Source organism: Ancylomarina subtilis, from assembly GCF_004217115.1.
In the GTDB taxonomy this organism is placed as follows: domain Bacteria; phylum Bacteroidota; class Bacteroidia; order Bacteroidales; family Marinifilaceae; genus Ancylomarina; species Ancylomarina subtilis.
On record NZ_SHKN01000001.1, the window covers coordinates 2,114,580 to 2,229,922 of the forward strand.

General features: G+C 37.3%; 87 protein-coding genes, 2 tRNA genes and 2 riboswitches (2 of these 91 cut by a window edge). Of the genes, 41 read left to right on the forward strand and 48 right to left on the reverse strand.

The features are described 5' to 3' along the window. The 6 genes from lon to EV201_RS08660 form a co-directional block, all read right to left on the reverse strand. Positions 1-2,319: the 5' portion of an endopeptidase La gene (gene lon, locus EV201_RS08635; RefSeq protein ID WP_207224421.1), read on the reverse strand. Its footprint begins 135 nt before the window's first position; the window shows 2,319 of its 2,454 coding nt (coding positions 1-2,319); it begins with the start codon at positions 2,317-2,319; its stop codon lies off the left edge, out of view. A gap of 137 nt (positions 2,320-2,456) precedes the next feature. Continuing rightward, positions 2,457-3,647 (reverse strand): GlmU family protein, encoded by a 1,191-nt coding sequence (locus EV201_RS08640; protein ID WP_130307186.1) that lies wholly within the window; start codon positions 3,645-3,647, stop codon positions 2,457-2,459. Between the two features lie 87 nt (positions 3,648-3,734). After that, positions 3,735-3,989: a type B 50S ribosomal protein L31 gene (locus EV201_RS08645; protein ID WP_129252730.1), complete on the reverse strand. Its 255-nt coding sequence runs from the start codon at positions 3,987-3,989 to the stop codon at positions 3,735-3,737. A gap of 107 nt (positions 3,990-4,096) precedes the next feature. Then, positions 4,097-5,290: an N-acetyltransferase gene (locus EV201_RS08650; RefSeq protein ID WP_130307187.1), complete on the reverse strand. Its 1,194-nt coding sequence runs from the start codon at positions 5,288-5,290 to the stop codon at positions 4,097-4,099. A 45-nt stretch (positions 5,291-5,335) separates the two neighbouring features. Further along, complete coding sequence (locus EV201_RS08655) at positions 5,336-6,100, reverse strand: Bax inhibitor-1/YccA family protein (protein ID WP_130307188.1); 765 nt, start codon at positions 6,098-6,100, stop codon at positions 5,336-5,338. A gap of 186 nt (positions 6,101-6,286) precedes the next feature. Next, entirely contained in the window at positions 6,287-6,967 is a 681-nt protein-coding gene (locus EV201_RS08660) for a DNA alkylation repair protein (RefSeq protein WP_130307189.1), read from the reverse strand. A gap of 217 nt (positions 6,968-7,184) precedes the next feature. Between EV201_RS08660 and EV201_RS08665 the strand changes: the two genes are divergently transcribed. The 7 genes from EV201_RS08665 to priA all read left to right on the forward strand — a co-directional run bounded on the left by EV201_RS08665 (position 7,185) and on the right by priA (position 14,283). Then, positions 7,185-7,258 (forward strand) — tRNA-His (locus EV201_RS08665). A gap of 117 nt (positions 7,259-7,375) precedes the next feature. Further along, a complete protein-coding gene (locus tag EV201_RS08670) occupies positions 7,376-8,269 on the forward strand; it encodes a DMT family transporter (protein ID WP_165389623.1) in 894 nt (297 codons plus the stop codon). A gap of 3 nt (positions 8,270-8,272) precedes the next feature. After that, positions 8,273-8,779, forward strand: coding sequence for a YkgJ family cysteine cluster protein (locus tag EV201_RS08675; protein WP_242610467.1), 507 nt, complete (start codon positions 8,273-8,275; stop codon positions 8,777-8,779). Positions 8,780-9,060: 281 nt separating this feature from the next. After that, positions 9,061-9,756: a (d)CMP kinase gene (gene cmk / locus EV201_RS08680; RefSeq protein WP_130307191.1), complete on the forward strand. Its 696-nt coding sequence runs from the start codon at positions 9,061-9,063 to the stop codon at positions 9,754-9,756. Between the two features lie 85 nt (positions 9,757-9,841). Beyond that, positions 9,842-10,699, forward strand: a complete 858-nt coding sequence (locus tag EV201_RS08685; RefSeq protein ID WP_130307192.1) for a 4-hydroxy-3-methylbut-2-enyl diphosphate reductase — start codon at positions 9,842-9,844, stop codon at positions 10,697-10,699. A 9-nt stretch (positions 10,700-10,708) separates the two neighbouring features. After that, entirely contained in the window at positions 10,709-11,689 is a 981-nt protein-coding gene (gene pfkA, locus EV201_RS08690; RefSeq protein ID WP_130307193.1) for a 6-phosphofructokinase, read from the forward strand. Between the two features lie 119 nt (positions 11,690-11,808). Then, positions 11,809-14,283: a replication restart helicase PriA gene (gene priA / locus EV201_RS08695; RefSeq protein WP_130307194.1), complete on the forward strand. Its 2,475-nt coding sequence runs from the start codon at positions 11,809-11,811 to the stop codon at positions 14,281-14,283. Positions 14,284-14,336: 53 nt separating this feature from the next. Here priA and EV201_RS08700 read toward each other — a convergent pair whose 3' ends face one another. The 5 genes from EV201_RS08700 to EV201_RS08720 form a co-directional block, all read right to left on the reverse strand. Next, on the reverse strand, positions 14,337-15,254 hold the full coding sequence (locus tag EV201_RS08700) for an NAD-dependent epimerase/dehydratase family protein (protein WP_130307195.1): 918 nt from the start codon (positions 15,252-15,254) through the stop codon (positions 14,337-14,339). A 35-nt stretch (positions 15,255-15,289) separates the two neighbouring features. Then, positions 15,290-15,949 carry a phosphoadenylyl-sulfate reductase gene (locus tag EV201_RS08705; RefSeq protein ID WP_130307196.1) on the reverse strand — a complete coding sequence of 220 codons (660 nt, stop codon included), beginning with the start codon at positions 15,947-15,949 and terminating at the stop codon, positions 15,290-15,292. Positions 15,950-16,095: 146 nt separating this feature from the next. After that, a complete protein-coding gene (locus EV201_RS08710) occupies positions 16,096-17,610 on the reverse strand; it encodes a GldG family protein (protein ID WP_130307197.1) in 1,515 nt (504 codons plus the stop codon). A gap of 12 nt (positions 17,611-17,622) precedes the next feature. Continuing rightward, complete coding sequence (locus EV201_RS08715) at positions 17,623-18,348, reverse strand: ABC transporter permease subunit (protein WP_130307198.1); 726 nt, start codon at positions 18,346-18,348, stop codon at positions 17,623-17,625. Between the two features lie 35 nt (positions 18,349-18,383). Beyond that, positions 18,384-19,313: an ATP-binding cassette domain-containing protein gene (locus EV201_RS08720; protein WP_130307199.1), complete on the reverse strand. Its 930-nt coding sequence runs from the start codon at positions 19,311-19,313 to the stop codon at positions 18,384-18,386. 221 nt (positions 19,314-19,534) lie between these two features. Here EV201_RS08720 and hxpB point away from each other — a divergent pair, with 221 nt between their 5' ends. After that, positions 19,535-20,191: a hexitol phosphatase HxpB gene (gene hxpB, locus EV201_RS08725; protein ID WP_130307200.1), complete on the forward strand. Its 657-nt coding sequence runs from the start codon at positions 19,535-19,537 to the stop codon at positions 20,189-20,191. Positions 20,192-20,269: 78 nt separating this feature from the next. Here hxpB and ribH read toward each other — a convergent pair whose 3' ends face one another. From ribH to ribD, 4 genes are all read right to left on the reverse strand, one after another. After that, the gene (gene ribH, locus EV201_RS08730) at positions 20,270-20,731 is read right to left on the reverse strand and encodes a 6,7-dimethyl-8-ribityllumazine synthase (protein WP_130307201.1); all 462 of its coding nucleotides are present in this window, start codon (positions 20,729-20,731) and stop codon (positions 20,270-20,272) included. 34 nt (positions 20,732-20,765) lie between these two features. Continuing rightward, positions 20,766-21,989: a bifunctional 3,4-dihydroxy-2-butanone-4-phosphate synthase/GTP cyclohydrolase II gene (locus EV201_RS08735; protein ID WP_130307202.1), complete on the reverse strand. Its 1,224-nt coding sequence runs from the start codon at positions 21,987-21,989 to the stop codon at positions 20,766-20,768. A gap of 80 nt (positions 21,990-22,069) precedes the next feature. Next, complete coding sequence (locus tag EV201_RS08740) at positions 22,070-22,720, reverse strand: riboflavin synthase (RefSeq protein WP_130307203.1); 651 nt, start codon at positions 22,718-22,720, stop codon at positions 22,070-22,072. A gap of 25 nt (positions 22,721-22,745) precedes the next feature. Continuing rightward, entirely contained in the window at positions 22,746-23,855 is a 1,110-nt protein-coding gene (gene ribD, locus EV201_RS08745) for a bifunctional diaminohydroxyphosphoribosylaminopyrimidine deaminase/5-amino-6-(5-phosphoribosylamino)uracil reductase RibD (RefSeq protein WP_207224422.1), read from the reverse strand. Positions 23,856-23,976: 121 nt separating this feature from the next. Continuing rightward, positions 23,977-24,091: riboswitch (FMN riboswitch) on the reverse strand. Between the two features lie 223 nt (positions 24,092-24,314). Between ribD and EV201_RS08750 the strand changes: the two genes are divergently transcribed. The 4 genes from EV201_RS08750 to EV201_RS08765 all read left to right on the forward strand — a co-directional run bounded on the left by EV201_RS08750 (position 24,315) and on the right by EV201_RS08765 (position 28,272). Then, positions 24,315-25,046 carry a polyprenol monophosphomannose synthase gene (locus EV201_RS08750; protein ID WP_130307204.1) on the forward strand — a complete coding sequence of 244 codons (732 nt, stop codon included), beginning with the start codon at positions 24,315-24,317 and terminating at the stop codon, positions 25,044-25,046. A gap of 186 nt (positions 25,047-25,232) precedes the next feature. Then, the gene (locus tag EV201_RS08755) at positions 25,233-26,573 is read left to right on the forward strand and encodes a dihydroorotase (RefSeq protein ID WP_130307205.1); all 1,341 of its coding nucleotides are present in this window, start codon (positions 25,233-25,235) and stop codon (positions 26,571-26,573) included. A gap of 94 nt (positions 26,574-26,667) precedes the next feature. Beyond that, on the forward strand, positions 26,668-27,168 hold the full coding sequence (locus tag EV201_RS08760; RefSeq protein ID WP_130307206.1) for a hypothetical protein: 501 nt from the start codon (positions 26,668-26,670) through the stop codon (positions 27,166-27,168). A gap of 159 nt (positions 27,169-27,327) precedes the next feature. After that, positions 27,328-28,272 carry a 2-hydroxyacid dehydrogenase gene (locus tag EV201_RS08765; RefSeq protein ID WP_130307207.1) on the forward strand — a complete coding sequence of 315 codons (945 nt, stop codon included), beginning with the start codon at positions 27,328-27,330 and terminating at the stop codon, positions 28,270-28,272. A 76-nt stretch (positions 28,273-28,348) separates the two neighbouring features. Here the strand turns inward: EV201_RS08765 and EV201_RS08770 are convergent, their stop codons facing one another. The 7 genes from EV201_RS08770 to EV201_RS08800 form a co-directional block, all read right to left on the reverse strand. Beyond that, a complete protein-coding gene (locus tag EV201_RS08770) occupies positions 28,349-29,098 on the reverse strand; it encodes a hypothetical protein (protein ID WP_130307208.1) in 750 nt (249 codons plus the stop codon). Between the two features lie 722 nt (positions 29,099-29,820). Continuing rightward, entirely contained in the window at positions 29,821-30,780 is a 960-nt protein-coding gene (gene metF / locus EV201_RS08775; RefSeq protein ID WP_130307209.1) for a methylenetetrahydrofolate reductase [NAD(P)H], read from the reverse strand. An 87-nt stretch (positions 30,781-30,867) separates the two neighbouring features. After that, a complete protein-coding gene (gene metH / locus EV201_RS08780) occupies positions 30,868-34,521 on the reverse strand; it encodes a methionine synthase (protein ID WP_130307210.1) in 3,654 nt (1,217 codons plus the stop codon). A gap of 1 nt (position 34,522) precedes the next feature. Next, positions 34,523-35,830, reverse strand: coding sequence for an aspartate kinase (locus tag EV201_RS08785; RefSeq protein ID WP_130307211.1), 1,308 nt, complete (start codon positions 35,828-35,830; stop codon positions 34,523-34,525). Positions 35,831-35,962: 132 nt separating this feature from the next. Beyond that, entirely contained in the window at positions 35,963-37,153 is a 1,191-nt protein-coding gene (locus EV201_RS08790) for a homoserine dehydrogenase (RefSeq protein ID WP_130307212.1), read from the reverse strand. Positions 37,154-37,161: 8 nt separating this feature from the next. Then, positions 37,162-38,175, reverse strand: coding sequence for a homoserine O-acetyltransferase family protein (locus EV201_RS08795; protein WP_130307213.1), 1,014 nt, complete (start codon positions 38,173-38,175; stop codon positions 37,162-37,164). 38 nt (positions 38,176-38,213) lie between these two features. After that, positions 38,214-39,521, reverse strand: a complete 1,308-nt coding sequence (locus tag EV201_RS08800; protein ID WP_130307214.1) for an O-acetylhomoserine aminocarboxypropyltransferase/cysteine synthase family protein — start codon at positions 39,519-39,521, stop codon at positions 38,214-38,216. A 443-nt stretch (positions 39,522-39,964) separates the two neighbouring features. Further along, positions 39,965-40,071, reverse strand: a riboswitch (SAM riboswitch). A gap of 508 nt (positions 40,072-40,579) precedes the next feature. Between EV201_RS08800 and EV201_RS08805 the strand changes: the two genes are divergently transcribed. Next, complete coding sequence (locus EV201_RS08805; RefSeq protein ID WP_207224423.1) at positions 40,580-43,846, forward strand: S41 family peptidase; 3,267 nt, start codon at positions 40,580-40,582, stop codon at positions 43,844-43,846. 125 nt (positions 43,847-43,971) lie between these two features. Here the strand turns inward: EV201_RS08805 and EV201_RS08810 are convergent, their stop codons facing one another. The 3 genes from EV201_RS08810 to EV201_RS08820 all read right to left on the reverse strand — a co-directional run bounded on the left by EV201_RS08810 (position 43,972) and on the right by EV201_RS08820 (position 48,993). After that, positions 43,972-44,481 carry a shikimate kinase gene (locus EV201_RS08810; RefSeq protein WP_130307215.1) on the reverse strand — a complete coding sequence of 170 codons (510 nt, stop codon included), beginning with the start codon at positions 44,479-44,481 and terminating at the stop codon, positions 43,972-43,974. A gap of 4 nt (positions 44,482-44,485) precedes the next feature. Continuing rightward, the gene (locus EV201_RS08815) at positions 44,486-47,089 is read right to left on the reverse strand and encodes a DNA gyrase/topoisomerase IV subunit A (protein ID WP_130307216.1); all 2,604 of its coding nucleotides are present in this window, start codon (positions 47,087-47,089) and stop codon (positions 44,486-44,488) included. Positions 47,090-47,160: 71 nt separating this feature from the next. Beyond that, positions 47,161-48,993, reverse strand: a complete 1,833-nt coding sequence (locus tag EV201_RS08820) for a DNA topoisomerase IV subunit B (RefSeq protein WP_130307217.1) — start codon at positions 48,991-48,993, stop codon at positions 47,161-47,163. A 537-nt stretch (positions 48,994-49,530) separates the two neighbouring features. Here EV201_RS08820 and EV201_RS08825 point away from each other — a divergent pair. Beyond that, positions 49,531-50,985: a TrkH family potassium uptake protein gene (locus EV201_RS08825; protein WP_130307218.1), complete on the forward strand. Its 1,455-nt coding sequence runs from the start codon at positions 49,531-49,533 to the stop codon at positions 50,983-50,985. 453 nt (positions 50,986-51,438) lie between these two features. Continuing rightward, positions 51,439-52,089 (forward strand): DUF6629 family protein, encoded by a 651-nt coding sequence (locus EV201_RS08830; protein ID WP_130307219.1) that lies wholly within the window; start codon positions 51,439-51,441, stop codon positions 52,087-52,089. A 59-nt stretch (positions 52,090-52,148) separates the two neighbouring features. Here EV201_RS08830 and EV201_RS08835 read toward each other — a convergent pair whose 3' ends face one another. From EV201_RS08835 to hpt, 4 genes are all read right to left on the reverse strand, one after another. Next, the gene (locus EV201_RS08835) at positions 52,149-52,838 is read right to left on the reverse strand and encodes a phosphatase PAP2 family protein (protein ID WP_165389624.1); all 690 of its coding nucleotides are present in this window, start codon (positions 52,836-52,838) and stop codon (positions 52,149-52,151) included. Between the two features lie 155 nt (positions 52,839-52,993). Beyond that, positions 52,994-54,010: a GTPase ObgE gene (gene obgE, locus EV201_RS08840; protein ID WP_130307221.1), complete on the reverse strand. Its 1,017-nt coding sequence runs from the start codon at positions 54,008-54,010 to the stop codon at positions 52,994-52,996. Between the two features lie 85 nt (positions 54,011-54,095). Continuing rightward, positions 54,096-54,698 carry an adenylate kinase gene (locus EV201_RS08845; RefSeq protein WP_130307222.1) on the reverse strand — a complete coding sequence of 201 codons (603 nt, stop codon included), beginning with the start codon at positions 54,696-54,698 and terminating at the stop codon, positions 54,096-54,098. Positions 54,699-54,828: 130 nt separating this feature from the next. Continuing rightward, on the reverse strand, positions 54,829-55,368 hold the full coding sequence (gene hpt / locus EV201_RS08850) for a hypoxanthine phosphoribosyltransferase (protein WP_130307223.1): 540 nt from the start codon (positions 55,366-55,368) through the stop codon (positions 54,829-54,831). Positions 55,369-55,773: 405 nt separating this feature from the next. Between hpt and purE the strand changes: the two genes are divergently transcribed. The 3 genes from purE to EV201_RS08865 all read left to right on the forward strand — a co-directional run bounded on the left by purE (position 55,774) and on the right by EV201_RS08865 (position 59,334). After that, on the forward strand, positions 55,774-56,277 hold the full coding sequence (purE, locus tag EV201_RS08855) for a 5-(carboxyamino)imidazole ribonucleotide mutase (protein WP_130307224.1): 504 nt from the start codon (positions 55,774-55,776) through the stop codon (positions 56,275-56,277). Positions 56,278-56,448: 171 nt separating this feature from the next. Next, the gene (locus EV201_RS08860; RefSeq protein ID WP_130307225.1) at positions 56,449-57,264 is read left to right on the forward strand and encodes a PorV/PorQ family protein; all 816 of its coding nucleotides are present in this window, start codon (positions 56,449-56,451) and stop codon (positions 57,262-57,264) included. A 9-nt stretch (positions 57,265-57,273) separates the two neighbouring features. Then, positions 57,274-59,334, forward strand: coding sequence for a helix-hairpin-helix domain-containing protein (locus EV201_RS08865; protein WP_130307226.1), 2,061 nt, complete (start codon positions 57,274-57,276; stop codon positions 59,332-59,334). Between the two features lie 59 nt (positions 59,335-59,393). On the opposite strand, the gene EV201_RS08870 is transcribed toward EV201_RS08865, so the two are convergent. From EV201_RS08870 to EV201_RS08880, 3 genes are all read right to left on the reverse strand, one after another. Further along, complete coding sequence (locus EV201_RS08870) at positions 59,394-64,472, reverse strand: Ig-like domain-containing protein (RefSeq protein ID WP_130307227.1); 5,079 nt, start codon at positions 64,470-64,472, stop codon at positions 59,394-59,396. Positions 64,473-64,622: 150 nt separating this feature from the next. Beyond that, positions 64,623-66,797 carry an OmpA family protein gene (locus EV201_RS08875; protein ID WP_130307228.1) on the reverse strand — a complete coding sequence of 725 codons (2,175 nt, stop codon included), beginning with the start codon at positions 66,795-66,797 and terminating at the stop codon, positions 64,623-64,625. A gap of 18 nt (positions 66,798-66,815) precedes the next feature. Then, positions 66,816-67,736: a PorP/SprF family type IX secretion system membrane protein gene (locus tag EV201_RS08880; protein ID WP_165389625.1), complete on the reverse strand. Its 921-nt coding sequence runs from the start codon at positions 67,734-67,736 to the stop codon at positions 66,816-66,818. A 382-nt stretch (positions 67,737-68,118) separates the two neighbouring features. On the opposite strand from EV201_RS08880, the gene EV201_RS08885 reads away from it, so the two are divergent. From EV201_RS08885 to EV201_RS08900, 4 genes are all read left to right on the forward strand, one after another. After that, positions 68,119-68,598 (forward strand): PaaI family thioesterase, encoded by a 480-nt coding sequence (locus EV201_RS08885; RefSeq protein ID WP_130307230.1) that lies wholly within the window; start codon positions 68,119-68,121, stop codon positions 68,596-68,598. Positions 68,599-68,986: 388 nt separating this feature from the next. Beyond that, complete coding sequence (locus EV201_RS08890; protein WP_130307231.1) at positions 68,987-69,625, forward strand: HAD family hydrolase; 639 nt, start codon at positions 68,987-68,989, stop codon at positions 69,623-69,625. A gap of 49 nt (positions 69,626-69,674) precedes the next feature. Beyond that, positions 69,675-70,331, forward strand: a complete 657-nt coding sequence (locus EV201_RS08895) for a DUF5020 family protein (RefSeq protein ID WP_130307232.1) — start codon at positions 69,675-69,677, stop codon at positions 70,329-70,331. 88 nt (positions 70,332-70,419) lie between these two features. Then, positions 70,420-71,742 carry an NCS2 family permease gene (locus tag EV201_RS08900; RefSeq protein ID WP_130307233.1) on the forward strand — a complete coding sequence of 441 codons (1,323 nt, stop codon included), beginning with the start codon at positions 70,420-70,422 and terminating at the stop codon, positions 71,740-71,742. 106 nt (positions 71,743-71,848) lie between these two features. Here EV201_RS08900 and EV201_RS08905 read toward each other — a convergent pair whose 3' ends face one another. Next, on the reverse strand, positions 71,849-72,634 hold the full coding sequence (locus EV201_RS08905) for an alpha/beta fold hydrolase (protein WP_130307234.1): 786 nt from the start codon (positions 72,632-72,634) through the stop codon (positions 71,849-71,851). Between the two features lie 500 nt (positions 72,635-73,134). Here EV201_RS08905 and EV201_RS08910 point away from each other — a divergent pair, with 500 nt between their 5' ends. Genes EV201_RS08910 through EV201_RS08920 form a run of 3 tightly spaced genes read left to right on the forward strand, consistent with a single transcriptional unit; the run spans position 73,135 to position 76,516 of the window. After that, positions 73,135-73,791: a succinate dehydrogenase cytochrome b subunit gene (locus tag EV201_RS08910; RefSeq protein ID WP_130307235.1), complete on the forward strand. Its 657-nt coding sequence runs from the start codon at positions 73,135-73,137 to the stop codon at positions 73,789-73,791. Positions 73,792-73,810: 19 nt separating this feature from the next. After that, positions 73,811-75,751, forward strand: coding sequence for a fumarate reductase/succinate dehydrogenase flavoprotein subunit (locus tag EV201_RS08915; RefSeq protein ID WP_130307236.1), 1,941 nt, complete (start codon positions 73,811-73,813; stop codon positions 75,749-75,751). A gap of 3 nt (positions 75,752-75,754) precedes the next feature. Next, the gene (locus EV201_RS08920) at positions 75,755-76,516 is read left to right on the forward strand and encodes a succinate dehydrogenase/fumarate reductase iron-sulfur subunit (RefSeq protein ID WP_130307237.1); all 762 of its coding nucleotides are present in this window, start codon (positions 75,755-75,757) and stop codon (positions 76,514-76,516) included. On the opposite strand, the gene EV201_RS08925 is transcribed toward EV201_RS08920, so the two are convergent. Beyond that, the gene (locus EV201_RS08925; protein ID WP_130307238.1) at positions 76,506-76,970 is read right to left on the reverse strand and encodes a septal ring lytic transglycosylase RlpA family protein; all 465 of its coding nucleotides are present in this window, start codon (positions 76,968-76,970) and stop codon (positions 76,506-76,508) included. The genes EV201_RS08920 and EV201_RS08925 overlap by 11 nt on opposite strands. A gap of 70 nt (positions 76,971-77,040) precedes the next feature. Further along, positions 77,041-78,147: a hypothetical protein gene (locus tag EV201_RS08930; protein WP_130307239.1), complete on the reverse strand. Its 1,107-nt coding sequence runs from the start codon at positions 78,145-78,147 to the stop codon at positions 77,041-77,043. Positions 78,148-78,623: 476 nt separating this feature from the next. On the opposite strand from EV201_RS08930, the gene EV201_RS16665 reads away from it, so the two are divergent. Further along, complete coding sequence (locus tag EV201_RS16665) at positions 78,624-80,882, forward strand: NADP-dependent malic enzyme (protein WP_130307240.1); 2,259 nt, start codon at positions 78,624-78,626, stop codon at positions 80,880-80,882. Positions 80,883-80,936: 54 nt separating this feature from the next. Here EV201_RS16665 and EV201_RS08940 read toward each other — a convergent pair whose 3' ends face one another. Further along, positions 80,937-86,444, reverse strand: a complete 5,508-nt coding sequence (locus EV201_RS08940) for a lamin tail domain-containing protein (RefSeq protein ID WP_130307241.1) — start codon at positions 86,442-86,444, stop codon at positions 80,937-80,939. Between the two features lie 209 nt (positions 86,445-86,653). Here EV201_RS08940 and EV201_RS08945 point away from each other — a divergent pair, with 209 nt between their 5' ends. Next, a complete protein-coding gene (locus tag EV201_RS08945; protein ID WP_130307242.1) occupies positions 86,654-87,646 on the forward strand; it encodes an aspartate-semialdehyde dehydrogenase in 993 nt (330 codons plus the stop codon). Positions 87,647-87,723: 77 nt separating this feature from the next. On the opposite strand, the gene hflX is transcribed toward EV201_RS08945, so the two are convergent. Both hflX and EV201_RS08955 read right to left on the reverse strand, forming a co-directional pair. Continuing rightward, positions 87,724-88,959, reverse strand: coding sequence for a GTPase HflX (hflX, locus tag EV201_RS08950; RefSeq protein WP_130307243.1), 1,236 nt, complete (start codon positions 88,957-88,959; stop codon positions 87,724-87,726). Between the two features lie 177 nt (positions 88,960-89,136). Then, complete coding sequence (locus EV201_RS08955) at positions 89,137-89,820, reverse strand: energy transducer TonB (protein WP_130307244.1); 684 nt, start codon at positions 89,818-89,820, stop codon at positions 89,137-89,139. A 516-nt stretch (positions 89,821-90,336) separates the two neighbouring features. On the opposite strand from EV201_RS08955, the gene EV201_RS08960 reads away from it, so the two are divergent. Next, positions 90,337-90,410, forward strand: a tRNA-Ala gene (locus EV201_RS08960). A gap of 92 nt (positions 90,411-90,502) precedes the next feature. Here EV201_RS08960 and EV201_RS08965 read toward each other — a convergent pair. Next, the gene (locus EV201_RS08965) at positions 90,503-91,186 is read right to left on the reverse strand and encodes an energy transducer TonB (RefSeq protein ID WP_130307245.1); all 684 of its coding nucleotides are present in this window, start codon (positions 91,184-91,186) and stop codon (positions 90,503-90,505) included. A 283-nt stretch (positions 91,187-91,469) separates the two neighbouring features. Here EV201_RS08965 and EV201_RS08970 point away from each other — a divergent pair, with 283 nt between their 5' ends. Then, on the forward strand, positions 91,470-94,349 hold the full coding sequence (locus EV201_RS08970) for a PAS domain S-box protein (RefSeq protein WP_130307246.1): 2,880 nt from the start codon (positions 91,470-91,472) through the stop codon (positions 94,347-94,349). A gap of 326 nt (positions 94,350-94,675) precedes the next feature. Continuing rightward, complete coding sequence (locus EV201_RS08975) at positions 94,676-95,932, forward strand: nucleoside permease (RefSeq protein WP_130307247.1); 1,257 nt, start codon at positions 94,676-94,678, stop codon at positions 95,930-95,932. Positions 95,933-96,050: 118 nt separating this feature from the next. Here the strand turns inward: EV201_RS08975 and EV201_RS08980 are convergent, their stop codons facing one another. Next, the gene (locus EV201_RS08980) at positions 96,051-96,647 is read right to left on the reverse strand and encodes a bifunctional nuclease family protein (protein ID WP_130307248.1); all 597 of its coding nucleotides are present in this window, start codon (positions 96,645-96,647) and stop codon (positions 96,051-96,053) included. A gap of 561 nt (positions 96,648-97,208) precedes the next feature. Between EV201_RS08980 and rplU the strand changes: the two genes are divergently transcribed. From rplU to ruvC, 7 genes are all read left to right on the forward strand, one after another. Continuing rightward, the gene (gene rplU, locus EV201_RS08985; protein WP_129252601.1) at positions 97,209-97,520 is read left to right on the forward strand and encodes a 50S ribosomal protein L21; all 312 of its coding nucleotides are present in this window, start codon (positions 97,209-97,211) and stop codon (positions 97,518-97,520) included. 19 nt (positions 97,521-97,539) lie between these two features. Continuing rightward, the gene (gene rpmA / locus EV201_RS08990; protein ID WP_129252600.1) at positions 97,540-97,800 is read left to right on the forward strand and encodes a 50S ribosomal protein L27; all 261 of its coding nucleotides are present in this window, start codon (positions 97,540-97,542) and stop codon (positions 97,798-97,800) included. A gap of 153 nt (positions 97,801-97,953) precedes the next feature. Further along, positions 97,954-99,228 carry a serine--tRNA ligase gene (gene serS / locus EV201_RS08995; protein ID WP_130307249.1) on the forward strand — a complete coding sequence of 425 codons (1,275 nt, stop codon included), beginning with the start codon at positions 97,954-97,956 and terminating at the stop codon, positions 99,226-99,228. A 126-nt stretch (positions 99,229-99,354) separates the two neighbouring features. After that, positions 99,355-101,172, forward strand: coding sequence for a tetratricopeptide repeat protein (locus tag EV201_RS09000; RefSeq protein ID WP_130307250.1), 1,818 nt, complete (start codon positions 99,355-99,357; stop codon positions 101,170-101,172). A 39-nt stretch (positions 101,173-101,211) separates the two neighbouring features. After that, positions 101,212-101,526 carry a DUF4286 family protein gene (locus EV201_RS09005; RefSeq protein WP_130307251.1) on the forward strand — a complete coding sequence of 105 codons (315 nt, stop codon included), beginning with the start codon at positions 101,212-101,214 and terminating at the stop codon, positions 101,524-101,526. 43 nt (positions 101,527-101,569) lie between these two features. Beyond that, positions 101,570-102,469, forward strand: coding sequence for a DMT family transporter (locus EV201_RS09010; RefSeq protein ID WP_130307252.1), 900 nt, complete (start codon positions 101,570-101,572; stop codon positions 102,467-102,469). Next, a complete protein-coding gene (gene ruvC / locus EV201_RS09015) occupies positions 102,456-103,007 on the forward strand; it encodes a crossover junction endodeoxyribonuclease RuvC (RefSeq protein WP_242610468.1) in 552 nt (183 codons plus the stop codon). Before EV201_RS09010 ends, ruvC begins: the two co-directional genes overlap by 14 nt. A gap of 61 nt (positions 103,008-103,068) precedes the next feature. On the opposite strand, the gene EV201_RS09020 is transcribed toward ruvC, so the two are convergent. From EV201_RS09020 to EV201_RS09030, 3 genes are all read right to left on the reverse strand, one after another. Continuing rightward, the gene (locus tag EV201_RS09020; protein ID WP_130307253.1) at positions 103,069-103,464 is read right to left on the reverse strand and encodes an HIT family protein; all 396 of its coding nucleotides are present in this window, start codon (positions 103,462-103,464) and stop codon (positions 103,069-103,071) included. A 38-nt stretch (positions 103,465-103,502) separates the two neighbouring features. Continuing rightward, complete coding sequence (gene greA / locus EV201_RS09025; protein WP_130307254.1) at positions 103,503-103,976, reverse strand: transcription elongation factor GreA; 474 nt, start codon at positions 103,974-103,976, stop codon at positions 103,503-103,505. A gap of 194 nt (positions 103,977-104,170) precedes the next feature. Continuing rightward, on the reverse strand, positions 104,171-104,584 hold the full coding sequence (locus EV201_RS09030) for a hypothetical protein (RefSeq protein ID WP_130307255.1): 414 nt from the start codon (positions 104,582-104,584) through the stop codon (positions 104,171-104,173). Between the two features lie 51 nt (positions 104,585-104,635). On the opposite strand from EV201_RS09030, the gene EV201_RS09035 reads away from it, so the two are divergent. Both EV201_RS09035 and EV201_RS09040 read left to right on the forward strand, forming a co-directional pair. Continuing rightward, positions 104,636-105,109 carry a Rieske (2Fe-2S) protein gene (locus EV201_RS09035; RefSeq protein ID WP_130307256.1) on the forward strand — a complete coding sequence of 158 codons (474 nt, stop codon included), beginning with the start codon at positions 104,636-104,638 and terminating at the stop codon, positions 105,107-105,109. A 292-nt stretch (positions 105,110-105,401) separates the two neighbouring features. Continuing rightward, positions 105,402-107,891, forward strand: coding sequence for a sodium-translocating pyrophosphatase (locus EV201_RS09040; RefSeq protein ID WP_130307257.1), 2,490 nt, complete (start codon positions 105,402-105,404; stop codon positions 107,889-107,891). A gap of 92 nt (positions 107,892-107,983) precedes the next feature. On the opposite strand, the gene EV201_RS09045 is transcribed toward EV201_RS09040, so the two are convergent. Continuing rightward, on the reverse strand, positions 107,984-108,913 hold the full coding sequence (locus EV201_RS09045) for a bifunctional riboflavin kinase/FAD synthetase (protein ID WP_130307258.1): 930 nt from the start codon (positions 108,911-108,913) through the stop codon (positions 107,984-107,986). A 320-nt stretch (positions 108,914-109,233) separates the two neighbouring features. Here EV201_RS09045 and EV201_RS09050 point away from each other — a divergent pair, with 320 nt between their 5' ends. Continuing rightward, positions 109,234-110,463 carry a uracil-xanthine permease family protein gene (locus EV201_RS09050; protein WP_130307259.1) on the forward strand — a complete coding sequence of 410 codons (1,230 nt, stop codon included), beginning with the start codon at positions 109,234-109,236 and terminating at the stop codon, positions 110,461-110,463. Between the two features lie 80 nt (positions 110,464-110,543). Here EV201_RS09050 and EV201_RS09055 read toward each other — a convergent pair whose 3' ends face one another. Beyond that, positions 110,544-111,899, reverse strand: a complete 1,356-nt coding sequence (locus EV201_RS09055) for a cyclic 2,3-diphosphoglycerate synthase (RefSeq protein ID WP_130307260.1) — start codon at positions 111,897-111,899, stop codon at positions 110,544-110,546. Between the two features lie 268 nt (positions 111,900-112,167). Between EV201_RS09055 and EV201_RS09060 the strand changes: the two genes are divergently transcribed. After that, a complete protein-coding gene (locus tag EV201_RS09060) occupies positions 112,168-112,770 on the forward strand; it encodes an acyl carrier protein phosphodiesterase (RefSeq protein ID WP_130307261.1) in 603 nt (200 codons plus the stop codon). Positions 112,771-112,774: 4 nt separating this feature from the next. On the opposite strand, the gene recJ is transcribed toward EV201_RS09060, so the two are convergent. The 3 genes in view from recJ to lipA are tightly spaced (at most 45 nt apart) and all read right to left on the reverse strand, a layout consistent with a single transcriptional unit that may run on beyond the window. Beyond that, entirely contained in the window at positions 112,775-114,487 is a 1,713-nt protein-coding gene (gene recJ, locus EV201_RS09065) for a single-stranded-DNA-specific exonuclease RecJ (RefSeq protein ID WP_130307262.1), read from the reverse strand. Positions 114,488-114,510: 23 nt separating this feature from the next. Then, positions 114,511-115,218, reverse strand: a complete 708-nt coding sequence (gene lipB, locus EV201_RS09070) for a lipoyl(octanoyl) transferase LipB (protein ID WP_130307263.1) — start codon at positions 115,216-115,218, stop codon at positions 114,511-114,513. A 45-nt stretch (positions 115,219-115,263) separates the two neighbouring features. Next, a protein-coding gene (gene lipA, locus EV201_RS09075; RefSeq protein ID WP_242610469.1) for a lipoyl synthase crosses the window boundary here: on the reverse strand, positions 115,264-115,343 show its final stretch. Its footprint extends 919 nt past the window's final position; the window shows 80 of its 999 coding nt (coding positions 920-999); its start codon lies beyond the right edge, outside the window; the stop codon is at positions 115,264-115,266.

The window sequence follows — 115,343 nt, forward strand, 5'->3', positions numbered from 1 at the left end:
GTGGCAAAGAATAATCTCTTTGATTCCTGCACGCTTGGCAGCCAAAATTTTCTCACGAATTCCTCCTACAGGCAAGACTTTTCCTCTTAGAGTAATCTCACCGGTCATAGCCAGATTTTTCTTCACTTTACGTTGCGTAAACGCTGAAGCGATAGATGTAATCATAGTGACACCTGCAGACGGTCCATCCTTAGGAATTGCTCCTTCCGGAACGTGAATATGAAGATTCCAATTATCAAAGGCTTCTTGTTTAATATCAAGCTTCGTTGCATGTGCTCTCAAATATTCCTGAGCCAATAGAGCCGATTCTTTCATCACATCTCCCAGATTACCTGTAAGTGTTAACTTACCTTTACCCGGACTTAAACTTGACTCAACATAAAGAATCTCTCCTCCTACTGATGTCCAGGCCAAACCGGTCACAACACCTGCAAACTCATTCCCCTGATACTTATCACGATTGAAACGTTCGGCACCCAAGTAGGATTTCAGTTCTTCAACTTTTATCGCCTTGCCGTAACTATCTTCCATAGCCACTTTCTTAGCGACACCACGCATCAATTTGGCAATCTTCTGATCTAAACCACGCACACCTGATTCACGTGTATATTTCTCAATAATCTGAACAATCACTTCATCAGAAATCGTAACATGATCATTTGTCAGGCCATGATTTTCCAATTGTTTCGGTATCAGATGACGTTTAGCAATCTCGGTTTTTTCCTCTGTGATATAACCACTCACATCAATCATTTCCATACGATCGCGCAGAGGCGCTGGAATAGCACCAACATTATTTGCTGTCGCAACAAACATCACCTTAGATAAGTCGTAGTCCACATCAAGGAAATTATCATGGAAAGCATTATTCTGCTCCGGATCCAAAACCTCAAGTAAAGCTGATGACGGATCACCTTTATGATCTGCCCCCACCTTATCAATCTCGTCTAAAATAAAAACCGGATTAGATGACTTCGCCTTTTTCATACCTAGAATGATACGACCAGGCATGGCACCTATATATGTTTTTCTATGTCCACGGATTTCGGCCTCATCGTGCAAACCACCCAGTGACATTCTCACGTATTTTCTATCAAGTGCACTGGCAATTGATTTCCCTAGTGAAGTTTTACCAACACCCGGAGGGCCATATAAGCATAGAATTGGTGATTTTAAATCTCCCTTCAATTTCAAAACAGCCAAATGCTCAATAATACGATCCTTTACTTTCTCCAATCCAAAATGATCGGCATCTAACACGTTCTGTGCATTTTTCAGATCGAAATTATCCTTAGTATATTCGTTCCAAGGCAGATCAATCATTTCCTGAAGGTAATTCAACTGCACTGAATATTCAGCAGCTGCAGGATTCAGACGTTGCAACTTTTTCAGTTCTTTCTCAAAAACTTCAGCCACTTCATCACTCCACATTTTTTCAAGAGCCTTTTCTTCGAGCTCCATCACATCTTCCTCACCAGGGTTTCCTCCTAGCTCGTCCTGAATGGTTTTCATTTGCTGATGCAACAAGTACTCTCGCTGTTGCTGATCCATGTCAGTTTTCACCTTAGACTGAATATCATCTTTCAGCTCTAAAATTTGAACCTCAGCAGATAAAAGCTCCAATAGTTTCATTGCTCTGTCATACAATGAACTGATATCAAGAAGACCTTGTTTCTTCTTCAATTTTATTTCCGAATTGCTCGATATAAAATTGATTAGAAAAGATGAACCTTCAATATTCTTAATCGCAAAAGTCGCCTCATTAGGAATATGAGGACTCAACTTAATCACCTTGATAGCAATATCCTTTATTGAGCCTACAAGAGCCTTGAATTCTTTATTGTCCTTTTCCGGACGTATATCCTTAAGCGTGTTTATTTTTGCAACATGAAAGGGTTCATTATGCAACATGGCTTCAAGCTCAAAACGTTTCTTCCCCTGCAAAATAACAGTGGTGGTTCCGTCGGGCATTTCTAAAATCTTAATGATTTGTGCCACGGTACCAATTTTGTGCATATCATCAACTTCAGGTTCTTCAACCTCATAGTCAATTTGTGAAACCGCCCCTAAAAGTCCTTTATTCGCATAAACTTCTCTTACCAACTTTAACGACTTCTCTCTCCCAACTGTGATTGGAATAACCACACCTGGGAAAAGCACTGTATTTCGAAGTGGTAAAATTGGCAAACTGTCAGGCACAACAAATTCATCAATGGCACTCTCATCCTCATCCGCAATAATTGGAATAAAATCAGAGTCCTCATCCATCAAATTAGTTAGGCCCATGTTTCCTATATTGATTTCTATCTTACTACTCATATCTATCTTAGTCTTATTTCTGTCATTATAATACAAGAATGCCATAACAGTCAACAGATCGTGACATATTGACGCACTCTTACTCTCTTTTCACACTACACAGTCAATAGGCAATACCTGTGCCAAGAAACAAACAATTAGAAAGATTTTCGATATTTAGCTGTCATCTCAAACACATGATCCATAATGTCTTTTTCGATTTCATCGAACTCCAGACCTCGGCGTTGCATCACCAATTGGGCCACATCGTGTGCGGCGTTTAATCTGTATTCCTGAAAACCATGATTTCCTCCCATTGAAAAAGATGGAATAAAGTTTCGGGGAAAACCCGCTCCATACACATTTGCACTAACACCGATAACAGTTCCTGTATTTAGCATGGTATTGATACCACATTTGGAATGATCACCCATTATGGTCCCACAAAACTGCAAACCTGTTTTATCAAATCGATTTGATTTATAATTCCAAAGCTTCACTTCCGAATAGTTGTTTTTCAAATTCGAATTATTGGTATCTGCACCAATATTACACCATTCACCAATAACTGCATTACCAAGAAATCCATCATGTGCTTTATTGGCATAACCCAAAAATACCACATTGCTCAACTCCCCTCCCGACTTGCAATAAGGACCTAAAGTTGTTGCACCATAGACTTTTGCTCCAAGCTTCAAAGCTGAATGTTCGCACATAGCCAAAGGACCACGAACCAATGCCCCTTCCATAATCTCGGCATCTTTGCCAATATAGATAGGACCTTCGTTTGCGTTAAGTGTCGCAAATTCCACTTTTGCACCCTCTTCCAAAAAGATATTCTCTTCACCAAGTACATTTACAGTCTTACTAATCGGTTGAGATTTTCTTCCCGCAGTTAAGAGTTCAAAATCATCGCGAAGAGCTTTATCATTCAATTGAAAAATGTCGTAAGTCTTTTCAATACGCTGCAATTCACCTTCAAAAGTAAGCTTCTCAGTAATTTTAGGTAATGAAGCATCAAAGCCCGACAAGCCCTCGGCATCTAATGCAATTGCAATTAAAATTCCATTACAAACTATTGCTTGTCCTTGAGATAATGATGAAATCGCATCAACTAACGCCTTATTGGGTAAAACACAGGCATTAATCAGAATATTTTCAGAGTCTCGCTTAGTTGGATATTTTTTCGAAAGATAATCCTGAGTCAAATAGCTGATTTCCTGATCGAGGAATTTAGTCCACTTCTCAGAGATCTTTAGAATCCCCAATCTTATTTCAGAGATCGGACGTGTAAATGTTAATGGCAGAAAGTTCTGCCAGCTTTCATTATCAAAAAGAATATAGTTCATTGTGTATTTATTTTCGTTTGGATAATCAAAAATAAAAAAAGCTCCGATAAATCGGAGCTTTTTTTATATTCTAAAAACACAATAAGATTATTTCTTAAGGTGTTTCTTGTATTTGTTCATAAACTTATCAACACGTCCTGCAGTATCGATTAGAGTCATCTTACCAGTGTAGAAAGGGTGAGAAGTGTTAGAGATCTCAAGCTTTACCAATGGGTACTCAACGTTATCAATCTCGATAGTCTCTTTAGTTCTAGCTGTTGACTTAGTGATAAAAACAGTCTCGTTTGACATGTCTTTAAAAGCTACAAGACGGTAGTTTTCCGGATGTATTCCTTGTTTCATTTTGTTCTCTTTAAAATTTCTTATAATCTTCTTCCAATGGACTGCAAAGGTATATATTGTAATTAATTTTGCAAAGAAATGGTCAAAGAATCTAACATTTATTCCACTTATTCTTCAGAAGCCTTAGTTCCTCTGTTTTCCAGAGGGATAATAGGTGTTCTTTTAAAGGGCTTATTGCGGTCGAAAAGGTAACGATAGGTGTAATGTGTTTTCATTCTAACCCCACCAACCGACTCATAAATCGAGATCATTTTAGGATTAAAGTCACCAACCCAGGACAACTCCAATTCGGTGTAATGAGGTTTCTTTTTAATCGCCTCATTCATATGAAAAAATATTGCCGACTCAATTCCGAATCGCTGATATTTTGGCACCACCCCCATAATCGTAATACGAGCACGGGTAATGGTTTTCCGCTTGAGATAATAAAAGAACTTCAACTTATTCCAAAAACCGAGTTTCCCATTCATTTTTCTCAGAATCTGATTTAAATCCGGCATGGTCACAAAAAACGCAATTGGCTTTCCTTCGTGATACGCAAACCAAATAAAATCTTCTTCAAGTATCCCCTTACCTTCTTTGGCTATTTTGCGAATGTCTTCAATATCAATAGGTGTAAAATTATCATGAAACTTCCAAGCCTCATTATAAACCTCAATAATATCGTTGATATATTTCTCCGAATTAGAAAACTTAAAGTGTTCAAATTCAAATCCGGGTTTTTTCGCAATCCATTCAGCAATTTTCAAAAAACGTTTTGACAATCCCTTCGTTCTATCCAAATGATAGCTGTATTGTTCAAAAAAGACCTTGAATCCATAAGATTCGAAAAAATTCTGATAATAGGCTTTGTGATAAGGCATACCATACCCCTGTGGTATAAAACCATCAACCAACAAGCCCCAATGGTTATCATTTTCACCAAAATTGATCGGTCCATCCATGGCTTCCATTCCTCTTTCTTTCAACCAGTTTTTTGCGGTATCAAAAAGTAAAAAAGCGGCCTCTTTATTATCTATACATTCAAAAAAACCACAACCTCCTGTAGGTTGATCGAATGTATAAGCCTTATTGGTATTAATAAAAGCTGCAATTCGTCCAATCGGCTCGCCAGACTCATTGGTTAGTATCCAACGAATAGCTTCACCATGCTTATAAAACGAATTTTCCTTAGGATTGAATATGCCATCAATTTCCCCATCCAAAGGACAAGCAAAATTAGGATCATTTTTATAAAGAATTCGAGACAGGTCTAAAAACAACTGCTTTTGACTATCATTAACAACTTCTATTATATTCATTTGCTGATATAAATATTACAACTTGGGATTACTTTATCGAGTAAATTAGTTACGACTGGAGATCTTTGAAAGTAATCTTAAAATCTCAAGATAAAGCCATATTAAAGTTAACATGATACCAAAAGCGCCATACCATTCCATATATTTTGGAGCGCCTTTCTGAGCACCTTTTTCAATAAAGTCGAAATCTAAAACCAAATTTAAAGATGCAATTGCAACCACAAAAAGACTAATGCCAATACTGACCAAGCTATTTCCAAAAGCAAACCCCATATTTACACCAAACATACTTAAAACCCACGATGCTAAATAAAACAGACAAATACCTCCTGTCGCGGCAATAACACCCGTTCTAAACTTCTTATTTACTTTTATCATTCCTGATTTATACGCAAAAAGCATCATAAATAGGATGGCAAAAGTTAAACCAACGGCCTGCATAACGATACCCGGGTATATCGCATTGAAAGAGGCTGAAAGTCCACCCAAAAGCAAACCTTCGCAAACTGCATAAACAGGAGCTGTGAACGGTGACCATACAGGTTTAAACATCGTGATTAAAGCCAATACAAAACCAGCAATACCGCCACCAATCATCCAAGGCATAATCACTGTAGATAAACCACCCGTCTGAACCGATTCAAAATACAAGCCCCAGGTATAACTCGCTGCAGAAACAACCAACAACAACATTAAGGCAATTTTGTTTACAGTGCCACTAACCGTCATGGTATCTTCATAAGTACCATAGCTTGCTTTTGCAAAAAACTTATCACTAAAAGCGGGATTTGAACTCTTTGTTAAACTCATAATCGTATTTATTAATTCTGTTAAAACTATCACAACAGATTTGTACCTGTCTGATAATGTTATATTATTTATAGAAAAACCCTTCAACACAAAAGCAGCGCAAGGATTTCCCATTATGTTTTTTTATGAAACCCAAATTTAGGTGAATTATTTCACATTTCAGTAATTAAATTCTGAGATCAGATCTCATTTTTCATCTGGAAATTCAGCCATTAGTTCTTCGTATATTTCAAGCCACTTATCATCAGAATCTTTCAGGCTTTGCGTTTGGGCAAATACCAATCCCTTCAATTCATCTGTTCTTCGCGCAATCTTTCCCAAAGCTCGTGGCAATTGTTTTATCAAATAAGTGTGTCGCGGACAGGCTGGCAGTAAACTGACAAAAGATTCAAACAATCTACTCTCTCTGGTTTTGTCAATTAAAGCCAATCGACCGACAATCATCGTTGCACAAAGGATTAACTTCTCGTCTTCAGACGTCATCCAGTTTGGCAAAAGATTCTCTAAATCTGATAGATTAACTAAAAGATTCATGCATAACTGCTCCAATATCTCGTTACTTTCAGATTCCTCAACCCATCGCTTCAACTGCAATTCACTCATTGCTTCGGGTTGCTCGAGAAGCGTCGCAACAATACGACTCTCACGAAAAGCCTTACTCCACAATTTCTGAGCCAACAAATGATTCGGCTCGTATTTTTCAGCCAATTCTTTCAAGTTGATTACTGAAGCTCCAAGAGCCTTCGAATAATTCAATCCATATTTTTTCATTTCAGAATGAACTTCCCCGTTTCTTAACTGAAGAATCTCTTTAAACAATTCCTGAAATTGTTTTTCTACCTGTTCATCGTCTATATAAAATTCCATTTTAGATCTGTTTTTTCAATAATTCTACGAATTAAAGTCTAGTTTTTCACCCTACAAAGGAAAACAAATAAATTTCTGAAAAAAAAATATATGTCTAACTCGTTGCTTTGCAACAACAATCGCTTATAGAGGAAATATTTTTGCACTTTTTTTTACATTTGTGTTTGGAAGTTAACTTTAGTTTTTCATATCTTTGCATCGCAAAAGGGAACAAATGGTGGTTGTAGCTCAGTTGGTTAGAGCGCTGGTTTGTGGTTCCAGAGGTCGTCGGTTCGAAACCGATCATCCACCCAATGCAAAACGCAGATACTTAATTAAAAGTATCTGCGTTTTTTTATGTCCAAACTTTCAGATAAATCATTCGAGCTTTTGATTACTTTTGCACACCTTAAATTTAGTTCCAAAACAATGAATCGAAAATCGTTGCTTGTGTATGGCAGTATAATTCTAGCCATGTTATTCTGGAGTTTTTCTTTTGTGTGGGTTAAAGTTGTTTATTTGGTTTACAACCCCGTCACAACTGTTTTCCTGCGCCTACTCATTTCCTCTGCGCTTATATTTGCTTTTGGGAAAGGTTTCAAAAAAATAAGTCCAATTGATAAAAGTGATAGACCGAGTCTTTTGGTGTTGGCGTTTCTCGAACCTTTTCTCTATTTCATGGGCGAAAGTTTTGGATTAAAATTTGTTTCCTCAACCGTTGGCGCTGTTGTCATCTCAACCATTCCCCTATTTGCATCCATAGCGGCTTATTATTTCCACAAGGAAAAATTAAATAACATGAATGTCATAGGCATCATAGTTTCCATATTGGGGGTTGGGATTATTATTTTCGACAAAAGTCTTTCTTTGATTGTATCTCCCATTGGTTTATTCTGCCTGTTTGTTGCTGTAGGATCTGCAGTTGCATATTCACTTGTCTTAAAAAACCTGGCTTCAAAATACAACGCAGTCACCCTAATCACCTATCAGAATACACTGGGGATCATTTATTTTCTTCCAGTCTTCTTAATATTCGACTGGCAAAATTTCATCCATGCAACACCAACTAAGGAAGTGATGATTGCATTGCTTTTACTTGCAGTATTTGCTTCAACTTTGGCATTCGTTTTCTTTACTTACGGCTTAACTCATTTGGGAATCACCAAAAGCAACATCTTCATTAATGCGATACCCGTATTTACAGCCATATTCGCTTATTTTGTATTAGGTGAGATTTTAAATTTTCAAAAAATTGCAGGTATGATGGTCGTTATAAGCGGCTTATTTTTATCGCAGCTTAAATTTAGAAGAAAAGCAGTATAAATTATGACAACATATAAAATCGATATAGAAGCTTTAAAGGAAAAAGCAAAAAATACGGAAGCTGATACAAAGACTTTTTTTGCGAAACTTAAAAAGAAAAAACCCAAACAACTCGACGATATCACACATAGCCTTCACAACGAGGTTTTCGAAGAAATTGATTGTTTGGAATGCGCCAATTGCTGTAAAAGCATCAGCCCCATTATTATCGATAAGGATATTGAAAGAATGGCAAAACATCTGAGAATGAAACCTTCGGCTTTTATTGACCAGTACTTGAATTTGGATCATGAAAATGACTATGTTTTCAAGGAGGCTCCCTGTCCTTTTCTTATGCCGGATAACTACTGCATGGTTTATGAACAGCGCCCCAGAGCCTGTCGGGAGTACCCTCACACCGACAGAAAACGTTTTTATCAGATATTAAATTTAACCCTTAAAAACACACACTACTGTCCGGCTGTATATGAAGTAGTTGATCGTTTAAAATCACAGAAAGACAAATTCTAGATCACTACTTGAAAGGATAAAATATTCAGGCTAAATGATGAATACCAACTCATCATTTAGCTAAAAAAGCCAATCCCCTTTTTTTTCTTCTCCATCTCCTTCAATTCAAGATATTTAAACTCCTTCATCAAAATATATTTGAGCAAACCCCTTATTGCAATCGTTTACAGAGAAAAACAGGGGTGCAGGGCGTCAATTTTGCCCGTAAAATCTAACCTTTTCAAGGATTTTCTTTATACTTTTGTTGACGATATCACAAAATATATCGACAACAAAACACAATGAACACAGCAAAACGAAAACTAATCATAGCCGTTGATGGTCATTCTTCATGCGGGAAGAGTACCGTGGCAAAAGATTTAGCAAAAAAAATAAATTACACTTATATTGATAGTGGTGCCATGTACCGGGTTGTTACGCTTTTTGCTATGCGTCATAATCTGATAAATGGCGACAAACTTGATGAAAACAAATTAGCTCACTTAATCAACGATATTCACATCAGTTTCAGCTATAACGATGAGTTAAAACGTCATGAAACGTTTATGAACGATGAATTGGTTGAAGATGAAATCAGAAGCCTCGAAGTTTCTAACAACGTGAGCTTAATCGCAACCATCAAATTTGTTCGCGAAAAAATGGTTGCCCTTCAGCGTAAACTAAGCGAAGCTGGTGCTGTCATTATGGATGGTCGTGATATTGGAACGGTTGTATTCCCAAATGCCGACCTAAAAATATTCATGACAGCTGATGTTGAAGTCAGAGCCATCAGAAGATATAAAGAACTGAAAGAAAAGGGAGATGATATTTCTTTAGATGCCATTCGTGAAAATGTGAAGAAACGAGATTTCATCGATGAAAACAGAGATGAAAGTCCTTTGAAAAAGGCAGACGACGCCATTGTATTAAACAACAGTCATATGACCAAAGAAGAACAGTTGGATTGGATTGTTGCCAGAATGGCAGAAGTTGAATAATTTAGGTCTATGAACTGAGATCATTGCTCGAATCTGAAACGAATCGAATGTTAATCTCAATTCTGTAATCTAATGGCGCTAAAATATGATTATTGAAATTGACCCTAATTCAGGCTTTTGTTTCGGAGTGGTTAACGCCATTGAAAAAGCAGAAGAAACGCTTGCAAAAAATGAAACACTTTTTTGCATAGGAGACATAGTGCATAACAATATTGAGGTTGATCGATTAAAAGATCAGGGCTTAAAAACAATTAACCATGAAGATTTTGAAAAACTTTCGAATGCGAAAGTTTTATTCAGAGCTCATGGCGAACCTCCGGCGAGCTATCAAAAAGCAAAGGAGAACAATATTGAGGTTATAGATGCCTCTTGTCCCGTTGTTTTAAACCTACAGAAAAGGATTAAAAAAACGTATCTGGAAACGAAAAAGACGGGAGGACAAATTCTTATTTACGGAAAAAAAGGACATGCTGAAGTCAATGGTCTAGTTGGACAAACCCAAGGCTCAGCGATAGTCATTGAACGTATTGAAGATTTAAATGGAGTGGACTGGGACAAGCCTGTGATTCTATTCTCACAGACAACCAAAACCATTTCCGGATTCAACGAAATATCTGAGGTTTTAAAAGTAAAATGTCAGAGTGAATTAAAAATAAACGATACCATTTGCCGAAAGGTATCAAACAGAATGCCCAATATTCGTGAATTTGCAAGAAAACACGATGTGGTCATTTTTGTAAGTGGAAAAAAAAGTTCAAACGGCAAACTCTTGTTCGACGTTTGTAAGCAAGAGAATTCTCAAAGTTATTTCGTCTCTCATCCCGATGAAGTTGAAATGACTTGGTTAACCAAAGCCAAATCGATTGGAATTAGCGGGGCAACCTCTACACCAAGTTGGCTAATGGAACAAATAGCACAGAACATCAAATTAGAAATTAAATAAATTATTAGCATGTCGAGAATTAAGAAAATTGGGGTGCTTACATCAGGAGGCGATGCGCCCGGAATGAATGCAGCAATTCGTGCCGTAGTCAGAACAGCCATTTATAATAATCTGGAAGTCGTTGGAGTTAAACAAGGCTACGAAGGATTAATCCATGGTGATTTCATGCCTATGCAATCATACGATGTAAGTAACATTATCCAAAAAGGAGGAACAATTTTATGTTCTGCCAGAAGCCAGGAGTTTAGATCCGTTGAAGGAAGAAAGAAAGCACACGAACAGATGCTTGCTGCTAAAATAGACGCATTAGTCGTAATTGGTGGTGATGGTACTTTTTCCGGAGCACGTATCTTTACACAGGAATATGACATTCCGGTTGTAGGTATTCCAGGAACAATTGATAACGACCTTTACGGAACAGATTACACCATTGGTTATGATACGGCTTTAAACACCGTTATCGATGCTGTTGACAAGATTCGTGACACAGCCAGTGCACACAACCGTTTATTCTTTATCGAGGTGATGGGACGTGATGCCGGATTCTTAGCCCTAAGAAGTGGTATTGCTACAGGAGCTGAAGCGATTTTGATTCCAGAGCGTCAAACACACACAAAAGATCTTGAAAAATACTTGGCTAAAGGTTATAAAGGTCATAAAAACTCAGGTATTGTGATTGTTGCCGAAGGGGATAAATCAGGTGGAGCTTATACCATTGCTAAAGAGATAGAGAAAAAGCATCCTGAATATGATATTAGAGTATCGATTCTGGGACATATGCAGCGTGGTGGTGCCCCATCAGCATTCGACCGTGTGACTGCCAGTACATTAGGTGTGGCTGCTGTAGATGCTTTACTTGATGATCAAAAAAGTATTATGGTAGGAATGGTACACGGAGAAGTCACTCACGTGCCTTTCAACAAAACCATTAAGAATAAAAAGAAGGTAAAAGAGTCATTGGTTAGTATTAATGATATTCTTTCTATCTAATTAAACATTAATTTCTGCAAAAGGCCACTGCGTTTTCACTGCATTTTTTTTAAAAGTTTTCCCCCTCAAGTCTTGAGATATTCGTCACAAGACATAACTTTGAGAAAAATGTCAGAATTATGAACGCAGGCTCCCTTTTTGCAGATCTTATACTTCCACTTCCCCTAGCTGGCCTATTTACTTATTCGATTCCCTGGGAATTACAGAATGAAGTAGCTGTTGGCAAAAGGGTTGTTGTTTCTTTCGGAAGCAAAAAAATCTATTCAGGCATTGTCAGAAACATCCATTCAAATCCTCCGGAAGGATATGAAGTGAAAGATATTGTTGCCTGTCTCGACGAATCCCCCCTGATCAACAATCTGCAATTCTCATTTTGGGATTGGATATCGGATTATTACCAATGTAATTTAGGAGAAGTCTATAAAGCTGCCATTCCTGCAGGTTTAAAATTAGAGAGTCAAACCAAAATATCATATCGAAAAGATTTTACGGCAGACAAGCAACTCTCAAAAACCGAAGAGTTGATTTTGGGCATCCTTAAAAACTCGAAGGATGTTAATATTCAAACTCTAAACCAGGCAAGTGGGTTGAAAAATGCACTTCCTCAATTAAAAAAACTACTCGAAAAAGGCGCTATTGAAGTTGAAGAACGTGTTTTAAGTTCCTATAAGGAGAAGCAAATTAAATACGTTAAGCTATTTCGGGATTTCTCTGAAAATGAACTGGGAGAAGTCTTAAATGGGCTCAGTCGAGCTAAAAAGCAACAGGAGATCCTATTTGCCTATCTTAACCTGTCAAAACATAGTATCGCTGAAAAACCTGAAAAGGTAACAGCTGCAGAACTTTTACTTTCAAGTCAATCAAGCTCATCGATTTTGAAAGCACTTGTTGATAAAAAAATTCTGGAAATCTATTTCGAGAGTACTGATCGACTGGATTTTTCTGACTCAGAAACTACCCCGCTAAAGGAACTTAACGCCTATCAATCAAAAGCCATATCCGAAATTCGGGATAACTTCAAGTCTAAAAATACGACTCTATTACACGGCGTTACGTCCAGTGGTAAAACTGAGATTTACATTCATCTGATTCAGGAACAAATAAACTTGGGCAAACAGGTCTTATATCTGCTTCCCGAAATTGCTTTGACCACCCAAATCATCAGCCGACTGAAGCGTGTTTTTGGTAACCGGGTTGGCGTATATCACTCAAAATTTAACGATGCCGAACGGGTTGAAGTGTATAATAATATTCAACAGAATAATCCTGAAAAATCCTATCAGGTCATTTTGGGCGTGCGCTCATCTATCTTTCTGCCCTTTCATAACTTAGGTCTGATTATTATCGATGAAGAACACGAAAACACCTACAAACAATTCGATCCTGCACCTCGCTATCATGCTCGGGATGCAGCCTTGTTTTTAGCACATCTGCATCAGGCAAAAACGCTTTTAGGCACAGCCACACCAGCTATAGAAACCTATGCCAACTGCAAACAAGGCAAGTATGCTTTGGTCGAATTAATGCACCGTTTCCAAGATATTAAAATGCCCGAAATACAATTGGCTGATTTAAAAGAAGCCAAGCGTAAAAAACGAATGAAATCCATCTTCACACCTGAGCTCTATGAGGGAATTACACTCGCCCTTGATAATAAAGAGCAGGTGATTCTTTTTCAAAATCGACGAGGTTATGCCCCATTTCTGGAATGTAAGTCGTGTGGTTGGGTCCCCCATTGCGAAAACTGTTCGGTAAGTTTAACCTATCACCAGTACAACAATCAACTGGTCTGCCATTATTGTGGACATAGCACACAACCGCCCAATAGCTGCAAACAATGCGAATCGACTGATATGGTTGACAAGGGCTTTGGCACTGAAAAAATTGAAGATGAATTGCGTGGATTTTTCCCTCAAGCTCGAATTGCACGAATGGATTTAGACACCACCCGTAGTAAATCAGCCTACGAAAAACTTATTTATAAATTCGAAAATCAGGAACTGGATATTCTGGTAGGAACACAAATGGTTTCAAAAGGTCTGGATTTTGACCATGTTTCATTGGTGGGTATTTTAAATGCCGACACCATGCTCAATTTTCCTGATTTTAGAGCCCATGAACGTAGCTATCAAATGATGGCCCAAGTTTCAGGACGAGCGGGGCGAAAAAACAAACAGGGAAAAGTAATCATACAAACACACGACCCCAAACATCCTATTGTTCAGTCTGTCATTAGGAATGATTATTTGAGCATGTATCAAACTCAAATGTCAGAGCGAGAAGAATTTATTTATCCTCCTTTTTATCGATTAATAAATATCACCCTCAAACACAAAAACAATGGAATTTTAACACAGGCTGCCAACGTGCTCGCCAATTCGTTACGAAAAATATTTGGCATTCGCATTTTTGGTCCTCAAGCACCTTTAATCAGTCGTATTCAGAACTATTACATCGTTAATATTCTTTTGAAAATCGAGAAAAAAAGTTCACCTGCAAAAGCAAAATGGATTCTTAATAGAGAGGCTAATAACTTAAAAGCCATCGAACGATTCAAAACGGTAATGATTCAATTTGATGTCGATCCTATGTAAAAAGAGCCACACATCTACGATGTGTGGCTCCCTATATTTTATCTAAATTTCACCTATAAACTTGATGTTTGCAAGTGCTTTTTAAAATCTTCAAGCTCCTCTTCAAAACTAAGTTCAGGACTGGTGTACAAAGCCATTAAGGCATCGTCAGCCTTTGAAATATGGTTGGGTAATTCTAGATGATTGTTCGTGAAAACCATTTCCATATCCGGATTCAATTCTTTCAATGCGTCAATCAAATCTAAAACTGATTTCTGATCATCAACCAAATTGTAGGTTCCTCCTGCCAACTCATGATCAAGTAAATTAGCCAAAATCTCAACCGTTTTATTTAAAGAAATATAGGATTGCTTCTGATTTCCATTTCCTTGAATAGAAATACGACCAACAAAATGAGAATCGAACATATAGCTATTCAAAAGCCCGTCCATATTCAAACTTGCTCCGTAACCATAAACCTCACCCAAGCGAAGGATATGTGTTTTTATCTTAGCCCCTATACGTTCAATATGCTGTTCACCTCTCCTCTTGGAACTTCCCAAAGACGTATTGGGCTCGAAGATTGATTGCGTCGTAAACTCCTGATCAGAATCACCATAGACAGCAATCGAACTTAAATAGATCACTTGCTTCACATGACTTTCCTCAATAGCATAAGTCAGTTCGGCAGTTCCCCAGTTATTCACCTGCTCATGCAAATGATGCAATTTCTCATCATCCTTATTTACAGCAGCTAAATGATAAACCACATCAACATCTTTGACCACCTTATCAAGGCTTCGGGAATCAAGTAATTCCGCTTTTACAAACTTTAGCTTACCTGGCTTTATCTGCGAATGCAAAAACAAATTATAATTGCCTCTGCTAAGATTATCCAGAACAATAATCTCTTTAACTCTAGGATTTTTATCTAACTTGATACAAAGTTCTGTACCAATATATCCTGCACCTCCTGTAATTAATACTTTCATATGCTTATAATATCTAGGGTTTTCAGAATGTTAATCTATTTTTTTTTGACAACCAAATCGGTATTCAAACCACATTCAGTTTTTTTCATACCAAACCAGCGGCTACCTCTGTCATCACCTATCATCATTTTTCTCGTACAAGGTTCACAACCTATACTGTCGTATCCCTGCGCCTCCAACGGATGACGTGGCAAATCCCATTCTTTAAGATATTGGTAAATATCTTTTTTACTCCAATCGAGCATCGGATGAAAACGAATCACATCATGAGGGGCTTCCTGTTCAACTTCCATAGCCTTTCGAACAGCTGACTGATCAGCTCTCACTCCATTAATCCAAACATCATTGTCAGCTAAAACACCGTCAAGAGGCTGAACTTTGTTGATATGACAGCAATGATCGGGATCGGAAGTAAACAAAAAATTACCCTTTGCATCTTTCTGCAAAGATTTCGGTACATCTGATTTGGTATCTATAATATTCAAACCAAATTCTTTTGCTAATTGATCCTTATAAGCGATCGTTTCCGGAAATAAGAAACCCGTATTTATAAAATAAATGGGTATTTCTTTATCGATACGACTTATAATATGAAGCAAAACAATACTATGTGTTTGAAATGAAGAACTTGCAAACATACGTTTGCCTTCACTTTTATATTGTTCAAGTTTTTTCTTAATATTTTCAAAATCCATTCTCTGTATCTTTCTTTTCTTAAAGGATAAAGGTACTACAAATTAGTTTAATTTGATGGCTAAAGAGCCTATAACAAACAAGAACCATTCTCATCGATCAAAATGTAAATTTATCATTTATATTACATTAAGTAATCCTAATCAGACTATTTAACAACCCCATTTTTCATTAATCGTGTTCGTTTTTTACTTCTGCGTCTGAATTGAAGTAAACCAAGAATAACAACTAAAAGCAAAGGGAATAAGAAATTGAAATATTTTATAAATAATACTTTTGAATCGGTTAATTCTTTCAAGGGACGAGATTGAACGCCTTTAGTTCTCAAACTCATCAAGCCAGAATCATCACTCAGCCAATCTATCGCATTAGCAACAAAATTAATATTATCTGCCTGAATGGTAATCTTCTGTTCACCCACTCCATTTACAATAAAATTTCCATCTCCAATGACACAAAGCCGGGCTTCCTGCTCACTAACGATGGGGCCATGAAGTGCTGCAGCAACCGTCTGTCTTGGATATAAGAAGTCACTTGGACCCCAAATCTGACCAATATTGAAACTCACTGGCGCTTTCAATTTTCCGGACATATCCGATGTCCAGGCCAACTCATGATAAACCAAACTAGAATCGCCCACATATTTCAGCGGACTGGCAAATTGTAAAATCATAGCTTCAATACCATCGGTAATACTATGGTCAGAGAATTCTGTAATTAAAGGCAAATAAGGAAAATTATATTGCTGAGGGTAAGAGAAATAACTCTTCTCCTGAACCGTCACCGTACTGCATTTTTTATCTACAATAAAAGCATCTTCAACCAAAATTCCTTTCTCTTCCAGCCAGGTTTCAAGATTCGTATTCACTCCTACGCCAATCCCATGATTTAAGATGCCATTCACTCTATCGATGCCCACAAAAATACCACCTCCGGTTGCCAGATAATTATCTAAACGCCTAAATTCTCTCGGCTTTATTTCTTCGAAAGGGGATAATATCATGATAGCCTTGTATTCACTCAAATCCATACGTGTATTCAAATCTATCGTTTTAAGATCGTATAAAACTGAAAGTTCCTTGGTCATCTGATCCAGTGTTGCAAGAACAGGTTCTCCATGACCAATCACATAACCAACCTTTGGTTTATCCTGAATGGTTAATCGCTTAATAAGAGTAGACAGATTGTATTCCATGGCAATACCAGGTTGAATCAAAGGAATTGTTTCAGATTTCTCCCCAACCTGAATAACCAAACCTAAAAAAACCTTCTGAACTTTCACCTGATCTTTTTCTCTCACCTCTAATGGTACCGGATGAATCCCAACTTCAATAGCTTTCATCTCAAGTTCTTCATTCGAATTGGGGTTGACTTCTTCAATCTCAATGCGTTTCTTACTGTGAGCATTGTATTCAGTAAGCAGATGCTTAAAATCGCGAATGGTTCTACTGATATCCGGAGGTAAGTCTTCAGACACATACATCGTAATAATGATAGGATCCTTAACCTCACGAAGAATTCGCTTTGTTACTTTGTCAAGTGTATAACGCTTGTCAGCTGTAAAGTCAACACGAAAAAAAACGTAGGATGATAGAATGTTTAAAATGATTAAACATGACAGAACAAAAATTAAACGGGCAACAACGTTATCTTTAAATCTCATCTATAAATTCAATTAAGCTTTCAAATTACGAGACACCAAAACTTCCTTAGAAGCATACAAACCAAAAATGATTATCGAAAAGAAATAAATGAAATCCTGAAGATCAAAAATTCCTCTTGATATAGACTCAAAGTGTGTGAACATGCTCAGAGAGCTAAAAATGCTTCCTGCCAGTCCTAAACTTGAACTGGCTACTGTTTCAAAAATTTGGTGAAAGAAAATACCTATAAACAATGTGCTCAATAGCGCAATAACAGGACTTTCAGTTATACTCGAACAAAAAATTCCCAAAGCGATATAACTCATGCTCATCATCAACAAACCAATATAACCTAATATTACAGCCGGATGATCAACAGAACCAATAGACCACAAACTCAGGTAATAGATGATACTGGGAGTCAAAGCCATGAATATAAGCACAAAAGTCGATGTAAATTTACCAAGAATCAGTTGCCAGTAACTAATTGGCTTAGTCAATAATAATTCAAGCGTTCCCCCCTTCAGTTCACCTGTCAGGGATCTCATCGTAAGCGACGGAATAAAAAAGAAAAGGGACCAATAAGCAACCTTAAAAAAGATGCTTAAGTTTGCTTCACCTATGAAAAAAATATCATCCCCATAGAGCCATGTGAAGAATCCACTAAATCCCAAAAACATGATGATTAAAACATAGCCCATTAACGAGTCAAAAAAACCGATCAACTCACGCTTAGCTATTTGAATTATTTGATTCATATTAAAGGTTTAATTTAGATTTTAAAATTAAAAGACTAGTGGGTAGTTAGTTTTCTGAAAATATCCTCGAGCTTTGTCTCTATTGGCGTTAGCTCAGTAATGTAATAATTATTTGCGACACAGGTGTCAAAAATGGCTTTCACCGATGATGTATTGGGATAAGACTGAACTTCCAGAAGTTGACTTTCAAAATCAATAAAATCAACTGTTTCTACACTCTCAATATCCATGATTTTATCAAAAATATCGTTGATATCTCCACCCGAAATGCCAACTTTTAAAATCTCATTCCCTTGTGCCTGTTTTCTCATCTCTATAGCTGTCCCATCAACAACAACCCGTCCGTTATTAATAATCAAAATCCGATCACAAGTTGCTTCCACCTCAGCTAAAATATGGGAACTCAGAATAACAGTTTTTTCCTTACCAATTCTCTTTATAAGCTCTCGTATTTCAACGATCTGATTGGGATCTAAACCAGTTGTAGGCTCGTCAAGGATTAAAATATCGGGATCGTGAATTAAGGCCTGTGCCAAACCAACTCGCTGTTGATACCCCTTTGACAATTCCCTAATCAACTTGTGTTTTTCCCCTTCCAATCCACAAACTTTAACCATATCAAGCAAGCGCTCTTGAATGAGATGCTTCGGAATTTCATGAATTTTAGCAATAAACTCAAGAAATTCGATAATATTCATATCCTGATACAGGGGGTTATTCTCGGGTAAGTAGCCAATATGTTTCTTGATTTTTTCGGGATGCTCGTGGATAGAATAACCTCCAATTTTCACATCACCTTCCTCAGGGGAAAGAAAACAAGAGAGAATTTTCATTGTAGTTGTTTTCCCAGCACCATTGGGACCTAAAAACCCCAGCACTTCTCCAGCTTTCACTCTAAAAGATATGTTATCAACCGCTTTTTGCGGGCCATAACGTTTGGTTAGATGTTCAACTACAATATCCATAATAAAGTATAAATGATTTTAACAAAAATAAAAAATTACCCTCCGCGTCAACATTGAAACACCTTGTTTTAACATAGATTAACGGTGAAATTTTTCTTTTGTTCTTTGATAAAGCAAAATATGCTCGAAAAGTATGCAAGATAAGCAATTCATAAAAACATCAGCTCTTGTCCAAAAATTTAGTGCTATTTTTGCACACAATTAAATCAACACAAAACAGAATGATTAAGGCTGTAATTTTCGATATGGATGGGTTATTGATTGACTCAGAACCCTTTTGGCGCATGAGTCAAAAGAATTTATTCTCTAAACGAGGTATAAACCTGAATGAAGATGATTTTGAAAGCTTCATGGGTAAACGAATCGACGAAGTTGTAGCTATAATATTTTCAAGATTTCCAAATCAGGATAAAACACAAGAAGAAACCGCCGAAGAAATTGTGAATGGTGTTATTGAACTCGTACAAGAAAAGGGCGTTGCCTTATCCGGGGTAAAAAAGACCCTGGAAGACTTGAAAAAACAGAATTATAAAATTGGATTGGCTTCTTCTTCCAACCTAAAAATAATTAAGGCCGTTTTAAAGAAACTTGATATTGAATCCTATTTTGAAGTTGTACACTCGGCTCAATTTGAAGAATATGGCAAACCTCATCCACAAATTTTTATCTCTACAGCTAAAATGTTGGGCGTTCCTCCATCGGAATGTTTGGTATTGGAAGATTCTTTTCATGGTGTGATTGCAGCCCTTGCTGCGAATATGAAATGTATTGCTATACCTGATACAAAAGCCAATAATTTAGCCCGATTTGTTGTAGCCGACCAGGTTTTAAAAAGTATGACCGATTTTAATATCTCAAGTTTGAATCATCAAGCGTAATCAACTCAAAACAAAAAGAGCACTCGATTTCTCAAGTGCTCTTTTCTGTGATTGTGATTCAGTTAAAAAACCTTTTTATTAAAGCTGCTTTAATAAATTAGCCATTTCAATTGCAGATACAGCCGCTTCGAAACCTTTGTTTCCAGCCTTTGTTCCTGCACGCTCTATTGCTTGTTCAATACTATCAGTTGTTAACACGCCAAAAATGACAGGTACTTCCTGATCTAGTGAAACACTAGCAACACCTTTAGTCACCTCACCTGAAACATATTCGAAATGAGGTGTCGAACCTTTGATTACCGCTCCTAAACAAATTACGGCATCATACTTTCCAGACTTCGCCATACGTTTAGCAACCAATGGAATCTCGAATGCTCCTGGCACCCAAGCCAAATCAACATCAGCTTCAGAAGCACCATGACGCTTAATCGCATCGATAGCACCTTCAAGAAGTTTTCCTCCAATAAATTCGTTGAAACGTCCAGCAACAATACCAAACTTTAAACCTTCTGCAATTAAATTCCCTTCAATTGTATTCATTTTCTTAAGATTTGAAATATGTGTCTACTTATTTTTATTTATTTACTTGATTCCATTTTACATCCTGATGCAAGATGTGTCCCATCTTTTCCATCTTGGTATGCATGTAAAATTCATTCTTTTCGTGGCAAGTCATTTCAATTTCTTCACGACCCACAACTTCAAGATTATAACCTTTCAGACCAGCAATCTTTAACGGATTGTTAGTCATCAATCTTAACTTTTTAATTCCTAAATCAGATAGAATAGCTGCTCCAATGCCATAATCACGCAAGTCAGCTTTGAAACCTAAAGCTAAATTCGCTTCAACTGTATCCAAGCCTTCATCCTGCAATTGATAAGCTTTTAGCTTATTTATCAAACCGATTCCACGACCTTCCTGACGCATGTACAACAAAACACCTTGACCTTCTTCTTCGATACGACGTAAGGCTTCCTGTAACTGATCCCCACAATCGCAACGCATCGAGCCGAAAGCATCACCCGTTAAACATTCTGAGTGCACACGTACCAATACTTCATCATCAACATTCACATCACCTTTAACAAGTGCAACATGATGCTCACCCGTAATTTTATTCACATAGCCATGAGCTCTAAACTCACCATGCTTGGTCGGCATTGCTGTTTCTGTAATTTTCTCAATCATCGATTCGGTTTGACGACGATATTCAATTAAATCAGCAATGGTAATCATCTTCAGATTATGCTTCTTGATATATTCTCGCAACTGAGGCACACGAGCCATAGTCCCGTCATCATTCATGATTTCACAAATAACACCAGCAGGATACAAACCAGCCATTCGAGCTAAGTCAACAGCCGCTTCGGTATGACCGGCACGAACCAAGACTCCATTTTTACGAGCTACTAAAGGAAAGATATGACCTGGACGTGTGAAATCGTCAGCCTTAGCTTTAGGATCAACAACCAACTGAATGGTATGTGCTCTTTCATGAGCAGAAATACCTGTTGTACAATCAGCAGCATCGATACTCACGGTAAAAGCTGTTTGCTTGGCGTCAGTATTCTTCTGAACCATCATATCAATATTCAGCTCATCCAAACGCTCCTGAATAATTGGCATACAAATTAAACCTCCAGCTTGACGAGCCATAAAGTTAATTGCCTCCGGCGTTACCATTTCGGCAGCCATCAACAAATCACCTTCATTTTCACGATCCTCATCATCAACCACTACAATCATTTTCCCAGCCTTGATATCTTCAATCGCTTCTTCAATTGTATTAAATTTCATCTCTGTATAGTGTTATTTCTGTATTGTTATTTGATTATATTTCTGGATAGTCATCGAATGACTATTTAATATTATTTTGGCTATAGAAATCCATTTTCCTTTAGAAAATCCATACTAACCTTACTTTCGCGCTTCGGCTCATCCTTATGAAACATGAATTTCTCAATGTATTTTGCTGTCATATCGCATTCCAGATTAACCAGGCTTCCAATTTTCTTTGAAACCAAGGTCGTATCATCCTGCGTCAACGGAATAATTGAAACTTTAAATTGCTTCTCATCAACATAAGCAACCGTGAGGCTAATTCCATCTATAGCTATTGAACCTTTCTCAATCACATATTTCAGAATATTTTTTGGTGCTGAAATACTCACCCAAATAGCATTATCATCTTTTTGTTGAGAAATAATCTCGCCTACACCATCAATATGACCGCTCACCATATGACCGCCCATTCTATCACCAACCCGAAGCGCTCTTTCCAGATTCACACGGCTCCCCGTTTTTTGCATATGAAAATTAGAACGATTCATTGTTTCAGGCATCACATCTGCAGAAAAACCATTGGCATCAAAATCAACGACCGTTAAACAAATGCCATTGGTTGCAATACTGTCTCCTAATTTCACATCATCCATGATTATATTTGCAGCAACTGTCAAACGAATTGAGTTGCTACCTTTCTTCATGGCCTTTATATGCCCTATTTCCTCTATCAGTCCTGTAAACATTCTCTCTTGTATTTACCTTTATACCTTAATAGACAACTTCTCCAACCACTAAAATGTCATTGGCTATATTTTCAAAACGAATATTCTGCAAATTCACCGCATCATTCATCAATTCAATTCCTTCACCACCAACTGGTGTCTTTGCACTTTGCCCGCCAATTATCTTAGGCGCAATATAGGCGTGTACTTCATCCACAATTTGGGCATCGAGCGCTGCATAATTAAGCGTAGCTCCACCTTCCAAAAGAATTCCGTCAATTCCTCTCTCACCTAATTTTAACATGAGATCGTTTAAATCAACTCGTCCATTTTTTTCATCAACGAATAGGACTTCATTCCCTTTTGCCTCTATCCGAGATAGCTTTTCTGTATTTGCTTTTGAACTTACAGCAACAATGGTTTTTGCCTCAGCTGGCGTATTTAATAATTTTGATTCCAAAGGAATTCTAGCTTGACTATCCACTACAATTCGAATTGGATTTCTTCCTTTTTTATTACCAACCAGACGAGTCGTTAAAATTGGATCGTCAGCAATAACTGTATCGACACCAACCATAATCGCCATCAATTCATTTCTCAACTCATGCACTTTGGCTCTCGATTGCTCATTAGATACCCAACGTGAATCACCTGTACGACTGGCAATTTTCCCATCAAGAGTCATTGCTGTTTTCATAATCACGTAAGGCAACTTAGTTTGAATATACTTTAGAAAAACACGATTCATCTGACTCAATTCAGCACTTAAAAAGTCAGATTCAACTTCGATTCCCGCATCCTGCATCAACTTTACGCCTCTTCCTGAAACCAATGGATTTGGATCCAACATCCCAATGACCACACGCGCAATTTTATTGTCAACAATGGCTTGAGCACATGGCGGCGTTTTCCCGTAATGAGAACAGGGTTCCAAAGTCACATACATGCTTGCTCCTTCAACTGATTCTTTAGCAGAACGAAAAGCATTCACTTCGGCATGGGGCCCACCAAAAATTTCGTGGTAACCTTCTCCGATGATTTTATTATCTTTCACTATAACAGCACCAACCAAAGGATTTGGGTTTACGCCACCACATCCTTTTTTAGCCAGATTATAGGCCAGTTGCATGTATTTATAATCCTGATCTGTTCTCAAAATAAAATCTGCTTTAAGCAAAAAACAACAAAAGCCCCGAATAGTCATTACTATTCAGGGCTTAATAATATTATCAACCAATGAGATTTCTCCCAATGGAAACATCAATCGAATTAATGTATGTTTTCTTCTCCCATCCAGACTCTACTGTCGGTACTGGAATCACACCAGTTCAATCTTTCGATTCGCGGACTATCACCGCCGGTCGGGAATTTCACCCTGCCCTGAAGAAACAATAAATATGTTGAAGCGGTTTATAACGATTGCTTCGATGCAAATATATATCTAATTGATTAAATTTCACAATAGAATAATAAATTTGATTTTAATCTTTACAACATCTGTCCAGATATCCGAACAAATCCTTTTTTATCTTTTTAACAGGAGCATAGGAGGGCAAATCAAACAGATGTACTATATTCGTGTTCGAAATCAAAATTAACTCTAAATTCTCACTCAGTGACTGATTGCATAGTTATAATTCCAACCTACAACGAAAAAGAAAATATTGAAGCCATTATTAGAAAGGTTTTCTCACTGGACATTGACTTTGACATCCTAATTGTAGAAGATAATTCACCTGACGGAACCGCTGCAATTGTTAAGAATTTACAAAAGGAATTTGATCAGCTACATATTCTTGAACGTAAAGGGAAACTCGGATTGGGGACTGCCTATATCGATGGTTTTAAATGGTGTCTGGAACGCCACTACAACTATGTTTTTGAAATGGATGCCGATTTTTCACACAACCCTGAAGATCTGATTCGTTTGCATGATGCCTGCGCCAATAAAGGAGGCGATTTAGCTATTGGGTCGCGCTACGTTTCGGGAGTTAATGTGGTGAATTGGCCTATGGGACGAGTTTTGATGTCTTATTTCGCTTCAAAGTATGTGAGATTTGTTACGGGGATGAAAGTACATGATGCTACGGCTGGATTTATTTGCTACACCCGAAAAGTATTGGAAACCATCGAACTCAATAAAATTCGCTTCATCGGTTACGCATTCCAAATTGAGATGAAATTTACAACTTGGAAATACGGTTTTAACATTATCGAGGTGCCTATTATTTTTACAGACCGAACTGAAGGGACTTCAAAAATGAGTGGTGGCATCTTTAATGAAGCCGTTTGGGGAGTTGTCAAAATGAAACTTCGTAGCTATTTCAGAAAATACAAACGAGCCTAAAACCTTACGCAATCATTTTTATATAAAATATACAGACTCCTTATAAAGGCTTATTTCTTTTAAGGAGTTTTTCATGCACACGCAATTTTAAACTTAAGCAGCATTCTAAAAATAATTTTAATGGTGATTAAAAGCTTGAAATTCCTTAATTTGCATATTATTAAATCTACACTATAAACAACCAAAATGATAAGTCAACTCATTAAAAATGCCCTAATCGTAAATGAGGGCCAAAAATTCATTGGTAGTGTTCTGATTAAAGATGGATTAATTCATGAAATCTTTACAGGATGCCCTGAGAATATAGAATCCGACTGGCAGGTGATTGATGCCACAGGCAAACTCTTAATTCCTGGTGTCATCGACGATCAGGTTCATTTCCGTGATCCGGGCATGCCACAAAAAGGCGATCTGTTTACAGAATCAAGAGCTGCTGTTGCAGGAGGAACCACCTCGTTTATGGATATGCCTAACGTTAAACCACAAACGTTGAGTCAGGAACTACTTGAAGAGCGCTATAAGTTAGGTGCAGAAAAATCGCTTGCAAACTATTCGTTTTACATGGGAGCTTCTAATACCAATTTGGAGGAAGTGATTAAAACCAACCCAAAGAATGTTTGTGGAATCAAAATTTTTATGGGTTCTTCAACGGGAAATATGCTGGTTGACGATATTGATACCCTATCGCAAATCTTCGAAAAAGCACCTTTGCTTATCGCAACCCATTGTGAGGATAGTCCAACTATTGATGCAAATCTTGAAGCGTACCGTGAAAAGTATGGCGATGATATTCCTATGGATTATCATGGTGAAATTCGCTCAGCTGAGGCCTGTTACAAATCTTCATCAAAAGCCATAGAGTTGGCTAAAAAATATAATACCCGACTTCATATTCTTCACCTATCAAGTGGAATGGAGATGGAATTGTTCGACAATAAAGTTCCTGCAAAGGATAAACGAATTACCTCGGAAGTTTGTGTGCATCACCTAAGATTCAACGATTCGGATTATGCCCAAAGAAAGGCCAGAATTCGTTGGAATCCGGCAATTAAAACAGAAGCTGATCAAAATAAACTTTGGGAAGCCTTACTTGACGATCGTCTGGATGTTATAGCTACAGATCATGCACCACACACCGTTGAAGAAAAAGACGGTAATTATATGCAAGCCGCTGGTGGTGGTCCTTTGGTTCAACACTCATTGGTTGCCATGTTGGAATTTGCCCACAAAGGAAAGATTAGCCTTGAAAAAGTGATTGAGAAGATGTGTCATGCACCTGCCGATGTTTTCCAGGTTGAAAAAAGAGGTTATATCCGTAAAGGTTACTTTGCTGATTTAGTCCTGCTTTCAGAAGAAGAGTGGACAGTTAACAAAGAAAACATCCTTTATAAATGTGCCTGGTCACCTTTCGAGGGCGATCGTTTCCATTACAAAGTCGATCAAACCTTTGTGAATGGTCAGCTTGTTTATAATCAAGGACAAATTAACGAAGAAATTCGAGGCAAACGATTAACTTTTAATCGATAGTATCGACTCTAAATTATTGGCGACAACCATTCATTCTGATTATTGTCGCCAATGTTTTCTTTATCGCATTGCAATAAAACCAAAATCTATCAACATGAAAAAAGCAAACCTATCATTTCTTATGGCACTGTTTGCTTCACTCGTTTTATCATCTTGTGAGTCATCTGGTACCCAAAGCATAAAGAGCCCAACAACAATTCAAGGCCAAACTATTGCAAAACCGATCACTTACGAAGTTCTCGTCAAGAATCCGGATAGCAATGATGAATGGCAAACTGAATGTCTGGAGAATACCGATATAAAACAAATGTCGGGAGATATTATTCATGCTGTATTGACTGGAAAGTTGAAAGCCTACGATTATTTCGACAACCACCTTCTCACCAAGTCTGAAATAAAAGCCATTTTAAAGAAAAATGGCAATCAAAACAATATTGGTAATATTCAGTTTCAAGAAGAATGGTATTGGGATAAAGAAAACGCTCAACTTCAGAAAAAAGTGAAATCACTCATGTTTGGCTACGAAATTTGTGGCGAAAACAATAAAGTTAGAGGATATAGAGCTAGTTTTGTGGTGAATTTGGGTAGAGATTAAGTTGATCAGATGATGCGTTGATTTGTTAATTCAACAACTTCAAGTTGCAGGCATGTTTCTGTATGCAGCAACACCTGTACACATCAGACAGAGAGAACTGATAACAAACAAAATTTCTATATCCCACAAGCTTATTATAACATACAATTGCACACTTAAATGACAAAAAAAGTCCTATTTATAGATTCCACACACCCACGATTACTTGAAATGCTGGAAGAAGCAGGTTTCGACTGCCAATACACACCCGAATTAAGTAAAGACGAAATGTTAGCAATTTTCGATCAATTCGATGGGTTTATCATTCGGAGTAAATTCAAATTAACCAAAGCGGAGCTTGATAAAGCCACACGTCTAAAATTTATCGGTCGTGTGGGAGCTGGTCTCGAGAATATTGATGTGCCTTATGCCGAGAGCAAAGGCATAACCTGCTTTAATGCCCCTGAAGGAAATCGTGATGCAGTGGGCGAACACGCACTTGGCATGCTGCTTTGCCTATTCAACAACCTTTGCAGATGTAATACGGAAGTGGGCATGGGCTTGTGGCGAAGAGAAGAAAATCGTGGCCTTGAGATTAAAGGAAAAACCGTTGGAATCATTGGTTATGGCAATATGGGAGGTGCTTTTGCACAACGCTTGAAAGGCTTTGGCTGTAAAGTGATTGCCTACGACAAATACAAGTTCGATTATTCCGATGAGTTTTGCGAAGAAAAACAATTGCAGGATCTTTTCGACACCTGTGATATTTTAAGTCTGCATATCCCTCAAACCGAAGAAACAATGTTTATGGTGAATGATGAATTCTTAGGCAAGTTCAAAAAACCCTTCTTCCTAATTAACACGGCCCGAGGTAAGATTGTGAAGATATCCGACTTGGTAAAGCATCTTAAAACAGGTCAGGTTCGTGGAGCTTGTCTTGATGTGTTGGAATACGAAAAAACCTCGTTTGAAGATCTGCATGCCAACGAACTGCCTGATGATTTTAAATATCTGATTGATGCCGATAATGTACTTCTCAGCCCCCATGTTGGTGGTTGGACACATGAATCAAACATCAAACTGTCCGAAGTCACGGCTCAAAAGATTATCAATCAGTTTGCCTAAATATTGAATCATAAAAAAGCACCCTCAAACAAAGGGTGCTTTTATGTACAACTACGTACTTAATATTAATTCCAAATCAAACTTCTTCAGGCACAACAACCTGATTTAATTTTTCTTTAATATTATCTCCTTTGTTCGTATTCTCAGTATTGGGTTTACGAACTTGTTTTATAATGTTGCAAAATTTATAAGCATCACATTTTTGTTGATCGGCCTTCATCAACAGCCTTCCAGTTTCTGAAAGATCTTTTAAAAAGCACCACAAAAGCGTATACTCTGTCAGATTATCAGCAACCCGTTGTTTTTTCTCCCTTATCTTTTCTTCCTGAATCAAATTAAGCTTGTAGGCTTTCTGAGTCATTTCAACAAGCTCGGCTCCCAACTTTTCAGTATATCCGCGTTCTTTAAGTGCATTTAGATTATTGGCAATATTTTGCTCAACAACTTTCACCTTCGTACAAACGCCTTCAATATTCCTTTTTCGGATTTCTTTTTTCGCTTGCGTTATGCCAAAATCTGAAGCCTTTATGTTTAGAGAAGCCCCTGCACGCTTTGCATAGGCAGCAATCAAATCTAAAATGGGAATAATCGCATCAACGCAATTGTATAAATCAGCAGTCTTTTTCTTAATCTCAGCCCTTAATGTCGCAGCCTGAGTCAACCCCAAAACCTTCTGAATTTGAGTCTCAACGATCGTTAAGAACTCCCCCTTATACTCCGGAGAAAATTTTTCAAAAGAACTTCGGTCACGCACAAACATCTGCAAGAGTAACGCCCCTACGACAGGCAATTCCTCTTGTCTAAATTTATAAAACGACACCCCCATTTATAATATCTATTTTTTATTATTCTGCATTAAATAAAATCAATAACAACTGACTGTCAACAGCATTCATTAATCATCCTATTTCAGCACGTTAATATACGCCTTAAAAACGAACTCAACGACCACTTTTAGGGCGAAACATAAATCCGACCATTCATTAATTTAGTCCGACTTTTAATTTAAATTCTCCGACAAAGGATTTACATTCTCTGAATTAAATTTTAACTAATACGACAATGAATAAAATAGGTTCTGATATTGATAAAATAATTGCAATGATGTTTCAATAAGTTCCGACCTTAAGTTTCAAACCTCCTCTATTGCTGTTTCGTTCTCATTTTTTGCCTTGTACTTTTGACATTGAGCAAAAAAGCAATTTTTCATGCTTTGTCATTTTGATATTGTGCAAAATATCATTTTTTTAAACTTTGTCCTTTTGACATTAAGCAAAAAATTCATTTTTCAGACTTCGTTATTTTAATATTGAGTAAAAAAGCAATTTTTCAGGTTTTACCTAAATGAGTATGGATAAAAAAACATTTTGTCAAAATTCATCCGTATTAACACGGAGAACAAACCGCAGTTTGACAGCACAGTGCTTGCCAGCCATTTTTTGTGATTTCCACGACAAAAGAACAAGTAATAAATGGCTAAAAAAAACGGGAGTTCTATTTCAACGATTGAAATAGAACTCCCGGGTGAATCTTCAATATAACTTGATTTTAAAAAATGGCTTTGGCGATATCTCTCACACAATTACTAGCCATAAACGAATAAAAATGTAAGGAAGGCACAGCATGTTTTACAAGTTCCTTACTCTGATGAATCGCCCACTCGGTACCCAGAGCCTGAACCTGCTCATTGGTTTTGCATTTCCGAACCTCAGCGGCTAAAGCTTCGGGTATATCAACCTTAAAAACCTGAGGAAGTAAATTGAGTTGACTCAAAGCCGAAATGGGTTTTATGCCCGGAATCAGAGGCACCGTAATACCCGCAGCTCGAATCTTTTTCTCAAATTCGAAAAATTTCTGATTATCGAAAAACATTTGTGTGACAATATATTCAGCGCCAGCATCAACTTTCTTCTTCAAATAATAAATATCAGAATCAAGATTGGGCGCTTCCTCATGCTTCTCGGGATAACCGGCAACACCGTATGAAAAAGGTGTTTCGAATGCTTCGGTATGTGTTCCGTCAAGATATTCCCCTCTGTTCACCTGGTTCACTTGTTCGATAAGATCTATGGCATAATTGTGCCCCGATTCACGAGTCGAAAATTCATGACGTCTGGATGAGTCTCCTCTCAAGAGCAGGAGATCCTGTATATCAAGAAAATTTAAATCAATCAAAGCATTCTCGGTCTCCTCGGGTGTAAAGCCCTGACAGATAACATGCGGAACAACAGTAACTTTATACTTATTTTTAATGGCAGCAGCTACAGCAACTGTTCCCGGACGTTTATTTATCAACAACTTCTGAAAAGTTCCATTCGCCGCCTCAGCAAAAATAACCTCATCGCAATGCGAGGTGATATTGATATATTTTGGATCGAACTCCCTGAGCTTATCAATAGTATTAAATACCTTATAAATGCTATTCCCCTTTCGAGGAGGAAGAAGCTCAAAAGAAAAATGTGTGGTTTTATTTTCGATAGCTTGATTAATGTGATCAATTACTTTCATGTCTAATTTCAAAATATCAGGATGCTTGTATGATTAATGGTTCAAGCATCCTGATGGGTTAATAGTTAAATCAGGATATCACTTTTATTATAACGAATGCAAATATTGCTGAGCTTGTTCTTCTGGCATATTTCGTCGTCGCGCGTAATCTTTAATCTGATCGTCTTGAATTTTACCGATATTAAAATACAGAGCATCAGGATGAGCCAAATAAAGACCACTAACCGTAGCCGTTGGATACATTGCAAAATTTTCGGTGAGCTTTGCTCCAATATTTTCCTCAACCTTTAAGAAATCCCAAAGCACCTGTTTTTCGGAATGTTCGGGTAATGATGGGTAACCAAAAGCGGGACGTATCCCCTGATACTTCTCACGAAGCATCTCTTCAATGGTCAGATCCTCATCAGGCGCATAGCCCCAATCCTGTTTTCGAACTCTATCGTGAAGCAATTCAGTATAAGCCTCGGCCAATCTGTCGGCAAGTATTTTAAGCATGATACTCTTATAATCATCCAGGTCCTCAGCATACTTTGCTAAACTCTCTTCTATCCCCAAACCTGCAGTGGCAACAAATGCACCCACATAATCGATTCGACCCGACTCCAAAGGCGCAATAAAATCGGATAAACACAGGTTACTCAAACCTTTCGGAAATTTTTCCTGCTGTCGCAGATTCGTGAAACGAGTCAACTCGGCACTTCGTTTCTCATCGGCATAAATAACAATATCGTCGCCACATGAATTGGCTGGAAACAAGCCATAAACTGCAGCCGCTTCTATCAAGTTTTTTTCTTCAATCTCATCCAACATCAAATTGGCATCATCGAAAAGCTTTTTAGCTTCATCTTTAAAGTGTACATCTTCCATAATTTCAGGATACATACACTTCAGCTCCCAGGCCACAAAAAAGAAGGTCCAATCGATATACTTACGAATTTCACTCACCGGAAAATGATGCTCGACCTGCAAACCCGTTTTTTTAGCCTTATATATTGGTGCTGTCGACCAATCGATTTGCTCTTTATTAGCCCGCGCTTGTTCTATCGTATAGTATTCCGTTGACTTTTCTTTAGCATAAGCTTCACGTATCAAGTCGTAACGTTTATGAACCTCTTGCAAATAAGCTTCCCGCTTATCTTTATCACACAAGTTCTTAAATACACCGACTGATTTTGAAGCATCACTCACATAGACAACTCCACCTGAATAGTTGGGTTCAATTTTCACAGCGGTATGCAATTCAGAGGTAGTTGCACCACCCACAACCAAAGGAATATTCAAGGATAAGCGTTCCATCTCGCTGGCTACAAAAGCCATTTCTTCCAATGAAGGTGTAATCAATCCACTCAAGCCCATGGCATCAACTTTCTCGTCAATGGCTACTTCCAATATACGAGAACAAGGTACCATAACCCCAAGATCGATGACCTCAAAATTGTTACAACCCAATACTACACTAACAATATTTTTACCGATATCGTGAACATCCCCCTTAACGGTTACCATCAGTATTTTACCTGCATGATTAGCTCCCAGATTCTTTTTCTCTTCTTCGATAAACGGTTGAAGATAAGCCACAGCCTTTTTCATTACCCGGGCCGACTTCACCACCTGAGGCAAAAACATTTTTCCTTCGCCAAACAGATTCCCGACGATATTCATCCCATCCATCAAAGGTCCTTCAATCACCTCAAGCGCTTTGGGATAATTCTGACGAGCTTCCTCAGCATCCACTTCGATATAATCGGTAAGGCCTTTTACCAATGAGTAGGATAATCGCTCCTGACAAGACTTCTCACGCCACACATCTTTCTTAATCTGAGATTTCCCCTCAGATTTCACATTTTCGGCAAATTCAATCAGCTGCTCAGTCGCATCGGGATGACGATTGAGCACAACATCTTCAACTTTTTTCAGAAGTTCAGGTTCAATCTCATCATAAATCTGCAACATCCCTGGGTTAACAATCCCCATATCGAGACCTTCCTTTATCGCATAATAAAGAAAAACAGAATGCATAGCTTCGCGCACCATATTGTTTCCACGGAACGAGAACGACAGATTGCTGATACCACCACTTACTTTCGCGTAAGGTAAATTGGCCTTTATCCATTTAACGGTTTCAATAAAATCGACAGCATAATTGTTATGTTCTTCAATTCCTGTAGCAATTGCCAATACATTCGGGTCGAAAATAATATCCTCAGGAGGGAAATTGACAACTTCGGTTAACAGCTTATAGGCTCTGCTACAAATCTCAATACGCCTCTCGTAAGTATCAGCCTGACCTTTTTCGTCAAATGCCATAATAACTGCAGCCGCACCATAGCGTTTTATCTTTTGTGCATATTTTATAAATTCCTCCTCACCCTCTTTCATTGAGATAGAATTCACCACACATTTACCCTGTACACATTTCAATCCAGCCTCCAACACCGACCATTTTGAAGAGTCGATCATGATGGGCACACGTGAAATTTCAGGTTCAGACACTAACAGATTAAGAAAGGTGACCATTTCGGCTTCAGCATCCAACATGGCATCATCCATATTGACATCAATAATTTGAGCCCCATTTTCAACCTGACTGCGCGCAATAGATAAGGCTTCGTCATATTTCTTCTCGCCAATTAAACGAGCAAACTTTTTAGAGCCAGCCACATTGGTTCGCTCCCCAATATTCACAAAATTCGATAGGGAATTGATTCGTAAAAGTTCCAGCCCACTTAAACGTGTTTCGGGTTCAATCACTGGCAACAGCCTAGGTTTCTCCCCTTTCACCGCTTTTGCCAAGGCTTGAATATGCTCAGGTCTTGTTCCACAACAACCGCCTACAATATTAATCTTCTCTCCTTTCAAAAGAGTCTCAAGATCAGAAGTCATGGTTTCTGCCGTTTCATCATATTCGCCCAATTCATTGGGCAATCCCGCATTGGGATACACACTCACATAAACCGGAATCAATTGATCTAGTTGCTCGATATAAGGTACCAAATCTTTCGCACCAAAAGCACAATTCAAACCCAAACTTAAAAGACGATCAGTTTTCATCGACGTTACAAAAGCCTCAAGGGTTTGCCCTGAAAGTGTTCGACCACTATTATCAGTAATGGTACCGGAAAGCATTATAGGTATATCAAGACCTCGTTCGGTCAGAATTTCATCAGCAGCAAAAACAGCCGCTTTCGCATTCAGCGTATCGAAAATGGTCTCGATCAATAAAAGATCAACCCCACCATCAATCAAACCTCGAATCTGCTCGGTATAAATTTCAACCAAATCATCAAAATTCACATCGCGATACCCCGGATCTTCTACCTTAGGCGACATGGATGCTGTTTTATTTGTAGGACCAATGGCACCAGCAATCCAACGAGGTGTTGAAGCATCTTCTTGCAAAATTTCATTGATGACTTCTCTCGCATTCTTTGCCGCTTCAAAGTTCAATTCGTAAGCCAATTCCTCCAATCCATAATCAATCAGAGATATGGCATTTGAATTAAATGTATTGGTTTCAATAATATGAGCACCCGCTTTTAAGAAATCTCTGTGAATCGATTTTATGATGTTCGGTTTGGTTAGGGTCAACAAATCATTATGTCCTTTTTGGTCAAAAGTTGAATCTGCAAATCGCTCACCCCGGAAATCAGATTCCGATAATTTAAAAGACTGGATCATGGTTCCCATGGCTCCATCCAAAACCAAAATCTGTTCCTTTAATATGTCCTTTATTGCTGTCATCTTATTGTTTTTTTTCTTGTAAACAACAGCAGTCCACCTCTGGAATAGTCTGACTGCCCTGGCTTAAAAATATTGCGGTATTCTTATTTTTTTGCTCAATCAGAATTTGATGTTTTTCTGTAATCTCTGTAATTGTAGCCGGCGTATAATGCCGAACAGTTATCAATTCCAATCCATCGGCACGATGCACTTCATACTTCTCTTTCAAATCTTTAATCAAGTCATTGATAAAACGATTGGTATGATTCACGCAAAACACAAAACTGACAGCCGTATTCTGCGTAAAATTCAATTTAATCCCATATTTATTTATCAGAGAAAATACGAAGAATAAATCATTCTCTCCAATAAAAGAAAAATTATGCGGCTCTATCGTAATCAAAATTTGCTTCTTCTTTACTATAAAGTTAGGCAATAATGGTTGAGGATAATCGCCTTTTGTGATCAAAGTTCCTTTTTGTTCCGGACTAATAAAAGATTTTACTCTCAAAGGAATCGCCTTAGCCTGAAGGGGCTTTATTGTTTTAGGATGAATAACACTTGCGCCATAATATGATAATTCAATCGCTTCCTGATAAGGTATCAGATCCAGTTTCACGGTATCGCTAAAATAATCGGGATCCGCATTCAAGACACCCAAAACATCTTTCCAAATAATCATTTCATTGGCATTCAACAAATAAGCTAAAATGGCAGCGGTATAATCAGACCCTTCACGTCCAAGCGTACAAGTATGTCCCTTAAAATCAGAAGCGATAAACCCCTGCGTGAGGTATAAATTAGTGTCCTCAGCTCTAAATTGAGATTTTACCTTCTTTTCAGAACTCTCCCAGGAAATATTGGCATCGCGGTATTTATCATCGGCATCCAAACAGCTTCTGATATCAATCCACTGGTTCTTTTGTCCAACCGAATTCAAGTAAGCAGACACAATTCGTGTTGATAACAGCTCACCATAGGCAATCAATTGATCGTATTCAAAATTGAAAGGCTGTGTAAAAGGCTGTGAGATTCTGGCTTCCATTTCTGAAAAAAGAGTCTGTATTTCAGCCAACAATTTCTTTGGAAAGTCATCGAACAAATCAAGAATCAAGGTCAGATGATTTTGTTTTAATTCCTCCAATAAATCCTTTGCATTTGCTTTCTCTGCGTAATGAGCATCAATGATCTCTTCCAGCAAGTTGGTCGTTTGTCCAATTGCCGAAACAACAACGGTTAAAGATCCTTCCGCCTCTCCTATTATCTTTCTGACATTTTTTATGGCAGATGCATCTTTTACAGATACGCCCCCAAACTTATATATGATCATGCTGTTTGTTAATTTTTGATTTTGTGAATAGGAGAATAAGTCAATGAATCACAAAGGAAAAAGCATCCTGTTTATGCGTTCCTTCTCTCTTTTTAATTTGATTTTCCTCCTGATCTCATATATTCGAATTGACTACTCATCACCCAAATAAGCAAGAAACAGATCCTTATCAACCAATTGATCTTTAATTTTAATCAGATTTAAAAGATTGATATGACCTATAACATAGTTGAAATCTTTACCTGTTAACGACTCTGAAATATCAGTGAATTCGAATAAATCGAGATCTTCTTTTTTCGTGTATCTCAAATAAATCTGAACTGGCATATCATTGGTATATTCCAAACCACCATAATACTTCAGCTTTTTGTATTCGTATTTGTAGTTATACGCAAGAGCCGTCACATCAGAAAGCACTGCCGATCCTGTTGGATGTGATCCGGCACCTTTCCCATACATAAACTGATTGTCGTAGAAATTCCCTTGAATCAACACGCCATTATAATGATCTTCAACTGTGTAAGCATGCTCAGCAGGTTTCACAAACTTGGGGGCAATCAATAGATTCACATGCTTCCCATTCACTTTTGTGACCTTACCCAGCAAACGAATTTTATACCCCTTTTGAGAAGCTAACTGAATATCCTGGGCTGATAATCGGGATATCCCAATATTAAAAACCTGATCGGGATGAACAAACAAACCAAAACCATGAACAGTTAGAATAATCAACTTATAGAGCGTATCGAAACCTTCCACATCCGAAGTTGGATCGCTTTCGGCAAAACCCAACTCCTGAGCTTGCTTTAAGGCAACACCATAATCCAGATTTTCATTGAAAATCTTACTTAGAATATAATTCGACGAACCATTCAAAATACCACTAACCGATTGCAACAAATCGTTATCGTAGTACTCTTCCAGATTACGAATAATTGGAATACTGCCACAAGCCGATGCCTCATAAAGAAAAGAAACCTTATGCTCCCACTGTAACTGAATCAACTCTTCGATATGATGAGCCAACATTTTTTTATTTGCAGAAACCACATGTTTGCCATTTTTTAAAGCCGTTTTCACAATACGATAGGCATCATCTGCATCATCTATCAATTCTGCAACAACATTAATTTCAGGATCGTTCAGAATATCATCCGGATTCAAAGTCACAAATTCGGGTGGCAAATCACGTTCCTTAGTCGGATCCTTCACACAAACTTTTACAATTGAGGCATCTAGCCCCTTGGAATTTTTTAAAACATGAGCCAAGCCAGACCCCACAACGCCATAACCAAACACGCCAATTTTTAATTTTTTACTCATTACACTGTTTATTTATAAAATGATTGAATAACTCTTGTTAATTGTTTTTGCTCCAGTAAAAACCCATCGTGTCCATAAAGCGAACCAATCTCAGCATACTGCGCTCTTGGCATATTTTGAGCAATAAATTTTTGTTCTGCTACAGGAAATAAGAGATCTGATTCAACACCAATAACCAGAGTCTTGACCTGAATCTGACTTAAAGCTTTTTCCGGAGAGATTCTTCCCCGACCAATATTATGCCCATCCATAATTTTGGACAGTCCCCAATACGAATAGGCATTAAAACGATTCGCCAATTTCAATCCCTGATAATTTTGATAAGAGCTGGCCTTAAAATCATCCTGTTTATCAGGATCCGTTTCACTTTGCGTATCCTGATAGGTTTGATAATTTCGGTAACTCAACAAAGCGATAGAACGAGCTGTTTTCATACCTTCCAAACCTGCCTCGTCAGTTGAATCCTTCCATGTTGGATCAACAGCAATTGCCATTCGTTGTGATTCATTAAAAGCAATTCCCCATGGCGAATGCCAGGCATTACTGGCAAGAAAAATCAAATGATCGAGATTGCTATTCAGATTATATGCCCATTCCAAAGCCTGCATCCCACCTAAAGAACTTCCAATTAAAGTGTTAATTCGTTCAATTCCCAACTCCAATCTTAATACCTCATGAGCGGCAACTAAATCACGAACGGTCAAATTTGGGAACTCATGATAATACGGTTTCCCCGTCTTCTCATATACACTTAATGGCCCTGTACTACCATAACATGAACCCAAAATATTAGCACAAACTATAAAGTGCTCTTTGGGATTGAAATAATCATCCTCCCCAAATAAACCCGACCACCAATCGAAAACATCTGAATTAGCCGTGAGCGCATGGCACACCCACACAACGTTATTCTTTTGTGGATCGAACTCACCATAAGTGTGATAAGCAATGGTCAAATCATGGAGTAGTTGTCCGGACTCCAGAATTAAACCTTCTTTATGTTTGTAATATTTTGGATTCACGATATTCTATTTTTGTGTTGTTGTCTTATATTTCACGATTACTTCTGTCTTGCCTTTATATAAGCTTGCTCCAAATCCGATTTGATATCTTCGATATGTTCAATTCCCACCGAAATTCTCAACAAACCCGGTTCCACTCCCGACTCTTTTTGTTCTTCCAAACTCAGCTGTTCATGTGTCGTTGAACTTGGATGAATAATCAAACTTTTAGCATCTCCCAAATTGGCAACATGCGAAAGCAACTCAACTCCATCAACCACTTTATCAGCAATCGCTTTGCCCCCCTTGACTTTAAAAGTCAAAACAGAACCCGCTCCTTTTTTAAAATATTTCTTCGCTTTTTCGTAGTAAGGACTCGATGGCAAGCCTGGATAATTCACATTTTCTACCCAATCCTGTTCTTCCAACCATTTAGCTAAGGCTACAGTATTTTCCACATGTCGATCCAAACGTAAGGATAAAGTCTCCAGACCCTGAAGCAGTAAAAATGAATTGAAAGGGCTCTGACTGCAACCGTAATCTCTTAAGCCCTCAACACGTGCACGAATTGCGAAAGCAATATTTCCCAAAGGACCGTCCGAGCCGAAAACATCCCAAAAAACAAGCCCATGATACCCTTCAGATGGCTCACTAAATTGAGGGAATTTCCCATTACCCCAATTGTAATTGCCACCGTCAACAATAACGCCTCCCACTGCAGTTCCATGTCCGCAAATCCACTTGGTAGCAGACTGGACAACCACATTCGCACCATGCTCAATTGGTCGGAATAAGTAACCTCCTGCACCAAGCGTATTATCCACAATCAGTGGTAAATCATATTTTTTTGCAATTGCTGAAACCTGCTCAAAATCCGGGATTGAAAATTTTGGATTAGGTAAAGCTTCAACATAAATGGCTTTCGTTTTCTCATCGATTAAAGGCACAATTGTTTCAGGCTGATCGATATCAACGAAACGACATTCAATACCAAGACGTTTAAACTGGACTTTGAATTGATTATAGGTTCCACCATAAATTTGAGCAGCACTCACAAAATTGTCTCCTGCTTCCAAAATATTGGTTAAAGCCAAAAACTGAGCCGCTTGCCCTGAGCCGGTTGCAACAGCTGCAACACCCCCTTCCAGGACAGCAATTCGCTTCTCAAAAACATCGTTGGTTGGGTTCTGCAAACGGGTGTAAATATTCCCGAATTCTTTCAATCCAAACAGATTGGCAGCATGCTCAGAATTATTAAACGTATAAGCTGTGGTTTGATACAATGGAACCGCTCTCGAGTTTGTTACGGCATCAACTTCCTGACCTGCGTGTACTTGTAATGTTTCGTATCTTAAATTTTTAGACATAGCTATCTTGTTTTTAGGACAGTATATTCCCGTTAAGAAATATCACTTTCCAATTATTTTTTATGAAATAAAAATGAATAGGTGAGTTCTTGAATTCGAACTCATATTGTCACAAACACATTAAAAGTCTGATGTACAAAGAACACAGGATGATTTAATCCTTTGGTAATGGCTTGTACAATTTCCCGTGCTCTGATCAAAAAATCAGACACAATGAAATATTAAAAAAAACAAATAATGAATTTGAGTTCCCTTATCGGAGTTATTTTATACGCACCGGCATCTAAAAAAGGGGAAATTTTATAGACAGAATGCGTTACAGCATACGCATCATCATTTGCATACGCATCATTTGAGTCGATGCACTAAAGATTTGCAAATGTAAGTTTAGCTCATGTTGAGCTACCTGATTGATGTTTTGATTTTCTGTCTTCATAGTTCCTAATTTATATTCACCAATTACTTGGTCAGGATTTGACACCTTTCGGTTTTGGAGCCGCGGTTGTCAGAAGGTCTCAGAGCCTGTTCTCTCACTTCTTCTGTATAAATTATCACCTCAAAAAAAGAGGTTTCTTTGCTTATAACTGTTGGCAAATGTAAAGATGTTTTTTTATTTTCCAAATCCACACCCCACTTTTTCCATCTAAATAACAAATCAAAAGATTACACAACCCCCTTATTTTAAAGGCTCTCAGGAAATAAATTATTTTTAAAACATTTTTCAAGTCTTTGATTTAGACCTTTTGGAAATCACACACAGTTATACAACTGTATCATCAATTCATCATTCTTGAATCAAAATATCACATTATCACCAACAATCTACATAACAATATTTTTAAAATTATATTTAGTTTCAAACAGCTCCATTCAAGAGTACGAAATCGTACACTCTTTGTTCGTCTGCGAACAAATAAAACAAAAGAACAAAACACCTACACACTGATTTTATGCCATATAAGAATTCCGGCATGATATATGATAAGAAACGTGATGTGCATTTTATCTCAGATAAGATAAACGCTTTTGACTCTATTACTAAATTAACAAACTGAGACATGATAAAAAAGCTATTCTTCATTACAACTTTCTTAGTTGCTTTAGCCAAAAGTCTTTTGGGGGCAGAAACGCCAACCTGGCTTCGCTATCCTGCAATTTCACCTGATGGAACAACACTAGTGTTTCAATATAAGGGAGATATCTTCAAAGTCGATGCAAATGGTGGGATGGCTACAGCCTTAACATCTAACTCAGCATATGATACTCAGCCCGTTTGGTCTCCTGATGGTAAGACGATTGCATTTGCATCAGACCGCTTTGGAAACTTTGATATTTTCACGATTCCTACTAAAGGTGGAAGTCCGAAACGAATCACTTTCCATTCGGGTAATGAAAAACCAAGTAGCTTTACACCAGATGGCAAATTCATCTTATTCTCCGGATTGATTAGTGATACGCCTGAAAATGCGATGTTTCCTTCAGGAGGTGTTCCTGAACTATACAGCATTTCAGTAAACGGTGGTCGTGAAAATCAAATTCTAACTTCTCCTGCTTTATTTGCAAACTACAATTCAGATCAAAGCTTACTTGTCTATCAAGATCAAAAAGGCTATGAAAACCAATGGAGAAAACATCACACATCTGCCGTAACACGCGACATTTGGATTTACGATGTGACAAACAAAAAACACACGAAATTCTCCTCATTCAAAGGTGAAGACTTGAACCCAATATTCAGCCCGGACAATAAGTCTATCTATTATCTTTCTGAAAAAAGTGGTAGCATGAACATTTGGAAAGCACCTGTAGATAAAGCAAGCAATTTAACACAGATTACTCAGTTTGAAAAACATCCCGTTCGTTTTATTAGTATCTCAAAAAATAACACACTTGCCTACTCCTACAACGGTGATATTTACACTCAAATAGACGGAGAAAAAGCACAAAAGGTTAATATTACAATTAATACCGACATCAAGGAAAATCCAATCAGTTTCAAACGCATGAGAAGCGGTGCTGAAGAGATGACAGTTTCTCCTGATGGAAAAGAAGTCGCTTTTATTATTCGCGGTGAGGTTTTTGTGACTTCGGTTGAATATGGCACGACCAAAAGAATCACCAATACGCCTGAGCAAGAGCGTGGTGTTAGCTTCAGCCCTGATGGTAAAGCTTTATTGTATGCATCAGAAAGAAATGGAAGCTGGAACCTATACCAAACCAAAGTAGTTCGTGATGTAGAAACCAACTTTGCAAACTCAACACTATTGAAAGAAGAGGTGATTCTTGAGTCAACACCTGAAACTTTCCAAGCCAAATTTTCTCCAGATGGAAAAGAAGTGGCTTTTCTTGAGGAGCGTGTTACCCTAAGAGTCATCAATCTTAAGAGTAAAAAAATCCGCACCATCCTCGATGGCAAATGGAACTATTCATACAGCGATGGCGATCAGCACTACGACTGGTCTCCTGACGGAAAATGGTTTTTAGTTAATTTCTACCCACATACCCTATTCATGTCGGATGTAGCTCTGGTAGATGCCCAAGGGAATGGAACCATCAAAAACCTGACTGAAAGTGGTTATTCTGACAACTCAGCCAGATGGTCGCTTAAAGGTAAAGCTATGATTTGGTTCACTGATAAACGTGGTTACAGAAGTCACGGTAGTTGGGGATCACAGAATGATGTGTATGCACAATTCTTTACACAAGAAGCATTCGATGACTTCAAACTTTCAAAAGAAGAACGTCAGATAAAAGAAGAAGTTGAGAAAGAAGCGAAAAAGAAAAAAGAAGAAGCTGAAAATAAGGACGCAGATAAAAAGAAAGATAAAAAAGACAAGAAGAAAAAATCAGACAAAAAAGATGAAAAGAAGAAAGAAGACCTAAAAATCGAATTTTCAGGCCTCGAAGATCGTCAGGTTTGTTTGACTATAAATCCTTCGAAACTTTCAGATGCCATTCTAACCCCTGATGGTAAAAAACTATTCTACCTAAGCAAGTTCGAAGGCGGATACGACCTTTGGGTAAATGACTTAGTAGAACATGAAACAAAAAAAGTACTGTCCCTAAATGGTGGTGGCGGTGCAATGCAATTTGACAAGGAAGCGAAAAATCTCTTCTTAATGTCAGGACGTAGTATTATTAAGGTTGATGTTGCAAGCAATAAGCGTAAAGATATCAGTTATAATGCAGAAATGTATTTGGATAAAGCTGCTGAGCGTGACTATATGTTTGAGCATGTGTGGCGTCAAATGAAAAAGAAATTCTACGACCCTCAATTACACCATGTGGATTGGGATTTTTACAAATCAGAATACAAGCGTTTTCTTCCCCACATCAACAACAATTACGATTATGCGGAAATGCTAAGCGAATTGCTAGGTGAACTAAATGCCTCTCATACCGGATCAGGCTACCGCCCTAGTTCTAAAAATGGAGACAAGACAGCAAACCTGGGAGCTTTCTTTGACTGGGACTACAAAGGCGATGGTTTAAGAGTTGCCGAAGTATTGGAAAAAGGACCTTTGGATAAAGCAGATTCTAAAATTAAACCAGGTGTCATCATCGAAAAAATTGACGGCGTTAGTTTGAATAAAAACACAAGTTATTACCCTCTACTAAACCACAAAGCGGGTAAGCATGTTCTATTAAGTCTTTATAATCCTACAAATAAAAAACGCTGGGACGAGACGGTTAAGCCTGTTTCAAGAATTGGTGACCTGTTATACGAACGTTGGGTTAAAGAGAACCAAAAGAAGTGCGATAAGCTTTCAAATGGTAAAATTGGCTACGTTCATGTACAAGGAATGAACTCGGCAAGTTTCCGTAAAGTTTATTCTGAAATGTTAGGTAAATATGGAACTCGTGATGCCATTATCGTTGACACACGTTTCAACGGTGGCGGTTGGTTACACGATGATCTGATTACCTTATTAAGCGGTAAGGAATATGCAAAATTCAGTCCTCGTGATCAAATATTCGGTTCAGACCCAATGTCGAAATGGAAAAAACCATCTGCAGTACTTATCAACGAAGGAAACTACTCTGATGCCTGCGCTTTCCCATTTGCTTACCAATACCTTAAAATAGGGAAACTAATCGGAATGCCGGTTCCAGGTACGATGACGGCAGTTTGGTGGGAAACTCTTCAGGATGAGAGTCTTTATTTCGGAATGCCACAAGTTGGTATTAAAGATATGAAAGGCGACTATATTGAGAATCACCAAATAGAACCAGATATTAAGGTTAAGAACGATTTCGAAATGGTAACTCAAGGTAAAGATCAACAACTTGAAGCAGCGGTTAAACACCTTCTTGAAAATTTATAAGATAGTTTGTTATAAACCTCATCTCTCTTTTCAGGAAGATGAGGTCCTTTAAAATGAGAACGGTTAATAAAAAAGAATGGCTAGTCAATACGACTAGCCATTTTGATATAATTGAATTTCATTTTTTATCTAAACAATTGTTTCAAATCTTCCAGATTTAAACCATCGACATTAACACTTAAGTGTGCCTGCTGATAAAAAGGTAACCTCTCTTCAAGATGGTTCGCAATATAGTCTTCCAGCTCATTTTCAGGAATAGTTTGCACAATAGGGCGTACACTACTCGATTTTAAAATATTCTGCTTTAGAACTGCGGGCGATGCCATTAAAAACAAAGTTTCCCCCATAGCATTCATACGATCCATATTATTCTGGAAACAAGGGGTTCCCCCTCCTGTTGAAATTACGGCTGGCATCTTCAAAGCTGACAAAGACTCCAGAGCCAATCGCTCTCGTTCACGAAAAGTTGTTTCTCCCGATTGTTCAAATATCTCGGGAATACTTAGTCCTTCTCTCTTCTCAATAAGCTCATCTAAATCGATAAAATCATAAGCTAGAGAATCTGCTATTGCTTTACCCCAGAATGACTTTCCGCAGCCCATATAACCAATTAGAAAAATATGCTTACTTACCATAGCTTTAATCTTCAACAACTAAATCTACTTCGGCCTTTACAGTCTCTTCATCTACTATGTCATCAGTATCAGCAACATCTTCGCGAATTAATGGCTCAACTTCCTTAATCTTAGCAACCTCATAAGTGGTTAAACGCTTACCTCTTGCCTTGTACGATTTTACTGCAATAAAATCTTCTGCATCAACTCTTTCTACGGGTCTGTCAATCTGAGCTCCTCCAAATTTAATTTCAAATTGAGGGTATGTTTCATCGGAAAGACAAATGAGTTTACTCGCTTTATTATCGCCAATAAAACTTTGAATCTTAGCACTACCATCCATGGTAAAACGCTTCAGATAGTAATAACCCTGATCAGCATCAAAGAAAACAGCTGTCCATACCTTATTTGAATCAAATTTCTCAATAATACTAATCTGATCAGAATAATGATTACTTAAGTCGAAACTACTCAGATAAAAAGTGTTATCCCGAAGCACAACCAATATTTGATCTTCGCCAATAAACTCGCCAATATAATCTCCTCGTTTTTCGGTATTCAGACGCAACACATCTGGATCAAACCAAATTTTACGTCCTCCTAAGGTAGATATCCCTTCTTGTTTCAAACTGATTTTTTGGATAGGTGTACGACTTAAAATATTCCCCATTGAAGCACGCCCTTTAATCAAAAGATCAGCAAAGTTATATTCAAAATTCAGCTTCTTAATACGACCTTGAGGTTTTAGAAGAACACGAATAATTTCAGCTTCGCCATTCGGGTTAGCACTAAAATAAGTAATTCTTGATCCTGGCGTTTCTTTAGTCAAATTATATTCTTTGTCACGAGTTAAGCCCGTCACATTAAAACGTTTTGCATATGAAACTCCAGCCTTTCCATCACGGTAGACTACATTATAGATGGTTCGTTTATCATTTTTACGGAAAACCGCTATATGTATTATGTTTTGTCCAATAAACAATTTCTCCGCCACCTTGGTTATGAAGTAAGTTCCATCCTTACGGAAGATAATCACATCATCGATGTCAGAACAATCGCATACATATTCATCTTTTTTAAGACCAGTTCCCAAAAAGCCTTCAGCGTAATTCACGTATAATTTTTCGTTAGCAACCACAACCTTACTGGCTACAATACTATCGAAGTTTCTGATCTCTGTCTTTCGCTCTTTCCCTTTTCCGTACTTCTTCTTAATCGATTGGAAGTATCGAATAGTGAAAGGTATAATATTGGCAATATGAACTTTAATCTCCTCAATCTCGTCTTCAATCGACTTGATAAAGTCAGTTGCCTTATTGATATCGTATTTTGAAATACGCTTGATTTTAATTTCAGTTAATCGAACAATATCCTCCTGAGTCACCTCACGCATCAAATGTTTAGTGTGCGGTTTTAAACCGACATCAATCGTTTCAACAACCGATTCCCAGGTTTCACATTCTTCAATATCTCTATAGATACGATTCTCTATAAAAATTCTCTCTAAAGATGCATAATGCCAGGCCTCTTCAAGTTCTGCCTTTCGGATCTCAAGTTCCAGTTTTAACAGCTCAACTGTTTTATCAGCAGAACGCTTCAGAATTTCCTGAACGCCAATAAACTTAGGAACATCGTCCTCAACTATACAAGCATTAGGCGAAATTGAATATTCACAATCGGTAAATGCGTAAAGCGCATCGATGGTTTTATCAGAGGAAATACCATTGGCTAGATGAATTAAAATTTCGACATCAGCCGCCGTATTATCGTCAATTTTCTTAATCTTAATTTTCCCCTTTTCATTCGCTTTAATAATCGAATCAATCAGGGTAGAGGTTGTTTTCCCAAATGGGATTTCAACAATCTTGAGCGTTTTATTATCAACTTTCTCTATGCGTGCTCTAACCTTAACTGCTCCACCACGCAAACCATCATTGTATCGACTAACGTCAACCATTCCGGCTGTTGGGAAATCCGGATATAATTCAAATTCTTCTCCCTTAAGATAGGCAATACATGCAGCTAAAAGTTCATGGAAATTATGGGGTAAAATTTTTGATGCCAAACCAACGGCAATCCCCTCTACTCCTTGAGCCAAAAGCAACGGGAATTTTACGGGTAAAGTAATTGGCTCCTTATTCCGACCATCGTAAGATTGTTTCCAATTAGTCGTTTTAGGATTAAAAAGCACCTCCAAAGCAAACTTTGACAATCGAGCCTCAATATAACGGGGAGCGGCAGCAGAGTCGCCCGTAAGAATATTTCCCCAGTTTCCCTGCATATCAATTAGCAAGTCTTTCTGCCCCAACTGTACCAAAGCATCACCAATTGAAGCATCACCATGAGGGTGATACTGCATGGTGTGACCGATGATATTAGCAACCTTATTGTATCTGCCATCATCCAGCTTTTTCATCGCGTGTAGAATCCTACGCTGAACAGGTTTTAAACCATCATTCACATATGGAACCGCACGTTCAAGAATCACATATGATGCATAATCTAAAAACCAATTCTGATACATCCCCGATAAATAATTCACATTTCGCAATGCTTCGGAGCTTTGCTCTTCAATTTGCTCGTCTCTTTCTTCGGGGGTTTCCAATCCTTCAGTCTCTTCGATACTCATGTTCTGCAGGCTTATATTATTTTGAACCGTATAATTAGTTCCTTATTCTTAATTCTTTATCAATAACTCAATTACAATTCGTCTCTTTCCACATGAAGATTCTCGATAATAAATTCTTGTCTATCCTGTGTATTCTTACCCATATAAAAAGAAAGCATCTCTGAAACAGATTCCTCTTTCTTCATTAAAACAGGCTCTAAACGAATATCCTTGCCAATAAAATATTTAAACTCGTCAGGAGAAATTTCACCCAAACCCTTAAATCGTGTAATCTCCGGATTAACACCCAGGAGTTTTATGGCTCTATTCTTCTCCTCCTCAGAATAACAATATTTTGTTGTTTTCTTATTTCGAACTCGAAACAGTGGCGTTTGTAAAATATACAGGTGACCACTTCTCACCACATCGGGGAAAAACTGAAGAAAGAAAGTGATCAGCAACAAACGAATGTGCATCCCATCGACATCGGCATCGGTCGCGATTATCACATTGTTATAGCGCAATCCTTCCAAACCATCCTCAATATTTAATGCGGCCTGTAACAGATTAAATTCTTCATTTTCATAGACAATTTTCTTGGTTAAACCATAAGTATTTAATGGTTTCCCTTTCAAGCTAAATACAGCCTGTGTGTTTACAGATCTGGATTTTGTTATCGATCCACTTGCCGAGTCACCCTCGGTAATAAAAATACTTGTCTCTGATTTATTTTCGTGAGTCGAATTAAAATGAACACGACAGTCACGAAGTTTCTTATTATGGAGATTTGCTTTCTTTGCTCGCTCTTTGGCAATTTTCTTAATCCCGGATATGGCTTTACGCTCCTTCTCTGACTCGAGAATTTTTCTATAAATTGAATCCGCAACTTCTGGATTCTTATGCAGATAATTATCCAGATTTGACGTCACAAAATCCATAATGAAATTTCGCACTGAAGGCCCTTCAGGACCAATATCCTTAGATCCCAGCTTGGTCTTGGTTTGCGATTCGAAAACAGGCTCCTGCACCTTAATACTAATCGCTGCGATAATGGAGGTTCTGATATCCGATGTATCGAAATCCTTTTTATAGAAATCACGCACAGCTTTTACCACCGCTTCGCGGAAAGCCGCCAAGTGTGTACCGCCCTGCGTGGTATGCTGACCGTTAACAAATGAATAATATTCCTCGCCATACTGATGCCCATGAGTCATTGCCAATTCGATATCTTCTCCCTTAAGATGAATGACTTCGTAGAGGCTTTTCCCATTCATATTCTCATGCAACAAATCAAGAAGTCCGTTTTTAGACAAGAACTTCTTACCATTGAAATAAATCGAAAGACCCGCATTCAGATAAACGTAGTTCTTAAGCATGCTCTCGATATATTCACTTATAAAACGGTAATTCGAAAACATTTCCTGATCAGGATGAAAGGTAATTCGAACCCCATTTTTCTCTTCGCTTGGCTGAATCTCTTCTTCGCTAACCAACTCGCCCCTAGAAAAAGAAGCCTTTTTCATCTCGCCTTCGCGATAAGATTCAACTATAAATACATTTGAAAGAGCATTCACTGCTTTAATACCAACACCATTCAGACCAACCGATTTTTTAAATACCGCAGAATCATACTTGGCTCCGGTATTCATTTTCGACGTTACATCAATAACCTTACCTAAAGGAATGCCTCGACCAAAATCACGGATACTAACAGTTCTATCGGTAATATCAACATGAATCGATTTACCAACCCCCATCGCGAATTCATCGATAGAATTGTCGATAACCTCCTTAATCAAAATATAAATACCATCGTCATGAGAAGAACCATCACCTAATTTTCCGATATACATACCCGGACGTTTACGAATGTGTTCTTTCCAATCGAGTGTTCTAATTGAATCTTCTGAATATTTAGCAGTCATATAATGAAGCGCTCAAAAAATGTTAACAATAAAAGGCCTTTACTAACATAAGAACCTTGGCGATGAAATCTAGGTGTGAAAAGTGAATCAGCTTAAAACAATAACCTACACTTCAATCTGGCAGACTTGGGAGCATATCTTCTCCCCTATGTGATTTTTAAAGTCAAAATAATCCGATAAAAATCAACCACCCACAAATATAACCAAAAGTATGACTTATCCGAGAGCAGTTTATCAACAGCCCTTTAATTGGAGAGTATCTAAAGAGCCAGACACACCTTGAATAGGGAGATACAAGACATCACGTACAAAAGCCCCCTGTTAAGAAATACATCTAATAGAATTCAGATTTTGATTTTACACACTTCGCCAATTTGAAAAGACATAAATTTGTTTCATCTATAAATCAAGCATCTACAAAAGAAGACGATTAATACAATATGCTAACCATTGCATAAAAATTCCTTGAATTATTATTAAATTTGAAGATGCGCTTTGCAATATTTATTTACATTTGCAGCCTAAATTTAGAGCCATATGAATTTTAAATTTGTCCTTAACATTATAGGACGTATACTTCTCATTCTCGCTGTTTTCATGATGACTATCATTCCCTGGGTCATCTATTTTCACGAAAACAGCATCTTACCTGCTATTGAAGAATCGATAGCCATTCCCTTGATAATCGGATTGGTTTTAATATTATTAACCAAAAGTTATAAAAAAGAAATTGGTCCTAAAGAAGCCTACATTATTGCTTCAATTGCGTGGATTATCATGGGGATTGCAGGCTCACTTCCCTATTGGCTAAGCCACACAACATCAAGTTTTATCGATGCCCTTTTCGAATCTATATCTGGTTTCACAACCACAGGTTCATCTATACTTTCCGACATAGAGGCTGCTCCAAAATCCGTTTTATACTGGAGAAGCCTGACCCATTGGATAGGTGGAATGGGAATTATCGTTCTAACAGTTGCCATATTTCCTTCACTCAGAATAGCCTCATACCGCCTGTTTTCAAGCGAATCATCAGGCATCGACTCAAGCAAATTGAAACCCAAAACCTCATCAATGGCCAAACGGTTGTGGGGTATTTATATTGCTTTAACAGCAATTATGACATTGATATTAATGATGGGAGGCGTTAATTTTTACGAAAGTTTATGTCATGCCTTTGCCAGTATTGCTACAGGTGGCTTTTCGACAAAGAATGCCAGCGCAGGTTTTTATTCGCCTTTTGTACAATATGTCATGATGATTTTCATGTTGCTTTCAGGAATCAACTTTGCCCTGCATTATGGCCTTCTTAAGGGTCGTTTCAGAAGTATGCTGAACAATATCGAACTGAAATCCTATTTGGGTATCATCTTCTTTGTAGGAACAGCCATCAGTCTCATGCTTTATTTCAAACAAGGTTTACCCCTCGAACAAGCATTCCGCGATTCATTTTTTCAGGTCATATCAATCATCACAGCTACTGGTTTTGCCTCGGCAGACTATTTAGAGTGGAATCAAATTTGCTGGTTACTGATATTCTTACTGATGTTTGTGGGAGCCTGCGTCGGCTCTACAGGAGGAGGAATAAAAGTGATCAGACATGTTGTCGCATTCAAAGCAATTTCACGCGTATTCGGTCAAATTTTACACCCACATCGTGTTAAGTCTATTCAGATTAATAAAACCAGTATTTCAGAAGATAAGGTACAAGCCATTCTAACTTTCATTTTTATCTATCTGTTCATCTTTTTTATTGGTGGCATGTCCTTATTGGCGACTGGTCTCGATCCTGCGAGTGCTTTTAGTGCTTCCATCACCTGTATGGGCGGCATAGGTCCGGGACTTGGAACTGTGGGACCTGCATCTAACTTTGCTCACCTCACTGATTTTGCAAAAATCATTCTCCCTGTCCTGATGATTATTGGTCGACTGGAAGTTTTAAGTTTCCTTGTGATGTTTACACCAAGCTTTTGGAAAGAATATAAAAACTAAAACAAGCTATTTGAAATGATTAAGAAAGTGATTCCTATAAGTCTTTTCATCTTATGACTTACTTAAATCATTTACTCCCTAATCGCTGATTTCGACGAATTAAAAAATGTTCAATTATTGGGGATGGGACTTGAACTTTTCATCTCAGCTTATCTCCTCTTTATTATCGCAAGCGAGAAATACATCGATTTCTTAGATGGTTTTAAAATGAAACATATAAAAAAGGACTAATTTCCATTTTTTTTTAAGAAACCCTAGCTGTAAATCAAACCATAGAAAAATTCTTTCGCCAACTTCACAGCCCCTCTAATATGCACACAGGAATTATTGGTAGTAAGATTGTGCATTAATAACAAATATCCATTTAATTGTTGCATCTTACCTAGTATTGTTTTAAAGGTTACTAAAAATAAAAAGATCTTTTAAGAACATACCAATTAAAAAAGCAATAACATGTGTTTTTCACCAGAAGCTAGCTTTGCAGGAGGGATTATCATTTCAACAATAGGAGTTGCAACAGTTAAGAAAGTTCATAAACCTTCTCAACTCGTGTTTGCAAGTATTCCTCTATTTTTCGGTATTCAACAAATTGCGGAGGGTTTCTTGTGGCTTACACTACCCTATTCGGAATATGAAGGGATTCAAAAAATTAGCGCCTATATTTTCTTAGTGATGGCCCAACTTCTCTGGCCTCTGATGATCCCAGCTTCTGTTCTACTCATGGAAAAGGATAAGACAAGGGAAAAAATATTAAAGATTCTGTTGGCACTAGGTTTATCTTTATCATTATACTATGCTTTTTGCTTGCTGTTTTTCAATGTAAATCCACAAATTATGGATTATCATATCCTATACAAAACTGACTTTCCCAAATCATTGAGAATGCCAGCTTTCATCACCTACCTAGTAGTAACAATCACACCTCTTTTTGTCTCAACTGTTAAAAGAACAAATTTACTAGGCACATTAATGTTTCTATCATGTTTAGTGACAGCACTATTTTTCACACAATACCTCACATCTGTTTGGTGCTTCTTTGCTGCGCTAATAAGCGGAGTAATCTACTGGATTCTTAAAGATTCCAAGAGATCTTTTATTTCATGAAAAAATCCGTTCAACCGCTGGTTTATAAATAAAAGGACATATCGATATTAAAGACCGAATTAAAAGAAACCCAACTTTAGCAACTTAAGAGCAACAAAAGAAATTGTAAGCATCTCTAAAGCGACAACTGCAATCAAAATACCGGCATCAGAATTTTCTAAAACCTGCTTATAGCGCGCAAAGGGTTTTTGAGGATACAAACGGTATACCCACCAGCGAGTAATTCGGTAAAAGAAATACCCTAAACCACAACCTAAAGCCATTCCTCCAATTATATCACCTGGATAATGCAGGCATAAATATAAACGGGTATAAACAATGAGTAGAGCCCAAATGCCAATAAACAACGAGTAGATGTTATTCTTAAAGAGTTTTGATGTGTATATCGCGAAAGCGAAAACGGCCGTCGCATGCGATGAAACAAAACCAAATTGATCACCAGAATAAGCCTTTACCAAGTTAACAATCCCATAAAGCGAAGGCTCATGACTTGGGCGTAGGCGCTGAAGAATATTCTTGAATAAGTAGTTCGAAATTAAGTCTCCAAATAAAATCAGGAGAGATATACCAATCAACCACCACCACGCTTCTTTACTCTTATATTTAAATATTTGATAGGTAACCAAGATGAAAAATGGAATCCAAAACTCAATTCGTGTAAAAAACATCATGATAACATCCCAGAACGGGCTGTGTGAAGAATTAAACCAAATTAAAAGATCTTTGTCGAGTTGAAGTAAAGTTTCCATAATATGTATTGAGTATGTAATCGCCAATATTTCAAACGTGACGCAGGACATTTTATTGCAGTCTCCGAATTTGAAAAGAAAGATGGCTTTTATTTTTTGAACAAAAAATAGGCTTGGTTACATACCAAGCCTATATTACAAAACAAATGTTTTATCTATTCAGCATTTTTAGCTGTTTCGTTATCTTCATTTATCGCATTCCAAAGCATATCTTTAAGCTCTACAATACCTTGTTGAGCAACCGAAGAAATAAAAGTATAAGGAATGTTCGGCAAGTCAAGGCGAATTTCATCTTTCAATTCCTCATCCAACATATCCGATTTGGTAATGGCTAACAAGCGTTTTTTATCCAACAGCTCAGGATTAAACTGTTTCAGTTCATTCAAAAGAATTTTGTATTCCTTATGAATATCGTCACTATCAGCAGCAACCATAAACAATAAAACTGAGTTTCGCTCGATATGACGCAAGAAACGCAAACCAAGTCCACGACCTTCGTGAGCCCCTTCAATAATTCCAGGAATATCGGCCATAACAAACGAACGGTTATCGCGATAACCAACAATTCCTAAATTTGGAACTAAAGTTGTAAACGGATAATCTGCAATTTTTGGCTTAGCAGCAGAAACAACTGACAGTAGTGTTGATTTCCCAACACTTGGGAAGCCCACCAAACCAACATCAGCTAAAACTTTCAACTCAAGAATAACGGCACGTTCAACACGTTCCTCTCCTTGCTGAGCATAGCGTGGCGTTTGATTGGTTGAAGAACGGAAATTCCAGTTACCCAAACCACCTCGTCCACCTTTGACAAGAATTTTGCTCTCGCCATCTTCAGTCACATCAAAAATAACTTCACCGGTTTCAGCATCGCGGGCAACAGTTCCCAAAGGCACTTCGATAATTTCATCAGCACCTTCGTATCCCGTACTTCTACTTTGTCCACCAGAACCCCCATCTTTAGCGAACACATGTCGGCTAAATCTCAGGTGAATTAAAGTCCAAAGTTGTGCATTAGCTCTAATAATAATGTGACCACCACGACCTCCATCGCCACCATCAGGGCCACCTTTCATGGTTAACTTATCTCGGTGAAGATGTGCCGATCCTTGCCCTCCGGCACCTGATCGACAAAATATTTTTACGTAATCTACAAAGTTAGATCCTGCCATTATCTTATGATTTTTTAGCTGTGCAGCAATGTGTAATTGCACTAGAAAAATACAACAGTGGTTGTATTTTATGAAAATTCGTATTTTAACATACGATATTGAGATCTTTCTCAGAACAAACTTTCTTAACCAAGACAGCTATTCGTTCAAAAACCTCAGAGAGAGTTCCCATGCCATCAACAGCATAGTAAAGATTTTGTTTTTTATAATAATCAGCAATCGGAGAGGTTACCTCATCGTATATTCTCAGTCGCTTCAAAATAACATCACGTCCACTATCATCTGGGCGTCCGGAAGACTTTCCTCTTTCGAGTAAACGCTGAATCAGATCTTCTTCCTCAACCTTTAATTCAACCACTAAATCGACTTGACCATCCCTTTTTGCCAACATTGCAGCAAAGGTTTCAACCTGTCCTAGATGACGAGGAATTCCATCATATACAACACCCCCTTCTTCGCTATGTTGGTCCAAAAATTTCTCAACGATTCGATAAGCTAACTTATCCGGAAAAAAATTCCCACCATCAATCAATCTTTTTGCTTCCAGACCTTCAGGAGTTGCATGACTTATTTCATCTCGGCAAACATCTCCGGTTGAAAGATGAATCAGTTTGAATTTATCCTGCAATAATTTAGACTGGGTCCCCTTACCCGAACCCGGAGGTCCAAACATAATGATGTTCAACATAGACACAAAATGCTGTAATAAAATAAACTAAAATACTTCTTCTTAAAAAAAACCTACTCCATTTTCAAGAAGAAGTCTAATTCATATAGAAATCATCTGAGAAATCGAAACCGACTACTCACAAATGAATTTAGTCAATAACTGTATAAACGTCTGGCAAATTTCTTCCTATTCCATCGTAATCTAAACCACGACCAACAATAAAATCGTTTGGAATATCAAGACCAACATAGTCAATCTTAATGTCACGTTTCAACGCGTCAGGCTTAAACAACATGGTTGCCACTAAAATTTCCTTAGCCTTATATTCTTCAATTTGAGCTAAAGTATTTTCCATTGTAATTCCAGTATCAATAATATCCTCAAGAATCACAACCGTACGATCCTTTAGATCTTCGGTAAAGCCCATCAATTTTTTCACCTTGCCTGTTGTTCCCATACCTTCGTATGAAGCTAAACGCATAAATGTGATTTCTGCATTTTCAACAGTTATGAGTTTCATCAAGTCTGATGCAAACATAAACGATCCATTAAGAATACAAATAAACATAGGATTCTTTCCAGCAAGATCCTTGTTCATCTTCTCAGCCATTTCCGCAATAGCTTTATCAATCTTTTCTGCCGGGATAGATACTCGAAACTCTCTATCAAGAAGTTTTACAGTTTTCATCTGTTTACAATTTTATTTGTCTTCCCAATTTATCGGAAAGAGTTCGCCTCTTCAAAATCCTTATCTGAAATATTTATTTTCCTTTTAAGGCGATTAGTATTTCAATTTATTGTCTAAGTAATCTGCTTTCGTTCGCTTCGAAAAAAATAACTCCTCTTAATATCCTCTTCTCTAAAATCTCATATTAATTTCGAATCCAAATAAGTAATCCTTTAAATTAGAGCAAATAAGGGATAAAAAAAAAGTTTTAAATCCATAATGTAACATCCATATATTTTTTCCAATTTTGCCTTATACAAAAGCAACCATATGTTTGTTGATCATATAGAACTAAAACAATTCTTACTTGGCGACAAAAGTACAATTTTTTGTTATTTATTTTATAAATCCTCCAATTAAAACACGATGAAAGCGAAAGTTAGTATTATCATGGGAAGCACTTCTGATCTTCCGGTTATGGAAAAAGCAGCCCAAATTCTGAACGATTTTAAGATTCCCTTCGAAATAAATGCCCTATCAGCACACCGTACACCTGAAGAAGTGGAAGTTTTTGCCAAAGGTGCTATGGATAATGGAATTAAAGTCATTATCGCCGGAGCCGGTATGGCTGCTCATCTTCCTGGCGTAATTGCTGCCATGACTCCACTTCCTGTTATTGGTGTACCAATTAAAGCGAGTCTTGACGGCATGGATGCTTTACTTGCGATTGCTCAAATGCCTCCGGGAATCCCTGTTGCAACCGTAGCAATTAATGGTGCCATGAATGCCGGTATTTTGGCAGCTCAGATTATTGCTTCAGGCGATGAGGATTTGCAGAAGCAAGTTATCGCATATAAGGAGAGCCTAAAGGACAAGATTGTAAAAGCCAATGAAGATTTGGCTACAGTAAAGTATGAATATCGCGTTTGATTTTAACATCATTACGATTCCAATAATTACATTCAAAAACCGAAAAGATATTCATTATCTTTTCGGTTTTACTCTATAAACCAAACCATTAACTCCAAAAAAAATCACATCATTATTTGACATATTAAAAATCCCATACTAACTTTAAGTTTGATCTTTAAACACTTAGCAATGAAATCGATCAAACTCATCCTCATTTTAGTATTGCTAAATCAACTGGCTTTTGCCTCCTCTGAAAACCATCAGGCAGGTGCAAGATCGTCTGCCATGGGCACAGCTTCGGTTGCATCATCAGATCTTTGGGCCAACTTCAACAATCAAGCCGCCTTAGCCAGATTAGAAAAAATAAATCTCGGCGTGTATTACGAAAATCGATTTCAAATTAGCGATCTAAGCACCAAGGCCATTGCTATGTACTTGCCTACAAAACTTGGAGGTTTCAACCTCAACTATTCTCAATTTGGATCTAATTTGTATAAGGAAAGTAAAATTGGCTTAGGTTACTCCAAACCCCTAAGCAAACACTTTTGGGCAGCTGTTCAAATCAATCAGCTTCAAATTAAAATGAATCAAACATACGGCGATCAGACTCGATATAACTTTGAAATTGGTTTATTAGCCGAACTCTTCTCTGATTTTTATTTAGGCTTTCATATTTTTAATCCCACACAGGAAAAATTTGAAACCTTTTATTTCGACGAAGCAATCCCAACAATTGCCCGACTCGGTTTTTCATGGCATCTATCCAAAGAAACCATCCTCAACGCAGAAATACAAAAGGATTTTGATTACGATATTCGCCTAAAAATGGGTTTGGAGTACCAAGTTCTGAACGATTTATTTATCCGATTAGGAGCATTAAATCACCCCAACCAAATCAATTTAGGACTCGGCTATAAATACAAGATAATCCATATGAATTTGGCCTATTCAAAACATCAAAATCTGGGTTATACACCATCACTTGATCTTAATATCACATTTTAAATTTCAGCCATGCATCGACATTCATTTTATATGATGATTATCTTGGTTTGTTTGAACTGCAATCTATTAGCTCAAAACACAGCTAATAAAAATGATATTATCGAAAAAATGATAGAAACGATTGCTGAAAACAGTGATGAAAGTCTGGATTACACAACTCTTCTTGAAAATTTTAATGAATTATATGAAAACCCAATTAATCTGAACACAGCAAACAAACAAGAATTGGAACGTTTGTTCTACCTTTCAGAATATCAAATTCAAAACCTGCTTGAATACAGAAAAAACAATGGCCTTATTTACAGCATTTACGAATTAAGGCTTTTGGATGGATTCAACTATAGCACACTACAAGATATTATCCCTTTCGTGAGTGTGGAGATAACTAAAAAAGAAATTAGCCCCAACACACATGGGCAAGCCAAACATTTTATTCTACTCAGAAGTCAGAGAACTTTGGAAAATGAAAAAGGATATGAGTCATCTTTACCAAATGAAGACAGTGAAGTGCCAAGTCCTGAAAATAATCGCCAATATTTGGGTCGTGCATGGAAATATTATACGCGTTACAAATACATTTCTCCTAAAAAGAATACAAGCTTTGGTTTTACAGCTGAAAACGATGCTGGAGAACCATTTTTCAAAAAGTATAATTCGCAAGGCTTTGATTTTTATTCAGCCTTTGCAGAATACAAAGGCAGAGGGGTTATTCAACAAATAAATATAGGCGACTACCACATTCGGTTTGGGCAAGGCTTAAGTGTTTGGTCTGGCTTAGCCAGTAAAAAGTCAACTTTCACCACTCGCAATGCCAAACGACTGCAAGGAATCAAATCCTATCATTCAACGGATGAAAATCAATTTTTCAGAGGGGGAGCTATGGAAATCAAACCTATGAAAAATTTAAGTTTCACTGGTTTTGTATCTAATAAAAAAAGAGATGCTAACATCGAAAACAACTTAACACAAAGTCTCATTAACACTGGACTTCATCGTAATGAAAACGAATTTGACAAGAAAAATCAGTTAGACGAATTGGTGTGGGGAGGCAGACTCCTTTGGAATTTTAATCAAACTGAGATTGGAACCTGTTTTATCAAATCGACATTCTCACCGCCACTTACCACTAACGACTCTGAACTAAATAAAACATTCGACTTATCTGGTAAACAAACTTATAACATGAGCATCTATTACGAGACCCGATTTAAATCTATGCATATGTTCGGAGAATTTGCTCAAAGTAAATCGGGTGGTAAAGCCTATTTGCAAGGCTTACAATTTCAAGCACATCCCCAGTTAATTGTAGAGGCTATCTATAGAAATTACGCTAAAAATTATCATTCGCTATATGGTAATGGTTTTGGAGAACAATCAGAAACTCAAAATGAGACAGGCTTTTATTTCGGTTTTGAATTTCACCCCTACCCCAAGTGGACTATACTTTCCTATTACGACTTGTACGAATTTCCCTGGCTGAAATACAGAGTCGATTCCCCTTCGGTTGGTCACGATTTTTTATCCCAACTGGAATACAGACCAAACAAGAACATTTCAATATACTTTAGATTCAAACAGGAAGAAAAACCTGAAAACACAAATGACACAAAGATTAAAACACCGATAAACCTGGAAAAAAAACAATATCGACTGCACCTTTCTGCCATCATAAACGAAAACTGGGAAATTAGAAACAGGATAGAGCTCTCTGAATATGAGAAACAAGATAAAGAAAGGGGGTATTTAGTCTATCAAGACCTTATTTATCATCACAGTAGACTCCCATTCACGGCAAACATTCGTTATGCCCTTTTTGATACGGATTCATACAATAGTCGGATTTATGCTTATGAAAATGATATTCTTTATGCCTTTTCCATACCAGCCTATTACAATAAAGGATCTCGTTTCTATCTCAATTTTAGATACAAATTCAATCGAAAAGCAAGCCTGTATTTACGATATGCCCGCACACAGTATGCCCATTCTGAAAGCCTGGGATCGGGAAATTCAGAAATATCAGGTGATACAAAATCGGAAATAAAGCTTCAATTAAAACTGGCATTTTAAGAATGGTTAAAAAAAATGCCGCCATCTCTGGCGGCATTCGTGATTCAGACTAATTTTTATTAGTAAGTCATATAAACATAGCCTGTAAGCGGTTCTTTATTTTCACCATATTTGAAAATATAGAAATAGGTTCCCGGAGGAAGTCTGTCGTTTGAGATTTGTCCTTTTACATTTCCAAAACCCTCCCAATTATTATCGTAAGAATGTTTGCTATACACTATATTCCCCCATCGATTAAAGATTTCCAGGCTATTTTTTGGAAACTTCTCCAACCCAACAATCTTAAATTTATCGTTCAAATTATCGCTGTTAGGTGTTATTGCATTGGGAATGAAAACATCAACAGGAACAACTGTAATTTTAACTCGTCCTATTGCCGATATGCCTCCCTCATCAATCACTTCGTATTGCATAAACAGCTCGCCAACATATCTTTCCCGGGTATTAAACTCAAGATTGAGAAGATCATCAACTGATAACCTGTCATTATCAGCAAGGATTTGCCCGTTTGACATCACAATTTCACCAAAATCAACAGCTGACAGAATCTTAACCGAAAGTTTATCCCCATCCTGATCATAAGGTCTTTCCAGATTTATAGGATTATGTATTGAAGCCTCTTCGACCTCCATCTCAACATCAAAAACCTGAGGAGCATCGTTCACTGGCAAAACTGTAATGTACACTGAGGCTTGACTACATCCGGACGGGGATTCGTCATCACAAATCTCATAGGTAAATGAATCTATCCCGTTAAAATCAGTATCAGGCAGATAAGTATAAGTCCCATCTGTATGAATATTCAAACTACCATGTTCAACATCTTTAACAGGATAAGTGTTTATTATCAAGGCATCACCCTCAACATCAGAATCATTATCCAAGAGACTTGTCCCATCCAAAACCTTATCCTCTTCAACTTCGGCCTCGTCATTAACAGCTAAGGGTGCATCATTTACAGGTTGAATATTAATGCTCACTCTAGCCTGATCTGACTTTTGAGGTGTGATATTGTCTTCAATACTATAAACAAAAGAATCAACTCCTGAGTAGTTCAATTTGGGTGTATAAGTAAAAGTCCCATCTGAATGAATAACCAGTTTTCCATTGGCCACGTCAACCTTTGGATTGGTATCAATCCTCAAAATACTCCCCGGTGCTTTAACGTCATTGACCAAAAGATTAGGGCCATTCAAAACCTCGTCCTCTCGAGTATTCAATGAATCGTCATTAGCAAGTAAATAATCAATGACATCTGTTATGGTAATTATAAAATCTTCAGCTACAACTGAACCATCTGTACTTCGTGCCTCAATTCGAATTACGTGAGACTGATCGGACTCAAAATCAATTCTAGTCGAATCAGCGACAGTAACAATTCCTGTAGAATGATCAATTTTAAATCGTCCTTCCGCATCATCTAAAAGGAAATAAGTAATTGCATCACCATCCTCATCCGTAGCTAAAGCCGTAATATGAACCAACGTTCCATTTAATGTGTTTTCAGGTATCGAATTATCTACCGGATCATTATCAATCAGATTGGCAATTGCGTGGTCGGTATCCCCACCAGATCCATCAACATCAGTTACTATAATTGTAAAATCGGCCGCGATAACTGAACCATCCGTACTTCGTGCTTCAATTCGAATAGGGTGTGAAGCATTGCTTTCAAAATCAATCAAACTCGCTTCGGCAACGGTTACGACACCTGTTACCATATCAATTTTAAATCGACCGTCTGCATCATCTGAAAGATAGTACGTGATAGCATCGCCATCGGCATCAGTAGCTAAAGCTGTGATGTGAACCAAATCATCACTTACCGCATTTTCACTAATCGAATTGGCATCCGGATCATTATCAATCAGATTGGCAATTGCGTGGTCGGTATCGCCTCCTGTCCCATCAACATCAGTAATGGTGATTGCGAAATCTGCTGCAATAACGGAACCGTCTGTACTTCGTGCTTCAATTCTAATAGAATGTGAAGTATTGCTTTCAAAATCGATCTGGCTGGCATCAGCAACAGTTACGATTCCAGACAATGAATCTATTTTAAATCGACCGCCTGCATCGTCCAAAAGGAAATATGCAATAACGTCACCATCGGCATCAGTAGCCAAAGCTGTGATGTGAACCAAATCATCACTTACCGCATTTTCACTAATCGAATTGGCATCCGGATCATTGTCAATCAGATTGGCAATCGCATGATCGGTATCACCACCAGCCCCATCAATATCAGTAATTGTAATGATAAAATCTTCAGCGATAACTGAACCATCTGTACTTCGTGCTTCAATTCGAATAGGATGTGAAGCATTGCTTTCAAAATCGATCTGGCTGGCATCAGCAACAGTCACGATTCCAGACAAGGAATCAATTTTAAATCGACCACTTGCATCATCTAAAAGAAAATACGTGATAGCATCGCCATCGGCATCAGTAGCCAAAGCTGTGATGTGAACCAAATCATCACTTACCGCATTTTCACTAATCGAATTGGCATCCGGATCATTATCAATCAAATTGGCAATTGCATGATCGGTATCGCCTCCTGTCCCATCAACATCAGTAATGCTGATTGTAAAATCTGCTGCAATAACGGAACCGTCTGTACTTCGTGCTTCAATTCTAATAGAATGTGAAGTATTGCTTTCAAAATCAATCAAACTCGCATCGGCAACGGTTACCACACCTGTTGCCATATCAATTTTAAATCGACCGCCTGCATCATCTAAAAGATAGTACGTGATAGCATCGCCATCTGCATCAGTAGCCAAAGCTGTGATGTGAACCAAATCATCACTTACCGCATTTTCACTAATCGAATTGTCTACAGGATCATTATCTATCAGATTTGTGATCACATGATTGAAGTTTATGATCGTGATCGTTTTGTCCTGATTTCCTAATTCGTTTGCATTAACTAGAGAAGCAATACTTACCTCCACAATTTCATTAGGTTCATTTACAACATCCGGAATAGATGTTAGAATAATAGTCCCTTTCGTTTCTCCAACAGGTATTTCAATTGTAGATGTACTTGTTGCATTTTCACCCTTAGTTAAATAATAATCGCTCAAATCGGCATCACCTCCATAAGCAAGCGTAATGTTTACCGGCAATAAACAAGGATAATCAAGATGAGCCGTAATAGTGGTACTTTGATTATCTTCCTGAATCATATCTTCAGAAAGCGACAAACTTACTTCCGGTAAAAATGCCACTCCAAAAAATTGATCAAAATGTTCTGTCGCTAGCGAATACAAAACATACGATTTAGGATTATCACCCGTAATAATATGACTGCCATAACTCACTTCAACCAAATACTCTTTTCCTATTTCGGGCTTAAATATAAAGTTTCCTAATCCTTCAGGATAACCAAAAGTTCCCGGATCCTGTGTTACAAATGTTTCAATTAATTCATCATCGGCATCAATAACTTTATTGTAGGATTTATCCCAATACAATTTAACTTGTGCTCCTGACAAAGGAAGTTCATCGGGATCTTTAATACCATTCCGATTCGTATCTTCAAAAACAGTTCCACTAATACTTCCTGGCACAAACAATTCGCAAGTATGTGAAGGTAGTTCAAGCTTACACGATTGGCTTACTCCTGAAGAATACGGATGCCAATAGGTATTTATCGAATTCTCATTTCCATACTCATAATCAGACCAATAATGACTGGGTGCAAGATCTCCGGTCAAATCAACTTTCAGCTGACCATCCGGTAAACTTTCAGTGATATTGCTGTCGTCCCAATAAAGTTTGGGGATATATGGCGTCGGTGTTGCAGGTCTGACCGTCCTGGGCACCAATCCCTTGGTCAGGTACTCAACATCATACATTGGGAAATGAACTGTTCCTTGATAGTAATCAAAAGTCATGGATATACTTTCAAAATCGGTTACAACATTTCCCAATCCATCTAAACCATCCCAAGGAATATCCCGAACGAGTACGCCTTCCTCATTAGGAAATGGTGCAGCAAGAGTGGTGATTATTCGGTCTCTGGTTCCCGGATCATATTTATTAGGTAGGCCTTCAAAATCAAGAAGTAAATCAATTTGTCCTTCTCCTTCAACTGCTACTCTGAAAAAATAGTTTCCCTGACATCCTAAAAGTTTGGGGTAATTATTTTCTTCATCAATTATAAATTCACCAAAACTATCTATAGTTGGGAAAGCAGTTTCATCCGGCACATTTAAAAATATTTTATACTCGGGAGAAAGTTTTCGATCATCCTGTATAGATTGTCGATTCACCTCTGCATCTGAGGTATTATCGATTCCTGTTGAATTAAATGCAAAACTAAAACGATCCCCTCTAAATCCTGAATCCAGAAAATCCATTTCTGTTACAAAAGCACCCCCTAAAAGACTATCTTCAGCATAACAGTAAACCTTCCCATTAAAAGGTCTGTCATACAAATCTGTCAATATATATGGAGTAACTAAAGCCCATTCTTTCGCAAAAACCCGGCCATCAATCGCTTGAGGACTTCCCCCTTTTGTTGCAACCGTAATATCCCACCATTCTGTAAAGATCGGCCGTTTTAAATCGGTTGATTTTGCTGCACTAAACTCAATATAATAATCGCCCGGACCACTTGATGGACAAAATACAAGAGCATCATAACCGCCGGAACCACAAATCTGATTCGGACCATTCTTAACCTGTACCAATGATGTTATCTGATCATCTGATAAAGTCTGTGTATTACTCCCCAGAACCATTTGTCCTGAAGGAGAGCCTTCATTCGGCCAAACAACTATTCCATCGGGTGATTTAATACGCATCCAGGTCGTTACATTATTAGTTGTCGTATTGGGTTGCGTATGCCCACTGTTCACGAATTGAGAAAATCCAAAAAAGATTTGTTCATTTATAGGATCCTCAATATGAATATAAATCCGTTCAGTATCTTTTCCATCGTAGTTACCAAAATTTCCATGTTTCGCATCGCCAAAAGCCGTATAAACCCGATCATCCGCCTTAGGTGCCAACTGCTTCGTTCCTTCTCCATGAGCATTAGAGACACTAATACCCAACACAACAATCAAGACCAACATCATGTGTTGTATCCAATGATTGATCACGTTATGACAGTATTTTTTTTTCATACCAACTTTATTTTTGTTGCTCTGTTTTTTTTATATCCCACTTGATAAACCACTTTTATTCTGAGTTTAAAATTTGTACCCCAAACGCGTAACTAGATATCCCATCCTAAAAGAGTTCTGAATCCGTTAAGGAATCCTATCAACGATCATCTACTTTTGAACTTGATCATCTAAAAATGTATTCAACTCAAAATCGACACATCTATTAATTCGATACCAATCCTCAAGCGATTGCCCTTCGACCCTATCAAAGGGAGAAGTCTCCCCAAGAGCAAGAATAACGACCCGTTTGATATCTATACCACCTCGAACAAAAAACTCACGAGTAGCTGCTGCTCGTCTAAAAGCCAAAGCATCGTTATACTCTGATGTCCCTCGAGAATCGGCCCTTGCGACAAGAGTAACCATCAGTCTTTCATCATTCTTTAATAGATCAACAACCTTTTTTATATTTTCAAAAGCTTCTGACTTCACCTCTGACTTGTCAAAATCAAAGTAGACGGTAGCCAAATCTTCAGGTAAAAATTCTTTCTGAATATCCTTATTCGACATCAATCTCATCAATAATTCATGATTGATATTTGCTAAAGTATCGCTGCTAAAAAAACTAAAGTCGATCGCATAATACCCTTCTTTTTTAGCAAATACCCTGTAGTCTGTATTTTTATCCAGCTCTACACTATAATTTCCCAATCCTGATTCAGGATGAAGATCGATTATTTCCGGTTCGATAATCTGCAATACATCAGGTACAAGTAGATTCCCATTCCCAAAATCTTTCATTGCAAAATTGACATTCACACTCTCAATTGACGGACGCTTTATCAATTTAAACGTATGCGTCAATTCTGGATCAAGAATATGACTATAAAGGACTGTGTCAACAGGATAATACCCCTGTTTTTCTACCAAAATTCGATAAGCCTGCTCTCCTTTTATATCAAAAGAAAACTGATTCTTTCCTTTATCGTAATTCACATCAATCCCCTCAGGTTTAATAACTCTTATTTGATCGGGAACAACGAAATGAATATCTAAAGAATCCCTAATCTGGATATTGACTCTATTATCATGTTCTATCTCAAAACTATAAATATCATCTTCTCCCACGCCTCCCGATCGGTTCGATGCAAAGTGACCTATTCGTCCTTCCGGGTTTATAACTATCGAGAAATCATCAGCCGAAGAATTCATGGGTGAGCCAAGATGTCCCACTTCAAAATCTCTTCCATCTGTATTAACTACATACAAATCCAAACCTCCCTTACCAGCATGACCATTGGATGAAAAAAACAAGGAATTTCTCGAATTAAAGAAGGGAAACATTTCATCATCTTTTGTATTTACACGGCTTCCCATATTTTCGGGTTTTGTCCATTTGCCATCAATCCAATAACTTCGATAAATGTCGGTTCCTCCAAAACCTCCTGGCATATTGGATACGAAGTAAAGAACCTTACCATCTTTCGAAAGGCTAGGATGACCTACTGAATATGCGTCACTATTATAAGGGAATTCACCCCTTACTTTCCAACGTCCGTTTTTCTCTTCAGCAATAAATATTTTTAGATTATTCGCTCCATTTTCATCCCGATTCAGTTTCCCTTTAAAATAATTACTCCGTGTAAAAAACATAGTCTTAAAATCGGATGAAAAACAAACAGATCCCTCGTGATATTTTGTTCCGATTCCATTCCCAAACCGTACAATTTGTCTACTGGGGTCTTTGCTTGCATCATATAAAAATAGCTCTAAGAAAAACTCACCATTCCATTCATACTTATCATCTCTATAGTCTTTACTCTTCCTTCCGGAACTAAAAACAAGATTATCGTTATAATAACTGGGTGAGAAATCAGAATAAATCGTATTAAAAGGAGAAGGCCTTAATTCACAAATGAGATCTTTTAAGGTTTCATTCTCAAACTTAATCACATTTTCAATTTCCTTTTTCACACCCCTATCACCAGGATAACGATCGAGATATTGCTGATAAATACGTTTTGCCTTGGCATATTGACCTCTTTCCTTTAAGAAAGCCCCAAACAGAATCAAATCAGTATCCTCTTTATTTTCATTATCTACCAATGCTTCAAAATACTCGAGTGCCTTATCATCATGCTTCATTTTATGATACGACTGTGCCAGGCGTCTCAACACATGCGTATTTAAAGAATCAGATCTCAATGAATACTCATAATATTCAATAGCTTTCTTGTAGTTAAAATCATCAAACTCCCGGTCACCTGAACGCACAGATAATCTCTGAGAGAAAGAAGCTGATGATAAAAACAACAGAAAAAAGAATAATACAAGCCTGTTCATAGCATATTATTTAATGTCTTAAAAATATCTCGGAGACCTTAACCTCTTCGACTTAAATACAAAATCATAACTTAAGGATATTTCATGTGAACCATGGGTTCGACTTGACAATTTTGATACCGCAACATCATAAGAGTAACCGATACGTAATTGATTGTTGATATTAACCTGAAAAATGCCGGCTACTGAATCTTCATCCCGATATGAAGCACCTAACCAAAACTTATCTAAGAAAATAGCCATGGTCGACAGATCCCACGAAAGTCTTGAGCCCTGTGTGGCTTTAAACAACATTGTGGGTTTGAGCTTGATAAAGGGATTAACTTTAACAAGGTAACCAGCCATTAAAAAATAATGCAACTTGCTTTTATCAAGTTCGGCGTTTAAAACACCACCCTCTTTAATACTGTTTTGGAGTAATCTGGGAATGGAAAAACCAACAAAGAAATCATCACCATAAACGTACGTTCCAACCCCAAAATTCGGAAGGACATCATTATTTATTTCCTGCAAAAGAGGATCATATTGATCAACAACTCTTGAGTTCGTGAGATCGACTTTTTGGTGGGTTAGCCCAGCTTTCAAACCTAAATTCATAAAAACTGTTGAGGCTAGTTTGATTTTATAAGAGAAATCAACGCCAAGATCTGTGTTTTTTTCAGGCCCAATAACATCGGTTTCGAGAGTTAACCCGACACCCATATTGAAAAAAGAGATTGGAGAATTTATTGAAATGGCGGCACTTTTTGGCGCACCATCCAAACCAACCCATTGCCTCCTTGCAATTCCAAGAATCTGAGTCGATCCTCTGGAACCTGCATAAGCCGGGTTGATTGACGAGGGGTAATTGAGGTATTGGGTAAACATTTTATCCTGCTGCCCATAACCTGTCCATACTACGCCTATCGAAAATAGTAATATGACAAATATTCTCTTCATTTGATTACAGTAAGGCATCATTAGTTTATTTCAAACTAAGGCCACTTCCAATAGCATTTTAATGTAAATAAGTTAAGTGTGATCGGAATAAAAAGGTACATAAATCTCTCAGCTTTAGGTAATTTATCAATATGAATTACACGAAACGACCTTATGATTACATAAAATACATTTGTATGGAGTCTAAATAAGAAGAAGGTTTTTTTTCTTACACGAAAGAAATCATTATAAACATAACACAAGCAAAACAACACTATATCCCTAACTAGATATTCTATCCCATTTACCTGTTTGAAGCAAATCTTTTAAACTAAACTGATCAACGCTTAGGCAAGAAATATTACATTTGTTTCACAATCTAAACCTGAACGAATCACAACCAATGAAAAAAATAATCAACCCCTTTATTAATGGAGACAATGGCAACTGTTTTGGATGTTCTCCCCATAATGCCAATGGACTTCAAATGAGTTTTTACGAAGATGGTGAGTACATTATCGCGGAGTGGGAACCTCAGGGGCATTTATCAGGCTTTAAAAATGTATTGCATGGTGGTATACAAGCCACTATTATGGATGAGATTGCCAGTTGGCTTGTTTTTGTGAAATGTCAAACCAGTGGCGTAACAACTGAACTGAATGCCAAATACCGTGGAGCAATTCTAACAGATCAGGGAAAGATAACAGTGAGAGCGAAACTCATCTCGCAAGAAAAAAAGTTCGCCCGCATCTATACCGAAATTCTTGACCACAATGGGAAATTGGGTTCACAAGCTGAAGTCACTTATATGATCTTCCCTCAAGAAATGGCAAAAAAGAAATTTGAATACCCGGGCATAGAAGCATTCTTTGAGAAAGAGTAAATAATAAGCTACAATTCTATTCACAATAAATTTCTGACAAATGCAACAAGCCATAAACAATCTAAATTCAAAAACAATTTTGGATTTCAAATAAAAAAAACGCTATTTTTGCCGCTTAATTAAAAAGCATCATCTGGGAAACTGGTAATCCCGAATTCAAATTGAGCTCGGCCAAAAAACGAAAGGATGTCAACCATTAGTAAGCATAGCACAAAAGTGCTTTTCATATCTTCAAAAAGATATCTCTCTAATAGAAAGAGAGCGTTTACTTCCCGCCTGCTTTTTATTTCAGATTCCCATTTCTCATATAGCTTTAATCAACATTTCACTTGTGCTCTGAACAAACAGGTGAGTTCTTTCATGTTTCACCCTTTAAATTGTTTGATTCATGCATAGATTTAAAGCCATCATTTGGGACTACAACGGCACACTCCTCAACGATGTTGAAATTGGAGTTGAGAGTATCAACACCATGTTACAAAAACGTCAACTTCCACTGCTAACAAGTGAAAGTTATCGTGAAGTATTCACCTTTCCCGTAAAAGATTATTATGAGAAAGTTGGCTTCAACTTTCAAAAAGAAGATTGGGACTGCACTGCACATGAGTTCATTGCCAATTATACCCAAAGACTACCAAATTCAGATATATTTCCTGAAGCCCGGGTTTTACTCGATATTTTCAAAAATCAAGGCAAAAAGCAATTCATTTTATCGGCCATGGAAATGAAAATGCTAATTGAGTCAACCAAAGAATTAGCTATTCAGAAGTTCTTCACCGAGATTTCAGGAATTGATAATATATATGCCAGTTCAAAAATTGAAAATGGCAAAAATCTATTTGAAAAATATCAGCTTAAAGCAGAAGACGTTTGTCTACTAGGTGATACAACTCATGATTACGAAGTGGCTCAGGAACTTGGCTGTCATTGCTATCTTATTGCATCAGGACATCAGTCTTTCGAAAAATTGAAAGCAACAGGATGTCCAAATATCATCCATAGCCTAAATGATATACTAACAGAATAAACAACCATTTTAAATATATCTTTTTTCAAACAATCATTTTATTAAACCGATGAAAAAATTACTTACGATTTTCGCAATTCTTTCAGCCTTTGCTGTAAATGCTCAAAACTTACAATTGCACCGCGATTTTGAGCGTGGACATTTCACATCGACTTTCGAGATGTTTAAAATGGACAAATGGGGTAACACGTTTACCTTTGTAGATTTTGATTACGACAAGGGAAATGTAAGTTCTGCTTATTATGAAATCGCTCGTGTATTGAAAACCGAAAAAATGCCAATTGGTCTTCATATTGAATACAATGGTGGTACATCGAATCAATTTTCATTCGCCAATGCTTGGATTTTCGGTGCGAACTACTCAAAAGGAAATAAAGATTGGGGCTTCTCAACCTATGCAGGCTATAAAGCAATAAAAGGAGCAGAAAAAGCCAATTTCCAAGTTACAGGAACATGGTATGTAAACATGTTCAAAGGGAAAGTAACTTTCTCTGGGTTTGCAGACCTTTGGACTGAAAAAGGTAGCGATAAAGCAATTGCAGAATACGTTGTTTCTGATGACATAGTATTCTTAACAGAACCACAATTCTGGTACAATGCAACTGAGAATCTATCTTTAGGTGGAGAAATTGAAATCTCTAGCAATTTCCAACAAACGCATAAATCTTATATTCGTCCAACTTTAGCTGTTAAGTGGAATTTCTAAGACTAAATTTTTCAGATATTGTAAGTTCTGTTCCAAACAGAACTTACAACATATAACCCGCAAGTTAACTTGCATCTATTAAACAACCATGTTAGATAAATTTTTTAATATTACAGGACTTGGCTCAAACATGAAGACTGAAATTGTCGCTGGTTTGACCACCTTTGCCACAATGGCATATATTCTTGCTGTAAATCCATATTTCCTTTCTGTAGCAGGTATGGACTACGGTGCTGTAATGACTGCGACAGCACTTTCTGCTGTTATTGCAACATTAGTTATGGCATTGGTCGCTAAACTTCCTTTTGCTTTGGCTCCGGGAATGGGCCTAAATGCTTTCTTTGCATTTACCGTATGTGGTGTAATGGGCTGTAGCTGGCAATTGGCTTTAACTGCCGTATTTGCTGAAGGAATCATCTTCTTATTACTGACATTTTTTAATGTTCGTGAGGCTATTATCAACTCAATCCCAACCAATATCAAGCATGCTATTTCGGTAGGTATCGGTTTGTTCATTGCATTTATTGGTTTAGCTCACAAAGATGTGGGGATTATCGTACCAGGACAAGGTATTCCTGTTCATTTGGGTGATCTTCATTCTCCAGGTGCCTTACTTTGTATTTTAGGAATCATCGTAATCGGAGTATTATTAATTCGTAAGGTTAAAGGAGCCATTCTTATTGGTCTTTTAGCTGTAACTGTAGTTGGTCTTATCCCTGGGATAGGTGTAACAAGTCTTCCTAAGGATGGAGCACTTGTAAGTCTTCCACCATCATTAGATCCAATTTTCTTCAAGTTTGTTGGAATGGAAGAAATTTTATCATGGAAATTTGTTTCGATCTTATTTGTATTCCTTTTTGTTGACATGTTCGACACAGTAGGAACACTTGTTGGGGTTGCTTCTAAAGCTGATCTTTTAGATAAAGATGGAAGAGTACCTCGAGTAAAACAAGCTCTGTTTGCTGATGCAATTGGTACAACTGTAGGTGCTGTAATGGGAACTTCAACTGTAACAACTTACGTTGAGAGTGCTGCTGGTGTTGCTGAAGGTGGTAAAACAGGTATGACTTCATTAACTGTTGCATTCATGTTCTTCTTAGCCTTATTTTTCACACCGCTGTTTACAATGATTCCAGCAGCTGCGAGTTCATCTGTTCTTGTGATTATTGGTATTTTCATGATGAGCCCTATCACCAAAATCAACTTTGATGATTACTCTGAGTTCATCCCTGCATTCCTTACAATGATTATGATGCCATTAACCTATAGCATCGCAGAAGGTATTGCATTTGGTATGCTTTCATATGTGGTTCTAAAAGTACTTACTGGTCGTTATAAAGAACTTAATATACCTATGATTTGCATCGCCCTTATTTTTGTATTGAAATACATCTACAATATTGGTGAATAAATACTAGATCAATTTGAACATTGGCTTCGGCTCATGTCCAATTTTTTTATCTCGAAATCTGATCTAAATTCAAGCGCCACTACCCCAATAGTGGCGCTTACTTTTTCTATAGAATTAATTTCTGAATCGCTTCTACACAAGCCTCTTTCTCCTCGATAAAACTCATATGACCAGAGTGCTCAAACACGATCGCTTTCATCTGGTTTTGGTCAGCCCAATCCAAGCCTTTCTCAAAAGGTATAAAATTATCTTCCTTTCCAATAAAACTATATTTGGGAACCGATAAGTTCTTAAGTACCTCATTTCTATCCGGACGATTCATCATGGCATTTAAGGCTATTACTATACCTTCATCTTGCGTGTTTAAAGCGATCTTAGTCAAAGAAGCAATCTCTTTAGAAAAATTCCCCTGATTTTTCTTCGAAAAAGTATTGGGAACAGCTGTACTACATATCAGTTCCTTTTTACCTTTTCTGACAAACTCAATTTCCCGGCTTCTATTCTTACGCTTTTCATCTGTATCAGCATTAGCTGTGGAGTGTAGAAAAGAAAAACTAGCCAAATATTTTGCATACTTTTCGGCAAAGGCCAAAGCCACATAACCTCCCATTGAATGCCCAATCAAATGCACCGAACTTAAGTTTAAATGAACAAGTACAGCATGTACCGCATCGGCCATATCATCTATAGTGATTTGAGCATCTTTAATTATTGACTGACCATGTCCGGGTAAATCAATGCAAATTACCCTGGCAGATTTTGACAAATCCAAAGCTAAAGCATGAAAAGTCTCAATAGACTCGAGGTAACCATGCAAAATAACCAGCACTGTACCTTCACCTTGGTCACTGAATCTGATTTTATATTTTGAAGTCTCAATTGTTTTTATCATCTGTTTCTATTTTAAATGTTATGTGAAAATACATAAATTCAGAATCAAACAGATTCAAAACTAGAGCCTAATCCCCCATTCTTCAAAAAAGATCAAAATCAATCGATATATGAGTTGATTCACAGAGCATAAATACACACAGTAAACTATTTCACTTTGGGGAAGTAAAATTATCCACTCATCTGACTGGTAATTATTTTACCTTTCTAAATTAGAACTATACTACTCCACTTGTTTTAAAACATATAAAAAAGTAATAACTTGCAAAGGTTTGTTCGAAGCATTAGAGAATAAATTCTGTAATCAATTTAGACTTAAACGAATAGGTTTGCACTACAAGTCAAACAACTAGCTTGTTGTTAAATAGGCCGCTATTAGAATCAATCTAAATAAATTACATGTGTTACGTAGTATTGTTTCCTCAAACATGAGCATCTACATTTGCGTCTGAATTAGTTAAACCTTAGAATAAAAACAATCTAATTTAATTTTTAAATCCTATGAGCAGTTTTTTAAGTTCATCAATTGGGAAGAAGCTGATAATGAGTTTATCAGGCCTTTTTCTTATTGTTTTTGTGTTGGTTCACTTGATATTAAACTCATTTTTGTTGTTTGATAACACAGGTGAATTATTCAACGCAGGAGCTCACTTTATGTCTCTACCGATTATCCGTTTCGGATTACAGCCGGTACTGGCAGGTGGATTCATTATCCACATCATTTACGCTATTACGCTAACATTGCAAAACCAAAAGGCTCGTCCTCAAAAGTATGCAGTTCAAAACTTGAGTAACAGTAGTACTTGGTCATCACGTAACATGTTCGTGTTGGGTGGTCTTGTATTGGTATTTATTGCAATGCACTTGTTGCATTTCTTTGTGCCTATTCAGATCGAAGGAAATGTACATGATGATGCTCAGTTGGTAAAAGCTCTTTTCACCAATGGTTCTATGGGATTAGTTTATACTGGTCTTTATGTTTTAGGAGCTATCCTTTTAGGATTACACTTGGCTCACGGATTCTGGTCTGCTTTCCAATCAATTGGTTTCAGCAATAAAATCTGGAAAAAACGTTTAGAAAAGGTATCTTACTTCTACGCAATTTTCGTTGCTGCAGGATTTACAATCATTCCTTTGTACTTACACTTTTTTGCTTAATTGCTAAAATTTAACGGTTATGACAGTATTAAATTCAAAAATTCCAGCCGGGCCATTAGCTGAGAAGTGGTCAAAACACAAAGCTGCTATTAAAGTAGTTAGCCCTGCTAATAAGAGAAAATTAGATATTATCGTTGTAGGAACTGGTTTGGCCGGTGGATCTGCTGCTGCTTCTTTAGCAGAGATGGGATACAACGTAAAAGCATTTTGCTACCAGGATTCAGGTCGTAGAGCTCACTCTATTGCTGCTCAGGGTGGTATTAACGCTGCAAAAAACTATCAAAACGATAATGACTCGATTTATCGTTTATTCTATGATACAATTAAAGGTGGTGACTACCGTGCACGTGAAGGCAACGTTTACCGTTTGGCTGAAGTAAGTGGTGACATCATCGACCAATGTGTGGCTCAAGGTGTACCTTTTGCACGTGAGTATGGTGGAACCCTTTCAAACCGTTCATTCGGTGGTGTATTGGTAAGTCGTACTTTCTATGCTCGTGGTCAAACCGGACAGCAGTTGCTATTGGGATGTTACGCATCAATGAACCGCATGATCGGACAAGGTAAGATCGAAATGCATGAGCGTAACGAAATGCTTGACATTGTAACTGTAGATGGTAAAGCTCGTGGTATTATCACACGTAACCTGGTTACTGGTGAAGTTGAACGTCATGGTGCTCACGCTGTGGTTATCGCTACTGGTGGTTACGGTAATGTATTCTTCCTTTCAACCAATGCTATGGGTTGTAATGGTGGTGCTGCATGGCAAGCTTACAAGAATGGTGCATATTTCGGAAACCCTTGTTTCGTACAAATTCACCCAACTTGTATTCCTGTTCACGGTGAACAACAATCTAAATTAACTTTGATGTCTGAATCCCTTCGTAACGATGGTCGTGTTTGGACTCCAAAGAAAAAAGAAGACGCAATTAAATTGCAAAAAGGTGAAATGGGACCTAATGATATCGCTGATGAAGATCGTGACTTCTACCTAGAGAGAAGATACCCTTCATACGGTAACTTGGTACCACGTGACGTAGCCTCTCGTGCTGCAAAAGAGCGTTGCGATGCTGGTTTCGGTGTAAACGAGACTGGTAAGGCTGTTTACCTTGACTTTAAATATTCAATTGAGCGTTTAGGACGTGATGTTATCGAAGCTCGTTATGGAAACTTATTCCAGATGTATGAGAAGATTACTGATGTAAATCCATACAATGAGCCAATGCAGATTTATCCTGCAATTCACTACTCAATGGGTGGTGTATGGGTTGATTACAACTTGATGACTAACATCCCGGGTCTTTATGCTATTGGTGAGGCTAACTTCTCTGATCATGGTGGTAACCGTTTAGGTGCTTCTGCATTGATGCAAGGTTTAGCTGATGGATACTTTATCCTTCCTTACACTATTGGTGATTATTTGGCTGATGAAATTCAAACACCACGTATTGAATTGAATCACCCTGAATTCGACAAGAAAGAAAAAGCTGTTCAGGCTCGTCTAGAACGTCTTTACAATGTTAAAGGTGATAAATCAGTTGATTATTTCCATAAGCGTTTAGGAAACATCATGTGGGATTACGTAGGTATGGCTCGTAACGAAAAAGGCTTGAAATATGCTATCGAAGAGATTGCTAAGATCAAAGCTGATTTCTATAGCAATGTTCGCATTCCTGGTGATTTCGATGCTATGAATATCGAGCTTGAAAAAGCGGGTCGTGTGGCTGATTTCCTTGAATTAGGTGATTTGATGGCACGCGATGCATTGAACCGTAACGAATCTTGTGGTGGTCACTATCGTGAGGAGTCTGTAACCGAAGAAGGTGAAGCTAAACGTGATGATGAAAACTTTACTTTTGTATCAGCTTGGGAGTACCAAGGTGAAGATAAAGATCCTATTTTACACAAAGAAGATTTAGTATTCGAAACTGTTGAGTTAACTCAACGTTCATACAAGTAAGCCATGGCAGATAAGATATTAAAAGAATTAACGATAAAGGTTTGGCGTCAAAAGAATGCTAAAGCCAAAGGGAAATTTGAATCCTATAAAATCAACGATATCTCAACTGGAACATCATTCCTTGAGATGCTTGATATTCTTAATGAGCAACTAATTAATGATGGCATTGAGCCTATTGCATTCGATCACGATTGCCGTGAAGGTATTTGTGGAATGTGTAGCTTATACATCGACGGACGTGCTCATGGACCAGATGACGATATCACAACATGTCAATTGCACATGCGTAAATTCGAAGATGGTGCAACCATCACTATTGAGCCTTGGAGAGCTGGAGCATTTCCGGTAATCAAAGACTTAATCGTTGATCGTACTGCTTTTGAAAAAGTGCTTCAGTCTGGTGGTTACATCTCTGTAAACACAGGTGGTGTACCTGATGGAAATGCAATTCCTATTTCTTACGATGATGCTGAAGAAGCTATGGATGCTGCAGCTTGTATCGGTTGTGGTGCTTGTGTAGCAACGTGTAAAAACTCATCGGCAATGTTGTTCGTTTCTGCTAAGGTATCTCACCTTGCAAAACTTCCACAAGGTCGTGTTGAAGCTACTCGTCGTGCTAAGAACATGGTGGCTAAAATGGATGAGCTAGGTTTTGGTAACTGTACCAATACAGGTGCTTGTGAGGTAGAATGTCCTAAGGGAATTTCTATTGCAAACATTGCTCGTTTGAACCGCGAATTCTTAAGCGCTACGATTAAGGGCTAATTAGATTAAAATCGAGATATGAAGAGCGTTGCCTTAGGGGAACGCTCTTTTTCTTTTTACTTATATTGAGAGGTAGAACCAATATATCCAATCGATTTACAACTCTAATCTCAACATTAAAAATCCCCTGATTCAAATCTCCAATAGCACTGGCTGCTGCTTTAGATAAGTCAATTATCCTTCCCTTCACGTAAGGACCTCGATCATTTACTCTTACGTAAACAGATTTCTGATTATCAAGGTTTGTTACCTCAAGCCAAGTCCCAAAAGGGAAAGTCATATGCGCAGCAGTATATTCTTCCTGTGAGAAAAATTCACCGTTAGCAGTAAGCCGCCCATCAAACCAATCCGAATAAAAAGATGCCTTCCCTTTTATTACTTGTAAAGGAGCCAATTGCGCAGATAAACCAGAACTGCAAATTACTAAAACAACAACTAAGGCAAACGACTTCATGACTTAAAATATAGAGAGAAAAAAATCCGACCATTCAGGCCGGATTCTAAACCGATTAAATACAAACCTATTAATTTGCATTGACTAAATTAGTGTAATATACTTCATGTGCGACTTTATCAACAATATGCTTTACAAATTTCAGATCATACATCGAACTAAAAATCTGATCCATCAAAGCTAGCGTATCTTCACTTAGCATTTCGGAAAGCTGGATACTGGTTCCATCTTCAAAAGTAATTTTTATATCACGTCCCTTTCTACAGAATGCGACGTTTGCTTCATTAACATCATTTTGATGCTTCACAACCTCAATAGTAGCCCCTTCTTGTAACACATCATTTCTATAAACCACGTAATTTCCAGAAACTGAACTCCATTCGATTTTAATGCTACCCAATACCAGTGAATATTTCAATTCTCCTTCATTCGTTTCATCTGATTTCGAGATCTCAACCTCTTCCATGAAAAGAATAGCATCACCTTTCATCAAATTAAACTCATAATTTATCATTTCGCCAGCACTAAAGTCAACACCAACTGAATAATCATTCGTGAAGGTAAATTTAGATTGATAGTCAAAATTCAAATCCTCAGAAATAGACCAATCAACAAATAATTCGCCCGCTTTCTCTTTTTCAACCTCAATCTCAGAATTCAATAAATAATCAAACTCAATACCTCCTGAGTAAGTGTAATTATAATCAGTTGTTGTAATAACAAAATCATTGGTATACTCAGTTGCTTCATCCACGTAAAGCATCCATGGGCGCATGGCTTTCTCTTTTGGCAATCGCAAAATAAATGATTCCGAATCGCCTACCTTCTCAAATGCACTTTGATATCCGTTTTTGATGGTCCCTTGTTGATCAGGAATTCCCTTTTTATAATCATAAACACCTTTAATATCATCAAGTGTGATGCTCATAGCATATCTGGAATCCATACTGCCTGCATAATTACTTTTTAGGTTTGTGCCATCCTCAACTGTTATTATCTCAAATCCTTTTGATTCCGAAATATCTACAACAGCATCAGTAACCGCATTCGCTTTAACTTCCATTAATTGTACAAGAGAAAGATCATGTTCTAAATTATTGTCAGACTTATCTGAGCAACTCCAAAATATTGCTGAGAACAATAACAGCGTTCCAAAACTTATAATGCATTTTTTCATATCATCGGAATTAGGTTATCTATTGGGGCAATCATATTGATCTTAATAATGCGACACACTTAATCACAAAGATTATACCAAAATACATCGTTGTTATATCAATATAAACATAAACCCCTACCATAGAAATGATTCAGAGCATCAAGTTACAAAAAGCAGCTGTCATTAGGAATAATATCAAAGTCTTTTTGTGTAGTCAAAAAGGAATTCGTGTAGTAAAATTCCACAAAAGTCGGCTCAAGTATTATAATTAACGTGATTATCTATCCAATTTTCAATCCGCTTTATTTAGATTTCTTCTAAACGAATAAATTCGGAATTTAATCATACGAAATTTAATGTTTGAAAGTCAGTGAAGTTGGGAATTTGCAATGTACACTTCAAAGACATATGTCTTTTAGCTCTCCTACACAATCAAAATACGATTGGTATTATTTATTAAGCAAATCATCTAACCCATTCCAAAAGAATCAGCTATGGCTAAATTTACCAAAGAAGATGCCCTTCGATATCACGAAGGCAAACGTCCTGGAAAAATTGAAGTTATTCCGACCAAACCCCACTCCACACAACTGGATTTATCGCTGGCCTACTCACCTGGAGTTGCCGAGCCCTGTTTAGAAATCCAAAAGAATCCTAAAGACGTTTATAAGTACACTGCAAAAGGAAACCTTGTAGCTGTAATTTCAAATGGAACTGCGGTTTTGGGATTAGGTGATATCGGTGCAGAAGCTGGAAAACCCGTTATGGAAGGGAAAGGTTTATTGTTTAAAATCTTTGCTGATATCGATGTTTTCGATATTGAAGTCGACACTAAAGATGTGGATGAATTTGTCAAAATTGTAAAAGGTATTGCGCCAACATTTGGGGGCATCAATCTGGAGGATATTAAAGCTCCCGAATGTTTTGAGATTGAAGATCGACTCAAAACTGAGCTAAACATTCCTATCATGCACGACGATCAGCATGGAACTGCGATCATTTCATCAGCAGGTATGTTGAATGCTATCGAAATTCAAAAGAAAAAAATTGAAGACATCAAATTAGTTGTCAACGGAGCGGGAGCATCGGCAGTAGCGTGTACACGACTCTATATTTCACTTGGGGTAAAAAAGGAGAATATTGTCATGGTGGACAGCAAAGGTGTGATTCATAACTCACGAACCGATTTAAGTGCTATAAAACGTGAATTTGCCACCAAGAGAAACCTTCATACACTGGAAGAAGCTATTGATGGTGCCGATATGTTTCTGGGCCTATCTGTAGCCAATGTATTAACGCCTGAAATGGTTAAAAGCATGGCTGATCGTCCCATTGTGTTTGCCCTGGCCAACCCCAATCCTGAAATTAAGTATGAACTCGCAATGAAAGTCCGTAAGGACTTAATAATGGCCACAGGAAGATCAGATCACCCCAATCAGGTTAATAATGTTTTGGGCTTTCCTTTCATTTTTAGAGGTGCTTTAGATGTAAAAGCCACCGGCATAAATGAGGAAATGAAAATTGCAGCTGTAAAGGCTCTGGCTGATTTAGCAAAAGAAGATGTTCCCGACATGGTCAATACCGCCTATAAGGAAATGAATTTAAATTTCGGAACAGATTACATCATCCCTAAACCTCTTGATCCAAGACTATTAACAGTGGTTGCACCCGCTGTTGCCAAAGCTGCGATGGAGTCAGGTATCGCCCATACTCCCATTACAGATTGGGAAGCTTACGAAATGGAATTGGAACAACGAATGGGACGAAACAATAAACTTCTAAGAGCCTTAACAAATAAAGCCCGAAGAAATCCGAAGCGGGTAATATTTGCAGAAGGAGAAAACTTTAAGGTCCTCAAAGCAGCTCAAAACGTCTTACATGAAGGAATAGCAGAGCCAATATTATTGGGGGATAAGAAAAAAATTAAAAAACTCATTTTGGATAATGATCTGGATATTGAAAATATCCCTGTTATTGACTGGAATTCAAGAAAAGAACAAGGCAGACGTGAGAGATTTGCTCATGTTTTATTCGAAAAAAGGAACCGAAAGGGCTTAACCTATTCCGAAGCTTTGGAACTGATGACCAATCGCAACTATTTTGGTGCAATGATGGTGGAAACTGGCGAAGCTGATGCTCTATTAAGCGGATCAACATCTAAATATGCAGATACCATAAAACCTGCCATTCACACTGTCGGAATCAAACCCGAAATCAATCATATTGCAGGTATGTATCTGTTAATGACCAAGCAAGGCCCTCTTTTCTTTTCGGATACAACGGTCAATCCTCGTCCGGATGCAAAAACAATAGTCGATACCACATTACTAACGGCAGAGGCTGTCCGCAAGTTCAATATTGAACCTGTTGTCGCCCTCGTTTCCTATTCTAACTTTGGGTCGATACGCACAGGAAGTCCGGTACGTGTTCAGCAAGCAACGGCAATTTTACATCGTGAACATCCCAATTTAATTGTTGATGGTGATATTCAGATGAACTTTGCCTTAAATAGTGAATTGCGAAACCAAAAGTTTCCTTTTTCAAAACTTGGCAAAAAACGCGTGAATACCATCATCTTCCCAAACTTAAGCAGCGGAAATATCAGTTATAAATTGATACAGGAACTTGGTGGAGCCGAAGCTATAGGCCCAATTCTACTTGGCATGAACAAATCGATTCATGTGATTGCATTGGAAAGCTCTGTTCGCGAAATCGTGAACATGGTAACCATTGCAGTAGTGGATGCTCAATAAATTAGATCAATAAAAAGCTTTAGCTGAAACAAAGTCAGCTAAGGCTTTTTTATTTTATTTCAATTTACCACCCAAAACACAAGTCTTTTTATAGGTTTTCACATCTCCGTCAGGATGATACAATTCAAAATAGATGACATAAACCCCTATGGGGGCTCGCTCCTTATTTGCCAATAAGCCATCCCAAAACAATTCATCTTTCGTCGATAATGTCAAATTGCTTGCCAAGCGTCTGATTTCTTTCCCAAAACTGTTATAAACTCTAATATTGGCCACATAACCGCTTTTGTCAAGATCAAAATTAATGATCAGCCTATCGTCCACCCCATCATTATCCGGCGAAAATATTTTGCTCTTAAATCCAAGGGTATTGATTTCAACTTCATCAATATCATAGGATGAATTTTGCATACCAGGTGTTCCAAAATCAATACTCTGAGCCGCCGAAATCCAATTTGATGTCGAATTCGTTTCTTTAAAGGGATTAATTCTCTCCAATGAAACACCTTCATCTGAAGTAAGATTCTGCACGTGCATATCTTCATCATAAGCAAAATCATCTACCTGCTCCAGATTCCGATTTAAAAGAACCACACGCCCTTCATCATCATTATAAGAGGGCAAATTCTTCAATTGTAAAAAAGTCTTTTCGTCACAATGGCTGTAATTCAACTTGATATTCGCCGTATCTGTACTCACCAAAAGATAAGTCCCTGCTTCCAACATTTGGGATTTATCACTCAAAGGATAAACCTGATCGATTTGATAATTTTCATCCCGATTGGCAATAAACAAATCCCGAATATCAATGATTCGACCAGAGAGATTAAGCAATTCAATATAGTCTGCTCCACCAGGGTATGGATTAAACAACACTTCATTAATAACCAAATCACCTACCTGAGGCAAATCAGCAATTAAAAATTCAAACCCATTCTCTTCAATCGGATTCCCTGCTAAATCGACAAGTTGATCAGAAAACAGCAGCTGATATTGAATATTGTGTTCAAAATCCTGAGGGAAATTCAGTCGTAAAGCGAATTTTTCATTCTCAAGCTCAACAACTGAATCGGGATGCCCCATCCCCTGGTCTAAAGAAAAATTTTCAAGCATTAAGGCTTGACTCAATTCCAAATATTCACTAAAAAAGAGATCGATGGTATTCGAATTAATCAAATCATAAGCTAATAAACGAGGTGAAATAACATCCGGATTAATCCCTACAATTGAATTCTCCCTCCCAGGCGTACCTCCCGATTCGTCCATTGATGGCTGCCAATTATCGGCTTGCCAGGAATGATTGTTACAATCGACTCTTTCCAAAGTCCAACCACCATCCATTTTTTCATCATCACCATACCAATCCGATGAGTATGTGACTTCGTCAAGCAATACACCTGACGAAGATTCTAAGGAAATACGGGCACCTGAATTGGTCAGACTTGGGAAACTACTAAGGCCTAATATTTGTCCAAACTCTTTATAGAAATCAACTGCTGCATTCGAACACAGAATTAAATAATCATGAGCTGGAAGTTCAAAATCAGAAAGAATTTTCACAGTATTGCCAACCCTTAGTTTGAAATTTTTAATGTTAACAGAATAATCTCTGGTATTATATATCTCAATAAATTCATATTCCGGCAAGCCCACAACCGGCGATTCATCTGCTAGAATTTCATTTATAACTAAATCATATTGCTTCGTTTCTTCATAAAAATCAAATTCAATACTCATCAATTCAGAAACAGAACCTAAAAGATCCTGAATCCCTTCAATTCTCAGATTATATTTGCCTGTCATCAATTTATCCTGCAACTGTAAAACCAGCTCGTTCTTTTTATTGGATGCTTTAATTTCCTTTATGAAAACGTCATTATCATCTCGCTTTAAACTAAAATTTCCCCCTTTTGATGACTCATTGAAGTTCAGATCTTCTGAAAAACGGAGGACTATTGAATCAGAATAAACAGCATAATTTCTAAGAAAAGGTGCCGTGTTATATCTCTCAATTGTAAAATCGTCAAACCAAAGTTCACCTGCCCGTGAAGCTGATTCAAAATTAAAATCAAGTCCGGTATACCAAATCTCAGCCTCATTTACAACTTCAGAGATAACCCGACCTGCCTCCAACCAATTCGACTTATCTCCTAAACGATTATAATAAAGTTTCCATTCCCCTTTTGCAGTATATTCAACCTTTATAGCAACCTGTTCTTCTTCACTCCAATCAAAATCAGATTTTATCAAGAGCTCCGAATCATCATCATTTGTTTTCCATAAACTTAACAGGTCGTCAGAACCGGACAGATTTACGCCGACTGAATACAGCTGATCAGCTAATTCGGGATCATTGAAATCCATCAATAAATGGAAAACAAAATAATTTGCCGATGAAGGATCCCAATCCGAATTTTTAAGTAAGAATTCCCAATAAATAGACTCTGCACCAATCTGAATCTCTGGAATGGGTTTCAGAATATAACTATCACCTGTCGCATTTGTTAGATTGTGCTTTAAACTATAAGCCCCACCGATAGGTAGATATGAAGACGAAGTCCAGTCATAACGATTTTGCCAGACATCTAAATTCTGAGATTCAAAATCATCAGATATAATTAGGGATTCATTTTGCACAAAAATTGACTGAACATCCGGAGCCAAATCACCACTCACTTCTAATTCAAAAGCATGCTTACCCGAATAATTCAAGCCATCAATTTTTAATTGTCCATCGACCAAATTACCCATAGCTCCCGTTTGAGTTAAGTCACCATCACCCGAAACCAAATTGAGGTTGATAGATGAATTTTGATCTTTATCGATATTCTGATAGGCATCAACTGCAGCTAAAACCAGACTGAATTCTTCATCCGGAGCAATTCCTTTAGGGGAAGAGATAAAGGACAAGCGATCAGAAAACACCTCAATCTTATGCAGAGCTGACACAATCGGCTCTGTCAATTCACTTAATAGGGATGAACCTGTGGTCGAGCTTTTCCAGTCATGTTCTTTTCTAATTTCAAGTTGAAATTGAGCATGATCAGGCAATAAACTTTTCTTAAAATAAATGCCTAATTCATACTCAGCCTGCTTTCCATTTTCAATCTCAATCTCCAAAGAGGTGAATGAAATATAATCCAGCTCTATTTTTGTCGTTTGAGCCACAACGTCTCCATCCTTCATTAAAACCGAACCAGCCAAATGTTTCTTCCAATCAAGGCCGGAATCATCAAGTTTATTATAAAATTTCATTGAACTGATAAGAGTTGGAGTTAAATCAAAAGTCGCTTCATCCTTTATAATAAAATTAAAAACCACTTCTGAGTTATCCGGGCTAATCGCAATAGTACTCAAACTTTTAGACGATATAGGTGAGGTCGATTTTAGAATGTTTGAATTCGCATCCAAGCTCGAGATAGTTTCACTCATCACTGGTTTCATTCCAGCAGCTTCAACCAGAATGGTGAAATTTTCAGCTTTATTGTAACTTAGATCTGTCCATACATATTTTCCATCCGTCAAATTCTTTTGCAAGCCTGAATCAGAAGTTAATTCCCCAGTGCCTGATGCCACAGAAACATTCGCTTCAATACTCGAATTGGAATCCTGATTACCAAATTTATCGACCGCTCCTAATTCAATTCCAAACACAGAATTTATCAACAATGTCTTTGGAGGCTTATTTGTGAAAATAAGTTCTGTGCCCTCAACATCAACTTCAAAGCTTTTCCCCACCAAATCACCTGTAAACTCTTCAACCAGATGACTTCCATTAACCTCCCATTGAGAATGTGTACTATCGATTGTTGCCTGAAAAGTTGATCCATCTGTAGAATTTTCAGTCAGATAAATACACAGGGATAAATCTATTGTCTCCCCATCAGATATTGATGCAAGAACATCGTTCTCAGAAAACAAAATAATGAGATCACTTTCGCTTTTCTGATAATCAGCGTTAACAATCTTATCGTTGATTTTTATTTGAAATCCACCAATCTCATTTGCCCAATTTACCGTATTCGCATCACCTGATATCAATCTGATTTTTTTCAGGACAGTCTCAACTTCATCATCCCCAGCATCCGAAATTTGAAAACGAAAAACCTCTTTATAATCATCTTCGGTAACCGCTAAGGATGAAATATGCAGATCATCAGGTAGCCAATCAACCACATGTGCCTGAGTTGATTTTGCACTCGTAATAGAAATTGGACCAGAAATAATAGAATTAAAGCCTATTGCTGAAGCCTGTATTTCAATATCTTCTATCAGATTATAAACCAAATTATCAAATACAACTTCACCTAAGGTCATATTATCCGACAAATTACCAGCTAAAACACCACTCCCCGTGGCAAGACTAATATCTATCAATGGATTTGCGTCTAGATCCGTATTCCCATTCTTATCTGTCGCATTAAGAGAGACTGTAAAAATGGAATTTTTGATAATGTCATTTATTGGAATTGTCGTAAAATTCAATTTTGTATCTACCACAGAAATTTGATGTTCAGGCGAAATCACTGCGGTGCTATTCGCTATATCAAATCCTGATCCGGATGAAAAGGTTGTAATTCCAGCAGCTCCGGCTGCCAATTCTATCTGAACTTTCTGCCCATCAATAATTCCTGTAGTTTTCAGATAAGTTCTCAGTTCATATTCATGAGAAGAATTATCTGCAAGAGTAAAATCACCTTCTGAAAAATTCAAAATGACTTCATCCGAACTTATATCAACGGAGCTTGTTGAAATAAATTCAGTTCCATCATAAATCACAAAGCCTTCAAACTGACTTGAGAGATCTGCAGGATGATCAGAAGCTATATTTTTGAACTTGATCGATGAGATTTTAGTATCCAATTCATCAGAACTTAAAGGCTCTGACAATCTAAACTTCAACAAAGCTTGAGCGGAACCAATATCATTGGCAATTGAGCTAAGATTTTGAACATTCACTTGACTCGTCGGTTCTAAGACCTGAGTTAATTCATCATTGGAAACAACAATAGGAGTACCCGTAACTAAAATATCATCGATATATATTTTATCTGATGCATAAGTGGTTTTCATTCGAGCAACAAGTTGCAAACTGAAACCTTCTAAACCATTTTCTGTAGCCGTTGAACTTGTCCAATCAACAGTACTTTCGAAAAATGGAACTTCAACTCCTCCATCTAAAATATAGCAGAGCTTAATGTATTTATTATTAGCGGTTGAACCCGTACCGGTTTCAGCAGCCAGAACAGATATATTAATCCCTGTATAGCTAGAAATATCCAAAACAGAACTCTTCCAGATCGCTTCTCCATTGCAATCTAAAGCTTCTAATCTATCGGAGCCTGTATCAACTACTTTCACATAATCACCAGCATCATAAAAAATACAAGCACTCACATCTAAAGTCCAATTTACACCTGAAATATCATTCAATACATCCCCATCAAATCCTTTCCCAATATCTTCATTAAAATTTGCCGAATAAATCACCTCCTGAGCTTGTAAGCTCCCCATAGTCAGGAATAAAAAAAAGAATACTTTAAATAAAACAAGTGTTTTCATAGCTAAAAACTCTATATTCGTTGACTCGATTAACAACAAGAGATATTCTGGAATGTAAGAGAATATACTCCCTATATCTCTGATAAAATTGAACTAACCAATCAATGTTAATTCGATATTTAAGACTAACCCAGGTTCAATTCCAAAGACTAACTGAATCTGAGTAAGTAAGTTATAATTATTAATCCAATTTAATAGAATTTTTTATTATGAAAATTGCTGTCGTAGGCGCCACAGGTTTAGTGGGACAAAAAATTCTTGAGGTATTAACCGAAAGAAATTTCCCTGTAGATGAATTGTATCCCGTTGCAAGTGAAAGATCAAAGGGGAAAAAGATCGAATTTAGAGGTAAACAGGTAGCGGTAATTGGCATGAAAGAAGCAATTGAATTAAAACCTCATATTGCCATTTTCTCAGCTGGTGGTAATACCTCTCTTGAGTGGGCTCCTGAATTCGAAAAAGTAGGAACGTTTGTTGTTGATAATTCTTCAGCCTGGAGAATGCATCCTGAAAAAAAATTAATTGTACCTGAAATTAATTCTTCTGAACTTACAGTTGATGATAAAATTATCGCCAACCCAAACTGTTCTACCATACAAATGGTTGTTGCGCTAGCACCTCTTCATAAGAAATATAAAATTAAACGCCTGATCATCTCAACTTATCAATCGATTAGCGGAACCGGTGTAAAAGCTGTGAAGCAATTAGAAAATGAACGCGCTGGTATAGATGGTGAAATGGCCTACCCATACCCAATTGATAAAAACTGCTTGCCTCATTGTGATGTATTCGAAGAGAATGCCTACACAAAAGAGGAAATGAAATTGATTAATGAGACCAGAAAGATTCTCTGTGATGACTCAATTCGAATTACAGCAACTGCGGTTCGTGTTCCTGTTGTTGGTGGTCATTCAGAATCGGTAAATATTGAATTCGAAAAGGATTTTGATTTAGATGAGTTGAAAACTATTCTTTCTCAATCAGAAGGAATTATTCTTCAAGATGAACCCGAGAAAAATATTTATCCAATGCCACGATTTGCTCATGAAAAAAACGAAGTCTTTGTAGGAAGAATTCGTCGTGATTTCTCAAATCCTAACAGTTTAAATATGTGGATTGTTGCTGATAACCTTCGTAAGGGTGCCGCAACTAATGCTATTCAGATTGCTGAATATCTAACTCAAAGTGGAATCGTTAGATAACCAATTTAAAACACATACAAAAAAAGCGATGTTCCGTTTATTAAGGAACATCGCTTTTTTTGTATCACTATACCAATTTATTCGTCGTCCTCGCTCAAATTACTATAATCCTGATATAAGAAATTATTGTAAGGGAAACGAGCCGAGTGAATATCACGAATGACATTATATACTTGTTCTCTAAACTCTTCAATATTATCCTTCTCCTTGGCAGAAATAAATAAACAAGGTGTATCACCTTTGGCAACCCACATTTTCTTTAATTCATCAAGGCTGTAATTCTCTCGTAACTTCGGCGTCAAATCATCCTCATCTTTTTTCACATAGCTGAAAGCATCAATTTTATTGAAAACCAGAAAGCGAGGTTTTTCTTTTTTATCGATTTCAGCCATGGTTTCGTTCACCACATTAATATGATCTTCGAAATTTGGATGCGAAATATCAACAACATGTAAAATAATATCCGCCTCACGCACCTCATCCAATGTCGATTTGAAAGATTCAACCAAATTATGAGGCAGTTTCCTGATAAATCCAACCGTATCAGCTAGTAAAAAAGGGACATTCTGAATCACAACCTTTCTAACTGTCGTATCCAAAGTTGCGAAAAGCTTATTTTCAGCGAATACATCTGATTTACTCAAAACATTCATCAGTGTTGACTTGCCAACATTGGTATAACCAACCAAGGCAACACGAACCATTTTATCACGATTCTTTCGCTGTACCGTTTTTTGCTTATCAATTTTCTTAAGATCTTCTTTAAGCTTTGATATTTTTTCAAGAATGATACGACGGTCGGTCTCAATTTGAGTCTCACCAGGTCCACGCATACCAATACCACCTCGCTGACGTTCAAGGTGAGTCCAAAGACGCGTTAATCGTGGCAATAAATACTGATACTGTGCCAATTCAACCTGAGTTTTTGCATTGGCCGTTTGGGCACGACTGGCAAAAATATCAAGAATAAGATTCGTTCTATCTAAGATCTTACATTTCAGTTCTCTTTCGATATTTCGCAATTGGGATGGAGATAATTCATCATCAAAAATCACCAAACTTACCTCCGGATTCGATTCAAGATAATTTGAAATCTCTTCCAACTTTCCAGTTCCAACAAAGGTTTTAGGATGTGAATGTTGTAATTTTTGAGTAAAACGCTTAACCGTTTCAGCCCCGGCTGTTAAAGCAAGAAAATCCAACTCATCAAGGTATTCATTCACAATTTCTTCCGTCATCCCTTGAGATTGATCTATAACACCAATCAAAATTGCTTTTTCCGATTCTATTTTATTATTAAGGAAATCTCCCATGTATTTTCAAATATATGATTTAAGAATTTAGTTCAAACAAAAATGAACCAAACATGCTCTTTTTAAAAGATATCGACAAAAGTAAGCAATATTCATTGATAAACTAAGTTCGACTTAAAACAAAAAAGAGGCTCTGAAAAATCAGAGCCTCATATATTGAATACAAAATGTATCAGCTTATTGTAATTGGAAATTGATCGGTACAGTATAAGACACTTTTACAGCCTTACCACGTTGCTTACCAGGTTTCCATTTTGGCATATTCTTGATAACCCGAACAGCTTCCTTATCAAGAGATGGGTCAACCCCTCTCATGATCTTCACATTCTCGATGGCACCAAGTTTGTTAACAACAAAACCAACGTATACACGTCCGGTAATACCGTTCTCTTGTGCAATCACAGGATATTTAATAGATCTAGCAATCCATTTCTGTAATTCAAGATCTCCACCTGGAAATTCAGGCATATCTTCTACGATTACAAAAACCTGCTGCTCATCTTCTTCTTCCTCCTCCTCAACAACTTGAATTTCAACTTCTTCGTCCATGTCGGCCTCAGAGTCTTCAATTTCTAGTTCGTCTTCAATTTCTTCATCGTTATCCACAATGTTCAAAACATCAGCAACTTTAGGAGCTGGTGGTGGTGGTGGTGGTGGCTTAACAGGCTCTTGACGAGTAATAGGAATAATTTCCTCTTCAGCCTGGATTTCTTGCTCTGCTTCCAACACAGTGGCTTCGCTTGTATCAACTCGCCACTCAAAGGCTAGAAACACAATAGCAAGAGTAAGAGCCAGACCAATCTCAAGAAAAAGACCTCTCTTATTCTCCAGATCTGCTTTTTGTGACTTCTTAACTTCCATAGTTTTCTTTTAATTTTCTAGTAAATTCAGCGTTTAAAAGTAGGTATTTCAATTCTATAATCAAAATTCTATTTCGGATATGCTTAATATTTCAGGGGATAAAGATAGAAAAATTCACGTCAAACAATTTTTTTACAAACCGAAATAGACATGTTTGAAAGCTTATGTAGACCGCACCCTATTTTTATGTCACAAATACCAGGCATCTAAACACATAAAAATAGCTGTAAATAAATACAATAAGTAATTATTCTACAGCAATCCTTATATCGATTCTAAATTAAAACGTTTCCATAAAAAATGAGTAGAAAATCAACAAAGCCCGAACTCATCCTACCTATACACACTATTCTTCTACTGTAATCAATCGTTTACCCTAGTAAACAATCATGGGTCATCGTTAATTTTCTACTCACCTCCTTTTACGTAGAGAATTTGAAAAGGTTATAACAATCTTGATTTTTTTGCAAATTTACTCGGTGATTCGTTAAATTCGTATATATTTGTCTTCGCATTGGGGGATTAGCTCAGTTGGCTAGAGCGTTTGACTGGCAGTCAAAAGGTCAGCGGTTCGATTCCGCTATTCTCCACAAAAAAGAGTTGCAAAAAGTTGCAACTCTTTTTTTTTGTGAGCATTGTCTATACTTAAAAAAGAAAATATCATTTTCTACAATAGCAGATATTACTGCAGCTGAAAATTAATTGGAACAGAAAAGGATACATTAACAGGTTTTCCTCTTTGTTTGCCTGGTATCCATTTAGGCATCTTATTAATCACTCGAATGGCTTCCTTATCAAGTGATGGATCAACGCTTCGTATAACCTTTACATTTTCGATGCCACCTTGCTTATTCACAACAAAACTAAGATACACGCGTCCTGTAATCCCATTTTCCTGAGCAATGACAGGGTATCTCACAGTGCTTGAGATCCAATTAAACAGAGCTTGATCTCCCCCGGGAAATTCAGGCATATTTTCAGCAATGACAAATATTTTTTCTTCGTCATCCTCTTCAACATCAGCCTGTACCTGAATTCGCACCTCTTCATCCATAGTTGTTCCTGAATCGACTATCTCTAGAACTTCATCTATATCCTCGTCATTATCAACTATATCAATAACATCTGCAATTCTTGGTGCCGGAGGAGGAGGTGGTGGTGGCTTAATAGGTTCTGTTGTTGTAACCGGGATGATTTCATCATCAACCTGAAGTTCCTGTACGATGTCTAATTCATCTGCTTCAGATGATTCAACACGCCACTCGAAAGCTAAAAATACTATTGCCAGAGTAAGAACTAAACCAATTTGGAGAAAAAGACCCCTTTTATTCTCCAGATCTGCCTTTTGTGTTTTCTTTACTTCCATAGTCTTGTTTTTAAGTTTCTACAAATATCTGTGCATTAAGTTAAATTTTAATATTCATAATCTGTATTTTACTGAATATAAAATTCCATAAAAAATGTTAAATCAACATTTCCATAATCCAAACTAAAAATCAAGAGCCGTAAACATTATTTCATAACACCCCACACACAATTCACACAAATCAACCTGATTCCAAATGATATAGATCAATTACAACTTGTTGATTAAATTAAAATATCGTACATTTCATAGGCATACTATTTCTATAAAAAAACAATCGTTTATGTTCAGACCTACACTGGTTTTCAACCTAGTCCCTTTAAGATATATACTTGGTGTTATTTTCACCCTATCAATAACGTCTTGTCTAAACCAGACCGGGCCCACATTAACACAAGATGAAACCAATTGGTTAAAACAAAACGAAGGGAAAATTGAGGTTTTATTTGGTTATCAGGATCCCCCAAACGCTTTCAATAATGAAGAGGGAGAATACGTCGGTTTATTGGTTGATTATCAAAAAGAGATAGAAAATCACATCGGTCAGGAATTTATTTTTCACAAATTTGATACCTGGGAAGAACTTATTGATTATTCAAAAACAGCTCAAAACTTCATCATAATTGGCTGCGCCCAAACAAATAAAAGAAAAGAATACCTTTTATTTACCAACACCATCATCAAGAAACCCTATGTTATAATCAGCCAACAAAACAATCCCCTGTCCGCCATGAGTTCACTTGGGGATAAAAATGTTTGTACCGTATCAGACTACGCCATCAATGATTATTTAGAAGAATATTATCCCAACATCACTCCCATTCAATATAGCAGCGATCTTGAATGCATACGTGCTGTATCAACGGGTATTTGCGATGCAATGATTGCCAATCAGATGTCTGCGACCCATATTATAAACTCAGAAGCCATTAGTAATCTCAAAATATCCGGCGAAAGCGGTTATTTAAACAGACTTGCTGTTGCTGTATCGAATCATGATCCAATTTTATTTAAAATTGTAGATAAAGTTATTGATAACATTCCACAAAGCAGACAGAATGAACTCTATAAAAAGTGGATCGATCCGGAATCTAACTTTCTGTCAAAAAAAACGTGGCTTGCTATTCTGACTATAGTATTAATCTTTGTGGCGTCACTGATAATTCTTTGGTTATGGCTTATTAGCCTGAGAAAACAAGTTGCAAGACAAACCCAAACTATCAAAAAGAATGAAGAGCACCTACGCATTACCATAAACTCTATTGGTGATGGCTTAATTGTGACAGACGTTAGGGGAAAAATTACAAAAATGAATCCTGTTGCTGAAAAGTTAACCGGATGGCAATACAAGGATGCAAAACAAAAAGACCTTGCAGATATCTTCCGAATTGTTAATTCAAAAACCAGAGAAGCGATTGAGGATCCCTTCAAAAAAATCATAAGGAGCAAACAAGTTATTGGTTTAGACAATCACACTGTACTGATATCAAAAGATGGTGAAGAATTCCAAATCGCTGATTCGGGAGCTCCTATCACCGATCAAGAAGGTCATGTATCCGGAGTTGTTCTCGTGTTCAGAGATATCACAGATACGTATAGATTACAGAAAACCCTGGAAGAAAATGAAAATAGGTATCGATCTTTAATCGAGAATTCCCATGATGGCATCTTTATTTTCTACAACAACAAGTTTGAGTTTGTAAATAAACGATTCGAGCAAATCATGGAATATTCGGCTGAAGAAATCGATAAGATCAATTTTGATGCGATGATTTCCCCGGAGAGTCTGGACATGATATACAATCGCCTGAAAGAAAAAGACAAGAACAAATTATCTTCAAAATTTGAATTTACCGGAATTGCAAAATCAGGACGAAAACTTCCCCTGGAAGTTTCAGTAAGTTACATCCCCTACAAAGACGGCGTTGCAAGTCAAGGCATCATTAGAGACATTACCCAACGTAAGAGATACGAAGCTGAATTAATTAAAGCTAAAGAGAACGCAGAAGAAAGTGACAGATTAAAATCCGTTTTCCTGGCAACCATGTCTCATGAATTGAGAACACCTCTTAATGCCGTTATTGGTTTTTCAGAATTGATTCAACCCAATGTTCCCTTGGACGACATTCTTCATTTCAGCAAAATAATCAGCATGAGTGGAAAACACCTACTTGGCGTTATTGAGGATATTTTTGATATATCACTTATTGAAACAGGAGATGTTCAAATTGAATCAGCACCATTCAATATATCATCCCTCTTAAATGAAGTTTACGAATTAATCAAAAATGAAAGAGTCTTACAAGATAAAGAACACATTGATCTGATCCTGGATAATTCCCTGAAAGATTTAGACCGCATTCTGTACTCCGATCAGAAGCGAATCAAACAGATTTTAATAAACCTTTTGAAAAACGCTATCAAATTTACCAATAAGGGGCATATAAACTTCGGCTGTAGATTATACGAAAAGAACCATGAAAAATTCATCCTTTTCTTTGTAAAAGATACTGGAATTGGAATTCCTCAACATATGCAAAATTTAATCTTTGAAGTATTCCGTCAAGCGGATGAGACACATACAAGAATATATGGTGGTACAGGCCTTGGCTTAACCATTTGTAAAAAATTGACCTGTATGATGAAGGGCGATATATGGGTCGAATCCGAACAAGGACAAGGGGCAAATTTTCACTTCACAATTCCTTTCAAAAACACATCCGAAGAACTACCTCAACAATCTGATAGTTATTCTGAGTTCAGCTTCGACAATGCGACCGTTCTTATTGCTGAAGATGACAAAACGAGTTTCTCATTCCTAAAGGCACTTCTTAGTCAGAAAGGAATGACATGCATTTGGGTGAAAAATGGTCGTGAAGCGGTTAAATATTGTACTGAAGATAATCCTATTGATTTACTTCTTATGGACATTAATATGCCTGAGATGAATGGCTATATTGCAACGAGTCAAATCAAAACGATTCGCCCTAAACTTCCTATTATTGCACAGACAGCCTATGCTATTGAAGGCGATAAAGAAAACATACTAGCTGCAGGTTGCGATTATTATATTTCAAAACCAATAGATAAAAACGAACTCTTCGAAAAAATTCGTTTGTGTTTAGAAAAGAATCAAATAATGGTTAAGGATAATAGTCAATAATACTGATATACAGAGATATGCATAAAATACCTTCCTCTGATTTTCTCAACAAAAAACAGATTGAAGACAATTTTTGTTTTTTTTTATTAGTTTTGAGGCCGTATGTTACAATAAGATAGCAATAGAATATTCAAAATTACTATTGTTTTTTCTAAGGAAAATAATAACTACTCTGCAACCAAAATCCCAATTTCAGATTTTATCTGCCCACCTGCGGATGATAATTGAACACCGTCTAAAGTCATAAAACAAAATAACCTCTCATTTGAGTTTTTTAATTTAACTCAATTTGAGCTTAGTGGAATCTAATTATACTTAAACACATTATGGGAATAAAAGGTCGATTGACATTGTTAAACTTCCTTCAGTTTTTTATCTGGGGAGCTTGGTTAATAACAATTGCTAACTATTGGTTTGGAAATAAAGGCTGGTCGCCACAAGAATTTGGAGCTGTATTCTCTACATTAGGGATTTCATCACTGTTTATGCCAACCCTAACCGGGATTATTGCAGACAGGTGGATAAATGCAGAAAGATTATATGGCATTCTTCATTTATTGGGTGGTGTTGCCTTGTTGTACTTGCCGCAAATCGATAATCCAACTCTATTTATTACTGTGATATTATTGGCAATGATTTGTTATATGCCAACTATCGCCTTAATGAATTCCATCTCGTACACGGTTCTTAAAAACAACAATTACGATGTAATTAAGGTATTTCCACCTATTCGCGTATGGGGTACAATAGGATTTATTGCTGCTATGTGGGTAACTAACTTATCTGGATCAAAAGCTACGGCAAACCAATTTTACATTGCTGCTGTCGCTTCCTTTGTACTTGCTGTTTACTCGTTTACCATGCCTCAATGTAAACCTCAAAACAAAGGTCAAAAAGGAGCTACTTTAACTGAAATATTGGGATTGAATGCATTCAAATTATTTAAGAACTATAAGATGGCCTTATTTTTCATTTTTTCAATGTTCTTAGGCGCAGCACTTCAGTTAACAAATATGTATGGCGATAGATTTTTATCTGAATTTGAGAAAGTTCCTCAATATGCAGATTCTTTCGTAGTGAAATACTCGACCATTATCATGTCGATTTCTCAGGTTTCTGAAACACTTTTCATCCTGGCAATTCCATTCTTCCTAAAGAAATTCGGTATCAAAAAAGTAATGTTAATAAGTATGGTCGCCTGGGTACTTCGTTTCGGTTTATTCGCATATGGTGATCCTGAAGGTGGACTTTGGATGATTATCCTATCTTGTATTATTTACGGAATGGCATTCGATTTCTTTAATGTATCCGGTTCGCTTTTCGTAGAAACTCAATGCGACTCAAATGTCAGATCAAGTGCGCAAGGTTTATTTATGATGATGACCAATGGCTTTGGTGCCATTTTAGGATCATGGTTAAGTGGTGTTATCATTGGAGCATTCTTTACTAGCAGCAAGGGAGATTTTATTTGGATGGATATCTGGAATACTTTCGCCATCTATTCGGTCGTGATTGCTATATTCTTTGCAATTCTGTTTAAACACAAGCATAACCCTGAAGTAATAGGAAAAGTAAGCCATTAATAAAAAAGGAGCTTACAACGACTCCCTCTAACGACTAAATTAAAAAACCTGAAAGATTGAACTTGACCCGTTCATATTCTTTCAGGTTTATTTTTTATTAAATCTTGAAATCAAGAACCTAGCGTCTTTTCAATTCATCTCTCAATTGTGAAGCCTTTTCGTAATTTTCATTCCGGACTGCGTCTTCAAGCATCTCTTCCAACTGAGCTTTTGAGTACCCTTCAAACGGATTCGATTTACGATATTCTTGAGATGATTTAACATCCTTAACCGGTGCGATCTTAGAATCGTCAGATTCTCCTTCGATACTAAGCGTTATCCCCGCCTTTTCAATAATTTCTTCACTGGTATAAATGGGACATTTAAATCGGAGAGCTATAGCGACTGCATCTGAAGTTCTTGAATCAATTCGGACTCTGTTATTACCGCTCACACATATCAACTCTGAGTAAAAAATACCCTCATGCAGACGATAAATATTCACTTCAACAATATTGATTGAGAAAGCGATAGCAAAACTCTTAAACAGGTCATGTGTTAAAGGACGAGGCGGCTCTAATTCCTCTAACTGAATGGCAATAGCCTGAGCTTCTACTCCACCTATAATAATAGGTATCCTCCTATCACCACCTTCTTCTGCAAGGACCAAGGCATAAGCCCCAGTCTGCGTTTGACTGTACGATAATCCAAGAATATTTAATTTAACTTTCCCCATATGTCAATACTAATTTCAAAATATACTCTACAATTGTCAAATATATATTTGAAAATTAAACTCAGGATTCGACTCATCCAACTTAATACAAATACTTTAAAGTATTTATAAAACAATCATATTAACAAATATATAAATTGTTTGATAAGTTTAGCAGTTCTAATTAGAAACTCTGTTAACTGATGAATTATCGATGTATAAATTATCTCAATTCAAGAAAAGTATCGTAAAATAAGCCCTGCTTTATTTATCTACATGCAGCAATTTACTAAATTAAAACTTAAACTCAGCCTCGTGTGCTTTTTGTATCAAAAATATCATCTGAAAATATAAAAAAAATAGAGCTTGGAGTCCAAACTTGAGATAAGGGATAAATAACTGAGTTATTTTCTCTTAGATGGAATTACAATTCAGGTGTTTTTTTTTCTTAAAACTTTGTTTATCAATTATTGTTTTCTATTTTTGCAGTCCGAAAACATTTCCCTTGGGGGTTCAAAAAGAGGCTTGTTTTAAATGTATTAAAACACCCACCTTCAGGAATAAACCGAAAATTGTAGAATAATGTACGCAATTGTAGAAATCGCTGGTCAGCAATTCAAAGTTGAGAAAGACCAAAAGATTTTTGTTCACAGACTTCAAACTGAAGAAGGTGGACAAGTAGAATTCGCCAAAGTTCTTTTGTTAGACAAAGATGGTGAAGTTGTAGTTGGAGCTCCAACTATTGAAGGTGCTAAAGTAAGCGCTAAAGTAATCTCTCATATGAGAGCTGATAAGGTAAGAGTATTCAAAAAGAAAAGAAGAAAAGGATACAGAAAACTGAACGGTCACCGTCAGAACCTATCTCATATTCAGATTGAAGAAATCTTTGCTTAATACTTAAAAATATCTAAAAATGGCACATAAAAAAGGAGCCGGTAGTTCACGAAACGGTAGAGAATCCGAAAGTAAGCGATTAGGCGTAAAAATTTATGGCGGACAAGTTGCCAAGGCAGGTAGCATTTTAGTACGTCAAAGAGGAACAACTCACAATCCAGGTGAGCACGTAGGTTGTGGTAAAGATCACACTTTATTTGCATTAGTTGCTGGAACAGTGGTATTCAAAAAGAAAAGAAACAACAAATCATACGTTTCTATTGAGCCTCTTGCTGAATAAATCATTTAGCATTTAAAATATTTAAATCTCCTCTCTTTATTTCATGTAAAGACAGGAGATTTTTTTATTTTTACCACTCGTTAGTAAAGCGTCCATATGTACTCATTCCGAGTTCTGTATGACACACGAATAATCATCTTCAATTGATATCACATGCTAAGTCTAAAATACTTACAAGAGAATAAGGAAGAAGCCATCAAGGCTTTAAGCATAAAGAATTTCGATGCCACTCAAATTATTGATCAGGTTATTGAACTAGATGAAAAAAGAAAATCAACTCAAGCTAAGTTGGATAGTACTCAAGCTGAAATGAATAGTCTTTCAAAAGAGATTGGTCTGCTATTTAAATCAGGAAAAGTAGAAGAGGCTAATTCTGCAAAAGCTAAAACGGGTGAACTTAAAGAATCCATTTCAGAGTTAAACACTGAAATGAATTCAGCGATTTCTGACTTGAATGATTTACTTCTTAAAATTCCTAACATTCCTCACCCGTCGGTTCCGGCTGGTAAAGGCGAAGAAGAAAATGTGATTGAAAGAACTGAAGGTGAAATGCCAAACTTATACGAAGGGGCTATCCCTCACTGGGAATTGGCAAAGAAATACAACATCATCGATTTTGAGTTGGGAAATAAAATCACCGGAGCTGGTTTCCCTCTATACAGAGGCAAAGGAGCAATTTTCCAAAGAGCTCTTATCAACTTTTTCCTTGACGAGAATCGCAAAGCAGGATACGAAGAAGTGATTCCTCCATTGATGGTCAATGAAGCTTCAGGATATGGCACAGGACAACTTCCTGATAAGGATGGACAGATGTATCATGCAACAGAAGATAACTTGTATTTGATTCCAACTGCCGAGGTTCCTGTAACTAATATTTACCGTGATGTGATTTTGAAAGCTGAAGATTTCCCAATTAAAAACACAGCTTACTCGGCTTGTTTCCGTCGTGAGGCGGGTTCATATGGTAAAGACGTTCGTGGACTTAACCGTCTTCACCAATTCGACAAAGTTGAAATTGTTCAGTTACAGCACCCTGATAAATCATACGAAGCACTTGATCAAATGGTTGCTCACGTTGAAAGCATCATCAAGAAATTGGAATTACCATACCGTCTGCTTCGTTTATGTGGTGGCGATACCAGCTTCACATCTGCACTAACATTCGATTTTGAGGTATACTCTGCTGCTCAGGATAAATGGCTTGAGGTAAGTTCTGTATCAAACTTTGAATCCTATCAGGCCAATCGCTTGAAACTACGTTTTAAAGAAAAGAATGAGAAAAAGACTCAATTAGCTCACACCTTAAATGGTAGTGCCTTGGCTTTACCAAGAATTGTTGCTGCCTTATTGGAAAATAACCAATGCGCAGAAGGGATTAGAATTCCTAAGGCATTGATTCCTTACACAGGTTTCGATATGATTGACTAAATCACGATTCAAACAATTGAATTTGACATACCTATTCAAAACCCGAGGGATTTCTCTCGGGTTTTTATATTTTTGAATAAGTATTGATTAATAATTCTCATTATCAACCACTTTTAATTTAATCGTTTGAAAAAGCTTTTATTAATTCTCATCGTTTTAGGTCTGTTTATTCCTTCTTTGGCTTTTGCACAGAAAACAAACAGTCAATTGGCCTATCGATATTTCCGCGATAAAGAATACGAAGCCGCTGCTGAGATTTTTAATGAGCTCTACCAAACCTCCAAATCAAAATCATATTTTTCTTACTATATAACCTGTTTGCTTAAACTTGAAAACTATTCTCAAGCTGAAAAAGCAACAAAAAAAGAAATCCGTAAATATCCCGACGATAGAGTTTTCCAAATTGAATTGGGACATATCTACAAAATATCCGGGGCAGTTAAAAAAGCCGACAAACAATTCAATAAAACCATTGACAATATCATTCCTAACAAAAGGGAATTTATTACGGTTGCAAATGCTTTAAGAGGCAAAGGTGAGCACGAACTTGCAATCCAAACATATGAAAAAGGGCGGCAAATTCTTAAACAAAAAGACTTGTTTCATTTTGAGATTGCAAATATACTGTTGTTTCAACGCAATTTTAAACTCATGTTGAATGAATACATGCTTGCCTTATCAGTACAGCCTGAAAAACTTCAACAAATTCAAAGTCAATTACAATCGGCTCTCTCACAAAATATTAATTCTGAATTGGATCAGCTTTTAAGATCCAAATTGATCAATCAGGTTCAGAATACTGACAACAATCTTGTATACAAAGAGCTGTTACTCTGGTATTATACCCATAAAAAAGAATTTACACTCGCATTCTCACTTGCACAATCCATCGATCTTATTAAAAATAATGGTGGCGAAAAACTGATATTCCTTGCCAAAGCGGCTAGCAATAACGGGGATTATTTGACAGCTCAAACTTGTTTCAAACAAATTATTGAAAAGGGAAAAGAATCAAAATTTTACAATGCAGCACGTATTGGTGAATTGGAAAGTATTCATCTAAGGCTTGAAAACAAATCTGATTCTAAAAATGAAGAGTGGCAAACCTTATCAGTAAAATACGCAAACTACTTCAAAGATCTGCCCAATATCAATCAATCCGTTTATAGTTTGATTCGATTTGCAAACCTGAGCGCATTTAAACTAAAGGAAATTAAGAAAGCTTCAGAAATGCTGGAAACAGCATTAAAAAATCGAAATATCCGTCAGCTCGATAAAGCTACAATCAAACTTGAATTGGCTGATATAAAATTGCTCGACAATAGAAAATGGGATGCGATACTTCTTTACTCACAGATTGAGCAGACCAACAAAAACAACCCAATTGGCTACGAGGCCAAACTTAAAAAAGCCAAAGTTTCCTATTATTTGGGAGAGTTCGATTGGGCAAAGGCACAACTGGATGTTTTAAAAGGAAGCACATCAAAACTTATTGCCAATGATGCATTAAATCTGTCACAACTGATTAGTGATAACACCAGCCTAGACTCAACTTATTCTGCAATGAAATACTTTGCTGAGGCTGATTTCCTCATTTTTCAATCAGAAACTGATTCCGCAAAAATGAAACTTAATAAGTTCTTCAAGACATTTCCAGGACACAGTTTAAGCGACGAAGTGTATTATAAACTATACGAAATATACAATTCGCAGCAATCCTACAATGAGGCGATTGATGAACTTGAACTTATTATTAAAAATCACCCCTACGAGAATCTTGCAGCAAAAGCGCTATTTAAACAAGCTGAACTTTTTAACTTGCAAAATAGAATAAAAGAGAGTAGCGAGAATTATAAAAAAATAATTGTAGATTACCCAGAAAGCATCTACTCTGTTGAAGCTCGTGAACGATACAACAGCATCAGAGAGTCAAATTCAAAATAAACCGATCAACTTATTTCAGATTATATAAAATCAATTAAAATGATTATTTACAACACAAGCTATATACTACATAGCACTATTGAAAACGATTTTTGCAAATGGATGAAGGACAAATTCATTCCATTGATTCAAGAAACAGGAACTTTTTCTCAGGACTATTTCTGCAAAGTAATGGTTCAACAAGAAGATGGCAGCCAAACATATTCTTTACAGCTTTTTTTCAAAAACAAAGCTCAACTCGATAAATATCGTAACGATTTTGAACCCAGATGTAAATCCATTTTTACAGCAAAATATCAAACAAATATCATGACATTTTCATCAACCATGTTTGAACATGGTGAAAATCACTAGTGAATCGTAAAAAAAGATCATATCCCAATTCAAAACTTAAATTTTGAAGAAGCAAACTCAAGCCTACATCTTCGCCCTTTCTGCAATTTTATCCTGGTCAACCGTTGCCACAGCGTTTAAAATTGCCCTTGAGGGAATGGAATATATCCAACTGTTGGCTATTTCATCATCTGTTGCGATGATCTTTTTTGCCATACTCCTTACTTTAAAAGGAGAAATTAAATTGATTTTGAGAACGCCTAAATCAGATGTCTTTCGCTCTGCTCTTTTGGGCTTTCTCAATCCATTTTTATATTACCTGATATTATTAAAAGCCTATTCCCTGCTATCTGCTCAATTAGCCCTTAGCTTAAACTATATCTGGCCAATTACTTTGGTATTATTATCCATCCCCCTTCTGAAACAGAAAATTGGATTAAAAAGCATAGCATGTATTATCCTCAGTTTCATTGGAGTCATTATTATAGCGAATAAAGGTTCGGTTACGGGTATTGCAACACCTAACTTATTGGGTGTCTTTTTAGCATTAGGCAGTTCAATTATTTGGGCTTTATTTTGGATTTTCAACACGAAAGATCATCGTCAGGATCTTCACAAGCTTTTCTTAAATTTTACGTTTGGTGCTATTTATAGCCTTACAACTTTGGTAATCCTGGGGGAATTAAATCTACCTGAATTCAAAAGTTTGGGGGCTGCCATTTATATTGGATTGATTGAATGTGGCATAGCCTATATTTTTTGGTTAAAAGCGATGACGCTTACCACAAGTACCGATAAAATTGGGAATTTGGTTTTCCTAAGCCCTTTTATTTCCCTTTTCCTGATTCACCTTTTTATCGGAGAAACTATATATCTTAGCACTTGGATTGGTCTTTCAATCATTGTTACAGGCATACTTCTTCAAAAAATTACGACTAAAAATAAAAGATTTGAGCAACGATAGAATCATTATGGGAATTGACCCTGGCACAAACTGCATGGGCTACGCTTTACTCAAAGTCATTGGGAAGAAACCTGTCATCCTAGTTTCGGGTGTTTTAGATTTAAAAAAGCTCGGTGATCCCTATTTGAAACTCCAGCGCATTTTTAAACGTACACTTCAGGTGATTGACGAATATCAGCCTGATGAACTGGCCATTGAATCCCAATTTTTTGGTAAGAATGTGCAATCAATGCTAAAACTTGGACGTGCTCAAGGCGTTTGTATTGCGGCCGCATTGCAGCGTGATATTCCCATTTCGGAATATGCCCCGAGAAAGATAAAACTGGCGGTTACGGGTACTGGAACAGCCTCAAAAGAACAAATGGCAACCATCATGGAGCGCTATTTTAATATTCCGAACTTCCCAACCAGTGCCGATGAAACCGATGCCATAGCAATTGCTCTCTGTCATTTTTTTCAGTCGAATCCTCTTTTGGGTGCTAAAAAAACAAGTTCATGGACCGATTTTATTAAGCAAAATCCTGAAAGAGTTAAGTGATTTTGACGCAAAAAAATAGCCGCAGATTTGCGGCTATATATCTTAAATCATATCGATTTCTCTATTCAAAATTGGCACGGATTTTCTCAGCAACCTCGGCAAGTTCTTCCTGCGAAGGGCTTAATTTTGGATTTGAAAAATTCAGATCACCAATGGCATTTAACGGAATCAAATGCACATGTGTATGTGGCACTTCAAGACCAATCACTGCAACACCAATTCGTTTGCATGTGATTGATTTCTCAACTGCTTTTGCCACACGTTTGGCAAATACATTCAAACCAGCTAAAACCTCATCCTCCAAGTCGAATATATAATCCACTTCAGCCTTAGGAATCACAAGAGTGTGTCCCATAGCCAATGGACTGATATCCAAGAATGCAAAGTACTGATCATCTTCAGCGATCTTATGGCAAGGAATCTCACCATTTACGATCTTTGTGAAAATTGTTGACATAGCTCTTAATTTTAGATTAATCAGAAATTGAATCTCAATTACATGGAGATATCAATAATTTCGAATGGTATCACACCATTAGGTACAGTAACTTCGACAACATCACCGATTACCTTACCAATTAAGCCTTTAGCAATCGGAGTATTTATTGATAATTTCCCATTCTTAAAATCAGCTTCAGTTTCTGAAACCAAAGTATAGGTCATCACAGCACCATTTTTCTTGTTCTTAATGGTCACCTTGTTCAACATCTGAACTTTTGATGTATCAATTTTACTCTCGTCAATGACACGACTATTAATTACAATCTCTTTCAACTGAGCAATTTTAGCTTCCAACAAGCCCTGCGCTTCCTTAGCAGCATCATACTCTGCATTTTCTGACAAATCGCCTTTGTCAATAGCCTCGCCGATTTGTCTTGATATACTTGGACGCTCTACGGTCTCTAAGTGTTCTAACTCAGCTTTTAATTTTCTAAGTCCTTCTTCAGTTATGTATGAATATTTAGACATAAATCCTCCTATTTTTCTATCGTTTTTATTGATTTTTTCTATTTATATCAATTTAGCTATTATGGCTACCTGATATAAAAACAAAAAGAATCCCACCACTGCGGAACTCTTTCAGGTGCAAAGATATACATTTAAACTAAATGCACCTATAATATAATGAATTGGCACTGATATAAAAGTACTAAAAATCTTTATTAGATATACTTCCTATCCAAAATTTCCTTGTAAATAATGGCTTGTTTCCAATCGAACTCCTCTCTTTCTTCAGCAACCTCATCTTCCTGATTCAACTCCTCCACCACAACTTTCTTAGGTATACCATACTCTATCGGTTCGATAGGAGCTTTATAAGTTGGTGCTTTTTCTTCTTTCTCAACAATTTCTTCCTGAATTTCCTGATAAGGATGTTCCTGTTGTGGAGCAAAAGCTTCTCCTCCGAGCAGGCTCTCAAAAATACTATCTATACCCGTAGGAATATCGTCTTCAGCTTTTCCTGGAGTCGTACCATCCGAATGAACAATAGGCTTGTTCTTCTTTTTAAGCGCACCCACTATCACAAACAAGGCCATCAAAATAAGATAGAGTATATTTCCCCAATTATCGTCCATACTTGAATTATTAATTCTTAAATTTAAGCCCATTCAAAAAGATCAACATCCATGAAGTCAAGGCAATCAAATTTACATTATTTTTTTCTATTCCTACTGATATTAATCGGTTTTTCTTCATGCAGCAAGGGCACGGACGTAAACGAAATTGTACCTTATACCCGAATTAGTTTTAGTACATTTAGGATCTATCATCAAGAACTAGAAGATATTGGTGCCGGCGTATATTTTGGTCCTGACCAAGCCTTTAGTTCCTCAGCTGGATATCGGAATCATGGTATTTATATTGTCAATACAGGTGACGGTTTCATAGCCATGGATGCAACCTGCACTCACGATGTAGAAATTGACGATCACATTAATCTAAAAGAAGATAACAAACTCATTGGGGTATGTCCCGAATGTGGCAGTGAATTTATTTTCTTAAGTGGAGGCTCTGTTCACAAGGGTCCTGCAAACTATGATTTAATAAAATACAACGTGACCTACAATCCGGGAACCAAGGAAATCCGGGTTTCAAATTAGACTTTTAACCAGTCGGAAATTAAATTTACTTACCCTGCATCTCTTAACCTGAAAATCCAAACATCAAAACTTGATTATAAATTCAAATAAGTTCTTTAGACAAAGCTAAACTGAAAAATAAATCCCTTCGCTAAAAAACTAATCTTCACATACTAAAGATATAAAAATCAAGATACAATGCAAATCATCAAAATTTTCTAATTGGCATAATTTTTATAAAAACATCTTGTAGGCTATAGTAATATTGCATATTTTCAGTCGCTACTCAAAAAAAAATCTAACTGAAAAACCTATGAAAAAAGCATTTTTACTACCTGTATTGGGCCTACTTTTGGCTCCAATCAACAGCTTTGCCAGCGAGGCCGATCTGGTCGTTCCCAGTTTAAAGCAATCTGTCTTTAACGGACTTGGAGGAATTAATGGATGGGATTTACTTCTTTACGGTATTGTCGTTATCGTCTTGGGTCTTTTATTTGGAATGGTTCAATTCAATAAAATCAAGAAATTACCTGTTCACCACTCCATGGCAAAGGTTTCAAACATTATCTACGAAACCTGTAAAACGTATTTATTACAACAAGGTAAGTTTCTGATTATCCTATTTGCCATTATTGGCGTTGCCATTAGCTACTATTTTATTGCATTGGCACACATGTCTATTCCCAAAACCCTACTCATCCTACTTTGGACGGTACTCGGTATTTTAGGTTCGTATGGGGTAGCCTGGTTTGGTATTCGCATTAATACATACGCAAATAGTAGAACTTCATTTGCGGCACTTAAGAAACTTCCTTTCAACGTTATGTCTATTCCCTTACAAGCAGGAATGAGTGTTGGTTTACTTCTGATTTGTGTGGAACTAATCATGATGATTGCTATTCTTCTTTTTATCCCTGGAGAAAGTGCAGGGGCTTGTTTTATTGGTTTTGCAATTGGTGAGTCCTTAGGGGCATCGGCTTTGAGAATTGCAGGGGGTATTTTTACCAAAATTGCCGATATCGGGGCTGACTTAATGAAAATTGTTTTCAAAATCGATGAAGATGATCCACGTAATCCGGGTGTGATTGCTGACTGTACCGGTGATAATGCCGGGGATAGTGTTGGTCCTACAGCTGATGGCTTTGAAACTTACGGTGTAACCGGTGTTGCTCTAATCACATTCATCATCCTTATGTTTGGCGAAACGGGTATCCTACCTAATGTCGAATTTGCATCCACCCTAATTGTTTGGATTTTTGCCATGCGTGTCTTGATGATTTTTACGTCGGTATTTTCATACCTGATCAATCAAGCCATTGCAAAAGTACGATATGCAAAAGAAGAGCATTTTGATTTTGAAGCACCATTAACTTCATTGGTATGGATTACTTCTATCATTTCGATCATCGTAACTTATGCTTTAAGCTATGTTTTAATCCAGGATTTACCAGAAGGCTTATGGTGGAAACTTTCAAGTATCATTTCGTGTGGTACACTAGCAGCTGCAGTTATTCCTGAATTCACTAAGGCTTTTACAAGCTCCAAATCTCGACACGTGCAAGAAGTGGTGACTGCTTCTCGTGAAGGAGGGGCCTCCTTAACTATTCTATCAGGTATGGTCGCTGGTAACTTCAGTGCATTTTGGAAAGGAATGGTTATGATGGCTCTGATGGCAATGGCATTTTACATCGTTCAGGATTTAAGCCTGTTTGGTGAATATCCTGGTATTTTTGCCTTCGGTCTCGTGGCTTTTGGATTCCTTGGAATGGGACCTGTTACCATTGCTGTTGACAGTTACGGTCCTGTTACAGATAATGCACAATCTGTTTTCGAATTGTCTCAAATCGAGAAAATTCCTAATATCAAAAATGAAATCAATCAAGAATTTGGTTTTGAACCCAACTTTGAAACAGGGAAACACAATCTTGAAGAAAACGACTCAGCAGGGAATACATTTAAAGCAACCGCTAAGCCTGTACTAATCGGAACTGCAGTGATCGGTGCAACCACCATGATTTTTGCAATCATCCTTTTACTTAAAAAGACCATCCTCACCAATGGAGAATCTTTATTACAGATTGAACTCACGGATCCTGCTGTTATTCTAGGTTTGATAACCGGTGGTGCCGTTATTTACTGGTTCTCGGGTGCATCTATTCAGGCTGTTACAACGGGTGCTTACCGCGCGGTAGAATATATTAAAAAGAATATCGATCTGGATAAGACTGAAGCCGATATTGAAGATTCCAAGAATGTTGTGAAAATTTGTACGCAATATGCCCAAACCGGGATGTGGAATATTTTCGCTGTCATCTTGAGTTTGACTTTGGCATTTGCATTCTTTAGTCCGAATTTCTTTGTTTCATATCTGATTTCGATTGCAATTTTCGGTTTATTCCAAGCCATGTATATGGCCAATGCCGGCGGTGCCTGGGACAATGCGAAAAAAGTTGTTGAAGTTGATTTAAAAGAAAAAAACACACCGCTTCACGATGCAACTATCATCGGTGATACTGTTGGTGATCCTTATAAAGACACCTCTTCGGTAGCCTTAAATCCAGTCATTAAGTTCTCAACCCTATTTGGTTTATTGGCTGCTGAAATTGCAATTGAGCTCATTGTGAATGCCGACAAAACCGGAGGCACAAACTTTGCACCCTATATTGGTGTTGTTTTCTTGGCCATCGGTTTGTTCTTCGTTTACCGTTCGTTCTATGGCATGAGAATTAAAACTGAATCAAAAACAGTAATTAATAAAAAAAAACCTGAAGCTAAAAAACTCGAAACAAGTGATGTCATGTAATCAATGAATCATTCTAAGAGTTAAATATTTAAAACGAAAGCCGCTGGATTAAATCATCCAGCGGCTTTTATATTATTAACTTGAAACCATTTCTATTTAAATAATTCCAAAACTGTTTCTTTATCTTTTATAAGCTGTTCTTTCAGGGCATCGATTCCTTTAAACATTTGCTCGTTTCGAATCCGCTTATAAAAATAGATGCTGATATTCTTGTAATAGATGTTCTCATCAAAATCAAAAATATTCACTTCAATTGATCGGTTATCCATTTGATGATTGACAGTAGGACGAAAACCAATATTCAACATTCCGGTATACATCACTTCATCAATCTCAACTTTCACAGCATAAACACCATCTTTGGGAACCAACTTATAACTCTCTTGCGGATCGATATTAGCGGTAGGAAAACCAATTTCATGGCCAATTTTTTTCCCATCAACAACAATTCCTTTTATGAAATAACGATGCCCTAAATATTTGTTGGTTGTTTCAATATCCCCCTGGCTTAAAGCCTGTCTGATCTTAGTAGAACTAATATCTATAGCATCTACATTCAGAACTTCCAGTTGCTCAATATTAAAATTCAGCTTGTCAGCGTATACCTTAAGATCTTCGTATGTGCCTTTTCGTTTATGTCCAAATTTGTGATCGTACCCAACAACCAGTGACTTCATTCCAATTTTGCCGACTAAAATTTTCTCTACAAAATCGGTATAGGAAAGCTTAGAGAATTCTTTGGTAAATGGATAAATAACCAGATGATCAATTCCTGTAGCCTCTAATAAAATCTTTTTCTCCTCAAGGGTATTTATCAAACGCAACTCGGCTTGATTCGTATCCAAAACCAAACGAGGATGTGGATAAAAGGTAAAAATAACCGTTTCGCCATTTACAGCTTTGGCTAATTCCTGAATACGTTTAATCACCTTTTTATGACCAAGATGAACCCCATCGAAAGTCCCAATGGTGACAACCGGATTTTTGGCTGAGAAATTATTTAAGTCAGTATGAACCTTCATCAGTTAATTACAAATTTATGCCCAGTATAATATTGGGAACTATTTTAGACTTTAGCAGTCAAGGAATTTTGAATAACAAAAGTAGAAAAATTTATAGAAGTTAAGGTATTCTATCGTAAATAGAGGAGACTGTCGAAACCATATAATGAATCGAAACAAGTCTCAATCTAAGAAATAGAATTATACCTGTCCTTATAATTCCATAATCTATATTGCAAACCATTGCACAATAAAACTTTAGTCAGGATGCCAATTAATATTTGGGATTCCTTCCTTACTTATTATCTTTGCCCAGTTTTTATTACAATCAAAACCATTTTATGATCTCATCAGGAAATTCAGATGTGGACTATCATAGTCCCACCAAGAAAATTGTATTAGGGGTACAATTCTTATTTGTTGCTTTTGGCGCAACAGTTCTCGTTCCCCTACTTGTCGGTATTGACCCGGCAGTCGCACTATTCACAGCAGGAGTCGGCACCCTTATCTTTCATTTGATAACAAAGGGTATGGTTCCTGTTTTTTTAGGCAGTAGTTTTGCCTTTATTGCTCCTATTGTTGCTGCAACCGAACTATACGGCTTACCGGGAACACTCTCAGGACTTATCGCTGTAGGTGTTGTTTATGGTATTGTTTCAGGAATTATCAAAGTTTGGGGACTTCGTGTTATCGAAAAAATATTCCCTGCTGTTGTTGTTGGACCCGTTATCATGATTATTGGTTTATCGCTTGCTCCCGTAGCTGTTAATATGGCTAAAACCAATTGGACTATAGCATCTGTTGTGCTTCTGACTGCGGTTTTGATTGTCGTATATGCAAAGGGAATAATAAAACTGATTCCTATTTTCTGTGGAATTATTGTGGGTTACCTCCTTTCAATCGCCTTGGGCGCTATTGATTTCACCCCGATTAAAGAGGCAGACTGGATTGCTCTACCTCAATTCGTAAGACCTGAATTTAGCTGGGGAGCCATTCTATATATGTTACCTGTAGCCGTTGCTCCGGTTATTGAACACGTTGGCGATATGTATGCAATTGGTGGTGTTGCCAATAAAGAATTTGTAAAGAAACCCGGTTTACATCGCACTATTTTAGGTGATGGTATTGCAACTGCTTTTGCAGGTTTCTTCGGAGGACCACCAAATACAACCTATTCAGAAGTCACAGGTGCAATTGCCTTAACAAAAATTACAAACCCCGTTATTTTGAGAATATCTGCGATTACAGCTATTTGTTTCTCGGTGATTGGAAAAGTCAGTGCTATTCTAAAAACAATACCTCAAGCGGTATTGGGTGGCATCATGTTACTCCTTTTTGGTATGATTGCCAGTATTGGTATCAAAACGCTTATTGAGTCAAGGGCTGACTTTAGTAAAACCAGAAACCAGGTTATTATATCAATTGTACTGACAGTAGGTATTGGAGGTGCTCAAATTTCATACGGTACTTTTTCATTGGCAGGAATTGGATTAGCCTCGGTTGTAGGTGTTATTCTAAATTTAATCTTACCTGATAAATCAAAAGCGATTAAAGGAAGTCATGTCGAGTAATTTTAGACAAGACGAACCGAATCATATAAAGAAAGGGAGTGCACAAAGCACTCCCTTTTCAATTATATCGACATATCAACTTAATTAACAGTTTCGCCGCTAAGTTCATGTTGTTTTACAAACTTTTTGATAATGTGCGAAAGTTTTGGGTAACCGATTTCTTCTAAATCGTAGTAAACCCGGGTAGTTGGCTTATCAATCTTAATGATTCGATTCAAATCAATAGGCGTTCCGATAATAACTGAATCGCAATCGCAACTATTAATCGTAGCTTCCAAATCTTTAAGTTGCTGCTCAGAATACCCCATCGCAGGTAAAATATTTCCAATATTCGGATAGATCTCATAGGTCTCCTTAAGCTTCCCAACCAAATACGGACGAGCGTCAACTTCCTCGGATGCACCAAATTTTCGCGCTGCAACTGTTCCTGCACCAATTTTCATCTCACCATGAGTTAAAGTTGGACCATCCTCAACAATCAGAACACGTTTCCCTTTAATAATTTCAGGTTTGTCAACCAAAATTGGAGATGCGCCATCCACAACAACAGCCTCTGGATTAACCTTAGCGATACTCTCGCGTACAGTTTGAATACCCTCTGGCGATGCAGAATCCATCTTGTTGATAACAACAACATCAGCCAAGCGTAAATTCACCTCGCCCGGATAATAAGTTAATTCTGCCCCTGGGCGATGTGGATCAACAACCGTAATGGTTAAATCTGGTTTGTAGAAAGAAAAATCATTGTTTCCGCCATCCCAAAGAATCACATCACAACCTGAAGGATCATTTTCAGCTGCACGAACAATAGCTTCGTAATCGACACCTGCATAAATGATATTTCCTCGGCTTACGTGAGGTTCATACTCTTCCATTTCTTCAATGGTACAGTTGTGTAATTTTAAATCTTCTACGCTTGCAAAACGCTGCACTTTCTGTGCAACTAAATTTCCATATGGCATAGGATGTCGAATGGCAATCACTCTTAAACCTTTTGCCATTAACTCTTCGATTACTTTACGTGATGTTTGTGATTTTCCACAACCCGTTCGGGTCGCAACAACCGCGATAACGGGTTTACGACTTCTTATCATGGTATCTGATGGACCTAAAAGCTTAAAATTAGCCCCGGCAGCATTAACAATAGCACTCATATTCATCACTTTCTGATAGGATACATCAGAGTAAGAAAACACACAATCATCGATATCGTGTTCTTTTATCAGGCGCGTCAATTCTTCTTCAGCGTAAATAGGGATGCCCTCAGGATAAAGTCCCCCAGCTAATTCAGCAGGGTATTTTCGTCCATCAATATCGGGAATCTGAGCCGCTGTAAAAGCGATTACTTTATAATCCTGATTGTTTCTGAAATAGGTGTTAAAGTTGTGAAAATCACGACCAGCAGCACCAATGATGATTACCTTTTTAATTGCCATGTTAAACCTCCATGTTTTAAAAGTTAATATTCATTTATCTAACAATGATCAGAACAATATGTTCCAATCCCTATAAATTTATACTTTAAAATGAAATTAACGAAATTTAAAATCCTAACTACGAGAGTGTTGCTTAACAGTATCAGAAAACTTGACATTCTCATTTAAATTCAATATTTTATATCTCCGTATTTTTTTTGATAATTAAAATTGAAAGATAAGACCTTAGTTTAAGCGGAAAGTTTAACTTCACTAAAAAAACACTAGTATGAATTTTCTGGCACATCTCTATCTTTCCGGTGAATCCGAAAAAATAATGGTTGGTAATTTTATGGCCGATTATGTAAAAGGCAGAAAGTTTGAGAATTATAAAGATGAAATTCGGAAAGGCATTCTACTTCATCGTTCAATTGATTCATATACAGACAGCCACCCTTTGGTTAGCCAAAGTGGGCAATATTTCAGAGGGACTTACCGAAAATATTCAGCGGTCATTACAGATTTGATCTATGATCATTTTTTGGCAAAAAATTGGGAAATGTATCACAGACAGCCTTTACCCCATTTTGTTTCACGATCTCATGAAGTTTTAGTAAAAAACTACTTGGTGCTTCCCAAACAAGTGAAACTGTTTCTACCCTTTCTTATCAAAAGCAGAAGACTGGAGACCTACGCTGATATTGAAGGTCTGAGGACAGCCTTAAATATTATGGTTCGCTATACAAGCCTACCGGACAAAACTGATTTTGCCATCGATATCCTACTGGAAAACTACAGTGCGCTAGAAAACGAATTTCACTCTTTTATGAGAGAAATAATTGCTTATGTGGTAAATGAAAAAGGAATTGAATTGAAGCAACTTGTCGAATAGAAACTTAAGATATTTTCAAATCACGAATCATGATCTGAGTCTCCACCTTCCCCATATATTCATTTTCCTGTAAGGAATAACAAATATTAAAAGGCGTACCTTTCGCAATTTTGGGATACATCTTTCCCATAGAAAAAGCAATCCCACTCATCACGTTCCCATCGCGAATATCATCGACAACAGAAAGTTTCAAATGTTCCTTATTTTTCCCAACCTGACGCGAATAACCATAGTCAACAACCTCTTCGCTGATAAAAATTGGAGTCATATTTTTAGGTCCGAAAGGTTCAAATTGTTTTAACAATCTAAAAAACTTAGGCGTAATATCAGATAATTTGATCTTAGCATCAATTTTAATCTGAGGAATCAACATATCATCAGAAATATTGTTCTGCACATACTCTTCAAATCGTTCTTTAAAAGCTGGTACATTTGCCAATTTCATTGTTAAACCGGCTGCGTACTTATGGCCTCCAAAGTTCTCTAAAAGGTCGCTGCAAGCCGATATAGCCTGATACAAATCGAAACCATCAACCGAACGGGCAGATCCTGTTGCCATCCCATTCGATTCGGTAAGAATAACAGTAGGACGATAATAGGTTTCAATCATTCGGGAAGCCACAATACCAATCACTCCTTTATGCCAATTTCTATCGAAAAGCACGGTGCTTTTTTTCGATCCTGTTTTCTCAGCTTTATTCAATCGTTCGAGTGCCTCATCGGTTATATTGTGATCAAGCTCTTTACGATCCTCATTCATGGTATTTATGGTATCGCCAATTAAAACAGCCGCATCTTTTTCTTCAACTATTAAAAGCTGAACAGCGTGTCGTCCGGATTGAATACGACCTGCAGCATTAATTCTGGGCCCCACTTTAAAGACAATATCATTTACCGATAAATCTTTATCAACACCTGCTAAATCCATGATGGTCTTAAGTCCCAAACGAGGATGATTGTTCAACTGAATTAAACCGTAGTGCGCTAACACTCGATTCTCGCCAACAATAGGCACAATATCAGAAGCAACACTCACTGCAACAAGATCCAATAATGGGATTAAATTCTCAAAAGGCCAGCCAAGCTTTTGACTTATTCCTTGCATTAACTTGAAACCAACACCACATCCTGATAAGCAATCACAGGGGTATTCGCAGTCCTCACGCTTAGGATCGAGGACAGCAACTGCCGCTGGTAAAACTTCATCCGGGGTATGGTGATCACAGATAATAAAATCAACGCCTTTTTCTTTGGCATATGCAATCTTCTCCATGGCTTTGATACCACAATCAAGAGCGATAACCAAACTCACTTTACTCTCAGCAGCGAAATCAATCCCTTTTAAAGAAATACCATAACCTTCAGAATAGCGATCGGGAATATAATAATCGATATAATCGAAATGTTTCTTGAGGAAAGTATAAACTAAGGCCACCGAAGTGGTGCCATCCACATCATAATCACCGTAGATTAGGATGCGTTCCTGATTGTTTAAGGCTGTGACCAATCTGCTCACAGCCTTATCCATATCTTTCATTAAAAATGGATCATGCAAATCGTCGAGACTGGGGCGAAAAAATGCCTTCGCTTGATCAAAAGTTTTAATACCTCGCTGCACAAGCAGGTTAGCTACAACTTGATCGACCCCCAGTGCCAGAGAAAGCGACTCGATCGTTTCCTCATCTCCCGGCTCATTGATTACCCATCTTTTTTCCATAATTTGATCTTTAGATCGGGAAATTAGTCATTTTTAAACGTCATATCAAACAAGATAGCGATATGATTTTTCAAATTATGTTTTACTTCCTCGATATCAAGCTCTTTACCCAATTCTTTTTTTAGAGAGGTTACGCCCTTATCCTGAAAACCACATGGATTGATATACCCAAAATAGTCCAAATTCGTATTGACATTAAAAGCAAATCCATGCATACTCACCCATCGACTAACCCGGACGCCTATGGCACAGATCTTTCTGACGGTGGGTTTATCAATATCCAGCCAAACTCCGGTGGCACCTTCAAGTCTGTGTCCCTGCAGACCATAATCAGCAATACAATTGATGATGGCCTGTTCAAGATTATAGATATAACTCTTGATACCCATGTCGTATGTTTCCAAATTCAAAATTGGGTAACCCACAATCTGACCCGGTCCGTGATAGGTAATATCACCACCTCGGTTAATTTTATGAAAAGTAGCATCCTTTGCTTGTAACTGAATCATATTCAATAGCATATTCTGCTCATTCCCACTCTTTCCCAAAGTATAAACATGCGGATGCTCACAGAACAACAAGTAATTGTCAGACAATTTTTTTTCTTCAGCTGGCAAATCAGCATTGGCTTGTTTCGATTTTAAAACCTCATCAAACAGTGCCTCCTGATAATCCCAGGCTTCTTTGTAATCTATAGAAGACAGATCGCGAAATACGGTTGCTTTACTCATCTGTAAAATTGTGTTTATCGTTTAAATCAATCGATTCTGAAAATTTTATTTTTTTGCCAGATCCTTAAGATCAAGAGCCTTAACATGGCGCTCTGCATGATAAGAAGAACGAACCAAAGGTGTAC

What these genes read in the sequence shown, in the direction of transcription:
- EV201_RS08640 (WP_130307186.1), bottom strand. Translation starts at nt 3,647, where the DNA reads ATGAACTATATTCTTTTTGATAATGAAAGCTGGCAGAACTTTCTGCCA.
- EV201_RS08645 (WP_129252730.1), bottom strand. Translation starts at nt 3,989, where the DNA reads ATGAAACAAGGAATACATCCGGAAAACTACCGTCTTGTAGCTTTTAAA.
- EV201_RS08650 (WP_130307187.1), bottom strand. Translation starts at nt 5,290, where the DNA reads ATGAATATAATAGAAGTTGTTAATGATAGTCAAAAGCAGTTGTTTTTA.
- EV201_RS08655 (WP_130307188.1), bottom strand. Translation starts at nt 6,100, where the DNA reads ATGAGTTTAACAAAGAGTTCAAATCCCGCTTTTAGTGATAAGTTTTTT.
- EV201_RS08660 (WP_130307189.1), bottom strand. Translation starts at nt 6,967, where the DNA reads ATGGAATTTTATATAGACGATGAACAGGTAGAAAAACAATTTCAGGAA.
- EV201_RS08670 (WP_165389623.1), top strand. Translation starts at nt 7,376, where the DNA reads ATGAATCGAAAATCGTTGCTTGTGTATGGCAGTATAATTCTAGCCATG.
- EV201_RS08675 (WP_242610467.1), top strand. Translation starts at nt 8,273, where the DNA reads ATGACAACATATAAAATCGATATAGAAGCTTTAAAGGAAAAAGCAAAA.
- cmk (WP_130307191.1), top strand. Translation starts at nt 9,061, where the DNA reads ATGAACACAGCAAAACGAAAACTAATCATAGCCGTTGATGGTCATTCT.
- EV201_RS08685 (WP_130307192.1), top strand. Translation starts at nt 9,842, where the DNA reads ATGATTATTGAAATTGACCCTAATTCAGGCTTTTGTTTCGGAGTGGTT.
- pfkA (WP_130307193.1), top strand. Translation starts at nt 10,709, where the DNA reads ATGTCGAGAATTAAGAAAATTGGGGTGCTTACATCAGGAGGCGATGCG.
- priA (WP_130307194.1), top strand. Translation starts at nt 11,809, where the DNA reads ATGAACGCAGGCTCCCTTTTTGCAGATCTTATACTTCCACTTCCCCTA.
- EV201_RS08700 (WP_130307195.1), bottom strand. Translation starts at nt 15,254, where the DNA reads ATGAAAGTATTAATTACAGGAGGTGCAGGATATATTGGTACAGAACTT.
- EV201_RS08705 (WP_130307196.1), bottom strand. Translation starts at nt 15,949, where the DNA reads ATGGATTTTGAAAATATTAAGAAAAAACTTGAACAATATAAAAGTGAA.
- EV201_RS08710 (WP_130307197.1), bottom strand. Translation starts at nt 17,610, where the DNA reads ATGAGATTTAAAGATAACGTTGTTGCCCGTTTAATTTTTGTTCTGTCA.
- EV201_RS08715 (WP_130307198.1), bottom strand. Translation starts at nt 18,348, where the DNA reads ATGAATCAAATAATTCAAATAGCTAAGCGTGAGTTGATCGGTTTTTTT.
- EV201_RS08720 (WP_130307199.1), bottom strand. Translation starts at nt 19,313, where the DNA reads ATGGATATTGTAGTTGAACATCTAACCAAACGTTATGGCCCGCAAAAA.
- hxpB (WP_130307200.1), top strand. Translation starts at nt 19,535, where the DNA reads ATGATTAAGGCTGTAATTTTCGATATGGATGGGTTATTGATTGACTCA.
- ribH (WP_130307201.1), bottom strand. Translation starts at nt 20,731, where the DNA reads ATGAATACAATTGAAGGGAATTTAATTGCAGAAGGTTTAAAGTTTGGT.
- EV201_RS08735 (WP_130307202.1), bottom strand. Translation starts at nt 21,989, where the DNA reads ATGAAATTTAATACAATTGAAGAAGCGATTGAAGATATCAAGGCTGGG.
- EV201_RS08740 (WP_130307203.1), bottom strand. Translation starts at nt 22,720, where the DNA reads ATGTTTACAGGACTGATAGAGGAAATAGGGCATATAAAGGCCATGAAG.
- EV201_RS08755 (WP_130307205.1), top strand. Translation starts at nt 25,233, where the DNA reads ATGATAAGTCAACTCATTAAAAATGCCCTAATCGTAAATGAGGGCCAA.
- EV201_RS08760 (WP_130307206.1), top strand. Translation starts at nt 26,668, where the DNA reads ATGAAAAAAGCAAACCTATCATTTCTTATGGCACTGTTTGCTTCACTC.
- EV201_RS08765 (WP_130307207.1), top strand. Translation starts at nt 27,328, where the DNA reads ATGACAAAAAAAGTCCTATTTATAGATTCCACACACCCACGATTACTT.
- EV201_RS08770 (WP_130307208.1), bottom strand. Translation starts at nt 29,098, where the DNA reads ATGGGGGTGTCGTTTTATAAATTTAGACAAGAGGAATTGCCTGTCGTA.
- metF (WP_130307209.1), bottom strand. Translation starts at nt 30,780, where the DNA reads ATGAAAGTAATTGATCACATTAATCAAGCTATCGAAAATAAAACCACA.
- metH (WP_130307210.1), bottom strand. Translation starts at nt 34,521, where the DNA reads ATGACAGCAATAAAGGACATATTAAAGGAACAGATTTTGGTTTTGGAT.
- EV201_RS08785 (WP_130307211.1), bottom strand. Translation starts at nt 35,830, where the DNA reads ATGATCATATATAAGTTTGGGGGCGTATCTGTAAAAGATGCATCTGCC.
- EV201_RS08790 (WP_130307212.1), bottom strand. Translation starts at nt 37,153, where the DNA reads ATGAGTAAAAAATTAAAAATTGGCGTGTTTGGTTATGGCGTTGTGGGG.
- EV201_RS08800 (WP_130307214.1), bottom strand. Translation starts at nt 39,521, where the DNA reads ATGTCTAAAAATTTAAGATACGAAACATTACAAGTACACGCAGGTCAG.
- EV201_RS08805 (WP_207224423.1), top strand. Translation starts at nt 40,580, where the DNA reads ATGATAAAAAAGCTATTCTTCATTACAACTTTCTTAGTTGCTTTAGCC.
- EV201_RS08810 (WP_130307215.1), bottom strand. Translation starts at nt 44,481, where the DNA reads ATGGTAAGTAAGCATATTTTTCTAATTGGTTATATGGGCTGCGGAAAG.
- EV201_RS08815 (WP_130307216.1), bottom strand. Translation starts at nt 47,089, where the DNA reads ATGAGTATCGAAGAGACTGAAGGATTGGAAACCCCCGAAGAAAGAGAC.
- EV201_RS08820 (WP_130307217.1), bottom strand. Translation starts at nt 48,993, where the DNA reads ATGACTGCTAAATATTCAGAAGATTCAATTAGAACACTCGATTGGAAA.
- EV201_RS08825 (WP_130307218.1), top strand. Translation starts at nt 49,531, where the DNA reads ATGAATTTTAAATTTGTCCTTAACATTATAGGACGTATACTTCTCATT.
- EV201_RS08830 (WP_130307219.1), top strand. Translation starts at nt 51,439, where the DNA reads ATGTGTTTTTCACCAGAAGCTAGCTTTGCAGGAGGGATTATCATTTCA.
- EV201_RS08835 (WP_165389624.1), bottom strand. Translation starts at nt 52,838, where the DNA reads ATGGAAACTTTACTTCAACTCGACAAAGATCTTTTAATTTGGTTTAAT.
- obgE (WP_130307221.1), bottom strand. Translation starts at nt 54,010, where the DNA reads ATGGCAGGATCTAACTTTGTAGATTACGTAAAAATATTTTGTCGATCA.
- EV201_RS08845 (WP_130307222.1), bottom strand. Translation starts at nt 54,698, where the DNA reads ATGTTGAACATCATTATGTTTGGACCTCCGGGTTCGGGTAAGGGGACC.
- hpt (WP_130307223.1), bottom strand. Translation starts at nt 55,368, where the DNA reads ATGAAAACTGTAAAACTTCTTGATAGAGAGTTTCGAGTATCTATCCCG.
- purE (WP_130307224.1), top strand. Translation starts at nt 55,774, where the DNA reads ATGAAAGCGAAAGTTAGTATTATCATGGGAAGCACTTCTGATCTTCCG.
- EV201_RS08860 (WP_130307225.1), top strand. Translation starts at nt 56,449, where the DNA reads ATGAAATCGATCAAACTCATCCTCATTTTAGTATTGCTAAATCAACTG.
- EV201_RS08865 (WP_130307226.1), top strand. Translation starts at nt 57,274, where the DNA reads ATGCATCGACATTCATTTTATATGATGATTATCTTGGTTTGTTTGAAC.
- EV201_RS08870 (WP_130307227.1), bottom strand. Translation starts at nt 64,472, where the DNA reads ATGAAAAAAAAATACTGTCATAACGTGATCAATCATTGGATACAACAC.
- EV201_RS08875 (WP_130307228.1), bottom strand. Translation starts at nt 66,797, where the DNA reads ATGAACAGGCTTGTATTATTCTTTTTTCTGTTGTTTTTATCATCAGCT.
- EV201_RS08880 (WP_165389625.1), bottom strand. Translation starts at nt 67,736, where the DNA reads ATGAAGAGAATATTTGTCATATTACTATTTTCGATAGGCGTAGTATGG.
- EV201_RS08885 (WP_130307230.1), top strand. Translation starts at nt 68,119, where the DNA reads ATGAAAAAAATAATCAACCCCTTTATTAATGGAGACAATGGCAACTGT.
- EV201_RS08890 (WP_130307231.1), top strand. Translation starts at nt 68,987, where the DNA reads ATGCATAGATTTAAAGCCATCATTTGGGACTACAACGGCACACTCCTC.
- EV201_RS08895 (WP_130307232.1), top strand. Translation starts at nt 69,675, where the DNA reads ATGAAAAAATTACTTACGATTTTCGCAATTCTTTCAGCCTTTGCTGTA.
- EV201_RS08900 (WP_130307233.1), top strand. Translation starts at nt 70,420, where the DNA reads ATGTTAGATAAATTTTTTAATATTACAGGACTTGGCTCAAACATGAAG.
- EV201_RS08905 (WP_130307234.1), bottom strand. Translation starts at nt 72,634, where the DNA reads ATGATAAAAACAATTGAGACTTCAAAATATAAAATCAGATTCAGTGAC.
- EV201_RS08910 (WP_130307235.1), top strand. Translation starts at nt 73,135, where the DNA reads ATGAGCAGTTTTTTAAGTTCATCAATTGGGAAGAAGCTGATAATGAGT.
- EV201_RS08915 (WP_130307236.1), top strand. Translation starts at nt 73,811, where the DNA reads ATGACAGTATTAAATTCAAAAATTCCAGCCGGGCCATTAGCTGAGAAG.
- EV201_RS08920 (WP_130307237.1), top strand. Translation starts at nt 75,755, where the DNA reads ATGGCAGATAAGATATTAAAAGAATTAACGATAAAGGTTTGGCGTCAA.
- EV201_RS08925 (WP_130307238.1), bottom strand. Translation starts at nt 76,970, where the DNA reads ATGAAGTCGTTTGCCTTAGTTGTTGTTTTAGTAATTTGCAGTTCTGGT.
- EV201_RS08930 (WP_130307239.1), bottom strand. Translation starts at nt 78,147, where the DNA reads ATGAAAAAATGCATTATAAGTTTTGGAACGCTGTTATTGTTCTCAGCA.
- EV201_RS16665 (WP_130307240.1), top strand. Translation starts at nt 78,624, where the DNA reads ATGGCTAAATTTACCAAAGAAGATGCCCTTCGATATCACGAAGGCAAA.
- EV201_RS08940 (WP_130307241.1), bottom strand. Translation starts at nt 86,444, where the DNA reads ATGAAAACACTTGTTTTATTTAAAGTATTCTTTTTTTTATTCCTGACT.
- EV201_RS08945 (WP_130307242.1), top strand. Translation starts at nt 86,654, where the DNA reads ATGAAAATTGCTGTCGTAGGCGCCACAGGTTTAGTGGGACAAAAAATT.
- hflX (WP_130307243.1), bottom strand. Translation starts at nt 88,959, where the DNA reads ATGGGAGATTTCCTTAATAATAAAATAGAATCGGAAAAAGCAATTTTG.
- EV201_RS08955 (WP_130307244.1), bottom strand. Translation starts at nt 89,820, where the DNA reads ATGGAAGTTAAGAAGTCACAAAAAGCAGATCTGGAGAATAAGAGAGGT.
- EV201_RS08965 (WP_130307245.1), bottom strand. Translation starts at nt 91,186, where the DNA reads ATGGAAGTAAAGAAAACACAAAAGGCAGATCTGGAGAATAAAAGGGGT.
- EV201_RS08970 (WP_130307246.1), top strand. Translation starts at nt 91,470, where the DNA reads ATGTTCAGACCTACACTGGTTTTCAACCTAGTCCCTTTAAGATATATA.
- EV201_RS08975 (WP_130307247.1), top strand. Translation starts at nt 94,676, where the DNA reads ATGGGAATAAAAGGTCGATTGACATTGTTAAACTTCCTTCAGTTTTTT.
- EV201_RS08980 (WP_130307248.1), bottom strand. Translation starts at nt 96,647, where the DNA reads ATGGGGAAAGTTAAATTAAATATTCTTGGATTATCGTACAGTCAAACG.
- rplU (WP_129252601.1), top strand. Translation starts at nt 97,209, where the DNA reads ATGTACGCAATTGTAGAAATCGCTGGTCAGCAATTCAAAGTTGAGAAA.
- rpmA (WP_129252600.1), top strand. Translation starts at nt 97,540, where the DNA reads ATGGCACATAAAAAAGGAGCCGGTAGTTCACGAAACGGTAGAGAATCC.
- serS (WP_130307249.1), top strand. Translation starts at nt 97,954, where the DNA reads ATGCTAAGTCTAAAATACTTACAAGAGAATAAGGAAGAAGCCATCAAG.
- EV201_RS09005 (WP_130307251.1), top strand. Translation starts at nt 101,212, where the DNA reads ATGATTATTTACAACACAAGCTATATACTACATAGCACTATTGAAAAC.
- EV201_RS09020 (WP_130307253.1), bottom strand. Translation starts at nt 103,464, where the DNA reads ATGTCAACAATTTTCACAAAGATCGTAAATGGTGAGATTCCTTGCCAT.
- greA (WP_130307254.1), bottom strand. Translation starts at nt 103,976, where the DNA reads ATGTCTAAATATTCATACATAACTGAAGAAGGACTTAGAAAATTAAAA.
- EV201_RS09030 (WP_130307255.1), bottom strand. Translation starts at nt 104,584, where the DNA reads ATGGACGATAATTGGGGAAATATACTCTATCTTATTTTGATGGCCTTG.
- EV201_RS09035 (WP_130307256.1), top strand. Translation starts at nt 104,636, where the DNA reads ATGAAGTCAAGGCAATCAAATTTACATTATTTTTTTCTATTCCTACTG.
- EV201_RS09040 (WP_130307257.1), top strand. Translation starts at nt 105,402, where the DNA reads ATGAAAAAAGCATTTTTACTACCTGTATTGGGCCTACTTTTGGCTCCA.
- EV201_RS09045 (WP_130307258.1), bottom strand. Translation starts at nt 108,913, where the DNA reads ATGAAGGTTCATACTGACTTAAATAATTTCTCAGCCAAAAATCCGGTT.
- EV201_RS09050 (WP_130307259.1), top strand. Translation starts at nt 109,234, where the DNA reads ATGATCTCATCAGGAAATTCAGATGTGGACTATCATAGTCCCACCAAG.
- EV201_RS09055 (WP_130307260.1), bottom strand. Translation starts at nt 111,899, where the DNA reads ATGGCAATTAAAAAGGTAATCATCATTGGTGCTGCTGGTCGTGATTTT.
- EV201_RS09060 (WP_130307261.1), top strand. Translation starts at nt 112,168, where the DNA reads ATGAATTTTCTGGCACATCTCTATCTTTCCGGTGAATCCGAAAAAATA.
- recJ (WP_130307262.1), bottom strand. Translation starts at nt 114,487, where the DNA reads ATGGAAAAAAGATGGGTAATCAATGAGCCGGGAGATGAGGAAACGATC.
- lipB (WP_130307263.1), bottom strand. Translation starts at nt 115,218, where the DNA reads ATGAGTAAAGCAACCGTATTTCGCGATCTGTCTTCTATAGATTACAAA.